This is a genomic window from Chryseobacterium sp. VAUSW3, from assembly GCF_002205795.1.
Lineage (GTDB): Bacteria > Bacteroidota > Bacteroidia > Flavobacteriales > Weeksellaceae > Kaistella > Kaistella yananensis.
In genome coordinates this window covers 115,343-230,685 of the sequence record NZ_NIUY01000002.1, presented here as the reverse complement: position 1 = coordinate 230,685, position 115,343 = coordinate 115,343, and the positions used below count along the sequence as shown (strand labels likewise).

107 protein-coding genes and 2 tRNA genes (2 of these 109 running past the window's edge) are annotated in these 115,343 nt (G+C 38.4%); 44 read left to right on the top strand and 65 right to left on the bottom strand.

Annotation, left to right across the window (positions count from 1 at the left end):
- On the top strand, positions 1-1,003 hold the final stretch of the coding sequence (locus CDW55_RS06275) for a cation:proton antiporter (RefSeq protein WP_088468914.1). 1,256 nt of this gene lie to the left of the window's left edge; 1,003 of the gene's 2,259 nt are visible here — the last part of the coding sequence; the start codon falls outside the window, past its left edge; the stop codon is at positions 1,001-1,003.
- A gap of 2 nt (positions 1,004-1,005) precedes the next feature.
- Positions 1,006-1,449, top strand: coding sequence for a phosphohydrolase (locus CDW55_RS06270; protein WP_088469526.1), 444 nt, complete (start codon positions 1,006-1,008; stop codon positions 1,447-1,449).
- Here CDW55_RS06270 and rluF read toward each other — a convergent pair.
- The 6 genes from rluF to CDW55_RS06240 form a co-directional block, all read right to left on the bottom strand.
- Positions 1,446-2,168 (bottom strand): 23S rRNA pseudouridine(2604) synthase RluF, encoded by a 723-nt coding sequence (rluF, locus tag CDW55_RS06265; protein ID WP_088468913.1) that lies wholly within the window; start codon positions 2,166-2,168, stop codon positions 1,446-1,448. The two genes, CDW55_RS06270 and rluF, sit on opposite strands and share 4 nt — an antisense overlap.
- A gap of 3 nt (positions 2,169-2,171) precedes the next feature.
- Positions 2,172-2,726 carry a hypothetical protein gene (locus tag CDW55_RS06260; protein WP_088468912.1) on the bottom strand — a complete coding sequence of 185 codons (555 nt, stop codon included), beginning with the start codon at positions 2,724-2,726 and terminating at the stop codon, positions 2,172-2,174.
- A complete protein-coding gene (gene truB / locus CDW55_RS06255; protein ID WP_088468911.1) occupies positions 2,727-3,428 on the bottom strand; it encodes a tRNA pseudouridine(55) synthase TruB in 702 nt (233 codons plus the stop codon).
- A gap of 26 nt (positions 3,429-3,454) precedes the next feature.
- A complete protein-coding gene (locus CDW55_RS06250; RefSeq protein ID WP_088468910.1) occupies positions 3,455-4,267 on the bottom strand; it encodes an undecaprenyl-diphosphate phosphatase in 813 nt (270 codons plus the stop codon).
- A gap of 85 nt (positions 4,268-4,352) precedes the next feature.
- Positions 4,353-4,655: a DUF3098 domain-containing protein gene (locus CDW55_RS06245; RefSeq protein ID WP_088468909.1), complete on the bottom strand. Its 303-nt coding sequence runs from the start codon at positions 4,653-4,655 to the stop codon at positions 4,353-4,355.
- Positions 4,656-4,658: 3 nt separating this feature from the next.
- Complete coding sequence (locus CDW55_RS06240) at positions 4,659-5,558, bottom strand: cell division protein FtsX (RefSeq protein WP_088468908.1); 900 nt, start codon at positions 5,556-5,558, stop codon at positions 4,659-4,661.
- 129 nt (positions 5,559-5,687) lie between these two features.
- Here CDW55_RS06240 and rsmA point away from each other — a divergent pair, with 129 nt between their 5' ends.
- The gene (gene rsmA, locus CDW55_RS06235) at positions 5,688-6,455 is read left to right on the top strand and encodes a 16S rRNA (adenine(1518)-N(6)/adenine(1519)-N(6))-dimethyltransferase RsmA (RefSeq protein ID WP_088469525.1); all 768 of its coding nucleotides are present in this window, start codon (positions 5,688-5,690) and stop codon (positions 6,453-6,455) included.
- On the opposite strand, the gene CDW55_RS06230 is transcribed toward rsmA, so the two are convergent.
- From CDW55_RS06230 to CDW55_RS06210, 5 genes are all read right to left on the bottom strand, one after another.
- The gene (locus CDW55_RS06230; RefSeq protein WP_088468907.1) at positions 6,452-7,009 is read right to left on the bottom strand and encodes a DUF1003 domain-containing protein; all 558 of its coding nucleotides are present in this window, start codon (positions 7,007-7,009) and stop codon (positions 6,452-6,454) included. The genes rsmA and CDW55_RS06230 overlap by 4 nt on opposite strands.
- Positions 7,010-7,033: 24 nt before the next feature.
- Entirely contained in the window at positions 7,034-7,798 is a 765-nt protein-coding gene (locus CDW55_RS06225; protein WP_088468906.1) for a TIGR02757 family protein, read from the bottom strand.
- A gap of 1 nt (position 7,799) precedes the next feature.
- Complete coding sequence (locus CDW55_RS06220; RefSeq protein WP_088468905.1) at positions 7,800-8,717, bottom strand: ribonuclease Z; 918 nt, start codon at positions 8,715-8,717, stop codon at positions 7,800-7,802.
- Positions 8,718-8,890: 173 nt separating this feature from the next.
- A complete protein-coding gene (ccsB, locus tag CDW55_RS06215) occupies positions 8,891-12,154 on the bottom strand; it encodes a c-type cytochrome biogenesis protein CcsB (RefSeq protein ID WP_088468904.1) in 3,264 nt (1,087 codons plus the stop codon).
- Positions 12,155-12,303: 149 nt separating this feature from the next.
- Positions 12,304-12,954 carry a protein-L-isoaspartate(D-aspartate) O-methyltransferase gene (locus CDW55_RS06210; RefSeq protein WP_088468903.1) on the bottom strand — a complete coding sequence of 217 codons (651 nt, stop codon included), beginning with the start codon at positions 12,952-12,954 and terminating at the stop codon, positions 12,304-12,306.
- Between the two features lie 91 nt (positions 12,955-13,045).
- On the opposite strand from CDW55_RS06210, the gene CDW55_RS06205 reads away from it, so the two are divergent.
- From CDW55_RS06205 to CDW55_RS06175, 7 genes are read left to right on the top strand one after another with little or no spacing between them, the layout of a single operon-like run.
- A complete protein-coding gene (locus CDW55_RS06205; protein WP_088468902.1) occupies positions 13,046-14,008 on the top strand; it encodes a Gfo/Idh/MocA family protein in 963 nt (320 codons plus the stop codon).
- A gap of 17 nt (positions 14,009-14,025) precedes the next feature.
- Entirely contained in the window at positions 14,026-14,844 is an 819-nt protein-coding gene (locus CDW55_RS06200; protein ID WP_143332929.1) for a M23 family metallopeptidase, read from the top strand.
- A 3-nt stretch (positions 14,845-14,847) separates the two neighbouring features.
- A complete protein-coding gene (gene bla, locus CDW55_RS06195) occupies positions 14,848-15,732 on the top strand; it encodes a class A beta-lactamase, subclass A2 (protein WP_088468900.1) in 885 nt (294 codons plus the stop codon).
- On the top strand, positions 15,732-16,550 hold the full coding sequence (locus CDW55_RS06190; RefSeq protein ID WP_088468899.1) for a M23 family metallopeptidase: 819 nt from the start codon (positions 15,732-15,734) through the stop codon (positions 16,548-16,550). Before bla ends, CDW55_RS06190 begins: the two co-directional genes overlap by 1 nt.
- A gap of 36 nt (positions 16,551-16,586) precedes the next feature.
- Complete coding sequence (locus CDW55_RS06185) at positions 16,587-17,477, top strand: 3-hydroxybutyryl-CoA dehydrogenase (RefSeq protein WP_088468898.1); 891 nt, start codon at positions 16,587-16,589, stop codon at positions 17,475-17,477.
- A 27-nt stretch (positions 17,478-17,504) separates the two neighbouring features.
- Positions 17,505-18,827 carry a hypothetical protein gene (locus tag CDW55_RS06180; RefSeq protein WP_088468897.1) on the top strand — a complete coding sequence of 441 codons (1,323 nt, stop codon included), beginning with the start codon at positions 17,505-17,507 and terminating at the stop codon, positions 18,825-18,827.
- 34 nt (positions 18,828-18,861) lie between these two features.
- Entirely contained in the window at positions 18,862-19,104 is a 243-nt protein-coding gene (locus tag CDW55_RS06175; RefSeq protein WP_088468896.1) for a hypothetical protein, read from the top strand.
- 60 nt (positions 19,105-19,164) lie between these two features.
- Here the strand turns inward: CDW55_RS06175 and CDW55_RS06170 are convergent, their stop codons facing one another.
- The 5 genes from CDW55_RS06170 to CDW55_RS06150 form a co-directional block, all read right to left on the bottom strand.
- On the bottom strand, positions 19,165-19,563 hold the full coding sequence (locus CDW55_RS06170; protein ID WP_088468895.1) for an META domain-containing protein: 399 nt from the start codon (positions 19,561-19,563) through the stop codon (positions 19,165-19,167).
- Positions 19,564-19,692: 129 nt separating this feature from the next.
- Positions 19,693-22,095: a phenylalanine--tRNA ligase subunit beta gene (gene pheT / locus CDW55_RS06165; protein ID WP_088468894.1), complete on the bottom strand. Its 2,403-nt coding sequence runs from the start codon at positions 22,093-22,095 to the stop codon at positions 19,693-19,695.
- A 133-nt stretch (positions 22,096-22,228) separates the two neighbouring features.
- A complete protein-coding gene (gene dnaN / locus CDW55_RS06160) occupies positions 22,229-23,359 on the bottom strand; it encodes a DNA polymerase III subunit beta (protein ID WP_088468893.1) in 1,131 nt (376 codons plus the stop codon).
- A gap of 142 nt (positions 23,360-23,501) precedes the next feature.
- The gene (locus CDW55_RS06155; protein WP_088468892.1) at positions 23,502-24,218 is read right to left on the bottom strand and encodes a DUF2490 domain-containing protein; all 717 of its coding nucleotides are present in this window, start codon (positions 24,216-24,218) and stop codon (positions 23,502-23,504) included.
- Between the two features lie 82 nt (positions 24,219-24,300).
- The gene (locus CDW55_RS06150) at positions 24,301-26,109 is read right to left on the bottom strand and encodes a TonB-dependent receptor (RefSeq protein ID WP_088468891.1); all 1,809 of its coding nucleotides are present in this window, start codon (positions 26,107-26,109) and stop codon (positions 24,301-24,303) included.
- 319 nt (positions 26,110-26,428) lie between these two features.
- Here CDW55_RS06150 and uvrA point away from each other — a divergent pair, with 319 nt between their 5' ends.
- Together uvrA and CDW55_RS06140 are read left to right on the top strand one after the other, a co-directional pair.
- The gene (gene uvrA / locus CDW55_RS06145; protein WP_088468890.1) at positions 26,429-29,212 is read left to right on the top strand and encodes an excinuclease ABC subunit UvrA; all 2,784 of its coding nucleotides are present in this window, start codon (positions 26,429-26,431) and stop codon (positions 29,210-29,212) included.
- 33 nt (positions 29,213-29,245) lie between these two features.
- Complete coding sequence (locus CDW55_RS06140) at positions 29,246-29,779, top strand: hypothetical protein (RefSeq protein WP_143332928.1); 534 nt, start codon at positions 29,246-29,248, stop codon at positions 29,777-29,779.
- Between the two features lie 291 nt (positions 29,780-30,070).
- On the opposite strand, the gene CDW55_RS06135 is transcribed toward CDW55_RS06140, so the two are convergent.
- Positions 30,071-30,142, bottom strand: a tRNA-Arg gene (locus tag CDW55_RS06135).
- A gap of 69 nt (positions 30,143-30,211) precedes the next feature.
- Positions 30,212-31,231 carry a M28 family metallopeptidase gene (locus CDW55_RS06130; protein ID WP_088468888.1) on the bottom strand — a complete coding sequence of 340 codons (1,020 nt, stop codon included), beginning with the start codon at positions 31,229-31,231 and terminating at the stop codon, positions 30,212-30,214.
- A 74-nt stretch (positions 31,232-31,305) separates the two neighbouring features.
- Here CDW55_RS06130 and CDW55_RS06125 point away from each other — a divergent pair, with 74 nt between their 5' ends.
- The gene (locus CDW55_RS06125; protein ID WP_088468887.1) at positions 31,306-32,439 is read left to right on the top strand and encodes a methionine aminotransferase; all 1,134 of its coding nucleotides are present in this window, start codon (positions 31,306-31,308) and stop codon (positions 32,437-32,439) included.
- 39 nt (positions 32,440-32,478) lie between these two features.
- Here the strand turns inward: CDW55_RS06125 and CDW55_RS06120 are convergent, their stop codons facing one another.
- The 3 genes from CDW55_RS06120 to CDW55_RS06110 all read right to left on the bottom strand — a co-directional run bounded on the left by CDW55_RS06120 (position 32,479) and on the right by CDW55_RS06110 (position 39,721).
- Positions 32,479-33,135, bottom strand: a complete 657-nt coding sequence (locus CDW55_RS06120; protein WP_088468886.1) for a response regulator transcription factor — start codon at positions 33,133-33,135, stop codon at positions 32,479-32,481.
- Between the two features lie 191 nt (positions 33,136-33,326).
- The gene (gene dnaE, locus CDW55_RS06115) at positions 33,327-37,982 is read right to left on the bottom strand and encodes a DNA polymerase III subunit alpha (protein WP_088468885.1); all 4,656 of its coding nucleotides are present in this window, start codon (positions 37,980-37,982) and stop codon (positions 33,327-33,329) included.
- Between the two features lie 146 nt (positions 37,983-38,128).
- Complete coding sequence (locus CDW55_RS06110) at positions 38,129-39,721, bottom strand: T9SS type A sorting domain-containing protein (RefSeq protein ID WP_088468884.1); 1,593 nt, start codon at positions 39,719-39,721, stop codon at positions 38,129-38,131.
- 230 nt (positions 39,722-39,951) lie between these two features.
- On the opposite strand from CDW55_RS06110, the gene CDW55_RS06105 reads away from it, so the two are divergent.
- Positions 39,952-42,024 (top strand): thiamine pyrophosphate-dependent enzyme, encoded by a 2,073-nt coding sequence (locus CDW55_RS06105; RefSeq protein WP_088468883.1) that lies wholly within the window; start codon positions 39,952-39,954, stop codon positions 42,022-42,024.
- A 45-nt stretch (positions 42,025-42,069) separates the two neighbouring features.
- Here the strand turns inward: CDW55_RS06105 and CDW55_RS06100 are convergent, their stop codons facing one another.
- A complete protein-coding gene (locus tag CDW55_RS06100; protein WP_088468882.1) occupies positions 42,070-43,416 on the bottom strand; it encodes an ammonium transporter in 1,347 nt (448 codons plus the stop codon).
- Positions 43,417-43,593: 177 nt separating this feature from the next.
- Here CDW55_RS06100 and ligA point away from each other — a divergent pair, with 177 nt between their 5' ends.
- Positions 43,594-45,603, top strand: coding sequence for an NAD-dependent DNA ligase LigA (gene ligA, locus CDW55_RS06095; protein ID WP_088468881.1), 2,010 nt, complete (start codon positions 43,594-43,596; stop codon positions 45,601-45,603).
- 82 nt (positions 45,604-45,685) lie between these two features.
- On the opposite strand, the gene CDW55_RS06090 is transcribed toward ligA, so the two are convergent.
- The 4 genes from CDW55_RS06090 to holA form a co-directional block, all read right to left on the bottom strand.
- Positions 45,686-45,770, bottom strand: a tRNA-Ser gene (locus tag CDW55_RS06090).
- A gap of 109 nt (positions 45,771-45,879) precedes the next feature.
- Positions 45,880-46,236, bottom strand: a complete 357-nt coding sequence (crcB, locus tag CDW55_RS06085; protein WP_228399615.1) for a fluoride efflux transporter CrcB — start codon at positions 46,234-46,236, stop codon at positions 45,880-45,882.
- Between the two features lie 26 nt (positions 46,237-46,262).
- Positions 46,263-47,207 (bottom strand): thioredoxin-disulfide reductase, encoded by a 945-nt coding sequence (gene trxB, locus CDW55_RS06080; protein ID WP_088468879.1) that lies wholly within the window; start codon positions 47,205-47,207, stop codon positions 46,263-46,265.
- Positions 47,208-47,451: 244 nt separating this feature from the next.
- Positions 47,452-48,489: a DNA polymerase III subunit delta gene (gene holA / locus CDW55_RS06075; protein ID WP_088468878.1), complete on the bottom strand. Its 1,038-nt coding sequence runs from the start codon at positions 48,487-48,489 to the stop codon at positions 47,452-47,454.
- Positions 48,490-48,491: 2 nt separating this feature from the next.
- Between holA and CDW55_RS06070 the strand changes: the two genes are divergently transcribed.
- The 3 genes from CDW55_RS06070 to CDW55_RS06060 are packed head-to-tail and all read left to right on the top strand — an operon-like array spanning position 48,492 to position 50,856.
- Positions 48,492-48,926: a type I restriction enzyme HsdR N-terminal domain-containing protein gene (locus CDW55_RS06070; RefSeq protein WP_088468877.1), complete on the top strand. Its 435-nt coding sequence runs from the start codon at positions 48,492-48,494 to the stop codon at positions 48,924-48,926.
- 9 nt (positions 48,927-48,935) lie between these two features.
- A complete protein-coding gene (locus CDW55_RS06065) occupies positions 48,936-50,222 on the top strand; it encodes a Na+/H+ antiporter NhaC family protein (protein WP_088468876.1) in 1,287 nt (428 codons plus the stop codon).
- A gap of 10 nt (positions 50,223-50,232) precedes the next feature.
- Positions 50,233-50,856 (top strand): HAD family hydrolase, encoded by a 624-nt coding sequence (locus tag CDW55_RS06060; RefSeq protein WP_088469524.1) that lies wholly within the window; start codon positions 50,233-50,235, stop codon positions 50,854-50,856.
- Here the strand turns inward: CDW55_RS06060 and CDW55_RS06055 are convergent.
- The 12 genes from CDW55_RS06055 to CDW55_RS06000 all read right to left on the bottom strand — a co-directional run bounded on the left by CDW55_RS06055 (position 50,853) and on the right by CDW55_RS06000 (position 61,355).
- The gene (locus CDW55_RS06055; protein WP_088468875.1) at positions 50,853-51,212 is read right to left on the bottom strand and encodes a cupin domain-containing protein; all 360 of its coding nucleotides are present in this window, start codon (positions 51,210-51,212) and stop codon (positions 50,853-50,855) included. The two genes, CDW55_RS06060 and CDW55_RS06055, sit on opposite strands and share 4 nt — an antisense overlap.
- A 65-nt stretch (positions 51,213-51,277) precedes the next feature.
- A complete protein-coding gene (locus CDW55_RS06050) occupies positions 51,278-51,739 on the bottom strand; it encodes an Lrp/AsnC family transcriptional regulator (RefSeq protein WP_088468874.1) in 462 nt (153 codons plus the stop codon).
- A 3-nt stretch (positions 51,740-51,742) separates the two neighbouring features.
- The gene (argH, locus tag CDW55_RS06045) at positions 51,743-53,056 is read right to left on the bottom strand and encodes an argininosuccinate lyase (protein ID WP_088468873.1); all 1,314 of its coding nucleotides are present in this window, start codon (positions 53,054-53,056) and stop codon (positions 51,743-51,745) included.
- 3 nt (positions 53,057-53,059) lie between these two features.
- Complete coding sequence (locus CDW55_RS06040; RefSeq protein ID WP_088468872.1) at positions 53,060-54,112, bottom strand: M20 family metallo-hydrolase; 1,053 nt, start codon at positions 54,110-54,112, stop codon at positions 53,060-53,062.
- Positions 54,112-54,900 (bottom strand): acetylglutamate kinase, encoded by a 789-nt coding sequence (argB, locus tag CDW55_RS06035; protein WP_088468871.1) that lies wholly within the window; start codon positions 54,898-54,900, stop codon positions 54,112-54,114. Before argB ends, CDW55_RS06040 begins: the two co-directional genes overlap by 1 nt.
- A gap of 1 nt (position 54,901) precedes the next feature.
- Positions 54,902-55,855 carry an acetylornithine carbamoyltransferase gene (locus CDW55_RS06030; RefSeq protein WP_088468870.1) on the bottom strand — a complete coding sequence of 318 codons (954 nt, stop codon included), beginning with the start codon at positions 55,853-55,855 and terminating at the stop codon, positions 54,902-54,904.
- A 3-nt stretch (positions 55,856-55,858) separates the two neighbouring features.
- Complete coding sequence (locus CDW55_RS06025; protein WP_088468869.1) at positions 55,859-56,998, bottom strand: aspartate aminotransferase family protein; 1,140 nt, start codon at positions 56,996-56,998, stop codon at positions 55,859-55,861.
- Between the two features lie 2 nt (positions 56,999-57,000).
- Positions 57,001-57,975, bottom strand: a complete 975-nt coding sequence (argC, locus tag CDW55_RS06020) for an N-acetyl-gamma-glutamyl-phosphate reductase (protein WP_088468868.1) — start codon at positions 57,973-57,975, stop codon at positions 57,001-57,003.
- 1 nt (position 57,976) lies between these two features.
- Positions 57,977-59,167 (bottom strand): argininosuccinate synthase, encoded by a 1,191-nt coding sequence (gene argG / locus CDW55_RS06015; RefSeq protein ID WP_088468867.1) that lies wholly within the window; start codon positions 59,165-59,167, stop codon positions 57,977-57,979.
- Entirely contained in the window at positions 59,155-59,790 is a 636-nt protein-coding gene (locus CDW55_RS06010; protein ID WP_179285914.1) for an N-acetyltransferase, read from the bottom strand. The genes argG and CDW55_RS06010 overlap by 13 nt, the downstream gene beginning before the upstream one ends.
- A gap of 207 nt (positions 59,791-59,997) precedes the next feature.
- A complete protein-coding gene (locus tag CDW55_RS06005; protein WP_088468865.1) occupies positions 59,998-60,651 on the bottom strand; it encodes a CoA transferase subunit B in 654 nt (217 codons plus the stop codon).
- Complete coding sequence (locus tag CDW55_RS06000; RefSeq protein WP_088468864.1) at positions 60,651-61,355, bottom strand: CoA transferase subunit A; 705 nt, start codon at positions 61,353-61,355, stop codon at positions 60,651-60,653. Before CDW55_RS06000 ends, CDW55_RS06005 begins: the two co-directional genes overlap by 1 nt.
- Before the next feature lie 247 nt (positions 61,356-61,602).
- Here CDW55_RS06000 and rplS point away from each other — a divergent pair, with 247 nt between their 5' ends.
- Entirely contained in the window at positions 61,603-61,956 is a 354-nt protein-coding gene (gene rplS, locus CDW55_RS05995; protein ID WP_088468863.1) for a 50S ribosomal protein L19, read from the top strand.
- Between the two features lie 172 nt (positions 61,957-62,128).
- Here the strand turns inward: rplS and CDW55_RS05990 are convergent, their stop codons facing one another.
- On the bottom strand, positions 62,129-64,723 hold the full coding sequence (locus tag CDW55_RS05990) for a T9SS-dependent M36 family metallopeptidase (protein ID WP_088468862.1): 2,595 nt from the start codon (positions 64,721-64,723) through the stop codon (positions 62,129-62,131).
- 114 nt (positions 64,724-64,837) lie between these two features.
- Positions 64,838-66,631 carry a 30S ribosomal protein S1 gene (rpsA, locus tag CDW55_RS05985; RefSeq protein WP_088468861.1) on the bottom strand — a complete coding sequence of 598 codons (1,794 nt, stop codon included), beginning with the start codon at positions 66,629-66,631 and terminating at the stop codon, positions 64,838-64,840.
- 225 nt (positions 66,632-66,856) lie between these two features.
- Here rpsA and CDW55_RS05980 point away from each other — a divergent pair, with 225 nt between their 5' ends.
- From CDW55_RS05980 to CDW55_RS05970, 3 genes are all read left to right on the top strand, one after another.
- Positions 66,857-68,164: a DEAD/DEAH box helicase gene (locus tag CDW55_RS05980; protein WP_088468860.1), complete on the top strand. Its 1,308-nt coding sequence runs from the start codon at positions 66,857-66,859 to the stop codon at positions 68,162-68,164.
- A 45-nt stretch (positions 68,165-68,209) separates the two neighbouring features.
- The gene (locus CDW55_RS05975; RefSeq protein ID WP_088468859.1) at positions 68,210-68,551 is read left to right on the top strand and encodes a MerR family transcriptional regulator; all 342 of its coding nucleotides are present in this window, start codon (positions 68,210-68,212) and stop codon (positions 68,549-68,551) included.
- Between the two features lie 88 nt (positions 68,552-68,639).
- On the top strand, positions 68,640-70,040 hold the full coding sequence (locus CDW55_RS05970; protein WP_088468858.1) for a helix-hairpin-helix domain-containing protein: 1,401 nt from the start codon (positions 68,640-68,642) through the stop codon (positions 70,038-70,040).
- A 69-nt stretch (positions 70,041-70,109) separates the two neighbouring features.
- Here the strand turns inward: CDW55_RS05970 and CDW55_RS05965 are convergent, their stop codons facing one another.
- Positions 70,110-71,993, bottom strand: a complete 1,884-nt coding sequence (locus tag CDW55_RS05965; RefSeq protein WP_088468857.1) for an endonuclease — start codon at positions 71,991-71,993, stop codon at positions 70,110-70,112.
- A gap of 125 nt (positions 71,994-72,118) precedes the next feature.
- On the opposite strand from CDW55_RS05965, the gene CDW55_RS05960 reads away from it, so the two are divergent.
- The 11 genes from CDW55_RS05960 (at position 72,119) to CDW55_RS05910 (ending at position 80,731) form a co-directional block, all read left to right on the top strand.
- Positions 72,119-73,258, top strand: a complete 1,140-nt coding sequence (locus CDW55_RS05960) for an acyl-CoA dehydrogenase family protein (protein WP_088468856.1) — start codon at positions 72,119-72,121, stop codon at positions 73,256-73,258.
- A gap of 117 nt (positions 73,259-73,375) precedes the next feature.
- Positions 73,376-73,846, top strand: a complete 471-nt coding sequence (locus tag CDW55_RS05955; protein ID WP_088468855.1) for a nucleoside triphosphate pyrophosphohydrolase family protein — start codon at positions 73,376-73,378, stop codon at positions 73,844-73,846.
- Between the two features lie 9 nt (positions 73,847-73,855).
- Positions 73,856-74,416 carry a TlpA family protein disulfide reductase gene (locus CDW55_RS05950; protein WP_088468854.1) on the top strand — a complete coding sequence of 187 codons (561 nt, stop codon included), beginning with the start codon at positions 73,856-73,858 and terminating at the stop codon, positions 74,414-74,416.
- Positions 74,417-75,028, top strand: a complete 612-nt coding sequence (locus CDW55_RS05945; protein ID WP_088468853.1) for a DUF4230 domain-containing protein — start codon at positions 74,417-74,419, stop codon at positions 75,026-75,028.
- A gap of 12 nt (positions 75,029-75,040) precedes the next feature.
- Complete coding sequence (locus CDW55_RS05940; protein WP_088468852.1) at positions 75,041-75,229, top strand: hypothetical protein; 189 nt, start codon at positions 75,041-75,043, stop codon at positions 75,227-75,229.
- A 171-nt stretch (positions 75,230-75,400) separates the two neighbouring features.
- Complete coding sequence (locus tag CDW55_RS05935; RefSeq protein WP_088468851.1) at positions 75,401-75,928, top strand: hypothetical protein; 528 nt, start codon at positions 75,401-75,403, stop codon at positions 75,926-75,928.
- A gap of 288 nt (positions 75,929-76,216) precedes the next feature.
- Entirely contained in the window at positions 76,217-78,139 is a 1,923-nt protein-coding gene (gene thrS, locus CDW55_RS05930) for a threonine--tRNA ligase (protein ID WP_088468850.1), read from the top strand.
- Between the two features lie 80 nt (positions 78,140-78,219).
- Positions 78,220-78,726, top strand: a complete 507-nt coding sequence (gene infC / locus CDW55_RS05925; protein ID WP_143332927.1) for a translation initiation factor IF-3 — start codon at positions 78,220-78,222, stop codon at positions 78,724-78,726.
- An 80-nt stretch (positions 78,727-78,806) separates the two neighbouring features.
- Complete coding sequence (rpmI, locus tag CDW55_RS05920; RefSeq protein WP_088468848.1) at positions 78,807-79,004, top strand: 50S ribosomal protein L35; 198 nt, start codon at positions 78,807-78,809, stop codon at positions 79,002-79,004.
- Positions 79,005-79,124: 120 nt separating this feature from the next.
- Positions 79,125-79,469, top strand: a complete 345-nt coding sequence (gene rplT, locus CDW55_RS05915) for a 50S ribosomal protein L20 (RefSeq protein WP_055042814.1) — start codon at positions 79,125-79,127, stop codon at positions 79,467-79,469.
- Positions 79,470-79,555: 86 nt separating this feature from the next.
- Entirely contained in the window at positions 79,556-80,731 is a 1,176-nt protein-coding gene (locus CDW55_RS05910) for a M28 family peptidase (RefSeq protein WP_088468847.1), read from the top strand.
- 21 nt (positions 80,732-80,752) lie between these two features.
- Here CDW55_RS05910 and CDW55_RS05905 read toward each other — a convergent pair whose 3' ends face one another.
- The 4 genes from CDW55_RS05905 to CDW55_RS05890 are packed head-to-tail and all read right to left on the bottom strand — an operon-like array spanning position 80,753 to position 83,911.
- Positions 80,753-81,859, bottom strand: coding sequence for a glycosyltransferase family 4 protein (locus tag CDW55_RS05905; RefSeq protein ID WP_088468846.1), 1,107 nt, complete (start codon positions 81,857-81,859; stop codon positions 80,753-80,755).
- The gene (locus CDW55_RS05900) at positions 81,859-82,521 is read right to left on the bottom strand and encodes a glycosyltransferase family 32 protein (RefSeq protein ID WP_088468845.1); all 663 of its coding nucleotides are present in this window, start codon (positions 82,519-82,521) and stop codon (positions 81,859-81,861) included. Before CDW55_RS05900 ends, CDW55_RS05905 begins: the two co-directional genes overlap by 1 nt.
- A gap of 5 nt (positions 82,522-82,526) precedes the next feature.
- Positions 82,527-83,339 carry a 2,3,4,5-tetrahydropyridine-2,6-dicarboxylate N-succinyltransferase gene (locus tag CDW55_RS05895; protein WP_088469523.1) on the bottom strand — a complete coding sequence of 271 codons (813 nt, stop codon included), beginning with the start codon at positions 83,337-83,339 and terminating at the stop codon, positions 82,527-82,529.
- 35 nt (positions 83,340-83,374) lie between these two features.
- Positions 83,375-83,911 (bottom strand): C40 family peptidase, encoded by a 537-nt coding sequence (locus tag CDW55_RS05890; protein WP_088468844.1) that lies wholly within the window; start codon positions 83,909-83,911, stop codon positions 83,375-83,377.
- A 157-nt stretch (positions 83,912-84,068) separates the two neighbouring features.
- Here CDW55_RS05890 and prmC point away from each other — a divergent pair, with 157 nt between their 5' ends.
- Positions 84,069-84,914, top strand: coding sequence for a peptide chain release factor N(5)-glutamine methyltransferase (gene prmC, locus CDW55_RS05885; protein WP_088468843.1), 846 nt, complete (start codon positions 84,069-84,071; stop codon positions 84,912-84,914).
- A gap of 201 nt (positions 84,915-85,115) precedes the next feature.
- On the opposite strand, the gene CDW55_RS05880 is transcribed toward prmC, so the two are convergent.
- From CDW55_RS05880 to CDW55_RS05830, 11 genes are all read right to left on the bottom strand, one after another.
- The gene (locus CDW55_RS05880) at positions 85,116-85,772 is read right to left on the bottom strand and encodes a rhomboid family intramembrane serine protease (RefSeq protein ID WP_088468842.1); all 657 of its coding nucleotides are present in this window, start codon (positions 85,770-85,772) and stop codon (positions 85,116-85,118) included.
- Between the two features lie 44 nt (positions 85,773-85,816).
- Positions 85,817-86,131, bottom strand: coding sequence for an ATP-dependent Clp protease adaptor ClpS (locus CDW55_RS05875; protein WP_088469522.1), 315 nt, complete (start codon positions 86,129-86,131; stop codon positions 85,817-85,819).
- A 4-nt stretch (positions 86,132-86,135) separates the two neighbouring features.
- Positions 86,136-87,494 carry a hemolysin family protein gene (locus CDW55_RS05870; RefSeq protein ID WP_088468841.1) on the bottom strand — a complete coding sequence of 453 codons (1,359 nt, stop codon included), beginning with the start codon at positions 87,492-87,494 and terminating at the stop codon, positions 86,136-86,138.
- 148 nt (positions 87,495-87,642) lie between these two features.
- The gene (gene atpG / locus CDW55_RS05865) at positions 87,643-88,500 is read right to left on the bottom strand and encodes an ATP synthase F1 subunit gamma (RefSeq protein ID WP_088468840.1); all 858 of its coding nucleotides are present in this window, start codon (positions 88,498-88,500) and stop codon (positions 87,643-87,645) included.
- A gap of 69 nt (positions 88,501-88,569) precedes the next feature.
- The gene (gene atpA, locus CDW55_RS05860; RefSeq protein ID WP_088468839.1) at positions 88,570-90,147 is read right to left on the bottom strand and encodes a F0F1 ATP synthase subunit alpha; all 1,578 of its coding nucleotides are present in this window, start codon (positions 90,145-90,147) and stop codon (positions 88,570-88,572) included.
- Positions 90,148-90,165: 18 nt separating this feature from the next.
- Positions 90,166-90,705, bottom strand: a complete 540-nt coding sequence (atpH, locus tag CDW55_RS05855) for an ATP synthase F1 subunit delta (protein ID WP_088468838.1) — start codon at positions 90,703-90,705, stop codon at positions 90,166-90,168.
- Between the two features lies 1 nt (position 90,706).
- Entirely contained in the window at positions 90,707-91,204 is a 498-nt protein-coding gene (gene atpF, locus CDW55_RS05850) for a F0F1 ATP synthase subunit B (protein WP_088468837.1), read from the bottom strand.
- A gap of 104 nt (positions 91,205-91,308) precedes the next feature.
- Positions 91,309-91,497 (bottom strand): ATP synthase F0 subunit C, encoded by a 189-nt coding sequence (gene atpE, locus CDW55_RS05845; protein ID WP_031503230.1) that lies wholly within the window; start codon positions 91,495-91,497, stop codon positions 91,309-91,311.
- 24 nt (positions 91,498-91,521) lie between these two features.
- Positions 91,522-92,664, bottom strand: a complete 1,143-nt coding sequence (atpB, locus tag CDW55_RS05840; RefSeq protein ID WP_088468836.1) for a F0F1 ATP synthase subunit A — start codon at positions 92,662-92,664, stop codon at positions 91,522-91,524.
- 64 nt (positions 92,665-92,728) lie between these two features.
- A complete protein-coding gene (locus CDW55_RS05835) occupies positions 92,729-93,127 on the bottom strand; it encodes a hypothetical protein (protein WP_088468835.1) in 399 nt (132 codons plus the stop codon).
- A 48-nt stretch (positions 93,128-93,175) separates the two neighbouring features.
- Entirely contained in the window at positions 93,176-93,466 is a 291-nt protein-coding gene (locus CDW55_RS05830) for an AtpZ/AtpI family protein (protein ID WP_088468834.1), read from the bottom strand.
- Between the two features lie 102 nt (positions 93,467-93,568).
- Here CDW55_RS05830 and ffh point away from each other — a divergent pair, with 102 nt between their 5' ends.
- On the top strand, positions 93,569-94,936 hold the full coding sequence (ffh, locus tag CDW55_RS05825) for a signal recognition particle protein (protein WP_088468833.1): 1,368 nt from the start codon (positions 93,569-93,571) through the stop codon (positions 94,934-94,936).
- 78 nt (positions 94,937-95,014) lie between these two features.
- Here the strand turns inward: ffh and CDW55_RS05820 are convergent, their stop codons facing one another.
- The 3 genes from CDW55_RS05820 to CDW55_RS05810 form a co-directional block, all read right to left on the bottom strand.
- Positions 95,015-95,506 (bottom strand): outer membrane beta-barrel protein, encoded by a 492-nt coding sequence (locus tag CDW55_RS05820; protein ID WP_088468832.1) that lies wholly within the window; start codon positions 95,504-95,506, stop codon positions 95,015-95,017.
- Positions 95,507-95,645: 139 nt separating this feature from the next.
- Positions 95,646-96,176 (bottom strand): hypothetical protein, encoded by a 531-nt coding sequence (locus tag CDW55_RS05815; RefSeq protein ID WP_088468831.1) that lies wholly within the window; start codon positions 96,174-96,176, stop codon positions 95,646-95,648.
- A 70-nt stretch (positions 96,177-96,246) separates the two neighbouring features.
- Positions 96,247-97,206: a PhoH family protein gene (locus CDW55_RS05810; protein ID WP_088468830.1), complete on the bottom strand. Its 960-nt coding sequence runs from the start codon at positions 97,204-97,206 to the stop codon at positions 96,247-96,249.
- 133 nt (positions 97,207-97,339) lie between these two features.
- Between CDW55_RS05810 and CDW55_RS05805 the strand changes: the two genes are divergently transcribed.
- Entirely contained in the window at positions 97,340-98,167 is an 828-nt protein-coding gene (locus tag CDW55_RS05805) for an S-adenosyl-l-methionine hydroxide adenosyltransferase family protein (protein WP_088468829.1), read from the top strand.
- A 72-nt stretch (positions 98,168-98,239) separates the two neighbouring features.
- Here CDW55_RS05805 and CDW55_RS05800 read toward each other — a convergent pair whose 3' ends face one another.
- The gene (locus CDW55_RS05800; RefSeq protein ID WP_088468828.1) at positions 98,240-100,402 is read right to left on the bottom strand and encodes a M12 family metallo-peptidase; all 2,163 of its coding nucleotides are present in this window, start codon (positions 100,400-100,402) and stop codon (positions 98,240-98,242) included.
- A 154-nt stretch (positions 100,403-100,556) separates the two neighbouring features.
- Here CDW55_RS05800 and CDW55_RS05795 point away from each other — a divergent pair, with 154 nt between their 5' ends.
- Genes CDW55_RS05795 through gldG form a run of 3 tightly spaced genes read left to right on the top strand, consistent with a single transcriptional unit; the run spans position 100,557 to position 103,528 of the window.
- Positions 100,557-101,102 carry a CopD family protein gene (locus CDW55_RS05795; RefSeq protein WP_088468827.1) on the top strand — a complete coding sequence of 182 codons (546 nt, stop codon included), beginning with the start codon at positions 100,557-100,559 and terminating at the stop codon, positions 101,100-101,102.
- A 22-nt stretch (positions 101,103-101,124) separates the two neighbouring features.
- Complete coding sequence (locus tag CDW55_RS05790; protein ID WP_088468826.1) at positions 101,125-101,853, top strand: ABC transporter permease; 729 nt, start codon at positions 101,125-101,127, stop codon at positions 101,851-101,853.
- Between the two features lie 19 nt (positions 101,854-101,872).
- Positions 101,873-103,528, top strand: coding sequence for a gliding motility-associated ABC transporter substrate-binding protein GldG (gldG, locus tag CDW55_RS05785; protein ID WP_088469521.1), 1,656 nt, complete (start codon positions 101,873-101,875; stop codon positions 103,526-103,528).
- A gap of 55 nt (positions 103,529-103,583) precedes the next feature.
- Here gldG and CDW55_RS05780 read toward each other — a convergent pair whose 3' ends face one another.
- Positions 103,584-104,012: a DUF4268 domain-containing protein gene (locus CDW55_RS05780; protein ID WP_088468825.1), complete on the bottom strand. Its 429-nt coding sequence runs from the start codon at positions 104,010-104,012 to the stop codon at positions 103,584-103,586.
- A gap of 87 nt (positions 104,013-104,099) precedes the next feature.
- On the opposite strand from CDW55_RS05780, the gene CDW55_RS05775 reads away from it, so the two are divergent.
- From CDW55_RS05775 to CDW55_RS05755, 5 genes are all read left to right on the top strand, one after another.
- Positions 104,100-104,507, top strand: coding sequence for an RrF2 family transcriptional regulator (locus CDW55_RS05775; RefSeq protein ID WP_088468824.1), 408 nt, complete (start codon positions 104,100-104,102; stop codon positions 104,505-104,507).
- Positions 104,508-104,584: 77 nt separating this feature from the next.
- Positions 104,585-105,277, top strand: coding sequence for a phosphoadenylyl-sulfate reductase (locus CDW55_RS05770; RefSeq protein WP_088468823.1), 693 nt, complete (start codon positions 104,585-104,587; stop codon positions 105,275-105,277).
- Between the two features lie 51 nt (positions 105,278-105,328).
- A complete protein-coding gene (cysD, locus tag CDW55_RS05765; RefSeq protein ID WP_088468822.1) occupies positions 105,329-106,237 on the top strand; it encodes a sulfate adenylyltransferase subunit CysD in 909 nt (302 codons plus the stop codon).
- 54 nt (positions 106,238-106,291) lie between these two features.
- A complete protein-coding gene (locus tag CDW55_RS05760) occupies positions 106,292-107,533 on the top strand; it encodes a sulfate adenylyltransferase subunit 1 (protein ID WP_088468821.1) in 1,242 nt (413 codons plus the stop codon).
- Positions 107,534-107,585: 52 nt separating this feature from the next.
- Positions 107,586-108,893 carry a TSUP family transporter gene (locus CDW55_RS05755; RefSeq protein ID WP_088468820.1) on the top strand — a complete coding sequence of 436 codons (1,308 nt, stop codon included), beginning with the start codon at positions 107,586-107,588 and terminating at the stop codon, positions 108,891-108,893.
- A gap of 53 nt (positions 108,894-108,946) precedes the next feature.
- On the opposite strand, the gene kbl is transcribed toward CDW55_RS05755, so the two are convergent.
- The 4 genes from kbl to priA all read right to left on the bottom strand — a co-directional run.
- A complete protein-coding gene (gene kbl / locus CDW55_RS05750) occupies positions 108,947-110,140 on the bottom strand; it encodes a glycine C-acetyltransferase (RefSeq protein WP_088468819.1) in 1,194 nt (397 codons plus the stop codon).
- Between the two features lie 63 nt (positions 110,141-110,203).
- Positions 110,204-112,138 (bottom strand): M1 family aminopeptidase, encoded by a 1,935-nt coding sequence (locus CDW55_RS05745; RefSeq protein WP_088468818.1) that lies wholly within the window; start codon positions 112,136-112,138, stop codon positions 110,204-110,206.
- Between the two features lie 81 nt (positions 112,139-112,219).
- The gene (dacB, locus tag CDW55_RS05740) at positions 112,220-113,677 is read right to left on the bottom strand and encodes a D-alanyl-D-alanine carboxypeptidase/D-alanyl-D-alanine-endopeptidase (RefSeq protein ID WP_088468817.1); all 1,458 of its coding nucleotides are present in this window, start codon (positions 113,675-113,677) and stop codon (positions 112,220-112,222) included.
- Between the two features lie 152 nt (positions 113,678-113,829).
- Positions 113,830-115,343, bottom strand: the 3' portion of a protein-coding gene (gene priA / locus CDW55_RS05735; RefSeq protein WP_088468816.1) for a primosomal protein N'. 934 nt of this gene lie beyond the right edge of the window; 1,514 of the gene's 2,448 nt are visible here — the last part of the coding sequence; its start codon lies off the right edge, out of view — the gene reads right to left on this strand; the stop codon is at positions 113,830-113,832.

The following is a 115,343-nucleotide window of genomic DNA, read 5'->3' as shown; positions in this document are numbered from 1 at the left end:
TCTGAAGAATTACGGCAGAATCGTTTTGATCAACGGTATCATCATCATTGCGATTTATCTCCTCTTTTCACGTTTTATAATTCCGGCCATCAATGAAAATCTGGAAAGTAACGGTATTAAAAATATCATTGGGAACGCACTTCCGGTTCTCTTTATTCTTCCGTTCCTGTGGGCTTTAATGGTAAAAAGACCAAGTTCGGTAGCGTATAAAGAACTTTGGACAAAAACTAAATATAACCGCGGACCGCTGCTTATTATCGAAATTATAAGAATTATCTTAGGTATTGGAATTCTGGGCTTTTTCCTGGACCGGTTTGCCTCCACCACCATTTCCATCTTTATTACGATTCCGGTCGCAATTATTCTTATGGTTGTATTTTCTAAAAGAATCAATAAATTTTATAACAGAATTGAAAAAAGATTCATCACCAACCTTAATGACAGGTCCGACAACCAACAGAGCGAACCCATTACCCGCCTTGCCGGCAATTCTGAAGTAACCAATAACCTGGCTGCCTGGGATGTACACATTGTGGAACTCGAGGTGAAACCGCTGGCAGAATATATTGGAAAAACCCTTGTGGATCTGCAGTGGAGAGAAAAATACGGAGTGAACATAGGCTACATTAAAAGAGGCGAAAAGCTTATTCACACGCCCGGCCGGTCGGAAGTGCTGATGCCTTACGATAAAGTGGGAATTATTGCAACCGATGATCAGTTCCAGATTTTTAAACCTGTTTTCGACAGCCAGGAAATTGTTGTTGAAGAAGACATTAATCACATTAAACTCGGCAAAATTCTCATCAATCACCATTCACCGAAAAAGGGTCTTAGCATCCGTGAATCTGGCATCCGCGATAAAACCGATGGTCTGGTAATCGCAATACGGCGTGGCGATGAAAGAATTCTGAATCCGGAATCATCTGAAATTCTTCAGGTTGATGATATTGTATGGGTCGTAGGAAATGGAAAGAAAATTGAAAAACTGAACATCGAAATCTAATGATGAGCAAAGAAGAACTTTTAAACAAAGCCATAAGAATAGCCGAAAAAGCCCATCGCGGACAAACGGATAAATTTGGCACACCGTATATCGGCCACATCATTCGCGTTATGAATTACGGAAAAACGTATGATGAAAAAATTGTGGGTGTGCTGCATGACGTAATTGAAGACTGCCCAAAAATTACCTACGAATATCTGCTGCAGGAAGGTTTTCCGAATGAGATTGTTTTTGCGATAGAATGCCTGACCAAAAATCCGCCCGATCAGGATTATACAGAATTTATTAAACAGACCGAGAAATCTGCGCTTGCTGTGGCGGTAAAGCTGAATGATCTGCGCGACAATATGGATTTAACAAGATTTACAAGACCACTGACAGAGAAAGATGCGAAAAGACTGAACAAATACCTTACAGCTTATCTCTATCTGAAGGAAAAATATTAATCCACCGTTTTTTCGGAATCTCCGAGTAAATCCTTGAGTTCTTTCATCTCAGCTTCGGTAAGATCACGCCATTTACCCACCGGTAAATCGAGTTTAATGTTCATGATTCTTATGCGCTTCAGTTTCTTTACTTCGTAACCCAGATATTCGCACATTCTTCGGATCTGGCGGTTCAGTCCCTGAGTAAGGATAATTCTGAAGGAGAGTGTATCGATTTGCTCTACTTCACATTTATTGGTCACGGTTCCCAAAATCGGGATTCCGTTTCGCATTTTATGCAGAAACTGAGGTGTAATGGGTTTATCTACCCGAACGATATATTCTTTTTCGTGGTTATTTCTCGCGCGGAGGATTTTATTCACGATATCGCCATCGGAAGTCAGTAAGATAAGCCCTTCACTGGGTTTATCGAGCCTACCGATAGGGAAAATCCTTTTCGGATGATTGATGAATTCTACAATATTATTTCTTTCGCGTTTAGTATCGGTAGTACAAACAATCCCGACAGGCTTGTTCAGCGCGATGTACACATGTTCTTCTTCAGGCTTCCGGATGGAAATTCCATCGACAAGAATTTCATCTTCTTCCGAAACTTTCGTTCCCATTTCAGGAATTGTGCCGTTCACTGTGATCCTTCCCTGCTCCAGCATTTTATCAGCTTCACGGCGGGAACAGAATCCAACTTCAGAAAGATATTTATTGATGCGTGTTTTTTCCAAAACTTAAAGATTTTTGTTGCTAAAAATAATGATTCCATAGGACAGACTGATAAATATACTGCCCTCACCATCCAGAATCTGATCTTCTACAGCGACACTGAACAGATGCCCAAATCTTTTGCTTAACGGTTCAACCATCCCGGCTCCGATACCCACAAAACCTGCATTATCAGTAGCAGTTCGGTTGATTTTTGTTCCCATACTTCCGAATAAGTAGAAAAATTCCTCATCCCGTGGATCGCCAAGGAAAAATTTCGGCTGTACCATCGCATACAGAAGATGATAATTAGGATCAATATAACTGTAGCGTAAACCACCTCCAAGGGCAAACCAATTCAATGGCTGAACACCAATCTGTGCAGTAAAACCATAATTATATTTACCAGGCGGCAGCTGGCTCTTTTCGTAATCGGTTTTTGCCCTACCATCCCGTATCATTTGTGCCAGGTCTAAACCGATATTGGTTTCAAGTGTACTGAAAACCCCCAGTTTTGCGGCTTTTTCCTGACCAAAACTAAGAAATGGAAAAATTAAAAACAAAAGATAAAAATATTTCATCTATAAAAGTTCTTTAAAGCTAAATTTATTTTCCAAATGCTGTGAAGACGCATGTTCAATCGAATAATCACCGATTTTTGTCCTCCTTAAATTGGTAAGATAAGCTCCGACACCTAATTCCTGACCAATATCGTGGGCCAGACTTCGGATATAAGTACCTTTCGAACAGCCCACGGTGAAGCGCACAAAAGGCAAGTCGATTTCGATGTCTTTAAGATAATGAATTGTTGTTTTACGGGATTTCATTTCTACCTCCTCTCCTTTTCGGGCAAGATCGTACGCACGGTTTCCGTCGATTTTAATTGCTGAAAAAACCGGTGGTTTCTGGTCGATTTCGCCAACAAAACTGCTTAGCGTTTCCTTTATAAATTCCTCTGAAATATGTGAATAATCCTGATGGAGAATTTCGGGTTTCTCGGTATCGTAAGATTCGGTTTGCACACCGATTTTTATTTCGGTTAAATATTCTTTCGGTGCATCCTGGATTTCCTGAATTTTCTTGGTGAATTTTCCGGTACACACAATCAGCAGACCCGTTGCACGCGGATCTAAAGTTCCGGCGTGACCGATTTTGAATTTTTTCGGAAGATTAAATTCGTTTTTCAGTTTATACTTGAGTTTGTTCACCGCCTGAAAACTCGTCCAATCCAAAGGTTTGTCGAGTAATATGATTTGTCCTTCAAGAAAATCTTCTGATGTCATTTAATAACTAAAACTGGTTTAAAATGCTACTGAAACTGTGTAAAATAAATCAGCAACACAATTCCTACAACGATCCGGTACCAGCCCCACGGTTTGAAACCATACTTTGTTAAAACGCCGATGAAAAATTTAATGGCAATAACCGCAACCACAAATGCCACTACGTTTCCTACCAAAAAATACATCAAATTATCGCCCTGCATGATCATTTCGTAACCTTTTTGCTCCAGACCTTTGTGATTCCAGTCTTTCAGGAATATTGAATATACAGAAACTGCAAGCATCGTAGGCACGGCAAGAAAAAAGGAGAATTCTGCCGCAGCTTTACGGGTAAGCTGCTGCTGCATTCCACCGATGATTGATGCGGCACTTCGGCTTGTTCCCGGCATCATTGCCAGACACTGCCAAAACCCGATAATCAAAGCACTTTTATATGAAACATCTTTCTCATCATCAATGACGTGTACTTTGAAGAGTTTGTCGATGAAAAGAAGAACAACTCCGCCAAGAATTAAAACAATGGCAATGGGAACCGGATCGCCGAGAACGGCTTCGATTTTATCATCGAAAAGTTTTCCTAAAACCAGGGCTGGTATTACCGCAACGGCAAGTTTTAAATAGAAATTAATATTCTTGAAATTGAAAAACTTTTTCCAGTAAAGAAAAACAACCGCCAGAATGGCTCCAAACTGAATGGAAACCTGAAACATCTTCACAAATTCATCTTCCTGAATACCGAAAATTGAACTGGTGAAAATCATGTGTGCAGTTGAGGAAACCGGTAGATACTCGGTTAATCCCTCGATAATTGCAATAAGAATTGCTCTGATTAAATCCATGAAATAGGTAAACTTTTAATTAAAAAACTTTGTCAAAGGCTACAAAAAAAGCTTTGACAAAGTCTGATACGTATTGTTGTAAATATTATTTGTTTCTTTTCAAAATCGCGTACACCTCAACTGCAAAACCTGCGATCACCAGCAAAGGTGCAATACGGATTCTTCGGATAGAAAAAATTCCCTCGTTCCAGGAATTCGGATCGTATTTTCCGTCCACCGTATTGGCATCAGCTCCCATCATCAGTAAAAAACCAACTACGATCAGCGCTAATCCGATGAGCATGAGTTTGTAATTTTGCGGACCGAAATAAAAGGAATTTTCCTGTGGAAGATCAGCTTCTTTTTTGCCGAAAGCTTCTGCTGAGAAATTTTTATTTTTTTTACTCATTTTTTAAGAATAGTATAAATCATCAACATTTGATCTCAGGAATCTCCAGGTGGCAAAAATTGTACTCAGAACGGTGATGAGAACACCCAATAAGAAAATCCCGGCCACTAAAATAATAAGTTGATTATTATCCTGTGCGAAAGGAGTTCCGATTTGGGTGATAAAGTAATACCAGGCACCGAAAAGTACGACCAAACCGAGCACTGCACCTATAACACCTAAAATTACAGCTTCGAGAATAAAAGGCTTTAAAATAAATCTGCGTTTTGCTCCCACAAGCTGCATTGTTTTGATAATGAAACGCTTAGAGAAAATCTTAAGGCGTATGGAATTATTAATAAGAACTACCGCCAAAATTAAGAAGAGGATTGAAAATCCTAAAATCCACTTAAGAATATTGTTAAGGTTATTATAAACTTCTACCATCAGTGTGCTGTTGTTCTTCACATCCACAATTCCGGGAGTTGCTTTAATCTGTTTGATGGCTTCATCAATTTTCGCAGGATCTACATATTCCGGTTTTAACGCAACTTCCACAGAGGATGGAAAAATATTTTCTTCAAAAAGTGCGCTGGACTCAATACCCATACTCTTTTTAGCTTCTTGGGCAGCCATTTCACGGGTGATATAGGTTGCTCTTTTTACAGGACCCAACGCCTGAATTTTTTTAAAAGTTTCCTGTTCTCTTTTTACAGTTTTTGCAGAATCTTTCGCATCAAAATTTTCATCAAAATAAGCGTTTACCACAAGCTGTTCCTTAATGTAATCGGAATATTTCTGAGCGTTAATCAAAATCAATCCCATTAATCCCAACAAAAATAAAACCAGTGCAATACTCACGACAACGGTAATATTGCTGGAGCGCAGGCGTCTTTTGTTAAAATCCTCAACTGTCTTTGCCATTAAATAAAAAATTTCTGCTAAAATAGAAAAAAACTTCCGTAATTTGCGGAGAATCCAAGAAAATCGGTGTTAAAAAAACATAAAGAAAGTCTTTTCAGCACCGGAATTCAGTTTAAGAATAACGATTTTATGAGCGTAAGAGCTAAGAAACATCTCGGGCAGCATTTCCTTACCGACGAAAATATTGCCAAAAATATTGTAGACGCACTAAGTCTTGAAAATTACAGTAAAGTACTGGAAGTAGGTCCCGGAATGGGCGTGCTGACCAAATATCTTTTAGATAAAAAGGCTGAAATTTTCGTTGCTGAGATCGACCGAGAATCTATCGATTACCTTAAAAACCATTACCCAAAACTCGAAGACCAGCATTTTACCGGAGATTTTCTTAAAATCAATATCACCGACGTTTTCAAGGATCAGGTGGCTGTTATCGGGAATTTCCCTTACAATATTTCTTCACAGATTTTATTTAAAATCATCGATTTCTATGATGATGTTCCGGAAATGGTGGGCATGTTTCAGAAAGAAGTTGCCGAAAGAACGGCTGCAGTTCCGCGTACGAAAGATTACGGAATCCTCTCGGTTTTGGTGCAGGCGCTTTACGATGTAAAATATCTTTTCACGGTTCACGAAAACGTTTTTAATCCGCCGCCAAAAGTAAAATCCGGTGTTATAAAACTTACCAGAAATCCAAAAGAAGGTTTGGCGGGTAACGAAGTTCTTTTCAAAAAAATTGTAAAAGCCGGGTTTAACCAGCGGAGAAAGAAACTTTCGAATTCGCTGAAAGTTCTGGAGATTCCTGAAGCGCTGCAAAATCATCCGTTTCTTGAAAAACGTGCGGAAGAACTTTCTGTTCAGGATTTTATTTCATTTACAAACGAATGGAAAAACGCTTAATTCTCAGGCGTTTTTTCTCCATTGTTTAACGCTTCATCTTCTTTTTTTAGACTTTCGAGCTGCAACTGAAGACTGGCAATCATTTCCTTTAAAGCTTTGATGTCGCTTTTATTTGAAGAAACGTTGCTTTTCAGCATTACATTTTTCGCGCGTTCGTTGTGATCCTCATCGTCTTCCTCTTCGGCGATGTCCTCGATATCTTCCTGAATATCATCAATATCTTCGCTGATTTCCTCAATATCTTCGCTGATTTCTTCGATATCGTCCTGAATTTCTTCAATATCTTCGCGGATATCATCAATATGTTCCTGACTTCTGTTCACCGACATCTGAATGAAAATAGCGAGGTAAATAGCTTCCAGAGAAAGAACGGTTGTTAAAACGAGCAGCATTTTATCAACGCTTACGATTCCAAAAACCGGCAGCAAAAATGCAGTAAGAAAAACTAAGGAATGTACGAGAAGCGAAGGAATAGAGCCAATCCACCACATCACCCCATCGGTTACTTTTTCCAGAAACTGAATTTTCTTTTCGCGTTCTTCTTTTCTGCCCATCTTATAAATTTTGAGCAAATTTACTTAAAAATCCTTTGAAACACCCAAACCAAAAAGCGCGAAATCGTACTTTGCAGGATCATCCGCATTAAATTTTCTTACTACCGAATCGAGTTCTTCCACCGTTTTCCAGTCGTTTTGTTTTCGCTGGATCAGGTTGAGTTTGCGCGAAATATTTCCGGTATGTACATCCAGAGGAACAGATAAATTTTTGGGATCAATATCTTTCCAGATGCCAAAATCCACGCCTTTTCTGTCTTTTCTTACCATCCAACGGAGAAACATCATCAGCCTTTTTGCGGAAGAATTTTTATAGGTTGAACTCACATGTTTGTGGCTCCGGTGCTGAACATTTCCAATAAAATTCTTTCTGAAGCGCTCAAGCGCATGGTAGAAATTTCCTTCGTTTTCCTCAACTAAAAAAAGATGCTCCAGACTTTCGTTTTCGTTATAAATCCTCTTAAGATTGAGAATAAATTCTTTAAAATCTTCACCATTAAATGTACGATGAATACTTCTGTTTTCTAAGGTCTGCAGTTCTTTCAAAGAAACGTTTCGGATAAAATCATAAGGTGTTTGCTCCATAAAATCGAGCATTTTCTCTGCATCGTTGATGATTGCTTTACGGTTTCCCCACGAAATGGTCGCTGTTAAAAAACCGGCAATTTCGATATCCTGTTTTAGAGAAAAGCGGTGCGGAATCTGGACAGGATCATTATCTATGAATTCGGGAGCATTGTAAAAATCTGCTTTTTCATCAAGAAAATCTTTTAATTCTGAAAAAGTCATTTTATCCGATTTTTACAGCCTCAAGGGCTTTGGGGAGAAAAGTGTTGGCGAAAACTTCGCGCGCTTCATCGGTAAACACATTTAAATCGTGATACCTGTTGGAAAAATGGCCGAGAATTAATTTCCCAACGTTTGCTTTTCTAGCGATCCGCGCTGCTTCCAGTGCTGTGGTATGACCAGTATAATCTGCCATATCTTTTAATTCGTGCAGAAAAGTAGCTTCGTGATAAAGTACATCTACATTTTCGATAATGGGCAGAATAGATTCGTGATATCTTGTATCGCTGCAAAAGGCGTATGATACAGATTTTGAAGGTTCTGTGGTCAACACCTCATTTTTTAAAACATAACCGTCGTTTAAAATAAAATCTTTACCGAGTTTTAAATTATGGTAATCGCAGGTTTCGATTTCGGGATATTTTGCGATTTCCTTCATGTTAAGATGCCGCTCTTTTACTTTCTCCCGGAAAAGGTAACCGTTACAATAAATCCTGTGGTTGAGTGGAATCGTAAAGACTTCGATCCTGCTGTCTTCAAAAATTTTAACAGATTTTTTGCTTTCAAGCTCATGATATACAAGTTCAAAACCTTTGTGTGTTTCGGTAATTCTGAAGATGGTTTCCAGCATTTCCTTTATGCCTTTTGGGCCATAAATATGCAGTGGTGTTTCCCTTCCAAGAAGCCTGAAAGAGGCGATAAGTCCGGGCAACCCAAAACAGTGGTCGCCATGAAGGTGCGAAATAAAAATATGGTTGATCTTGGAAAATCTCGCTTTCGCTTTGCGGAGCTGAACCTGCGTACCTTCACCACAATCAATTAAAAAAGCACGTTCTTCCATTTCCAGAAACTGTGCTGTAGGCGCAGAATTCACTGTAGGAATTGCCGAATTAAAGCCGAGAATAGTAAGATAGGTGCTCAAAACTGTGAATAGATATTAGTTTTCGAATTTCAGAAGTACAAATCTAATGATTATTTGGTGATTTTTCACCAAATGAAAACAGAATGGCCAGCGGATTTATGAACAATTTACTTTTTTAAAATTCATAAAAAAATCCCGGAAATAATTCCGGGATTTTGATATTAAAATTATTGCTAAGATTTTTCTATCTTCTTGAAACGGAAATAAGAAACCGCCGCAAGAGTAAACATAAACGCTGTACCGATATATACCCAGGCCGGAACCGGAACCGGATCACCAGCAGCATACGAATGCAGACCGCTCAGGTAATAATTCACTCCAAAATAGGTCATTACAATCGTACTGATGGAGAAAAGTGCTGCTACATGGAAAGCCCATCTACCGCGCAGCCCCGGAACCAATCGCATGTGAAGTACAAATGCGTAAACCATTACCGAGATAAATGCCCAGGTTTCTTTAGGATCCCAGCTCCAGTAACGGCCCCAGGATTCGTTTGCCCATATTCCACCTAAAAACGTACCTACAGTTAAGGCGTAAAGACCAATGGTAAGCGACATTTCAGATACAATCGTAAGCTCTTTAATCGTAGTATCATTATGAATTTTGTACACTTTCTTGTTAGAAAAAATATAAAACATCAAAACAATAATCGCGATAACCATGGAAAGTCCGAAGAATCCATAACTCGCTGTAATAATCGCAACGTGAATAATAAGCCAGTACGATTTAAGTACAGGAACCAAAGGCGTAATCTGCGGATCAAGCGCCGAACCGCCATGCGCAAAGCCCATCATAATTACCGCTACCATAAATCCAGCGGCCGGAATAAGTGCGTTGGAATTTCTGTAAAGCATCAAACCTGCGGTAATACCGACCCAAGAGATGAAGATGATGGCTTCGTAACCGTTACTCCAAGGTGCGTGTCCTGAAATATACCATCTTGCCACCAAACCTAAAAACTGGAAGAAATATCCTACAAGACCTATTAGAATAAGACCTTTGATGATCTTGCTGAAGATTTTGTTTGGTCTGAATAACTCAATAAATCCTAAAACAAGTAGTAAACCTCCAATTATGGTATAGAAAATCAACAAGTGAAAATTGATATTCACTTTGTTCATGAACACCTCCAGATCAACTTTAGATTTTGAAGGGACTACGTTTTTACCCCATGTCTGCTGGTATTGTGAAAGCTTCTGAAGTTCGGCATCAGCTTTACTCCAGTTTCCGGATTTTTGCGCGGCCAGCACTTCGGAGAAATACGGACCCATCACTTTCTGGGATTCCATATCCGGTTCGAAATTTTGGTCAAGCCATGAATGCCAAGTGTTGTTCGGGTCGTTTTGTACCGGAACAATACGCATAAACTGCCCGCTGAAAAACTCGTTAAATGCCTGAACACGGTCGTTAACGGCAATTACCTCTTTATCGTAATTCGACTGCTCAGCAGGTTTTTTTCGGAAAGCTTCCTGATAATCCTGCTCTAAAACATAATGCAGATTTCCCTGCGCATCAGCCGGAAACAGCGACATCAATGTGGTATAGCCGTCTTCATTGGCTTTGGTTTTTTTCTTCAGTTCGTCGCCACCTTTTGTACCGACTTTAATGATTGGAACCATCGTCCAGCTTGCAGTATCGGTGTTGATAGAAAGGAACCACTGGTTTGCAGTTAAATACTTCCCATCGGACCCGCGGAATGCATCTTTTTTGTAAAGTTTTCTTAAAACATCCAGTGCCTGTGTGTTCATCGGAACAATACGGCCTTCATAATTCTGCACTAATAAATAGGCAAATTTATCAGCATGCTCTTTACTGATCGTGTTTCTTGCAATAATTTCATCGGCGGTAATAGGACGTGGAGATCTTAACGCTAAAGAATTCTGCTGTTTTTTCGGAGTTGGTTCTTCTAAAAGCAAATCTGCATCGCTGCCGTGGTTATGTCCATCGTTTGCGGAATGGGTGGTTTTAGGCGCTCCATCCGTGCCGTGGGTATCGATTTTCTGCGCAGATAAATTTAAACTCAGCAAAAGCAACACAACCATTGCTGTTCTTTTCTTGTTCACGTCCTTCAGCATTTTATTGAGTTTCCAGAAATGGGTGCCTTTCCAGAAGAAAATCACAAACATACCCAAAAACAGGAAGAAATATCCGATATAAGTAATCAGCGTTCCCCAGAAATCGTGGTTAACCGAAAGCACGGTTCCCTGTCTGTCCGGATCGAAACTTGCCTGGAAAAATCGGTATCCGCCGTGATTTAAAACGTTATTCATATAAATTTTGTAAGGAGTCTGTTTGCCACCGTCAATAATCTGAACATGGCTTTCGTAGGCACTTGGGGACGAACTTCCCGGATAAGTTTCCATCACGAAATCATCTAATTTTAGTGAGAATGGCGTGTTATATACCTTAGGCCCAAAACCGAGGATCATATTCATCCCATCCAAAGAAATTTGCTTAAAAGCGTTGGGATTTCCCTTTTCTACCGGTAAATCTACCAGAAGTTTGGTTTTGGGTCCCTGAACTTCTACGGTAAGCTGGTCAGCCGCATCCTTGTCTTTTTTCCGGTCGCCTTCATAAGCGATAAGTTTGCCTTTCTTTAAACCTTCGGGTACAACCAGCTTCAGATCGTTCACCGTGTAAAGACTTCTGAGAACCAAAGGCTGGTATTCATCTTTTTTGGTGGTTCCGGTTGCCTGTGTTGCCATAGTCATAAACTCAGCATCTACGGGAGTTTTAATCATCAAACTTCCGCTGGTATTGTTAAATTCCACCGCACCTTCGATTGGGCGGTTAAAGGTCACCAATGTTCCGTTGATCGATTTGGATTCGCCGGATTTAATATAAATATTTTCACGGCCCGACTGTCCTGTGGAAACTACATGCAGATATTCGGTTCCGGTATTTCCCACAATTAAACTGTCTTTTTTTCTCTGAATAAAATCAACCGCTTTTACAGAAACCTGCTTGCCGTGATAATCATAAGTTGCTTTGAAGTTTTTGTGAAGCGGCGACATGAGATAAGGAACATCCTGATAATTCAGAATATCACCCTTTTCCTCGATCTGAATTTTAAAGAAATTTTTATCCGTAATTACTTCGTTGGAAGTTTCGCCTTCGCGAATGTGCATAATTCCTTCGTAGCTTATATATCTGGTAATTGCACCACCGATGAAAATTAAAATAAATGAAAGGTGAAATACCAAAACAGGCCATTTTTCTCTCTTCCAAAGCCGGTATCTTGAAATATTCCCGATGAAGTTAAGAATCAGCAGCAACATTACAGCTTCAAACCATTTCGCTTCGTAGATCAACGCTTTCGCGGTAGGGGTGCCGTAGTCGTTTTCGAGGAAGGTCGCGTAGGCCATGGCAAAGGCATAAACCAGCAACAGAACCGCCATTGTACGGGTAGAAATAAGAATACTTTGGATTTTTTTCATTTTAAGAAACTATCAGATTTATGTAAGTTCAAATAGCTGCAAAAATACATTCAAAATTCTGAACTAGCTAATCTGTGATATGTTTTTTGTCAGGTTAAATTATTTTTTCACACAAAAACACAGCACTTTACTGTCTTTTTCACTGTGATTTATTGATTCGTACTGTTAAGCATCGGGACAAATTTGTAAGCCCCGAATTCTTCTTTTTCGAATTCCTTTTCAGATTTTTTTGTGAACCTAGTAAGAATCTGCTCGTCGGTTTTTCCTAAAGGAATTACCATTTTTCCGCCTACTTTTAACTGATGCAGAAGTTCGGTAGGTAAAATCTCGGCACCGCAGGTTACTAAAATTTTATCAAATGGAGCAAAAGTAGGTAACCCCGCAAAGCCATCACCAAAACTTTGAAATTTCGGTCTTAAATGGAGTTCACGCAATTTCTTTTGTGCAAAATCATGTAGTTCTTTTTGCCGCTCTACCGTATAAACCCAGGTATTCATGGCAACCAGCACTGCAGTCTGGTAACCGCTTCCGGTTCCGATTTCCAGGACTTTTTCTTTTTCCTGAAGTTCCAGAAGTTCCGTCTGTTCAGCCACAGTGGAAGGGTGAGAAATGGTTTGCTGGGCAAGAATCGGAAATGCGCGGTCCTGGTAAGCAAAGTCTTCAAAGATGCTTTCAAGAAAGAGATGCCGCGGGACTTCGTTCATCGCTTTCAACACGTTTATATCACTAATCCCAATTTTGTCCCGGAGATATTCTACTAAAATTTTTCGTTTTCCTTTATGTAAAAATGAATCCTGCATCGCACAAAAATACTGAATAGATTTGATAAAACAGAACGCCGCATTCAGATATCTGCCATCTAATTATTATCTTTACCAAAATTTATTTTCTATGCTTAAAGCAGGTTTAGTGGGTGCCGGACATCTCGGTAAAATTCATTTAAGATTATTAAATCAGTCGGAAAAATATGAACTCGTAGGTTTTCATGACGCTGACGCTGAAAACGGAAGAAAAATCGAAGCAGAATTCGGTTACCGTTATTTTGAGCGATTTGAAGATTTACTTCAGGAAATCGATATGCTTGATATTGTTACTCCTACGGTCTATCATTACGATTACGCGATGAAAGCGATTGAAAACCGCAAACATTTCTTCATCGAAAAACCCGTGACCCAAACCCTTAAGCAGGCAGAAGAGATTTTGTACAAATGCCGCGAGTTTGCCATTAAAGCTCAGGTTGGTCATGTTGAAAGATACAACCCCGCTTTTATTGGCTCCCGGGAATACATTCACAACCCAATGTTTATCGAAATCCACCGTTTGGCGGAGTTCAATCCGCGCGGCACTGATGTTTCCGTTGTGCTGGATTTAATGATTCATGATTTGGATATTCTACTTTCTATCGTAAAATCTAAGGTTAAAAATATTCATGCCTCCGGTGTTGCTGTAGTATCGAAATCCCCGGATATCTGCAATGCAAGGATTGAGTTCGAAAACGGCTGTGTAGCAAATTTAACGACTTCCAGAATTTCAATGAAATCGATGCGCAAGTCCAGATTTTTCCAGAAAGACGCTTATATTTCTGTAGATTTTCTCGAGAAAAAAGCGGAGGTTATCCGCATGAAAGAAGCGCCCGAAAATCCTACTGATTTCGATATGATCATTGAAAATGCTGAAGGTGAAAAAAACCAGATTATTTTTGAGTATCCAAACATCCAGGCCAATAACGCTATTTTAGACGAGCTCGAAAGTTTTGCTAACGCCATTACTGAAAATAAAAATGTAGAAGTTTCCCTGGAAGACGGTACTGAAGCTCTGAAAGTCGCACTGGAAATTGTAAAATTGATTTCATAACCTTGAAATTGAGAAAAATGAGGAAAATATTCTTTATCCTATTGGCTGTTTTTTATACAACATCTTTTGCACAGGACTCCATTAATTTAAAAATTTATAGGGAAAACATAGGGAAAACCTACTACCTGTACGCCGATAATGAAGAGTTTGCTCCGGTTTCAGTCGAGTACACTTTTACCTCGGAAAACATGAGCTCTTCCCTAGCAGATAAAAGCCTTCTGATAATTCCTGCAGCCAAAAAAAGACATCAGATAACCGAGTTAAAACCAATAGATCCCAACATGGGTACAAAATTTAATTATGATGTTTATTTTGTACTTGGTGATGTAAATACAACTGCGGTTAAGCACGATTTTGTTTATTCTCTTCCGTTTGAAAAAAACAAAAAGCATCAGATATACCAAGGCTACAACGGTTCTTTTTCCCATCATAACTCATTTTCACTCGATTTCAGTTTAAAAGAGGGTGAAAAGGTGAACGCAGCCCGAGGAGGTAAAGTAGTATCGGTAATTACAGGTAATTCTAAAAACTGCCAGACCAAAGAATGTGCAAAATATAACAACAGAATTGTGATCCTTCATGATGATGGAACGTTAGCAGAATATGTACATTTAAAGTACTGCGGATCCGTCGTTAAATCTGGGGAAGATGTAGCAACCGGTCAGCTTATTGGTTACAGTGGTAACACAGGATGGTCTAAAGGTCCACACCTTCATTTTTCCGTATATATAAATAATATTGACGGTACCCGAAAGTATTTAAAAACCAAATTTAAAGTAGCTGAAAGCAGTACGCCTGTTTACCTTTCGGAAAAACATACTTATACCAACCTATAAACCATGAGGAAATATCTTTTACTCATCATAATCTTATTTTCGGGGTTTTGTTTCTCACAAAATTTAAAAAAGGAAATTCTCCAGATTACCAAAGGAAAAAACGCTACAGTAGCTGTCTCGGTGCTCGATTTTGAGAATAATAAATCGGTGCACATCAGAGGAAACGCCAAACTTCCGATGCTCAGTGTCTTTAAATTCCACATTGCTTTGGCGGTTTTAAATGAAGTTGATCGCGGGAAACTCGATCTTGACCAGAAAATTTTCATAAAAAAATCAGATCTTTTAGAAAATACCTGGAGCCCGATCCGGGAAAGATTTCCGGAGGGAAATATCGAAATACCTCTACGCGAACTCATTAAATATACCGTTGCAGAAAGCGACAACAATGGTTGTGATATCTTACTGAGGTTAATCGGCGGCACAGAAACCGTTCAGAAATTCATCAGCAGTAAAGGCATCAAAAACTTCACCATTAAAGCTGATGAAGAACAGATGCACAAAAGTTTTGAATTTATGTACCTGAATGTCACAACGACCAATTCCGCAAATCAATTGCTGCAAGATTTTTTCAATAAAAAGATTGTTTCGAAAACTTCCACGGACTTTCTCATGACCACGATGCTGGGAACTTCCACAGGAAGAAATAAAATCGTTGCACAACTTCCTGAAAACATTCCTGTTGCCCACAAAACCGGTTCTTCGGGAAAAAACGAAAACGGTTTAACGATCGCTGAAAACGACATCGGTATTGTAACACTTCCGGATGGAAGGCATTACGCCATCAGCATTTTTGTTTCCGATTCCATGGAAAGCGAAGCCACAAACACTAAAATGATTGCAGATATTTCTAAAATAGTTTTTGATTATTTTAGCAAAAAATACTTTTGATGAAGAAGATTTTCGCACTATTCCTGTTTTTCTTTTCTGTTTTAGTTTTGTCGCAGAAAAAATGGGACCTTAAATTCTATAACGAACTTGTCGGCAGCGAATATGTAATTTACGCTGATAACAGCGAAGTTATGCCTATGTCGGTAAAGTTCAGTTTCAAAATGACTAATCTTAAAAGCTCACTTGCAAACGACAAAATTATCGTAGTTCCAGCCAATACGAAAAGATTTTTCGTGGCAAAAATTACGCCTGTAAATCCCGGCGAAGGCAACCAGTTCTCATATACCACTACTTTTAATTTCGGGAATGCGATTCAGGAAGATTTTGATGAAGATTATCTGTATGTCCTGCCCTTTGCGAAAGGAAAAACACATTTGATATTCCAGGGCTATTACGGAAAATTTTCGCACCAGAAAGATGCCGCGCTGGATTTTGATCTAAAAATAGGAGACCCTGTTTACGCTGCCCGAGAAGGAACTGTTGTTCTCACCGAAGATTCTAACCACCACGGTTGTCCTACGATTTCCTGTGCAAAATTCAATAATAAAGTTTTGATCATGCACAGCGACGGTACTTTTGCCGATTACGCGCATCTTAAATACAAAGGTGTTGCCGTAAAAAAAGGTGACGAAATAAAAAAAGGTCAGCTTATCGGTTACAGCGGTAATACAGGCTTTTCAAGTGGCCCGCATTTGCATTTTGGCGTTTTCATCAACAGAATTGATGGCTCCAGAACATTTATCAAGACAAAATTTAAAACTTCCCAGGGCGAAGGAATTCTGCTGGAGGAAGGAAAAACTTATACCAGAAACGATTAATAAGCAGGATTTAAGACCTAAAAAAAATAAATTTTTATGAAGAATATCGTAGTTATCGGCGCCGGAACAATGGGCAACGGAATCGCACACACTTTTGCACAAACAGGATTCACTGTAAACCTCGTTGATGTTTCAGCTGAAGCACTGGAAAAAGGATTGAAAACCATCACTACCAATCTCGACAGAATTGTTGCGAAAGGCAACCTGACCGAAGAGCAGAAAAACGAAACTTTAAATAACATATCCACATTCACTCAACTTGAAGATGCCGCAAAACATGCAGACCTGATTGTGGAAGCGGCGACAGAAAATATCGATCTGAAACTGAAAATTTTCCGTCAGATGGATGAACTGGCACCTGAAAAATGCATCCTGGCAACCAATACTTCGTCAATTTCAATCACAAAAATTGCTTCGGTTACCCAAAGACCGGAAAAAGTAATCGGTATGCATTTTATGAATCCCGTTCCGATTATGAAACTCGTGGAAATCATCAAAGGCTACTCGACTTCTAAAGAAACTTTCGATGCAGTTTATGAGATGAGCAAAACTTTAGGGAAAGTTCCGGTTGAAGTAAACGATTATCCGGGTTTTGTGGCGAACAGAATTCTGATGCCGATGATTAACGAATCCATTGAGACTTTATACAACGGCGTTGCCGGCGTTGAAGAAATTGATACGGTAATGAAACTGGGAATGGCGCACCCGATGGGACCGCTGCAGCTGGCAGATTTCATTGGTCTTGATGTTTGCCTTGCGATTCTGAATGTGATGTACGACGGTTTTAAAAATCCAAAATACGCTCCCAATCCACTCTTACTAAATATGGTAACCGCAGGTAAATTAGGTGTAAAATCCGGCGAAGGATTCTATGACTATTCCGAAACTAAAAAAGCTGAAAAAGTATCGAAAATGTTTTCTAAGTAAATTTTTGATGCATTAAAAACAAGATAAATGCGGAGAAAATTACTCGAAAACCGGATACAAATTTTTTTGGTCATCGCAACTGTTGTGATGACCATTCTTCGTTTTCTGCTGAATGAAAAAGGCCGCACCAATCCTGATTCCATCCGTTTTATGCGGACTTCCAAGGTGTTTCCCGTTATTGATAATACCACGACACCAATGGGTTATCCGCTGAGTTTAAAACTCTTCACGTTCTTCGGATTTGATGAATTCTGGGCGAGCAAAATCATCGGAATTCTGGCCTATTTTTTTATTGTTTACTTCGCCTGGAAAAAGAAATTTTACCTAAAAGAAACCATTCTGGTTGGCGGACTTTTCAGTTTTGTTTCTATTTTTTCGTACACAATGAGCGAATCGCTGATGCTGCCTTTTGTTTTTGTATTTCTTTATGTGGCGAGACAAATTATCATTGGACAGATTAAGGGCGCAAAAGCATTTGTTTATCTCAGTTTAATGCTTATTCTTCTGTACAATATCCGTTATCCGGCGCTGTTCATCATCGGTGGAGTTCTGCTGTACGGTCTTTTAAATTTCAGAAAGCATTACGGCAAAACCTTTATTTTCTCAGGGCTTACCGGACTTACTTTCGTAGTGCTGTATAAATTCCTATTCATCGATTATTTTAATGAAACGTACGTTGAACAGTTTTTGAATATCGGACTGCATCCCACTTCAAAGCTTTTGGTAGAACTTTTCGAGGGAATGACAACAACCTTCAATCCCTTTATCCATATTGCCAATCCGGCCGGCGGAATCATTAACTACGGGATTTATGGAATTGGTTTGCTTAATATTCTGCTGCTGAGTTTACTTTTCATTAAAAACAAATTATCCGAGACCGAAAAGTTTCTTGTATTTATAGGAGTTAGCGGAATTATCTGCTCTTACTTCGTGCAGTATTTTTATTCGGTGAATGCGATTGATTACCGGCTTATGGCGCCGTTTTCATTTCCGATCTGGCTTGTTTATTTCAGAAAAATCTATTCAGTTTTGGGCAAATTCACCTACGGAATTACGATTTTAAGTTTAATGACCGGCTTTGTTTTCACCTGGTTATCGAGAGGAAATTATCTGGAAAACCGCCGGGAAATTACTAAATTCCTGAAATCTGAAAAGATGGAAGATATTCCGTTGAAATTTTACATGGAAAACGAAAAGGAACTCGATAAAATACAGATCGCCGAACTCATAAGCACCGTAAACCCAAGAGTTAATGTAACTTTCAAGGCAGAAGATACCTTGAAAAAGAACACGTTAACCCAATATAAAGTTTTACAAAAAATAAAGATCGATACCAACCAGTTCCAATAATTTTTACTATTTTTGAGTAGTTAAATTAATTATTATGAAAGTACCAAAATTTTTATTAGCCGACAATTCAGATTTTCCTGAAGATTTATTTGTTGTTCATACAGAATATCCAAGATTTATCCTGAATGTAGAAGAGGAAGAAGTTGAATGGTTGGATGATTTGGAAGGTGACGATGAGGAAACAATGGCAGATGAAGCTACCAAAGTTGTAGAAGCGGCCTTCAAATGGTGCGATGAAGAACTCGCAAAATACGATGAAGAAGAAGACGAAGAATAAATAAGAAATAAAAAAGGAACCCGATTTGAGTTCCTTTTTTTATTGTCTTTCGAAATTAATTTACTGTTTATTGAACTTCATCAGAAGAAGATCTCCCTTATAAAGTTCCAGCGTATTGCCGTTCACAACATACTTTGTAGCTTCATTCAGCATCCGGAAATAATTATCTTCAACTTCCATATTCTGGCAGGCCATTTTGGTAGCTCCTACATTTCTCACCACGAAATTTCCTGCAGTTGGATCCAGTGAAAGTTCTCCGAAATAGCTGTTGCAGCCGCCGTTTCCCGTAATTTTATTTGATTCTACATTCAGGGTTGGAGTTTTGCCTTTTACCTGCTCCGCCAAAGTCCATTTCGTATTCGCAATATTTACCTGCGAACTCCCAACCTTCGAACTCGACATTGTAGAGCAGGAACCCATTATTGCAGCAGCAAATATTGCTAAAAAAACATGCTTCATCTTCTTTATTTATTTTATCAAATTTAAGTAAATAATATTTATTTAACCTCTATAAAGAAGAATTATTGTTTCTGAAGCATAAAAAAAGCATCTACAAACGAGATGCTTTTGTACTGTTTTAATAATTTTTTAAGATCTTAATTCTGCTGAGAATTGTTTCTGGAAAGTCTTGATTAGCGAATTCATCACTTCTGTAATCTCTTTCTCTTCCAAAGTTTTTTCTTCATTTAAAAGTTCGAAACTCATCGCATAAGATTTCTTGTTTTCCGGAAGATTTTTACCTTCATACACATCAAAAAGATTGATGTTTTTCAGATATTTCGATGGATTTTTCTTCGCTGCTTTGTACAGTTCAGCGTAAGATATTTCTTTATCAATCAGCAACGCTAAATCTCTTCTTATTTTATTGAATTTTGGAATGTCTACAAATTTCAGATTGCCTTTCGAACGAAGTTCCTGGCAAGTCTCCAACTCTATTTCTGCGTAAAAACACTCCTGACTGATGTCGGCATCTTTCAGCAATTCCGGAGAAACTTTGCCTACTCTGGCAAGAATTCTGCCGTTTGAAGCCAGTTCCAGCGCATCAGAAAATCGCGAATCTTCCAAAGGTTTCTCTTCGATATCAAGATTCAGTTTATCAAAAAGAATTTTTACGTAAGATTTAAGATAATAGAAATCTGTAGCAGATTTTGGCTGCAACCAGTTTTCGGCGGAATTTCTTCCCGAAACCAATATTGCCAGCTGCTTTCTTTCCTCGTATTTTTCTTTTTTATGATAAATCTTGCCCAGTTCAAAGAATTTGATGTCCTGGTTTTTTCTTTTGATGTTATAGTCGGCATTCTCCAGAAGTCCTTCCAATAATGATTTCCTCATAAACGCCAAATCACCGCTCAGTGGATTGAGGAGTTTTACTGCATCGGTCTCGTCTTTAACAGAAGTAAGCGAATTGTTCATTACTTCGTTGAAGCCGTTACTCTGTAAAGTTCTCGCCCAGGAATTTTCCAGAGCATCCTGATCATCGAAACTAAGTTTCACAGGCGTAAAAGAGATCTTCTGCGGAGAATCGATTTTATTATAACCGTAGATTCTCAGAATCTCTTCAATCACATCAATTTCTCTTGTAACATCAGCTCTGTAAGCAGGAACGGAAATCTCCAGACCGTTTTGAATTTCATTTAAAATTTCAATATCAAGCGATTTCAAAATTTCCTTGATTTTTTCACGGTGCATGATGGTTCCCAAAATCTGGTCAACTTTGGAAAATCTTAGAATTACATAATTATTCTGTATTTTTTCCGGATAATGTTCCAAAAGTCCACCGGTCATTTTCCCACCGGCAATCTCCTCGATCATTTTAATGGCGTGCGTAATTGCAGTTCTGGTACTGTTAGGATCTACCCCACGCTCGAAACGGAAGGAAGCGTCGGTATTAAGACCATGGAATTTGGCGCCTTTCCTAACCGCAACCGGATTAAAATATGCACTTTCCAAAAATATTGTGGTGGTCTTCTCAGAAACTCCCGAATTCTGGCCGCCAAAAACTCCCGCAATGCACATCGGGTTGTTTTCGCCGTCTTTAATCATGATTTCGGAACCGTTCAAAGTTCTTTCTACACCGTCTAAAGTGGTGAATTTGGTTCCTTCAGGATTTACTCCAACCTTCACTTTTTTACCGGTAATTTTACCGGCATCAAAGGCGTGCAGTGGCTGGCCGAAACCGTGGAGAATGTAATTCGTAATATCAACAATATTATTAATTGGACTTAACCCTATCGCTTTAAGGCGGTGTTGTAACCACTGCGGCGAGTCGGCAACTTGTACATTTTCGATTACTGCGCCAATATACCTCGGACATAATGCCGAATCCTCAACTTCAAGCTGAAAATCTGTACTTCCTTCAATATCCAATGGTTTTGAGGTTACTTTCTCGAAATCAGCTTTCATTTGATTTGAAGTCAGAAAAGCATTTAAATCTCTTGCAACTCCGTAGTGCGACATTGCATCGGTTCTGTTTGGCGTTAAACCGATTTCATAAACTTCGTCCGTAGCAAGATCAAAGTAATCTGCAAAGTTCTTCCCTACTTCGTATTTTGTTTCATCGAGGATCATAATTCCGCCATGATCATCGCTCAGACCAAGTTCGTCTTCGGCGCAAATCATTCCCTGAGAAACTTCTCCGCGGATTTTTGCTTCTTTTATTTCAAAGGAATTACCATCTTTTGTATATATTGGCGTTCCTACCACGGCAACCGGAACGGTCTGTCCGGCAGCAACATTTGGTGCACCACAAACAATGGTCAGAATTTTTCCGCTTCCAACATCAACGGTAGTTTTTTTTAGTTTATCAGCATTAGGATGTTGCTCGCAGGTAAGAACTTTACCCACGACAATTCCGGCAAGACTGCCTTTTACGGCTTCATATTTTTCTATCCCTTCTACTTCCAGTCCGATATCGGTAAGATATTCTCCAATTTTATCGGTTTTTAAATCGGTTTTAATATAATCTTTGAGCCAGTTATTCGAAATTTTCATGCGGTAATAATTTGAAATTCAGGGATTGAATTTATCCCCCAATAAGTTTGCAAATATCGTGATTTTGCAGGTTAAAAAAAAATTGAGATCTGAAAAATTTCAAATCTCAATTGATATTGTTTTTATCTTCAACTTACATCCCGATTACCGGCATTGAAAGCATCAGGATATTTTCTTCAGCATCCAAACCATCTACCGGCTCAATGATTCCAGGTCTGTTGGGTTGCGACATTTTCATGGTAATATCATCGGAAACTAATACTGAAAGCATTTCAGTTAAAAATTTAGAACTGAAACCGATGTTGATATCTTCACCATTATAATCACACGGAATCTGCATATCTGCTTTGTTTGCATACTCTGTATCTTCTGCATGAAGGTGAAGAATATTTCCGGAAAGTTTGAATCTCACCTGATTTGTCGATTTATTCGACATGATGGAAGCCCGGCGGATAGAGCTGAGCAAAAGATTTCTGTTGATGGTTAATACATTTGGATTTTCTTTTGGAATTACCGCGGTATAATTCGGGTATTTACCATCGATCAGTCTACAGATCCAGGTATTGTTTCCGAAAGTGAATTTCGCCATGTTCTCGTTGAATTCAATCGTAACATCTTCATTGGAATTCGCAAGAATATTTTTGAAGATTGCCAATGGTTTTTTCGGCATAATGAATTCTATCGGTTCAGGATTGATTAAATCTGTTCTTTTATACACCACCAAACGGTGAGAATCTGTAGAAACAAAATTGGTTTCGTCTTCTTTAAACTGAAACAGAACGCCAGTCATTACAGGTCTGAGGGAATCGTTGCTTGTTGCAAAAAGAGTGTTGGTAAGGGCTTCGCTAAGAACTCCGGCAGAAATTTTTACGCTTTGTGACGCATCAAATTCTGGTAATTCGGGATAATCTTCAGCATTATCAAGTGCTACGGCGAAATTGTCTTTTTCATCTAAAATTTCAAGCAGTGACCCGTTTCCGTCTTCGGAATCCTTCACCGATAAAGTTAAAGGCTGCTCACCATAGGTTTTCACGAAATCCTGAAAAATCTTGGCAGGAACTGCGAATTTACCGGTATCATCAGATTTTACTTCCAGTAAAGTTACCAAAGTAGTTTCGCCGTCGGAAGCAGTTATTTTAAGATTGTTTTCTTCGATTTCAAACAGGTAATTTTCAAGAATTGGTCTTGACTGGGAACTTGAAATCACTCCACTTACGGTGTTCAATGCTTTCTGTAATTCCCCACTTGCAACAATAAATTTCATTTGGATATATTTATTTTAAAAAAGGACAAATGGAACGCAAGCGTTACATATAAAAAATTATTTTGACAAATATATGAATTTGAAGCAAAAAAAGGAAACAAACTTTGTAATTAAGAAGCAATTCGGTTAAAAGTTATCAACATTAGTCAGCCCCCGGGAATTGATAGTCTTTATCGTCGGAACCGTCAATCGTAATGTTCAGTGCGAGATAGAGAAAGTGCAGATTTTTGTTACCGGACTGGGCAAATTCCCTTTGCCAGAGGTAACCGGTCGCAATCCCTAAATTTTCATCGATTTGGTAGCCAAAACCTCCATAAACCCTGTTTCTTGCAAACAAAGGTTTTTCTGTAGTTACAAAGAAAACTTCGTCGTAAGCATTTGCAAAAACAGTCCCTGGTTTTACCGTATCAGCATTGAGAGGAACTGAAATATTAAGCCTGTACCTGAGCCTGATTCTGTCGGAATGCACGTCTTTCAACGGCTCATAAAACCAGCTTTTTTCGGCTCGGAAACGGTTTTCAAATTTGAATTTGCCAGATTTCAGATCGATCACATCCTGCAGCCAAACCCGGAATTCTTCTTTATCCATAACATGGTTTTTGTAATTTCCGTAGCGCCCAATACCGATAAACGGCTTGTGATTTTTTGTAAGATTATAACCTACTCCTCCTTTAATTTCATAGTAATCGGGATAAGAAAAATCTTCAATCCCGCGCAGTTGGCCTTCAGCATAAAGAAAAAATTTCGGATGAAATTTATAGGTTACCGTTAAGGCATTAAAACTCGAAACATGCTCCTGCTGCGCGTTTGCCGAGAAAGATAAAAGAAAAATAATAATGAAATATACTTTGTTTTTCATCCCGCAAAATTAAAATAATTATCTGAATATTAATAAAATATAATACAGACTGCCAATTTTCATGCTTCTGAAATTTAAAGCTTTAAAGTGCAATTTTATACGTAAAACCTACATGAAACCAGCGTTTCGGCATCGGAATCCCGAATGTTTCGGTATAATCGGAATTGGTGATATTGTTGATTAAAACGTACAGATTCAAATTCCGGAAATCATAACTTAGTTTTTCATCTAAAGTCTGGTAACTGCCTGTTGTTACCCTTTCATTGTACCGGTAAATGAGCTGACTTGTGAAATGCTTAAGAAAACGGTTCTCCAGTTTCCCAACAAACTGATGTTTAAGATTCTCCATCACGTATCTTGAGATCAAATGTTCAGGCTGGCTGTTTTTACTTTCAAGAAATGTATATCCTACTGAATAAGATTTCACAAACGAATCAAAATGCTGGCCCAGTTCAATCTCAAAACCTTTTGTATCGATTTCGCCGATATTCTCTGCTTTCCAGATGTCATTTGTATTTTGTTTCACCCAGTCGATCGAATTATTTGAATTTCTGAGGAAACCGCTTATTTTTCCGACAAAATTATTTTGCTGATAACGGTAACCCAATTCTGCAGCCAAAGCATGTTCGGGCTTCAAATCGGGATTTCCTGCCTCCGTCTTGCTCACATAATACAAATCGGTAAAAGTTGGAATCCTGTTGACTTTAGCGATGTTTCCGTAGATTTTATGGTTTTCTGTAATATCAAATCCTACATCCAAACCTGGGTAGAAAAAGTTTCCTTCTTCTGCATAATTGGCCCACAAAACTCCGGGAGAAATGTTTAGTTTATTCTGAATGAAAGAAAAGTGATGCTCCAGGAAAAGTTGAGTAATAAACCGCTCGCGATGTCCAAGATTATTGCTTGCCAAAAATTCTTTGCGCAGTTCCACTCCCAAACCAGTATTTCCCAAGCCGGAATGATAGGTTCCGTTGGCTTCAAAACCAATGTTGTTCCCAATGTGCATGTTTCTGTAGATTTCGGGTCTGTTGCGGACATATTCGTACATATCCTGCCCTCTTCTCCAGTAGATATTTGAATTGAATTTAAAATTACTGAAATTCTGGTTAAGCCCCAAACTTACAATCGACGCCTGCGTTTCCTCATACTGATCTTTGGCATTTGGTGAAGCATAAAACCCATTCGCCCCAAATTTCTTTTCCTGAATACCGGCCTGAAATTTCAAATTTCCGTTTTGCAGTGCAATTTCATTCTGGTAATAAACATTGTTGATTTTATAATCGGTATTATAGCGGTATCCTTCCGATGACGAAGTATTCACCTGGATAAAATTGGAAATTTTCGGACTCCCAAAGTTTGCGCCTACTCCTAAAGAATAGGTTCCAAAATCTCCGCCGTTAGCGGAAACAATTACTTTTTCCTCATCGCTTGTCTTTGTAATGATGTTTACAACGCCAGCGTACGCATTTTGCCCAAAACTTCGTGCTGACGGACCTTTTATAACTTCAATTCTTTCTACTGAAGCCAGATCGAACGGAAGATTCATTGAATTATGTCCGGTTTGCGAATCACTCATCCGGATCCCGTTCACCAAGATAAGAACCTGCTCGAAACTGCTGCCACGCAAAGAAATATCTGCCTGAACGCCGTTACCGCCTCTTCGGCGGATATCAAAACCAGTAAACTGAGCCAAAACTTCTTCAACACTTTTGGCTGGCGAGTTTATAATTTGTTCGCGACGGATTACCGTTACGTTTTCATTCACCTTTTTTACGGGAAGCGTAAGAAATTTCCCCTGGATATTTACTTCGTCAATTTCGCTTTCTTTTGATTGGGCAGCAAACTGCAGAATGTTTCCTACGAGCAAAATACTTAAAACTATTTTTTTCACTTTTATTAAATTTTGATATGGTTTACAATGAAAACAACAATCATAAAAAGAACAGAAAACAGTGCATTTATGATTAGTTACAGTAAAATAAGCGGCAAATATAAATAACAACTCAACAAAAAAAGAACGCAATTTTTATGACAAATATTAGTTAGGAAAATCATGATAATTCAATATTTTTCATATATAAATTAACAGATGCATGCTCGAAGATGTGCTGATATTTGAATTCTTATTTCACAATTAACATGATTTAAAAAGAATGTTCTCAGCATTTTCGGTGAAAAAATCCGTAATTTTGTGAGCTTTAATTTTAGTCATGACCACAACTACAGATATTGATATTAAAAAACAGATTTTCGTAAAAAACGCACATCTGAATAACCTGAAACAAATTGATGTTCTGCTTCCTAAAAACAAACTAATTGTAATTACAGGGGTTTCGGGAAGCGGAAAGTCCTCGCTTGCTTTCGACACGATTTATGCAGAAGGACAACGCAGATATGTGGAAAGTCTGAGTTCGTATGCCAGGCAATTTTTAGGCAAACTCGAAAAGCCAAAAGTTGATGACATTAAAGGTCTTGCACCGTCAATCGCCATTCAGCAGAAAGTTATTTCTTCGAATCCGCGGTCAACGGTAGGTACTTCAACCGAAGTTTATGATTACCTGAAACTTCTTTTTGCCAGAATCGGACGCACGTTTTCACCAGTTTCAGGCGACGAAGTAAAAAAAGATTCTGTAAGCGATGTGATTGATTTCATTCAAAAATCAGAGAATCAAATTTTCCTTTTAAGAAGCCCCCTACATTTTGAGGTTTCTAAGTTTTCAGAGCATCTTAAAACACTGAAAGTATCAGGTTTTACCCGTCTCGAAATCAATGGAAACGTAGCGGGAATTGAAGATTTGGAAAGTTTCGGATTTATTCCGGAAAAAGACATGGAAATCTTTCTCGTGATCGACCGTTTCAGTTATGAAGAAAACGAAAGTTTCCTGCAAAGATTGGCAGATTCTATCCAGATGGCATTCTACGAAGGACATGGATATTGTTCTCTTAAAAACACAGAAAGCGGAAAAGTCACCGAATTTTCAAACAAATTTGAGCTCGACGGTATGGAGTTCATGGAACCGAATGTTCATTTTTTCAGTTTCAATAATCCGTACGGAGCCTGCCCAGAATGCGAAGGTTACGGAAAAGTAATAGGCATTGATGAGGATTTGGTCGTTCCGAATAAAAACTTGTCGGTTTTTGAAGATGCTGTAGCAAGCTGGAAAGGTGAAAGCATGAGCGAATGGAAAAAAGACTTTATTAAAAAAGCTAAAGATTTTCCGGTTCATAAACCTTATTATCAGCTCACAAAAGACCAGAAAAACTATCTCTGGAAAGGCGACAATAGCAGAAACTTCCCATCAATCAACAGTTTCTTCAAAATGCTGGAAGAAAATCTGTACAAAATTCAGTACCGCGTGATGCTTTCCAGATTCCGAGGAAAAACACTTTGCCCGACCTGCGAAGGGTTGCGTCTGCGTGAAGAAACAAAATGGGTAAAAATCGACGGACACAATATACAGTCGATGATCGAGATGCCTCTGGATGAACTTTTACCGCTCATAAAATCACTGAAACTCAGTAAACATGACGCAGAAATTGCAAAAAGACTGCTTTATGAAATTACAACAAGACTCGAATTTCTTGAAAAAGTAGGACTTGGTTATTTAACGCTCAACAGAACTTCGAACACGCTTTCAGGTGGTGAAAGCCAGCGAATTAATTTGGCAACAAGTTTGGGAAGTTCACTTGTGGGTTCCATTTATATTCTCGACGAACCTTCGATTGGACTGCATTCCCGCGACACCGAAAACCTGATTGAAGTACTAAAAAACCTTAGAGATTTAGGAAATACCGTGATTGTGGTAGAACATGATGAAGACGTGATGAAAGCCGCAGATTACATCATCGATATCGGCCCGGAAGCAGGTTATCTTGGCGGCGAACTGGTTTTTGCAGGGGATTTTAAAGAACTTAAAAATTCAGACTCGCTTACCGCACAATATCTCACCGGAAAACTTGAAATTAAAGTTCCTGAAAAACGCCGAAAAGCCAAAGAATTTATACAAATCAAAGGAGCAAGACAAAATAATTTAAAAAACATTGATGTAGATATTCCGCTGGAAAATCTGGTGGTGATATCAGGAGTTTCCGGTTCCGGAAAATCGACTTTAATGAAAGAAGTTCTTACGAACGAAATTCAGGTTCAGTTGGGAATGGGCGGCAAAAAAGGAGATTACGATTCGGTTGAATTTCCCAAGAAACTCATTAAAAACATTGAACTGATCGACCAAAACCCAATCGGTAAATCATCACGTTCAAATCCTGTGACGTATTTAAAAGCTTATGACGATATCCGGGATTTATTTTCAAAGCAAAAATTGGCAAAAATTCAGGGACTGAAACCGAAACATTTTTCATTCAACGTGGATGGCGGAAGGTGTGATGACTGCAAAGGCGAAGGCGTAATTAACGTATCCATGCAGTTTATGGCTGATATCGAACTGGAATGTGAAACCTGTAAAGGCACACGCTTCAAAAACGAAATCCTTGAAATTAAATTCGATGAAAAAAACATTTCCGACATTCTGCACATGACCGTGGATGAAGCTCTGGAATTTTTCACCGAAAACAATGAAATGAAAATCGTCACCAAACTGAAACCTTTGCAGGAAGTAGGCTTAGGCTATCTGCAGTTGGGACAGAGTTCATCTACCCTATCCGGCGGAGAAGCTCAGCGTGTAAAACTGGCCTCATTTCTTGTGAAAGGCGTCACGACAGACAAAACCCTATTTATATTCGATGAACCATCCACCGGTCTGCACTTCCACGACATCAATAAATTACTTACCTCGCTTCAGGCTCTGATTGAGTTAGGACATTCAGTGATTGTGATTGAACATCAGCCAGATATTATAAAATCCGCCGATTTTATCATAGATATTGGCCCGGAAGCCGGAAAATATGGCGGAGAAGTAGTATTTTCGGGAACTCCGGAAGATTTGGTGAAAAATAAAAAATCGCATACCGGTAAATTTTTGCTGGAAAAACTTTAATTGTGATTAATGAGATTTTTAATTTTACTTATAATGATTCTATTTCTTGGTTCCTGTAAAAAGACGGAAAGCATACCTGATGAAAAAAGACTTTTTATTGTCTCAGAGTTTCTTAAAGACAGAGAAAAACATATTCAGGAATTAAAAAGAAAGGAACCGGATTTGGAAGTAATACCAGAAATCGAGCTTTACGATTATCCTATGGGTAAACTTAATTTCATTATAACAAAAGATAACAAAATTTTCTATCATTCTGAAGAGGTGTTTTCACCTTTATGTGGATATGGACTTGATGAAATAAAGCTTGAAAAAAGATCTTTATCTTCCGACAGCTTACATGAAATTAAGTTTGAAAAAATCTATCCATTTTTAAAAAAGTCATCTAAAAACCAAAATTTAATAGACAGTTGGGGATACTTGAAACCATTATCATTCTCGTTCGAGAGTGATTCTGTAAAAAATATTGATATCTATAAATTTTTAGAAAACATTGAAGACTTAGGGTATAAACAGTATTTTGTTCGTAGAACTGCTGCGTTTGAAAACCAAGCTCTAATTTCAAAATAACAAAGTCACTTCCACAGTTAGGTTTTATCCACAAAAAAATGTGGATAACGTGTGAATTTTAACAGTAAATTTACATTGTGTATCAGAATAATTGCTACATTTACTCTGAAAATAAATTGAAATGATCGCAATTATCCTTTTCAATACACAGCGAAATACCATTAAATTGATATAAAAATTTAAGAGAAGCACCGTCGGCTTCTCTTTTTTGTTGTTGTCTAACTAAAAAAAAATGAGATCCCTATCTATTGAATCCGCTGCTGAACAGCGGATTCTCTTATTTAAGGATCGTGACTCCACCAAGAATCGAACTTGGATCTAAAGTTTAGGAAACTTCTATTCTATCCGTTGAACTATGGAGCCGGAAATCAAATTTACAAAAACAAAAATCCGCTGCAAAAGCAACGGATCTATTTTTTTAATACTAAAAAATTACCTGTTATTTTTACCGTCAACCACAATGCGGTCTTTTCGGTTTGCCAGCTCCCAGGCAGTGGCAAAAACCAATTGGGTGCGTTTCTGCAATGCGTTGTAATCTATTTTATCAGCATCATCAGTGGGTTTGTGGTAATCTTCATGAATTCCGTCAAAGAAAAAAGCTACCGGAATATTGTGCTTTGCAAAATTATAATGGTCTGATCTGTAATACAGCCTTTGCGGATCATTAGGTTCGTCGTATTTGTAATTCAACTCCATTTTGGTTGTTTTATTATTGGCCGCTTCATTAATTTTCTTCAGTTCAGAACTCAACATTTCCGAACCGATCACATACACATAATCTTTACCACAATTCGCCGGATCGCATCTTCCGATCATATCGATGTTAAGATTCGTTACTGTATTTGCCAATGGAAAAACCGGATTTTCCGAGTAGTAATCGGATCCCAAAAGCCCATGTTCTTCGCCGGTTACATGTAAAAACAAAACCGATCGTTTCGGGCCATGACCAGCCTTTTTAGCATACTGAAAAGCTTCAGCAATTTCAATGAGAGCAACTGTACCGCTTCCATCATCATCTGCACCGTTGTAAACAACACCGTTTTGTGTTCCTACATGATCATAATGTGCAGAAATTACAATAATTTCATCAGGTTTTTCGCTGCCTTTTATAAATGCCAGAATATTTTCGGAGTCAGGCAGGCCTTTACCTCTTTTCGCGTTGAGAAATTCTGCAGGCACAGTCTGGTAATAAGAACTCATCGGCGTTGGGTAAGGAACACCCATTTCCTTGTACTGTTTGATGATGTATTCACCGGCTTTCTTCTGTCCGGGACTGCCTGTATTGCGTCCTTCCATTTCGTCCGAAGCAATTACATAAAGGTTTTTCTTTAAATCATCTTGGGTAATCGTGCGCATAGATTTTTTGAAAGCATTGCCATCATACGTATAATTTACCGTGGCACAACTTGTTAACAAAACTGCCGAAAGCAGCGGAATCAGGATGTTTTTCATAAATTTATTTTGTAAAGTTTAAAAATAGCATTTTTTTTAGATTAAGTTTCGAAACCATTATTATAAATTTGAGTATGATTAAAAGAAAACATTCAGGAAGCGACCTTACAATTTTCTCGGAAATGTCGGCTTTAGCGCTGAAATATAACGCTGTGAATCTTTCGCAAGGTTTTCCGGATTATGATATTGACGACAGACTGAAAAAACTTCTATGCGAAGGGACCGAGAAAAATTTCAACCAATATGCACCCATGGCAGGCTTGCCAATACTTGTCGAAAATTTATCTGAATTTAATTTGAAACGTAAGATTTCGGTTTCCAAGGAAAATATTACAGTTTCTCCCGGCGCAAGCTACGCAATTTACACAGCCTTGGCGGCCATTCTTGGCCCAGGTGATGAAGTTATTGTACTCGAACCCTGCTACGATTCGTATGTTCCTTCTATAGAAGTTAACGGTGGAATCCCAGTATATGTGAAGCTGAAGGATAATTTTGAAGTTGATTTTGATGCACTCAAGCAAGTCATCAGTCTTAAAACCAAAGCAATCATTGTAAATTCACCCCATAATCCTTCCGGAAAAGTCTGGAGAAAAGAAGACTGGGATCAACTCGCAAATCTCATTTCCAAGACCGATATTATTTTAATTTCTGATGAAGTGTATGATCTCCTGACTTACGATGAGCGCAGGTTTTACAGCGCCTTTCAGCATCCTGTTCTCAGGGAAAAATGTTTCAGTATTTTTTCGTTCGGGAAAATGTTTCACATTACCGGCTGGAAAGTAGGTTATGTATTGGCTTCCGAAGAACTTTCGCGGGCTTACCGGCGGGTACATCAGTACTTGAGCTTCAGTGTGAATGCGCCTGCACAATATGCCATCGCCAAATATTTAGAAATTTTCGATGCAGAAGAAAACAGCAAATTCATGCAGCAAAAAAGGGATTTCTTTATCGAATCTTTTAAGGATCTGCCGTTCACATTTACGGAAAAAGCAGAAGGTGGTTATTTCCAGATTATGAGCTATGGAAATATTTCAGAAAAGCCTGAAAAGGAATTCGCAGTATGGCTTACCGAACACGCAAAAGTTGCAACAATCCCTATTTCTGCATTTTATCATGAGCCATCGGATTCGGGAAAAATCCGTTTTTGTTTCGCTAAAAGAGAAGAGACCATTCTAAAAGCGGTAGAGCATTTAAAAGAGTTTTTATGATCTTTATTTTTGAGATTACGTATGATCAGAATTAATTCATTAATTAACAAGATGATTATCCACCGCAAATTTCACGAGCATTGAGGAATTTCTAACGTCAAGTTTGAACATAATTTTCCTGCGGTGCGTTTCTACTGTATGTGTACTGATAAATAGCTTATCCGCAATTTCCTTAGTCCGGAAACCTTCACAAATGAGGTCGAGAACTTCTCTTTCGCGTACGGTAAGTTCTTCGAAAGAACCAATTTTTTTCTCATTTGAATTTTCGAGATTACAGATAAAATTGTAAAGTATATTTTTTATTTCTTCATTTAGAAAGATCCGGCCCGCGATTACTTCATTTAATGCAAGCACGAATTCTGCGGTATCGGTACTTTTGCTGAGAAAACTTTTGATGCCTCGGTCGAAAAATTTCTTGATGTTTTTAACATCTATATTGGCCGAAAGAATAATAATTTTTAACTGTGCGTTAAGACCCATCAACTTTTCGATTATAGCCAACGCATCATTGGTACTGAATCCTAAAATATTAAGAACGGCAATTTGAGATTCTTCTTTAATTAAATTTTCAAGCTCATCGGCTTCAGTGGTAATGGTGTAACTGTATTTTTCACCAAAGCCATTTTTATCCAACAAACAACCCATCGCCTCAAGATACAGACAGTGATTATCAAAAAGAATAATTTCAGTTTTCATAGAATTTGTGTTTGGTTTTACGAAAATAATGATTTTATCGCTCTCCGATTACCGTAAAATCACCCAAACTTACTAATTATGAGCAAATTAACAACTCGTTAACATTGGTTTAAAAAAACAAGACAGCACCGAAGTTCGATACTGTCCTACTCATTACCTATTAAAATTGTCTTAAAATCTATTGTGAAATTTTAATTCAGAAATACCTCATATTTCTGCATATCGTGAATTACTTCCAGCAGATCTCCGTTAATTTCAATGTGCGCTTTCATTGCCATGAGTTCGATGGTCGACTGGTCTTCGGGATTTTTTACAAAGAAATTAAGCCTCTGTTCGCCTTTGTTTTCTGAAAAATTATTTTTGAAAAACTCAATATCTTCTCTGCGAAGATCCTGCAGATTTACCACAATTGTCATCTTTTTAGCAAACTTTTCAAACGCATCTTTCAGATCAATCACATCCGAAATATTTACAAAGACTCTGCCGTCTTTTGCCTGCGAGAATTTAATCTTGAAAATGACAAACCGCTGTACATCGATCCGGTCACGAAGCCTCATATAGTCGCGGTCTCCAAGCCGGAAACCATAACTTCCGCTGTAATCTTCCAGGGTGATGAAAGCAACTTTTTCGCCGCTGTTTTTCCCGTCGCGTACGGTGTATTCGGTGACCAATCCGGCAACCATATACTCGGGTGAGTTATTTTTCATGGCCTGCTTTTCCTTCCAGCTCATTTTTTCATCATTGAACAAATCAGGCTGTTGGCTAGCAAATACGCTGTCTTTGAAAGCTTCTACTTCATCCAGATTCAGGAAATTAAAACTGCCTTTTGGTTCTGCTTTTTTTGTCGGTTCCTCAATTAAAACTTCTTCGTCTCCGCTTAAAATTTCACCCGGAATATCGATGAGTTCGTCATCCGAATCTGTCGTATCTGCAATATCAACCGGCAGAATTATTTTTTCGAGTTCCGCAACTTCATCTTTCTTGCCTTCGAGGATTTCTTTTTTGCCTAAAGCACCCTGAATAAACTGAAACTGGAATTTGTACTCATCAAGCGGATGCGCAGACAGATAAAATCCTATGATTTCTTTTTCTTTATTAAGTTTGTGCATGCTTTGCCACTCTGGGGCAGGATTTATTTTAGGTGGCTCAATTTTCACCTCATCGGCAAAATCGGCAAACAGCGAGTTTTCTACTTCATTTTTGGTATCCTGAAAGCTCTGTCCGTAACGTAAAAGTTTCTCGATATTGGTTTTTCCAGCAATATCGATATCGAAATACTGCGCACGGTGATAACGGTCGACCTCATCGAAAGCGCCTGCAACCACCAAACTCTCTGCCACTCTTTTGTTCATTTGTGAGGATGGTATTCTTTCAAAAAAGTCATAAATATTTTTGAATCTTTCCGTTTTTCTTGCATTTACAATCGCTTCACTCGGTCCTTCACCAATTCCTTTAATCGCTCCCAACCCGAAACGGATCTGGCCTTTTTCGTTTACCGAGAATTCATACTGCGATTCGTTCACCGAAGGACCCAAAACATCCACGCCAATACTTTTGCAATCCTCCATAAACATGGTGATTTGCTTGGTATTGTTCAGGTTATTCGTCATTACACTTGCCATATACTCTGCCGGGTAATTGGCTTTGAGATAAGCAGTTTGGTAGGCAATCAGCGCATAGCAGGTTGAGTGGGATTTATTGAAGGCGTATTCGGCAAATGCCTCCCAGTCTTTCCATATTTTATTGAGTTTATCAACAGCGAGGTTATTTTTTTCGCCTTCTTCCATAAACTTCGGATACATTTTGTCGAGTGTAGCGCGGTCTTTCTTACCCATCGCTTTTCTTAATGTATCGGCTTCACCTTTGGTAAAATTCGCCAATTTTTGCGACAAAAGCATTACCTGTTCCTGATAAACCGTAATTCCGTAAGTTTCTGCGAGGAATTCTTCGGTTTCCTTTAAATCATACACCGTTTCTTCCAACTTATTTTTACGGTTGATGAAATTCGGGATGTACTTTATAGGTCCGGGACGGTAAAGCGCGTTCATCGCAATTAAATCCGCAAACTGAGTAGGTTTCAGTTCGCGCATGTATTTCTGCATTCCGGGACTTTCATACTGAAAAATCCCAATGGTTCTCCCCTCTTGGAACAGCTGATAGGTTTTGAGATCATCCAGGGGAATTTCATCCGGATTAATTTCGATTCCGTGGCGTTCTTTGATGAGTTTAATGGCGTGTTTAATAATGGTTAAAGTCCGCAAACCCAAAAAGTCCATCTTTAGGAGGCCTGCACTTTCAGCTACCGAGTTATCGAACTGTGACACTAAAATATCCGGATCTTTCGCTGCAATAGTGATCGGGACAAGATTCGAAATATCTTCCGGAGTTATAATCACACCGCAGGCATGAATTCCGGTATTTCGGATGCAACCTTCCATACGCTGCGCTGCCGAGAGCACTCCAAATCTGGAATCCTGCTTGTTTTCGAGGATATCTTTCATTTCCTGAGCCAGAACTTTATCTTCAGGACTTAATTTATCGAATTTTGCAAAAGCTTTCGCAATATTCATCCCTGGAGTTGAGGGAATGAGTTTCGCTATGTTATTGGTTTCCGGAATTGAAATATCGAGTACCCTACCGGCATCTTTTATGGCTGATTTCCCGCCTAACACTGAGTAAGTGATAATTTGGGCAACATTGGTCTTACCGTATTTTTCAACCACCCATTTGATGATTTTGTCACGTCCTTCGTCATCGAAATCGATATCAATATCCGGCATGGAAATCCTTTCAGGATTCAGAAAACGCTCAAATAGCAAATCGTATTTAATAGGATCCACATTGGTGATTCCTGTACAGTACGCTACGGCAGATCCTGCAGCAGAACCACGCCCAGGGCCAACCCAAACGCCCATTTTGCGGGCTTCGTTACAGAAATCCTGAACGATAAGGAAATAGCCGGGATAGCCGGTGTTGGCAATAACTTCAAGCTCGAAATCCAGCCGCTCCCTTATTTCATCAGTAATTTCGCCATATCTTTTTGCTGCGCCTTCATAAGTTAAATGTCTGAGATAAGCGTTTTCTCCGCGTTTTCCGCCGTCAATTTTATCTTCTTTACTTAAAAATTCCTCAGGAATATCGAACTCGGGAAGGAGAACGTCACGTTTTAAAGTATAGGGTTCAAACTTTGCCAGAAATTCTGAATACGCTTCAAAAGCATCAGGAAACTGGATGAAAGCCTGCTTCAGTTCATCACTGTTTTTAATGTAGAATTCGTTGGACGGAAGCCCGCGTCTCTTGCCAAAACCCTTACCTACAGGAGAAGAAAGCTTCTCCCCGTCTTTAATACAGTATAAAATATCCTGAATGTTGGCATCTTCTTTTTCGGTGTAGAATGTTTCATTCTGTGCTAAAATCTTTACATCATATTTCTCAGCAAATTCCAGCAAAACTTCATTTAAATGCTCCTCTTCCTCCACTTCATGATTCTGGATCTGTACGTAAAAATCGTCACCAAAAGTATCTTTCCACCACCGGAAAATTTCCTCTCCTTTCTGTTCACCAAATTCAAGAACGGTATTGGGAATATCTCCCAAAGTTCCGGCTGTAAGGGCGATAACATCTTTACGATATTCCGCAATCATCTGCCTTGAAATCCTCGGAACACCAAAATAAAAGCCGTTAACATAACCTAAACTCGAAAGTTTTGCCAGATTTTTATATCCGTTAAAATTTTTCGCAAGTAGAACCACGTTGGTCCTGCGGTCGGGATCATCTTTGGTAAACTGTTTCTGCTCCGGCCGGTCGGAAATATAAAACTCGCAGCCAATTACCGGAATCAGCGGGTCTTTTCTGGGTTCGGTGTCGGTAAATTCCCTGCCTTCTTCCTGTGCTTTTAATTTATTTTCTTCGTATTCTTTATATGTTTTTTTAATGTTTGCATTGGCTTTCTCTACTTCGGAAACAAACTTGAAAGCGCCCATCATATTCCCCAGATCAACCAATCCTACCGCCGAAAAATTATTGACCAAGGCTTTTTTTACAAGATCAGAAATATGCGTTGAAGCCTGCAGTGATGAGTAAATACTGTGGTTATGGAAATTGAAATAGTCGCCGATTTCAATCTCATCCGTATCACCAAAATCAACTTTTTTCTTCTTTTTGGAAGCCGCCACCTGCCTTCTGATAATAATCGCAAATGGCGGGAAAGTATTCGGATGACTGCTGATAAAATCCTGAAATTCTGAATCGGACATTTTGATTTTTTCCGCCGGAATAACACCAATCCGGATCATTTCGAAGAAAATCTGTGCGGTTGCGTTTACGTCGGCTGCAGCATTGTGTGCTTCATCGAATTTTTCGTTGTAGAGTTTTTCGTAGAGTTCGACTAATTTTGGTGATTTATATCTGCCGTTTTTTCCACCGCCGAGTTTACAGAAATCGGTTCCAAGCTCCATGGTATCTGCAGATGGAATTTTTTCAAGTGTATTTTCAAAATCTTTTCTGTGAAATTCAGCACCTACAATATTATAATCGAAATCAATATTGTGCCCTACAACCACTTCCGTTTTCTTTAAAACTTCCTGAAATTCCGCCAAAACCTCTGCGAGATCACGACCTTCTTCTTTAGCAATTTTAGTAGAAATCCCATGAATCCGGGTAGCGTTGAAAGGAATATCGTATCCTTCAGGTTTGATGATATAATCCTGATTTTCTAGCAGATTCCCGTTCCGGTCGTGCAACTGCCACGCAATCTGAACCATTCTGGGCCAGTTGTCGGAATCAGAGAGTGGTGCGCTGAAATTTTTTGGTAAACCTGTAGTCTCGGTATCGAAAATTAAATACATTATAAAGAAGAATTTTGGTAAAATTAGGGTAAAATATGTTTAGAAAAAAGCTGCTAAAACATAAAAAATTGATATCAGTCCTTATAACACAGGTGCAAAAAAAAGCGACAGATAAATCTGCCGCCTTCTATTAATTATTAAAAATCTTATTTTTTAATTGACTTCACTGTTTTTACAGAACCGTCAGCATACTGTAAATTCACGAAATACATTCCTGATTTCAGATGCCCGAGGTTTAGCTCAGCAGCAGGTGCCAAGGTTTTCACAGTTCGGCCTGATGCATCTACGATATTGATTGATTTTACTCCTTTGATATCGGAGATTTTAACTACATCGGTAAATGGATTTGGATAAACAGAAACATCCGACTTATTTAGATCGTCTACCGCAAGGAATTGTTGATAATTGATTGTATAATCTTCTGCTTGTCCGTTAACCATTTGAGCGCAGGCAGATACCAATGAGGTATGAATTGCTGTTCCTGAGAAATTATATTTAACCCTCATTCTTTTCTGTCCATAAGAAGTTCCTGCAGGAATTGCAATATTACCGGTTAATGAAATTGGATTATCAGGCAAATTAACCTTTCTGATCATTGTAGCAGTAGTATTGAAATAAGACTCACCTGCATCATCAAAATCACCATCGCTGTTCCAGTCAATAAATACCGACATTGCCCAGCCATTTACAGGATTTCCGTTAGTGGTTCCTAATACAGTAAGCGGAAGGGATGTTACATTATCTTTAACTTCAAAAATTGTTGTGGTAAAATCTTCATACGCAGGGAATGCCCCAATTGTTGTTGCTGTAGCATCTGAAGTCTTGGTAGTTCCCGCAAAGTTCACTGATTTTATAGGTGCTACAGCCGTAGGCGCGCTGGAAGTTAACGGACCGCAGTAAGTAATGACATTATTGGTTGAGAACGTAATTCCTGTACAGCCTGAAGCTTCCCCTACTGTATTCCAAGGTGTTACTGTTGTGTAATAAGTTGTATTAGGTGCAAGCGCTACATTCTGAGAGGTTCCTGCTACAACACCACCAAAAACGTCATTTCCACCAGGTGTAGTACCTACCGTAAGGATGTAATTTACTGCTGTTGGCACTGCTTGCCAAGTGAAGGTATTGGTTCCTGACGGCAAAACAGCTCCCGATGTTGGATTCGTAAATGTTGTACAAGCAGGAACTGCAGTTACAGACTGTTGAACTATTGATAAATCATCTACAAAAACATTTCCAGTGGTTGAGCCAGATGGAACAAACCATGCACCATACCCATAAGATTGCCCCGGCTGCATTTTTCCTGCAGGAATTATCCCGGTTTTTTGAGTACATGTTGTAATCGCTGCACTTCCCAAAACTGTGCCCGTGCTAACATATTCGATGTTCCATGCATTAGAAGCTGCAACATAGGTAAATACTGCTGCGTACAAAGTTCCGGTTACTCCGGCTGCCTTTTTGTAATTAAAACTTATAGCCGCTTCCTGGCCGTTATTGATTTTACCAAATTCTTCTTCAAGAACATCATTTAAAACCATCCATCCGGTTTGTGTAACGGTGCCACCAATGGCCAACTGACCACCTAATGTTCCCGAGCATGCAGCAGCTGCTGCGATTGTTCCACCTCCGAACTGTGCATACTGTCCCACATTAGTGGCTTCTTCAAAATCGCCTACATAGTTTAGTTGTGCATGAGCACCAATCCCTAAACCAAGTAAGCACGAAAGTAATAATTTTTTCATATGTCGTTATTTTAAAATTGTCTTCCAAATATATAATAAATAAATGAAATTTAGAATAATTTAGTTTTTTGGATTTTCTTTTATCAAATCACAATATTTTCAGCCATTAACAGATCGTGTTTACACCACTTTTGTGAAATAATTGCAGATAGCAGTTTTCTCAGCTATTAATCCAGTTCCCACAAACAGTAGTTTTATTATTGTCATTAAAATTTTTATATTTGTTTTATATGGAAATAGGCACAAAAAAACACATATCAGAGGAGATTTTATTAAAAGCCTTTAATCACATGATGCTGGCAAAAGCGATGGCCGACATTTATGAAGAAAATAGGAATATCACCAAGTATGTTCACAGCACCTCACGCGGACACGAAGCCATTCAGTTGGCTACAGCTTACCAGTTAACAAAGGACGACTGGGTTTCACCATACTACCGCGACGAAAGTTTACTGCTTGGAATTGGTTTTGAGCCCTTCCGCTTAATGCTCCAGCTTTTAGCTAAAGCCGATGATCCTTTTTCCGGCGGCCGCTCCTATTATTCACACCCGTCGAGTCGCGAAGAAGATTTACCAAAAATAATTCACCAAAGTTCCGCCACCGGTATGCAGGCGATTCCTACCACCGGAATTGCACAGGGAATTAAATATATTCAGGAATTCAATCTTGAAACTTATGACCAAAATCCTGTTGTTGTCTGCAGTTTAGGCGACAATTCTGTGACCGAGGGTGAAGTTGCTGAAGCATTTCAGTTTGCGGCCCTGCATCAGCTGCCCATTATATTTCTTATTCAGGATAACGAATGGGGAATTTCAGTAACAAAAGAAGAAGCAAGAACTTCAGATGCGTACGATTATGCTGCGGGTTTTGTGGGATTAAACAGAATGCGTGTGGACGGAACCGATTTTATAGAGAGTTTTGAAGCCATGAAAAAAGCCGTCGATTTTGTGCGGTCAGAAAGAAAGCCGATACTTGTTTGTGCGAAAACTGTTCTCATTGGTCACCACACTTCAGGCGTTCGGCGTGAATTTTACAGAGATGAGGATGATCTGGCAAAACACCGTGCAAAAGATCCGGGAAAGATGTTAAGAAACAGATTAATCGAAGACGGCATCAGCGAAGATCTTCTGAACAAGATTGAAAAAAACGCTAGGACAGAAGCGGAACACGCATTTGAAAAGGCAATTTCAGCTGAAGATCCGAAACCGGAAACTGTTACAGAACACATTTTTGCTCCGACCCCGATTACAGAAGAATCCGGCGAAAGAGAACCAAAAGGACAAGAAAAAATTGTTATGGTAGATGCGGCCATCCATGCCATTCAGGAAATTATGTGGAAACATCCGGAAGCATTGCTTTACGGACAGGATGTAGGTGAAAGAATCGGCGGAGTGTTCCGTGAAGCAGTAACTTTAGGCAAGAAATTCGGTAATAAAAGAGTTTTCAATACCGCGATTCAGGAAGCATATATTATCGGATCCACTGTTGGGATGAGTGCTGTTGGCCTAAAACCTATTGTCGAAGTACAGTTTGCCGACTATATTTATCCCGGAATTAACCAACTCATTACAGAGATTTCAAAATCAAATTACTTATCTAACGGAAAATTTCCGGTGAGCAATATCATCCGCGTTCCCATTGGCGCTTATGGTGGTGGCGGACCTTATCACAGCGGAAGTGTAGAAAGCATTCTCGCAAATATCAAAGGAATCAAAATCGCTTATCCGAGCAACGCTGCAGATTTCAAAGGTTTGCTGAAAGCAGCTTATTATGATCCCAATCCTGTGGTAATGCTGGAACATAAAGGGCTTTACTGGAGCAAAGTTCCGGGAACCGAAGATGCGAAAACCATTGAGCCTGCGGAAGATTACATTTTACCGTTCGGAAAAGCTAACATCATCAAAGAGGCCGATAAAACGGAAACTGAAAAAGGCAGAACCATGGTCATTGTCACCTACGGAATGGGCGTTTACTGGGCAAAAGAAGCCGCAGCAAATTTCCCAGGCAGAGTAGAAATTATCGACCTGAGAACCTTAATTCCACTCGATGAAAAATTAGTATTCGAAAGCGTAAAAATCCACAGCAAATGCCTGGTTCTTACCGAAGAGCAGCTCAATAATTCATTTGCCGAAGCATTTGCACACCGCATCACCAAAGAATGTTTTAAATATCTCGACGCGCCAGTTGAAGCAATGGGTTCATTAAATTTACCTGCAGTTCCAATCAACTTAATTCTAGAAAAAGAAATGCTGCCGAATGGGGAAAAGGTTTCTGAGAAAATAAAGGAAATGTTAAGTCATTAAAAAACTAAAAGCACCGAGATTGAAACGGTGCTTTTTTCATTAAAATTAAATACCAATGGATTCATCGTGCTGAGAAAGATCAAGTCCGAGGTGCTCTGATTCTTCCGAAACCCGCAGTGGAATGATGAAATCAGTGATTTTGTAGAGTAATAAAGCTCCAAAAAATGTAAACGCCGAAACCAGAACCAAAGCCAGCATGTGATGCCCAAAAACCGACCAGCCCCCATGCAACAAACTTGAATTTTCGCCATGCGCAAAAATTGCGGTAAGAATCATTCCCATAATTCCTCCTACGCCATGACAGGCAAAGACATCCAAAGTGTCATCTATTTTTTTGAGTTTTTTCCAGTGCATCATTGAATTAGAAATAATTGCAGAGATAAACCCGATGAACAGACTTTCAGCAATTGTTACAAATCCCGCAGCTGGGGTAATTGCTACCAAGCCAACAACCGCACCAATGGAAGCGCCTAAGGCAGAGACTTTTCTTCCATTAATTCGATCAAAAAATATCCAGGTGATCATTGCGGAAGCCGAAGCAATGGTGGTGGTACCAAAAGCCATCGCAGCAGTTGCATTAGCCGCTAAAGCAGAACCAGCATTGAAACCAAACCATCCAAACCAAAGCATTCCGGTTCCTAATAAAACAAATGGAATATTCGAAGGTTGATGATGTGGATTTTTTCTTCGTCCCAAAACAATTGCGCCGGCAAGTGCTGCGAAACCTGCACTCATGTGAACTACCGTTCCTCCGGCGAAATCTTTTACTCCGAAAAATTTATTCAGCAAACCTTCCGGATGCCAAACCATGTGGCAAAGTGGCGTATATATAAACAAACTGAATAGAACCATAAATAAAAGATAGGAAATAAAACGAACCCTTTCAGCAAACGAACCAGTGATTAAAGCCGGTGTAATTACCGCAAATTTCATTTGAAACAATGCGAACAAAATAAAAGGAATTGTGTGCGCCATTAAATGATGTGGAACTGTACCTACCCTACTGAAAAAAGGGTAACTCAAAGGATTTCCGATGATACCGTAATGAATGCCATTGAAAGTGAAACCTAAACTTTCACCAAAGGAAAGACTGAAACCAACAACCACCCAAAGAATGGAAATTACACCCAGTGCAATAAAACTCTGCAACATGGTGGAAATCACGTTTTTGCTACCCACCATTCCGCCATAGAAAAACGAAAGGCCGGGAGTCATCAACAAAACCAAACCTGCTGCGGCTAAAATCCAGGCAACATCAGCACCTACAATTTGGTCTTCGCTGAGGAATTCGCCGGAGTTTGGGACAGGAATTTCAGTTTTCCAGAATAATGCCGCGATTGAAATCATTGTAATTACAACAAAAGAAGCAATCCATCTTTTCTCAATTTTCATATTTTTTTATTTTTACCCCTGCTAAATTAGTATTTATTTTTAAAATTAATACAATTTATAAAGACAACCCATATAAAAATTAGGAGTAAATTTAATTTTATATGTTTTTATTTAAAATAAGCTATTGAAGTTATTGTTTCTATAGAATTAGTATTTTTGTAAAAATCTACCTTCAAAATGTCGGAAAATATTCAAAAAAAAATAGAAGATCTGCGCGAAGAACTTCATCAACATAACTATAATTATTACACCTTAGATGAACCTACAATTTCAGATTTTGAATTTGATTTGAAGCTCAAAGAACTTCAGGAATTGGAAGCAAAAAATCCTGAATTTTACGACAGCAACTCTCCTACTTTGCGTGTTGGTGGTGAAATCACAAAAAATTTCCCGACGGTTCAGCATCAGTTTAGGATGTATTCCCTTGATAATTCTTACGATTTCAATGATCTGGAAGACTGGGAAAAACGCGTTCAGAAAGCCTTAAATGAGCCTGTAGAGTTTGTCGCAGAACTGAAATACGACGGCGCTTCGATTTCAATCTTATACGAAAACGGAAAACTTAAAGAAGCCGTAACCCGTGGCGACGGCTTTCAGGGTGATGAAATTACACCAAACGTAAAAACGATTTCAGAAATTCCGATGCAGCTTCACGGTGATTATCCGGATCGGTTTTTCATCCGGGGCGAAATTTATTTAACGAGAAAAAATTTCGATAAAATCAACAAAAGACGCGAGGAAGAAGGTCTGGATCCCTTCATGAATCCGAGAAATACAGCTTCCGGAAGTCTGAAAATTCAGGATTCTGCAGAAGTGAGAAAACGCGGACTTTCAGCGGTTCTTTATCAGTACATATCAAGTGAATTTCCAGCACAAACACACTGGGAGCTGCTTCAGAAAGCGAAATCCTGGGGATTCCATATTTCAGAACAGGCAAAACTGTGTAAAACACTGGATGAAGTTAAAGCATTCATCACGCACTGGGATACCGCAAGGCATCAGTTAGGCTTCGATATCGACGGCATTGTGATAAAGGTAAACGATTTGTCGCAGCAGAGGACTTTAGGCTACACGGCGAAATCTCCACGTTGGGCGATGGCGTATAAATTCAAAGCTGAAAAAGTCGAAACTGAATTAGAGAAAGTAACTTACCAAGTTGGAAGAACCGGCGCAATAACTCCGGTCGCCAATCTGAAACCTGTTTTATTGGCAGGAACTGTGGTGAAAAGGGCGAGTTTGCACAACGAAGACATCATTAAAAAATTGGGTCTCCACGAACATGATTTTGTATTTGTGGAAAAAGGCGGCGAAATTATTCCGAAGATTGTTGGGGTTAATTTAGAGAAAAGAGATCCTGAAAATCCGGAAATTCAATACATCAAAACTTGCCCTGAATGTGGAACTGAACTGGTGAAAATTGAAGATCAAGCGATACATTTTTGTCCGAACGAGTTGCATTGTCCGCCACAAGTTGTCGGGCGAATGATACATTATGTATCGAGAAAAGCTTTAAATATTGAAAATCTTGGTAGCGAAACCATCGAACAATTGTATCGCGAAAAACTGGTAGAAAATCCGGCAGATCTCTATGCTTTGAAGAAAGAGCAACTGCTACCTTTAGAAAGAATGGCAGAAAAATCGGCACAGAATATTATTGACGGAATTGAAAAGTCAAAAGAAGTTCCTTTTGAAAAAGTATTGTTCGGAATCGGCATCAAACATGTCGGAGAAACTGTTGCCAAGAAATTAGCCAAAAATTTTGAATCCATTGACGCGTTAAAAAATGCCACTGTTGAAGAACTCACCCAAGTAGAAGACATCGGCGGAAAAATTGCGGAAAGTATTGTAGCATTCTTTGAAAATTCGGAAAATCAGTTGATGATTGAACGTTTGAAATCTTACGGAGTTCAATTAGAAAAAGGAGAAAGTACGAATGAGGTTTTAAGCAATGTTCTGGAAAACAAAACTTTTTTATTCACAGGAAAACTATCACTTTTCACACGCGACGATGCTGAAGCAATGGTTGAAAAACACGGCGGGAAAAACATTTCTGCGGTTTCTAAAAACCTTAATTATCTTGTTGTTGGTGAAAAAGCCGGAAGTAAACTTAAAAAAGCCCAGGACATCGGTACCATCGAAATTCTGGATGAGCAGCAATTTCTGGATTTGCTGGGAACACCATCCTAAAAACTAAAATAAAAATCAAATAAAAAACCCTTTAAAACTTACGTCTTAAAGGGTTTAAATGTAAACCGTGAAATTTACAAGGCGGAGGAACAGGGATTCGAACCCCGGGACCTGTTACAGTCAACAGTTTTCAAGACTGCCGCAATCGACCACTCTGCCATTCCTCCAGTAAAATGATTTCTCATTTTCAGTGGTGCAAATATAAAAAGCTTTTCTATACCGACCAAATATTTCTTTGAAAAATATCCTAAAAACCTAATATTCAAAGGGAAAAATTTAATTCTTAGCAATATTTAATCCTAAATAAACTGCGCCAAATCCCACAATTACACTCAAAAGAATATAACAAATCAGCATGGTATAATTTCCGTTTTCCCAAAGCGAAATATTTTCCGCCGAAAAAGTAGAAAATGTCGTAAATCCGCCGCAAAAACCTGTGATCAAAAGAAACTTCAGGTAACTATCGATCTTAATGAAATAAGAACTGAAGACTCCGATCAAGAAACAACCAATAATGTTTACCACAAAAGTTCCCATCGGAAAAGAGTTGATGTTCCATAATTTCTGGGTGTAATTGGAAACAACAAAGCGCAAAACGCTTCCGAAGCCACCGCCAAGAAATATATAGACCATGTTTCTCATCCTTTTTTATAAATATTTTACTGTGCTAATTCTGCCAGATATTTTTCTGCATCCATGGCAGCCATACATCCACTTCCCGCTGCTGTAATCGCCTGGCGATATCTGTGATCCTGAACATCGCCCGCTGCGAAAACTCCTGGCAAATTGGTCAAGGTAGAACCTGGAACTGTTTTAATGTATCCGTTTTCATCCAAATGGATTTGGCCTGCAAAAATATCCGTGTTCGGTTTGTGTCCGATTGCGATAAAAATTCCGTGCACGTCTATTTTTGAAATTTCCTGAGTTTGATTATTGATCACCACTGCTCTTTCTACCAGAGCATTTTCGCCTTCAATTCCGATTAATTCGTGGTTGAATTTCACTTCGATGTTCGGTGTGTTTTCTACCCTGTGAATCATCGCCTTCGAGGCGCGGAAGGTATCTTTTCTTACCAACATCGTAACTTTATTCGTGAGTTTCGCAAGATATGTAGCTTCTTCAGCAGCGGTATCGCCCGCTCCTACCACGATTACATCTTTACCTTTGTAGAAAAATCCGTCGCAGGTTGCACACGCCGAAACGCCTCCCCCTGAATATTTTTTTTCATCATCAAGACCTAAATATTTTGCCGTAGCACCTGTGGAAATAATTACAGATTTTGCCAAAATCTCTTTATTGCCGGCCCAGAGTTTATGAATCCCGCCTACTTCTGTAGAAAATTCTGCTTTTGTGATGAGTTCGTAATGAACTTTTGTATCGAATCTTTCTGCCTGTTTCTGCAGATCCATCATCATCTGGGGACCGGTAACCCCATCGGGATATCCGGGAAAATTATCAACTTCAGTGGTTGTTGTTAATTGTCCGCCAGGTTCAAGGCCGGTGTATAATTCGGGTTTCAAATCGGCTCTTGCGGCATAAATTGCTGCGGTAAATCCGGAAGGTCCGGAACCTACGATCACGCAGTCTAAAATATTCTGTTCCATTATTTACTTAATGTTTATGATTTTGAGTTTTCAAAAATCGTTATTTATTTTGGGTTGAAGTATATGTTATGATGAATTTTTTCGATTGCAGAAATCTGGTGTATTATTATTTTAAATTCTTCTGTAATGAGTAACTGCTTTTTCTTTTATAAAATATCCCGCGACCCGACCTGAGTGGAGCTCTTTTTGCGTAAAAAAGTGAAGCAAAAAAGCGGGAACGGAGGGCGGAAAAAGTCGCTCAAACTCACACTTTCACCTTTAAGCGGTCCACATGCAGAATTTTGTATACCATTTCTCGCAGCAACTCGCTTTCTTCCATATTTACGGCACCTAAACCTTTGTTTTTCAGATCCATTTCTCGCAGTATGGAGATGATTCGCGTACAGTGTTTGAGGTTGTAAAAACGTGCAGCTTCAGTATAACTTTTGACAAAATAAGGATTAACGCCCATTGCGGATGCCATTGCCTGCTGCGACTGTCCTGCCATGGTGTGGCAAATCACCAGATTCGAAAAAAAGTTGTATAAATTACCGATTACCATTGGGAACGAATTGTTTTTTGGAGATTTCCCCATGAAATGTGCTATTCGCAGCGCGTTGCTTTCATCTCTTTTACCAAGAGCTTTGATGAGTTCGAAAACATTAAAATCTTTGCTGATTCCGATGTGGGTTTCGATGATTTTTTCGTCGAGAAGTTCATCGTTTTTCAGAATCATTTTGAGTTTACTGAGTTCGTTGGAAATCCTTGACAAATCGGTTCCGAGGTATTCGGAGAGTAATAAAGGAATATCTGGTTTTGTTTTCAGGCCGACATTGCGAAGCTCCTGCTCGATCCATTTCGGGACTTCATAATCCTTCATTTTCGGACTTTCGAAAAGCATCTTATTTTTGGAAAGTATCTTGGCAAAACTTTTCCGCGAATCAACTTTTTTATATTTGTGAGCGATGACCAAAAGTGTAGATTCTACAGGATTTTCTGCATAAATTTTTAAAGCATCTGCTTCTTTTTCTGTCATGCGGATTTCTTGAGCTTCTTTAAGGATAATTACCTGCCTGTCGCCCATCATCGGAAACTGCCGGGCCAGAGATAATACCTCGCTGAAGGTAGTATCTTTGCCATAAACCAACGTTTGGTTGAAAGCTTTTTCGTCTTCTTCCAGAACGTCGCTTTCAAAAGCTTTTACAACCACATCCATAAAAAAAGGTTCTTCGCCATGAAAAAAATAAATCGGCTGAAACTCTTTATTTTTAATATTTTTGAGGATTAAATCTAATTCTTTCATAAATGCAACTTCCGGAACTGAATTTTGAGGATACTTTTGATTTGCAAATCAAGAGAGACAAAGATAAGTTTTTTATTTATGATTTGGTCCGGAAAAACTGGCTTCTCCTTACGCCTGAAGAATGGGTAAGGCAACATTGGGTGCATTATTTTCATGTAAAAAAACGCCGTAATCTCTCGTCGCTTATTTTAGAAAAAAAGCTGGAACTTAACGGAACCACCAAGCGAATCGATCTTTTGGTAACCGAAAAAACTGTCCCCAAAATCTTGGTCGAATGTAAAGCTCCCAAAATAAAGCTTACCCAAAAAACTTTCGAACAGACCGCAAGATACAATTCCATTATCGGGGCTGAAGAAATTATTCTGAGTAACGGTTTGCATCACGTGTATGCGAAATTTTCAGACAATCATTATGTGTTTTCGCGATTTGAAGAGTAATTTTGCATCATGATTAAACTTAACCCGAATCTCGTAGCAATTTTTCCGCTGCTGATTTTTGTTTTTGTATTTCTTGGTTTCGGGATTTACTACGATGATTTTTACTCGCTGCCTTCGCCCATTGCTGCTCTATTAGGAATCACCTCAGCATTTGTACTTTTAAAAGGCAGCATCAACAGCAAAGTTGATACATTCCTGAAAGGCTGCGGCGACGGGAAAATTCTCACCATGTGTATAATTTACCTTCTGGCAGGAGCTTTTGCAACGGTAACAGCCGCCACCGGAAGTGTAGATTCTATCGTTAATCTCGGACTCACCTATATTTCACCCGCATATTTTCCTGTGGGAGTTTTTGTTATTGCTTCGTTTCTTTCTTTCGCGTCGGGAACTTCAGTGGGCTCCATTGTTACCTTAGGTCCGATTGTGATTGCTTTGGCTGAAAAAAGCGGCTCACCTTTAGGGTTAATTGGTGCGTGTCTTCTTTCCGGTGCCATGTTTGGCGATAATCTTTCCCTCATTTCGGATACCACGATTGCCGCTACGCAAACTTTAGGCTGCCAGATGAAAGACAAATTCCGTTTTAACTCGAAAATCGCGATCCCTGCAGCGGTTGCAGCCATTATCATTTTAACGGTAATGGGCTTCAGTCAGGAAAACACAGCTGCTGCAGCCGCCACAGCAAAAGACTTTAATCTGATGTTGGTTCTGCCCTATATTTTGGTAATTGTGCTTTCTTTATTGGGTTTAAATGTATTTGTAGTACTGTTCGCAGGGCTTATTTTTGCGGGACTTCTGGGTTTCGGTTACGGAAGTTTCGATTTTCTTGGTTTCGCAAAGAAAACTTACGAAGGCTTTACCAGCATGACCGAAATTTTCCTGCTCTCGCTTCTTACAGGCGGTTTAGCCGCGTTGGTCGAAAAAGCCGGTGGAATTTCGTTTCTTATCGCAAAAATCAGCAAAGTCATCAGTTCAAAAAAAACAGCATTACTGGGAATCGGTGGATTGGTAACAGCAGCAAATCTTTGTGTCGCCAACAACACGATTTCAATTATTATCTCCGGGAAAGTTGCCAAAGAAATCAACGATAAATATGGTTTGAAACCCCAGCAAAGCGCGTCGGTACTTGATATTTTTTCGTGTTATGTACAGGGACTGATTCCTTACGGCGCGCAGATTCTTATTCTGATTTCTCTCAGCAGTTTTAAAATGAATTATATCGAACTCGTACAGTATTCATTTTATCTCCACATTCTCTTAATTTTCACACTGATCAGTATTCTGTTTGGTAAAAAGTAATCAACAAAAAATGCAGCAAAATTTAACGATAAAAAATATTATTTTCGATTTTGGAGGCGTGGTGATGGACTGGAATCCGCGCTATTTCTTCAAAGATTATTTCAATGATGATGAGCGGATGGAATATTTCCTGAAATACATTGCTCACGATGAATGGAATGCCGAGCAGGACCGCGGAAGAAGTTTATCAGAAGGAACCGAAATACAGGTTCAGAAATTCCCGGAATGGGAAAAGGAACTCCGTGCTTATTACGACAACTGGACCAAGATGCTGAGAGCAGATATCCCCGAAAATGTAGAAGTTTTAAGAAAACTGCAGCATTCTGATTATGAATTGTTCGGGCTCACGAACTGGTCGGCCGAAACCTTCCCTTACGCACTCGAAAATTATGATTTCTTCAACATTTTCGAAGGTAAAATTGTTGTTTCAGGTACTGAAAAACTCATTAAACCCGATCCGAAAATCTGGCATGTACTCCTCGAAAGGTATAATCTGAAGGCTGAAGAATCTGTTTTCATCGACGATAATCCGAAAAATATTGAAGTCGCAAAATCTTTAGGATTCGCAACTGTACACATTATGGAAGAAATCAACCTGGAAAAAGAATTGAAGAGTTTGGGTCTGATATTTTAATCTTCACGGTTCACCAACTCCATAGAAAAAGCTGGCAGACAAATGGCCAGATATTCGCAGGATTCTGAAAACGGATTGCTGTAACGGATCCGGGCACCTTTATTAATTTTTATACTTTCTCCGGCTTCCAGGACAACGATTTCACCGTCAATTTCAAACTGTTTTTTACCTTTGATGATGTAAGTATATTCATCAAATTCGGGCGTTTGATGCGGCTCGCTCCAGTTCGGCGGCGCCACCATGTGCGCAATGGAAACATCAGTATTTCCGGTAGAATTTCCCCAGATTTCCTCAATTAGTTTGCCATCGGTGGTTGGGACAATAAACGGATTTTTCTGAATTTTATATTTCGACATGATGAATTTTTTGAGAATTTAATGTATTCAAAATTAAAGAAAAAAATCAGGAAATTTTTCTGATTTTAAAAAGTAAATTTGGTGTCATTTTTTATCACCGAAAGCACAATATTGCTGTGATACTGGCCGATGTTAGGGATATTTGCCACTACCGTCGTCATAAAATTATTGTATTCTTTGATGTTTTTGGCAACCACTTTAATCATATAATCGTACTGCCCGGAAAGACTCACCACTTCCAGAACCTGAGGTTCAGACTTTATTTTCCGTTCGAATTCCTGAAGTTTATTGTTCGACTGCTCTTTCAAAACTATATTACAGTACGCCATAATTTCAAATCCGGCGAGTTCAGCGTCAATCAGCACCACATTTTTCCGGATGATGCCGTGATGTTTGAGGGATTTTATTCTTTCATAAGTCGCGGTGAACGAAAGTCCGATTTTTTCCGCCAAATCTTTCACGGAAACGGTGGAATCTTCCTGCAGGAAATTGAGAATTTTGTGGTCTGTACTGTCTAAAGTTTTCATAAATTATTTAAATTTCTGGAAGATTTCTTCAAACTGAGCAGAAATCTCATCGAGGCACAAATTCCCAATACTTCCTTTGTGGGTGTGCTTTAAATCATCGTTCCGGTAATGATAAGTACCGTTTTCAATGGAATTTCCGACCTCGCGGTAGGCTTCCCGAAAACTCGCCCCATTCATTACCAACTCATTGATTTTTTCGACGCTGAAAAGATAATCATATTTTTCGTCCTTTAAAATATCTTCTTTCACATTGATATGTTTCAGCATGAATTCAAAAATACTTAAACAATCTTTTAAATCCTGAATTCCAGGGAAAATAATTTCTTTGGTCAGTTGAAAATCTCTATGGTAACCGGATGGAAGGTTATTCGTAAGCAGCGTCAATTCATTCGGAATACTTTGGATTCGCGCAGATTTTGCCCGGATCAATTCAAAAACATCAGGATTTTTTTTGTGAGGCATAATACTGCTTCCGGTCGTAAGTTCCGACGGAAAGCTGATGAAACCGTAATTCTGATTGCTGAACATGCAGATATCGTAAGCCAATTTTCCAAAAGTTGCTGCCAAAGTACTCATCGCCATCGCCGTGATTTTCTCTGATTTTCCGCGGGTCATTTGCGCATAAACGGAATTGATGTTCATTTTTTCAAGATTCAATTCTTTGGTCGTAAATTCTCTGTCAAGCGGAAAAGAAGAACCAAAACCAGCACCCGAACCCAAAGGATTTTTTTGAACCACCGATAAAGCCGCTGCCAAAACCTCCAAATCTTCCGATAAAGATTCTGCAAAAGCGCTGAACCAAAGCCCAAATGAAGAAGGCATTCCGATCTGAAAATGCGTATAACCGGGCATTAAGGCGGATTTATGCGTTTCTGAAAGAGAAATTAATTGGTCAAATAAATTTTTTGAAAGTTGCGCAATCGATTTAATTTCCGCTGCTAAATATAACTTTATTGCCAATAAAACTTGGTCGTTTCGTGATCTTCCGGTATGGATTTTTTTGCCGGCATCGCCTAATTTTTCCGTTAAATTAAACTCAATTTGGCTATGAATATCCTCTACTCCATCTTTAATAAATAGCTGATTTTCTTTGGCCAAAATATACATTTCATCCAATTCTTTTTGAATGGATTCATTCTCTTCCTCTGTCAGAAATCCGATTTTGGTGAGCATTTTACAGTGCGCTTTCGTCCCGACAATGTCGTATTGAGCCAATAAAACATCGAAATCTTTATCTTTACCAACGGTAAATTTTTCAATGATTTCTAAGTGTTTTAGATTCGCGGAATCTTTTGCCCACAATTTTTTATTTTCCATTTTTTAGAGAATATGAGAGAGAATTTTAATGTATTTTTCGATGCCTTCGTTGAGTTCTTTTTCGTAAATAAATTCATCCGCGGTATGAGAACGCGTGGAATCTCCGGGACCAATTTTCACCGAATTGAAAGGCATTAACGCTTGATCTGAAACCGTTGGCGAGCCGTAAAGTTCGCAGTTTTCTTTCTTCGCTGCCAACACGAAAGGATGATCCAAATTAATACTTGAAGAATTCAAAGCCAAAGATCTGGGCTGAATTTCGGACTCCAATTCATTTCTGAAAATCTCCACAATTTCTGAATTTGAATAATGCTCGTTCGTCCGTACATCCACCGTAAAATGACACTTATCCGGAACCACATTATGCTGCGATCCGGCATTGACAATTGTTACCGTTGCTTTTACTTTTCCCAAAACATCAGAAACCTTATCAAAACTTAAATTCTGAATTCTCTGAATATCGCGAACCGCTTTATAAATCGAATTATCGTTATTGATATGAGCCGCATGAGAAGCCGTTCCTTTCGCCACACAATTCAAAACCACCAAGCCTTTTTCAGCAATCGCCAAATCCATTTTCGTAGGTTCGCCCACAATCGCGAAATCAATTTTTCCTAAATCTTCAAGAATCGATTTCACTCCGTTTTCGCCGGAAATTTCTTCTTCTGCCGTCGCTGCGTAAATCAAATTGTACTTGAGTTTCTGATCATAAAAATGTGTAAAAACCGCCCATAAACTCACCAAACTTGCACCCGCATCATTGCTTCCTAAACCGAAAATTTTTCCGTCTTTTTCAACAGCTTTAAACGGATCCAATGTGTACACCGAATTGGGCTTTACCGTGTCGTGGTGAGAATTCAGCAGAATTGTTGGCAAACTTTTATCGAAATAAAGATTTTTTGCCCAGATATTATTTCCTTTTCTCTGAAACGGAATATTCTTTTCGCTTAAATATTTTTCAATAATTAATGCCGTAATTTTCTCTTCTCTACTTAAAGAAGGCGTTTCGATGAGTTGCTTCAAAAAATTTTTGGCGTCTTTTTTTAAAATTTCCATTAATGTAAACTGATGTTTGTTCCCGGTTTTTCCTGATTAAAATAACTTTGTAGCGCATCACTTCTTAGAATTCTTGCTTCTTCCACACCATGATACAACGTTCTGAAAGCCGTTTGCAACTTAGGTATCATTCCATCGGCGATTTGTTTGGTTTCTTTCATTTGCGTAAAATCAGCTTTAGAAATTTCATCAATAACTGAATTTTCATCGGCAATATCTTTTAAAACTCCATTTTTTTCAAAACAATAAATAAGATGCGTTTTATAAGTAGCCGACATTGCTTTTGCAATTTCCGCGGCCATTACATCTGCATTGGTATTCAAAAGTTCGCTTTCTTCACTTATGCTGATCGAATTGACAACCGGAATGATATTTTTAGAAATAAAATCATCAAAAACCATTTCATCAACCTTCACAATATCGCCCACAAAACCATATTTAATGATAGAAGCATCTCTTTTTTTTGAAACAATACAGTTCAAATCAGCGCCGGAAAGTCCGATTGCTACACGATTTTTTGACGATAAACCTGCAACAATATTTTTATTAATCAAACCCGCGTACACCATTGTGCAAAGTTCCAAAGTTTCCGCAGAAGTGATGCGTCGTCCTTCCACCATTTGTTGTGGAATCTGCAGTTTTTGGGCGAGTTCTGTTACTTTTCTTCCGCCACCGTGAACCAAAATTATTTTTTTTCCCGATGTTGCAATTGTTTTTAAACAAATCTTCAGCGTTTCAGGATTATTAATGGTTTCGCCACCAATTTTTATGATGAATAAATCTTCCATTTTACAACGAATTTTCGAGAATTTTCTTGATGATTAATTGCGCAGAAAGCGTTCTGTTATTGGCTTGTTGATAAATTAAAGAGTTGGCAGAATCCAAAACCGCATCGCTCATTTCCAGATTTCTACGAACCGGAAGACAGTGCATGAATTTCGTTTCCGGATTGGTTTTTAAAAATTCTTCACCCAAAAGCCAATTTCCTTTTACTTCAGGCATTGCGCCATAATCATCAAATGACGACCAGTTTTTCACATACACAAAATCCGCATCCTTTAACGCTTCTTCCTGATTGTGATATACTTTTACATCACCTGTAAATTCTTTGCTTAAATCATAACCTTCCGGATTTGCGATACAAAAATCGACTTCCGAAGCGTTCATCCATTCCGCGAAAGAGTTCCCAACTGCTTGTGGAAGCGCTTTGATATGTGGTGCCCAAGATAAAACTACTTTCGGTTTCTGAGGTTTTTGCCAGTTTTCACGAATCGTAATTAAATCCGCAAAGCTCTGCAAAGGGTGTCGTGTAGCGGATTCTAGAGAAATTACCGGAACTGTTGCGTATTTGATGAATGAATTCAAAACGAACTCGCTGTAATCTTCGTCACGATCTTTTAAACCCGGAAAACAACGCAAACCGATAACGTCGCAATATTCGCTTAAAACTTTAGCTGCATCTTTGATGTGTTCAACCGTAGAGCCGTTCATCACTGCATTTTCTGCGAATTCCCAGTTCCAAGCATCTTGTCCGGCGTTGATGACCTGAACCTGCATTCCGAGGTTCATTCCAGCTTTTTGACTGCTCATTCTCGTTCTTAAACTTGGGTTTAGAAAGACCAATCCTAGCGTTTTATTTTTCCCTAAATCACTGAAACCATAAAGATTTTTTTTAAGTTCCAATGATTCCTGAACGAGGATTTCGGGATTTGATATATCGTGTACTGAAGTGAAATTTTTCATTTTTTAAATTGAATTTAAGACTGATTGAAGAGAAGAAATTAAATAATCCATTTCAGGATAAGAAATAGTAAGTGGCGGCAAAAGCCTCATCGTTAAAGGATTTGAAGCGCTTCCGACAAAAATTTTAAACTCTTCCCTTAATATTTTGGAAACTTGTGAAGCCGGAATTTCAAAATCGATTCCGATTAAAAGACCTTTTCCGCGGATTTCCTTGACCCGTGGAATTTCATTTAATTTTTGGACTAAATATTTTCCTTTTTGAAGAGATTCTTCAACTAGATTTTCATTAGAAATAATCTCTAAAACCGCGATTGCAGCTGCACAAGCCAAATGATTTCCACCAAAAGTAGTTCCAAGCATTTTGTGTTTTGCAGGAATTTTCGACGAAACCAAAACGCCACCGATTGGAAAACCGTTTGCCATTCCTTTTGCGGTCGTAATGATGTCAGGCTTTACGTTGAAATACTGATGAGCAAAGAATTTTCCGCTTCGCGCGTAACCCGACTGAATTTCATCTGAAATAAAGAAAACCGAATTTTCAACGCACAATTCGGAGATCTTCGACATCAATTCTTGAGAAGGAATCTGAATTCCGCCAATTCCCTGAATTCCTTCAATAATAACTCCAGCTAAATCCTGAATATTTTCAAAAAAGAGCTTTTCAAATTCCTCCACATTATTCCATTCACAAAAAATAAAATTTGAAGTTTCGTTTACTGGAGCCACAATCGAAGGATCGTCAGTCGCTGCAACTGCCGCGGAAGTTCGTCCGTGAAAAGAATTTTTGAACGTAATGAATTTCTTTTTCCCTGAAATAAAAGATGCAATTTTCAGGGCATTTTCATTCGCTTCCGCGCCTGAATTACACAAAAAAAGATTGTAATCTTCAAATTCTGAGATTTTTCCGAGCTTTTCGGCCAATTCTTCCTGCAATTTATTGATCACAGAATTGGAATAAAAACCAATTTTATCGAGCTGATTTTTAATTTTTCCCACATAAAAAGGATGCGAATGGCCAACAGAAATCACCGCGTGACCGCCATAAAAATCGAGATATTCGGTTCCGTTTTCGTCCCAAAGTTTACAGTTTTTTGCTTTCACAATATTTACGGGCATCAAAGGATATACATCAAATAATTTCATGATTAAAAAACAGAAGGTTTAAGATTTAATCCAGCTTTTTCATCAAAACCGAACATCAAATTCATATTTTGGATGGCTTGTCCGGAAGCGCCTTTCAACAGATTATCAATCGCCACGTGAATTGCCAGATTTTTCCCGACTTTTTCGATATAAACCACCGCTTTATTGGTGTTTACGACTTGTTTCAGATCAATCGGACTTGCGGAAACGAAAACGAATTTTGAATATTTATAAGCATATTTATAAATTTCCTCGATTTCTGCCTGAGAAAGATTGCTTTCCATCATTAATGAAACGAAAATTCCACGGGTAAAATCACCTCTCCATGGGATGAAATTAATTTCCGTTTTGGTTTCAGAAATCAGTGAAATGCTTTTATCAATTTCTGCGATATGTTGATGCGTAAAGGTTTTATAAGGAGAAATATTATCATTTCGCCAATTGAAATTCAGCGATTGGTGCAAAGCTTTTCCAGCTCCGGTAGAACCAGTGATTCCTACGCATTGTATTTTTTCAATTTTTTCTTGCTTTAAAATCGGTAAAATTCCCAACTGAATCGCTGTCGCAAAACAGCCCGGATTGGCGATATACGAAGCTTTTACAATTTTTTCTTTGTTAAATTCCGAAAGTCCATAGATGAATTTTTTATCATTCCATTCTTCATCCACACGAAAATCATTTCCCAAATCGATAATTTTAGTTTCGGGAGCAATTCGTTTTTCGTTTTCGATAAGCCAGTTTTTGCTTTCGCCATGCGGAAGACAAAGGAAAATCATATCGGCGGGTTGCGCCAGATTTTCAAATTTTAAAGTTGTTTCCCCGAACAAATCTTTATGAACATCAGAAACAAATTCGCCCTGAAGACTTTGACTCGTCACGAAAGAAATCTCTACATTCGGGTGATAAAGCAAGATTCGAATTAATTCGCCTGCTGTAAAACCTGTTCCGCCTACAATTCCTACTTTTATTTTTTCCATGTTAATTCTTGTTGTTTACCTGATGATAAATGCTTAGCGCATTCGAATAAATTTTGGAGAAACCTTTTACATCAGATTCCGTCCAGGTTTTGTTCATTTCTCCGTAAGAACCGAATTTTGAAGACATTAAATCGTTTTCCGATTCCACTCCGATCAGTGAAAAATGATAAGGTTTAAGTAAAATTTTCACAATTCCATTCACGGTTTTCTGTGAAGACTCGAAAAGCGTTTCAATATCCTGCATCACCGGATCGAGGACCAAACCATCGTGCAGATAATTCCCGTAGGAAAGACTCAGCTGATCTTTAATGAAAAGTTGGCTTTTGGTTAAGGTGTGTTTTTCCAGCAAATGATGGGCTTTCAGAATAATTAAAGGCGCTGAAGCTTCAAAACTCACACGACCTTTGATTCCGATAATTGTGTCGCCAACGTGGGTGTCGCGGCCGATGGCAAAAGCTTGTGCAATTTCCTGAATGAACTGAATCGCCTCAATCGGTTTAGAAAATTCTTGACCATTCACCGCTTTGATTTCGCCTTTTTCGAAAGTAATGCTCATTTCTTCCGGTTTAGTTTTTGAAATTTGCGTTGGAAAGGCCGTTTCCGGTAGTGACAGGTTTGAAGTTAAGGTTTCTTTTCCACCTACAGATGTTCCCCAAAGACCTTTATTGATCGAATATTGCGATTTTTCAAAATTGATTTCGAAACCATTTTCTTTTAAAAATTCTATTTCTCCATTTCTGGAAAGTTTCAGATCACGAATCGGCGTGATGATTTCAATTTCGGGCAAAAGAATCTGAAAAATACTGTCAAATCTCACCTGATCATTTCCCGCACCCGTACTTCCGTGAGCGATGGCTTTTGCACCAATTTTTTTAGCATAATTTGCAATCGCTGTTGCTTGAAAAACTCTTTCAGAACTTACGGAAAGCGGATAAGTATTATTTTTTAAAACATTTCCGAAAATTAAATATTTGATGCATTTTTGATAATAATTCTCCGCATCATCGATTACATGGAAAGATTTTACACCTAAATGATAAGCGCGCTCTTCCGTTTTTTTTATTTCTTCTTCAGAAAATCCACCAAGATTGACCATCACCGCATGCACTTCTAATTGTTTCACTTTCGAAAGATAAACGGCACAAAAAGAAGTATCGAGTCCGCCACTGTAAGCTAAAACTACTTTTTCCATAACATTGTTCTTATTTTTTTGAATTTTGAAAATAACTTCTGGTCATCTTCAGTTTCGGTTTTTTTAATATTTTCAGGTTCTTTCACTTCATTGGGATTATACAGCATTGCGGTACAAAGGCAATTTTTGCGCTCTTTGCTTTTTAGAATCTCAAAATTCACGCAGCTTTGGCATCCGCTCCAGAACACATCATCCTGGGTAAGTTCTGAGTAAGTAACAGGTTTGTACCCTAAACTGCTGTTGATTTTCATCACTGCAAGACCTGTTGTAAGACCAAAAAGTTTTGCGTTGGGATATTTTTTGCGTGAGTAGTGAAAAATAAACTCCTTTATTTTCCTTGCTAATCCTTCGTTCCTGAATTTTCTGGAAACAATTAATCCGGAATTGGCAACATAAGTTTTATTGCTCCACGTTTCGATATAGCAGAAACCCGCCCACTCGCCTTCCGGAGAGAATGCCATTACCGCTTTCCCTTCATTTATTTTCTCTTCGAGATAAGTTGCAGTACGTTTTGCAATACCGGTTCCGCGCTCTTTCGCAGATTCTTCGATCTCTTTCAAAATAGCCGGCACATATTTAAGGTCCTGAACCTTTGCAACTTTTACTGTAAATTTCGCATTCACTTGTACGTTTATCTAAATTAGAGGGCAAAATTAGATGTTTTTTGTTAAATTCAAAATATTTTTAGATATAATTTTTAAAAGAGAAAGTTAAGCCTATTAAAAATATCTGTAAACACGTTAAATTTCAGATAAATAATCTGTTTCACAGAAGCACAAAAAAAATCCCTTTCAAAATTTGAAAGGGATTATATAGGTTGGGTATTTGATTTAAAACTGCATTTCAGGAATTTCTCCTTCGATAATCAAATCTGCTTCAGTAGCTTTAATAATATCTTCCACGGAAACTCCGGGAGCGCGCTCGAGAAGTTTAAAACCTTTTGGCGTAACATCCATCACAGCAAGTTCTGTAACTACTTTTTTTACACAGCAAACGCCAGTTAAAGGAAGGGTACATTTTTTAAGAATTTTACTTTCGCCGGCTTTGTTCACGTGCATCATCGCTACAATAATATTCTCAGCTGAAGCAACCAAATCCATCGCACCACCCATGCCTTTCACCATTTTACCTGGTATTTTCCAGTTGGCTATATCGCCGTTTTCTGAAACTTCCATGGCTCCAAGAATGGTGAGATCAACTTTTTTGCTGCGGATCATCCCGAAACTGAAAGCAGAATCGAAAAAAGAAGCACCCGGTAGTGTTGTAATGGTTTGCTTTCCAGCATTAATTAAATCCGGATCCTCTTCGCCTTCGTAAGGAAAAGGTCCCATGCCAAGCACTCCGTTCTCACTTTGGAATTCAACGGAAATATCCTGCGGAACATAGTTTGCGACCAAGGTGGGAATTCCGATGCCGAGATTTACATAATAACGGTCTTTAACTTCCTTTGAAATTCGCTGTGCGATTTGTTCTTTTGTCAACATTATGCTTCTCTTTTTCTGGTTGTACGCTGCTCTATTCTTTTTTCGAATTTTTCGCCCTGGAAAATCCGCTGAACCATAATTCCCGGGATATGAATCTGGTTAGGATCAAGTTCTCCAGGCTCAACCAATTCTTCCACCTCAGCAATGGTAATTTTCCCGGCTCCAGCCATTGGCGCATTGAAATTTCGTGCAGTTCCTCTGAAGATTAAATTTCCTGCTTGATCACCTTTCCAGGCTTTCACGATAGAAAAATCTGCTTCGTAGGCATACTCCAGAATATGCATTTTACCGTTGAATTCTTTAGTTTCCTTACCTTCCGCAACTTCAGTTCCGTAACCTGCGGGAGTATAAAACGCCGGAATTCCGTGTTGCGCAGCGCGACATTTTTCCGCTAAAGTTCCCTGTGGCGTGAGTTCCACCTCAAGTTCACCGGAAAGCATCTGTCTTTCGAACTCTGCGTTTTCTCCAACGTAGGATGCGATCATTTTTTTAATCTGTTTTCTTTGAAGAAGCAAACCAAGTCCAAAATCATCGACTCCGGCATTGTTGGAAATGCAGGTAAGTCCGGAAATATTACTTGCAACCAGCTCGGCGATTGAATTCTCGGGAATTCCGGATAATCCGAAACCACCTACAATCAAAGTCATTCCATCAGTAATTCCCTGGATGGCTTCTTTGGCATTTTTTACTCTTTTATCGATCATTATTATATTGAAATTTTGTGGCTTGAAATTACAATTTTTTTTAATAAAAATCTATTTGCGTTTTTTGTAAATTCGTAAAAGCTTTTTTTAGATATTTTAAAATCATTATTGAATGACAAATTTTTAAAAAATATCTTTTAAAGTATTGGCAGACAGAAAAAATTATGTTATTTTTGCAACCTGTTAATCAACCTCTGACGAAGGACGTGAATGTTGCTTAGCTTGACAAAAAATTTTTATTATAAAAATGGATTTATTAAAGTACGTACAAGACAAGTACATTGCTAAAAAAGAATTCCCAGAATTCAAAGCCGGTGACACCATCACTGTGTATTACGAAATTAAAGAAGGCGCTAAAACTAGAACTCAGTTCTTTAAAGGAACTGTAATTCAGTTGAGAGGAACCGGTCTTACCAAAACATTTACCATCAGAAAAATGAGTGGTGATGTAGGAGTAGAAAGAGTTTTTCCTATCAATTTACCAGCACTTCAGAAAATTGAGGTTGACAGAAGAGGTAAAGTGAAAAGAGCGAGAATCTACTATTTCAGAAACCTTAGAGGTAAAAAAGCGAGAATTAAAGACGCTGCTTACAAAAAGTAATTCAGACAACAACCATAAAAAAACCCATCACATTTTATTTGATGGGTTTTTTAGTGCGTTTTTTTAATCCTGCCTTTACAGCTTTGAAGAAAACGCAATTAATAATTAAAACCTTCGTGAAAAAAAACCGCTCCACAAAAATTGCAGAGCGGCTGAAAAATATAATTATTAATTATTTCTTGATCATCAGTTTAGATGAATAATTCACTCCTAAACCTGTTACTTTCACCACATAAACTCCGTTTACGAGAGATTGAGTATTTACCGGATCAGCACCTGAAATCTTCTGGCTGGAAACCAGTTTTCCTGTTGCATCAAAAATCTCAACATTTACTTTTCCTAAGATATTTTTACCAGACTTCAGGAAGAATTCGTTCTTCGCCGGATTAGGATAGATGCTTAAGGCTTTACCTGCATTCACATCACTAGTTGCCAGTACACATTCTGCAGGCACATCAAAACTTTCAACCTGATCGTTAATATTTGTTTTTGATCCTGCAGATGCATTTGCACCCAGACCTCTTCTTGCAAAAACGTCCCAAATCATACATTTGTCCTGACCGCCAGTAGTTGCTTGTTCTGCTGCCAAAATTGCATTTCTGCCGCTCACAAAGGTAGGGCTACATTCCTGAAGTTTCAGTGCGTCGGTCACAAGCTGCAGCACTCTAGTACTTCCGTTGGTTGTATTTGCCATTACATCTGATGAGTAACCGTATTTTTCAACATACTTCCAGTGCAGGTCCCATAGCATAGACGCCCAAACGAAACCAATTGAGTGAACATTGGGTACCAACTGACCACTGGTATTGGTATATTCCATTCCGTTCGTATCGCCGTAAGCATAGTTATTAATTCCAAAATCCGGTGAGTACTGTGCCGGTCTGATTCCAAGACCTGTGATATCTTCCGTAATTGCATAAGTACCTATTCCTCTTGGAACAGAAGCGTTATCACCAGGCCTGTTAGTAAGCATCAAGGCAAAGAAATCCGACCAGCCTTCACCCATTTGTTCTTTTGAGTTGGACGAGGACAGACATGAATAACCGCTTCCTGTATTTCTGTTAGAAATTCCGTGACCATATTCGTGAATTACAATTCCGTTATCAAAACTTCCGTCTCTAATTTTTTGTGTTGCAGGGTCATATTTCAAGGTTATATTTACAGTCTTTGTTGCCAGTAAATTTTTCATATATACACCTTCGGAGTTCTCTACCAATACCGCCGGAATTGTAATAGTAGCATCAACTCCCGCCATTCCAGAGGTTGGCGTAGAGGTTGGTAAACTGTAAATAATTGCAGCGAGCGCACCGGCATTCTGTGCATTTTTCACTTTAACCACAAAATCACATGACCCTCTTTCGATTAAACCGATCATTCCGGTAAGCGAACCAGCTGGCAAAGCAGTACAGGCATCAAGCACGGGAGCAAGTTTCACATCTGCTGTAATGCCTGTAGGTGTAAGTGCAGGTCCAAAAGTGGTAGAAATGTAATTCTGAACCACTCTTCCTACCGCTTCTGCAGGAGCGTTGTAGAACACCCGCTCCAAAACCGAAGGATTCCATAAATACATCTGCATTCTAGGTCTTGATCCATCGATAGGTGTTGAAAAATTTGCATTATCTGTACCGCCGCCATCTTGTGATTCAGCCTGCACGTAATCGTTCTGGCCACCACCTTTACCAAAATTCCACGCCTGGAAATTTCTTGCAGTTTCGGTAAATCCTAAACGGTAAAAAATATCGTGAATCTTGTTGTTAACATAAAACAGATTGGTGGTTGAAGCATTTAAATTCGCAGGTGTATTATTTACGATAAATGGAAAATCGAACACACGGTTGACTCCACCTTCGGCATAAGCTCCCGGTGCATTGGTATTTGCCTTATCCTCATAAGCCATTACATTATTCCCGCGGGTAGTTGTAAAAGTTCCGGTATAAGTACCTCCGGGAATAGTATGCCACCCCTCTGGTGATGCGTCGGCTAGCCAAGGATTTACTTCTAGCGTTCGATCTCCATGACTAGGACTTTCTATCGGCAATGCGTACACTCTGTAGCTTGCATTTAATGGCGCTAATGCCGTTGCTGGTTTTAAGGAATCACTGAAATCACTGTTGAAACCTTCCGGGATATGTGCAGTATAATCGTGGTGGTAAGCATCATGATTAAAGGTACAGGAAAGCGTAAGATTTACTTTGTGGAGAATTTCCCCTGTTTTTGCATCTGCCAGAACATCCCAATAATTTGAAGTTCCTTTTTCCTCGAAAATATATTCGTGACATAATCTCAAATCATTATTTTCTGTCTGAAAATAAATCAAGCGGCTTTTTACAAAAGGTACATCGAGATCGGCGTCATGGATTCCAATAATCTGATAATCTGCTTTATTTTTTAACCCCAACGCCTGCGCGACATTATCGAAAACTGATTTATTGTTTACAGCTTCAGACGGCTGCATTGCTTTTGAATAGTTTTTTGCAAAACTGTCATTAAAAAAATTAATTTTCTGATCTTTAATCAAAGCGGTACCCACTGCATTGTAAACAGGGATTCCGTTATAGGACTGTTGGATTTTAACCACATCCGAATTCATGGATTTGGAAAAATCCTGATTGATGATTTCGAAATTCTTAAGATCGGCTTTCAAAAATGTATTCTTTGCTGAAAGATGGTTCTGAATGATAGACTTAAAGTCCTGTGCGCCCACATTTCCGAAAGAAAACATCAAAAATACCGCAGCAATTTTAAAAGGTAAATTTCTATTTTTCATATATTTTGATTAATTGGGTTCGAAAATATAAAAAATATCAATATGTTTTAGTTTTTTTTCACAAAAAAACGCCTCCGGTTAAGGAGGCGTCATTTTATTAAGATCTAGAAGGGATTAGTTACCACCTTCCATTTTCTTTTTCAATTCTGCTAATACATCTAAATCACCTAGGGTTGATTTTTCTTCGTTACCTGAAGAACCCATTGGCTTGTTAGATGAAGAAGATTCTCTCACGTTTTTCTTTTCTTCGTCTCTGAAGATTCCTGTGTGAGATACTACTACTCTCTTGAATTCTTTGTTGAATTCGATCACTTTGAACTGTGCTTCTTCACCTTTCTTGATTTTAGAACCATCTTCTTTTTCTAATAATCTTGATGGGCAGAAAGCTTCAACTTCAGCATCTTCAAACTGTACCTGTGCTCCTTTATCGAAAACTTCAGTAGCTTTTCCTGCGTGTACAGTACCTTCAGCATATTTAGTTTCGAATTTATCCCAAGGATTTTCAAGAAGTTGTTTGTGACCTAAAGAAAGTCTTCTTGCCGCTGTATCAAGCTCAAGAACAACTACATCTAATTTATCACCAACTGCACAGAATTCTGATGGGTGTTTGATTTTTTTAGTCCAAGAAAGATCAGAGATGTAGATTAATCCATCGATACCTTCTTCCAATTCTACAAACACACCGAAATTAGTAAAGTTTCTTACCGTTCCAACGTGCTTAGAACCTACTGGATATTTAGTTTCGATATTTGACCAAGGATCCTGGCTAAGCTGCTTCATTCCTAAAGAGATTTTTCTGTCTTCTCTGTCAAGGGTTAAAACTTCTGCTTCTACCTCGTCACCTACTTTTACGAAATCTCCTGCACTTCTCAAATGAGTAGACCAAGACATTTCTGAAACGTGGATTAATCCTTCTACACCTGGAGCAACCTCTACGAATGCACCGTAATCAGCAAGAACCACCACTTTTCCTTTTACTCTGTCTCCTACTTTTAAGTCAGCAGAAAGTGCGTCCCAAGGATGAGCTTCTAATTGCTTCATACCTAACTGGATTCTTGTTTTCTCGTCATCGAAATCAAGGATTACCACTTTTACAGTTTCACCGTCTGACAGAATTTCTGATGGGTGGTTAACTCTAGACCAAGAAAGGTCTGTAATGTGGATAAGTCCGTCAACACCTCCAAGATCAACGAATACACCGTAAGAAGTGATATTCTTAACAGTTCCTTCAAGAACCTGACCTTTTTCAAGCTGACCGATGATTTCTCTCTTCTGACCTTCAAGATCTGCTTCGATAAGCGCTTTGTGAGATACAACAACGTTTTTGAACTCAGGGTTGATTTTCACAACTTTGAACTCCATTGTTTTACCTACGAACTGATCGTAATCTTTAATAGGCTTCACATCGATTTGAGAACCTGGTAAGAATGCTTCGATACCATGAACGTCAACGATCATACCGCCTTTAGTTCTTGATTTTACGAAACCATTCACGATTTCTCCAGTTTCGTGAAGTTCGTTAACTTTGTCCCAAGCCTTAAGTGTTCTTGCTTTTTTATGAGAAAGCTGTAACTGCCCAGATTTGTCTTCTCTTCTGTCAACCATTACCTCTACTTCATCACCAACTTTTAAACCTTGGTTGTAACGGAATTCGTTAAGAGAAATAACTCCTTCAGATTTGAAGTTGATATCAACAATTGCTTCTTTATCAGTAAGTCTTACAACTTTACCAACAAGAACATCGTTATCCTGAAGGTTGTTAAGAGATCCGTTATAGATTTCCTCTAAATCACTTTTCTCTTTTCTTGCATCAGCATCTAATCCTGATTCGAAAGAATCCCAATCAAACTGTTCTGGTGCTACGTTTTGGTTCAAAAGAACCTCTGCTTTGTCTGTCGTTTCTGACATAATAAAATAATTTGTATTCCTTCTTTTTCAATCTTTGGCTTAATGTGGTTAATGAAAAATACGGAAGATGTTAATTGTTAATGTTTTAACTTAGCCAAATGTTCCCACAAAAAGTGGTGCAAAATTAAGAATTTATTTGGTAAATGCAATAATATTCGGGAGTATATTTTTAAAATCTTACCGGTCTCATTTTCAAACCAAAGCGTTTTCTTTTACCTTTGCAAAATGAATTTAGAAACCATCTATCAAAAACTGCAGATTCAGGACATGAATCAAATGCAGAAATCTACCTATACTGCCTCAGAAAACGAAAAAGATGTCATTCTGCTTTCTCCAACAGGATCAGGAAAAACGCTGGCTTTTTTATTTCCGCTGCTAAGAAATTTAAAGAAAAATTCATCGGGAGTTCAGGCGATGATTTTAGTTCCGGCAAGAGAACTTGCACTGCAAATTGAGCAGGTTTTCAAACAAATGGGTACCGATTTCAAAGTTTCTATCTGTTACGGAGGTCACGATAAAAAAGTAGAACTTAACAACTTTCGCGATGCACCTGCCTTACTGATAGGAACTCCGGGACGAATTGCTTATCATTTAAGAAATGAAAATTTTGACCCATCAACAATCAAAACTTTAATTTTAGATGAGTTCGACAAAGCGCTGGAACTGGGTTTTGAAGAAGATATGAATTACATAATTCAGGCTTTGGAAAACTGTTCGCAACGAATCCTAACCTCGGCAACTGCGATGGATAAAATTCCGTCGTTTGTTGGTTTAAAGGATGAAAAAATCATTAATTTTCTAAAAATTCATGATTCAAAACCTGACATTCAATTGAGAAAGGTAATTACAACTTCGGAAGAAAAATTAGATACTTTATTTCATTTAATCTGTAAAATCGGAAATAAAAGGACACTCGTTTTCTGCAACCACCGCGATGCCGTGGACCGAATTTCTGAGCTTTTAAGAGAAAAGGGAATTGAGCGCGAAACCTTCCACGGCGGAATGGAACAGGATGAAAGAGAGCGTGCACTTCTGAAATTCAGAAATGATTCTTCACGTATTTTAATTACCACGGATTTGGCCTCCCGCGGACTGGATGTTCCGGAGGTTGAATCGATTGTTCATTACCAGTTACCGCCGAAAGAAGATGCATTCATCCACAGAAACGGCCGTACTGCAAGAATGAACGCCAAAGGTTTTGCTTATTTAATTATGACTGATGATGAGAATTTCCCGTTCATAAAAAATAATATCCCGGAAGAAAATGTTTCCGAAAGCAACCGTGTTCCCGGAAAAACGCCTTTTCAAACTATTTACATCAGCGCTGGAAAAAAAGACAAAGTAAATAAAGTAGATATTGTAGGCTATCTCATCAAAAAAGGGGAACTCGGCAAAGAAGATATCGGTTTGATTGAAGTAAAAGACACCACTTCCTACGTTGCGGTTGACCGTAAAATGGTAAAAGATTTGCTGAAAAAATTATCTACCGAAAAACTAAAAGGTAAAAAAGTAAAAATGGAAGTTGCTTACTAAATAAACCTAAAAATTTCTACCTTTACCAACCTACATTCCTTTTATATGAAACTTAATTTACCCGATAAACTGTATTATTCGATAGGCGAAGTAGCCAAGGCTTTTAATGTAAACACGTCATTAATAAGATATTGGGAACAGGAATTCCCGATTATTAAACCTAAGAAAAATAAAAAAGGAAACCGGTACTTCACTCCTGAAGACCTCAAAAACCTGCAGATTATTTACCATTTGGTTAAAGAAAAAGGATACACGTTAGACGGAGCCCGGATCGCACTCGCTACCAATTCGAAAATATCAGAAACCATCAGCATGATCGACCGTCTGGAGTTTGTAAAAGCTGAGTTACAAAAACTGAAAGATTCCCTGATAGACAAACCCGAATAAAAAAGGGTGTTTTCAACGCAATAAAACAGGTGTTTTCACTGTAACTTATTGGTTTAATTCGTTTTATGTTTGCACAAAATGAATTATCATGCGCTTACCTCTACAAATTTCCGCCGCAAAAAATTATTTTTTAGGACTGGCCACATCGGGAGCAATCATGTTGGGCGGTCTTTTTTATTTTAATTCTGCAAAAACGGATGAGCGGCCACCTGATTCTCTTGAAACTGTAAATTATACAAAAACAGAGAAGAAAGAACTCTCAGAATTTAATCCCAATGATTTATCGGAAAGTGACTGGAAGAATTTAGGATTCTCTGAAAGACAAGTGGCTACCATCTTAAAATATAAGAACGTTGTAGGCGGCGAATTTACTTCAAAAGAACAGCTAAAAAAATGTTATTCCTTATCGGAAGAAAAATATTCAGAGCTCGAACCTTATATTTTACTTCCTGAAAAATCACCTTCTGATTCTTACCAAAGATTTACAAATTACCCATCGAAAGGTGGCAGCAATTATCCATACCGCGGTTACGAGAAAAAATCGCTCACGATTCCTGGAAAATTTAATCCAGATCATTTTACCGCAGATGATTTTGTAAAAATGGGTTTTACTGAAAAGCAGGCAAGTTCAATAGTAAAATACAAAGCTTATCTCGGTGGAAGCTTCATCAGCAAAGAAAAATTCAAAGACTGCTTCATCATCAGCGAAGAGCAGTACCGCAAAATGGAACCTTATCTTCTTCTTCCAGAGAAAACACCTGAAAATTTTTCAGTTAAAAATAATTACAGATCAAATTCTCCGGAAAAAGCCAAAATCGCTTACCAGAATTTCGATCCAAACCTAATTGATCTGGCAGGTTGGCAAAAGTTAGGCTTCTCCGAGAAACAGGCGCAGGTCATCATTAATTACCGAGACCGTAATCTAAAAGGCAGTTTTAAAACTCTGGATGATATTGCACGTTGTTTTGTAATTTCTGAAGAAAAGTTTGAAGAGATAAAACCTTACATTCTACTGAATCCCGAAAATTTTAAAACAACTTTACCTAAAAAGAGTTTCAGCGAGTCCGTGGTTACAAAAGCTGCAAATGAATCTGAATCCAAAACCGATTTTTCAAAAGTTGACATCAACCAAATTACGTTCAAGCAGCTTATAGAATTTGGTTTTGACGAAAAAAGTGCCGCCATGATGCTCAGTTACCGCAAAAAACTTGGTGGGTTTGTCAACCGACAGCAAATTATCGACACCTACGACATCGATAAAAATCTAGCGCAGAAATTAATTTCCACTGCTTATCTTGATGATTCGAAAGTCGCGAAATATACGCTCGCCGACGCTCCTGAAGATTGGTTGAAAACACATCCTTACTTTAAATATTCTGCCGATAAAATTATTTATCACCGGATTACAAATCCTGAAGACAGAAAAATATGGAAGCTGATAAAAGTAAAACCGGAATACGAAGCAAAAATGAGATTGTATTTGAAATAGTTTAATTATAGGGTAATAAAAAATCTCCTCAAATAAATTTTTTGAGGAGATTTTAATGACTGCGAAGATTTATTTTTTGATAAACTTCAGTGATTTATGATCTATATTCAGAATATAAACTCCCGGCTTCAGATTTTGAACATTTACCGAATTTTTGTTTTTAAACGGCCGACTTTCTTGCTGCACCAATTTTCCCGAAAGATCAAAAACAGAAATTTCCTGCGCGTTCTCCAGTTGTTTCCCTTTTACATACAGGCTGTTTCCAACGACAGGATTCGGATAAACAGACCAGTTATTTTCAGAATAAAACCCAACATCAGAGGTGGCCAAAACGCCCAGATTCTCGCAATAATCAGCAGGAAATGCTTCCCACTCGGAAAGGGTAAATGTATTTGACGGTTGCGTTACAGAACTCAGTCTGTACAGCGAAACATCACCCAAAACTGATGAATTACTCATGTCTTTAATTCCTACCGCATCTACCGTTGTCGAAGCATAACGAAGTTCAAGATATTGGCTTCCCGAAAAAGTGAGCTGAGGCGCAGCCGTTACAAATCTCGCCTCATCATTGGTAATACAGCTGAAATTGGAATATGGATTGAGCACAACAAATGTTTCGTTGTGCTGTACCAGTCCTTCGAGTTCATACGCATCGGGAAAATAATAATTACCTGCAGTGTTGTTATAAAACTGAGTACTGAGACGGTATTTATTGAGATTAACAGGATGCCCGGTTTTGTTGGTTATTTCAATTGCTCTATTATTCTCACTTCCTTCCAGATATTTTGTAATCATCAGATCCTTTGCATAAATATCGGTCGCTAAAGTTGTTGCAGAAACCGTATTGCTGTACATCGACTGATAGTAACTATTATCATAAGCCTGAACTTTGAAATTATAAAAGGTGGAAGGCTCCAAATGATCAATTGAAACTGAGGTATCTTTAGTATAGGCAATCAGCACATCATTCTGATAGATTTTGTATCCGATTACATCAGCATCGGGACTTGGCGTCCAGCTTAAATTTACAAAATAAGCACTTGTCTGCGTAATACTTAAGTTCGTGGGAGCCTGAGGTTCTAAAGAATTTGCGGTCTGATTCCAGATAGCATTTACCCATTGTGGATAATCGATAAAAGGATTTCGGTTTTTCTGTAATGCATAAACCTCATTATTCCTGTCGATCTCTCTTTGTGAAACCGGATCCTGATTATGCCACTGAAGAAGCATGGCAAGATACCAGTCTTCAAAAGCTTTTTCTTCGGTTCCGTCCAGCGGGCTTCGGTCGTTTGCAGCTGAAGTACCGTTATAATAATTAAAAAGACCTAATTTCCCTTCGTATCTCACCGCAAAATAAAGTAAACTTCTTGCAATATCTCCTTTAAATTCATCAACGGGTTCGTAAACACGTCCGGTATAACCGGAGCCAGGCGTTCCGTTGGCACTAATCCGCGATCCGTTTGTAAAAGTATAAAAAGGAGCGGTTGTAGTTTTAGCAATACCATAAGGATAGTTGCTCCTCAGCTGATTAATACGTGCATCCGTAGGAATTACGTAAAACAGATCCGAATACATCGGATAATTACTGTTGAATGTACTTTGAGGCATCATATGCTCTCTGTTCCAACCCTGCCCTTCTGCATTTGCAGATCCTGTAAGATTGGCGACGGTATATTCATAAACATCCGGACCGTTTGGGATTTCAGAATAAATATCCAGCAGGATGGTAGTATTACTTGCATCATGATCGTAATATTTATCTAAATCCGTTTTATTGTAAAATTCAGTCAAATCTCCATAATGCCAGTTAATATTTTTAGAGGAGATAATCTCGTGAAGTTTCGTTTTAAGCGCATATCCGCTTAAATTTGAAGTTCCTTCATAATAACCCGAAGGAATTTGTGAAAAAACCAAAGCTGGCAATAGAAAGCACAGAAGTAGAATTCTTTTCATTGATATCATTTTGAAGATTGCAAAATTACGCATTTAACTTTCGCAAAATCAGGAATTAAACCTAATTTTCAAAAAATATTTTCAGGCTTCACCAATTTAATTATCTTTGAAAGCAAATACTATCTATGAACAGTGACACTTTACACAACATTAATATGATTGCTGAAACTGCCAAAGAGTTTGCAGAAAAAAATATCCGACCGAATATTATGGACTGGGACGAAAGCCAGACTTTTCCGGTTGAACTTTTTCACCAAATGGGTGAAATGGGGTTTATGGGAATTGTAATTCCCGAAGAATACGGTGGTTCAGGTCTTGGTTATCACGAGTACGTGGCCATTCTTGATGAAATTTCACAGGTTGATCCTTCCATCGGACTATCCGTTGCTGCCCACAACTCATTGTGTACCAATCACATTTACGAATTCGGAAACGAAGAACAGCGCCACAAATGGCTCCCACAACTTGCTTCTGGTAAAGTTATCGGTGCATGGGGCTTAACAGAACACAATACAGGATCCGATTCCGGCGGGATGAGCACTACAGCGGTAAAAGATGGTGACGAGTGGATTCTTAACGGGGCTAAAAACTTCATTACCCATGCAATTTCCGGCGACATTGCTGTTGTAATGACCAGAACCGGCGAAAAAGGAGCAAAAAATAACTCTACAGCTTTCGTTTTGGAAAAAGGAATGCCAGGTTTCAGTTCAGGAAAAAAAGAAAACAAATTAGGAATGCGCGCCTCCGAGACTGCAGAATTGATTTTCGACAACGTAAGAGTTCCCGATGCCAACAGATTAGGTGAAGTTGGATCTGGATTCAAACAGGCAATGAAAATCCTTGATGGCGGAAGAATCTCGATCGCAGCATTAAGTTTAGGTATTGCCCGTGGCGCGTACAAAGCCGCTTTGAAATATTCTTTGGAAAGACACCAGTTTGGCAAAGCAATTAACCAGTTTCAGGCGATTAACTTCATGCTTGCTGATATGGCAACGGAAATTGATGCTGCAGAATTACTCATTCAGCGTGCTTCTAATTTAAAAAATGCCAAGCAACCCATGACCAAAGAAGGCGCTATGGCTAAACTTTACGCTTCGGAAGCTTGTGTTAGAATTGCGAATAATGCAGTTCAGGTTTTCGGCGGATATGGCTATACGAAAGATTTTCCGGTAGAAAAATTCTACAGAGATTCAAAATTATGTACTATTGGCGAAGGAACTTCCGAAATTCAGCGTCTTGTAATAGGCAGAGAAATTTCGAAATAAATTCAACAATATTCAAAGATAAAGCATCCGATATGGATGCTTTTTTTATCTTAATAAGACTTGAACTTTCAGAGTTTTGACATTATAATTTTTATATTTGTTCAAATTAAACAGTAAATGGATAAAATTGATGCACTAAACCAAGTTGCAGAATTTCACAAAACCTTTAATGCGCCCATTTTAGATACCCCGCAAATCCCATCCAAAGAAAGATGTGAATTAAGAATTTCTTTACTACAGGAAGAATTAAATGAATTAAAAGATGCAATCGCAGACAATAACATTGTAGAAGTTGCTGACGCACTTTGTGATCTGCAGTATGTTTTAAGTGGTGCGGTGCTGGAATTTGGTTTGGGCGAAAAGTTTGTAGAACTTTTTAACGAAGTTCAGCGGTCGAATATGTCGAAGGCTTGTGCAAACCAGCAGGAAGCCGATGAAACCATCGCATTCTATCAGGAAAAAGGTGAGGAAGCTTTTGCTGAAATTTCCGGCAATAAAATTAATGTTCACCGCAAAAGCGATTACAAAGTTCTGAAAAACAAATATTATTCCCCTGCCGACCTCGAAACCATTTTAAAGAAGATTTAAAAATAAAATATGAATAAATTAACCAAATCTATACTTCTATCCGCTATCTTGTTTTTTTCGCTTCAATCCTGTAACGCTCAAAAAGTGGTGGTAAACCGTGAAGTTGAAACAACCAACGACGGTAAAATGCTGCTCGGAATGCAGACAAAAGACCAGCTCCTAAAATTACCTTACAGCGATTGGTATTCGAAAGAGTACGATCAATACACCATCGATCAGAAAGCTGTGGCAGAACTTAAAAAAGAAAAACTGGGCTCTTACAACATCATCATTGTGTTGGGCACCTGGTGCGAAGATAGCCACCGCGAAGTTCCGAGACTGATGAAAATCCTGGAAAACGTGAATTTTCCCGAGCAAAAACTCACCATTATAGCGGTAAACCGTAAAAAGGAGGCTCCCGGCGGCGAAGAAGGCGTTTATAATATACAGCGCGTTCCAACAATTATCGTACAGAAGTATGGCAAAGAAATTGGTAGAATTATAGAATATCCGGCGTCGGGTTATCTGGAAAGAGATTTACTCGAAATCGTGCGCAAAGACAACACTTCATTTAAAGATTTACTGAAATAATTGAAAACAAACTCTAAAATACTGCCGTTTATCCTGGGAGCCGCGCTGGTGCTGTTCATTGTTTTACTTTGGAATGCGCTGACAAAAAAACCAGAGGATAAAGTTCAGAACGATTTTTACATCATCACCAACCAAATTCGCAAAATGAACAAAATGGTGGTGATGGAACAGAATTTCTCAAGCATGCAGAAAACCAAAATCACTTCCGAACTTTTTGGAGGAATGCTGCCGGACATCGAAAAAGAGCTCATTACCTTCACCAAAACAAATGCTCAGGTTTCTTACGATTTAAATAAAATGAAACTCGAAGTTGATTCTGTGAATAAAAAGCTGATCATAAAAGAACTTCCGAACGCAGAAATAAGAATTATTCCCAGCGTCGAAATACAGTCGATGGATGATTCTTTTATTGATCGTTTTAATGAAAAAGACCTTCAGAAAATCACCAAATCTGCAAAAGACAATGCATATAAAACGGTTAACCAGAACCGGCTTCGCGATGAAGGCCGCAAACAGCTTTTAGAAAATTTGGATAATATTTTTGTTTTGGCAAAGGCTTTGAACTATACAATTGAAGACCAAACAGGTCTCATTGATACTTCGAAATTTTAAAAACCAAAAATCATGGACAAAGAAAAGAACGACCCCAAAACAAATAAGGCCGAAATTAAGAAACAAAATCAGGATTTACCCAATATTCCGGCATCTTCAGAAAAAATTAAATCCGGAGAAACTGCCGAAAAAGAAATTAAGGAAACATCAATACTTCACAAAGACGGCAAAACCGACAACACAGACCAAAGCGAAAATTAATTTTTCGCTTTTTTTATGCAAAATAGTGAGCGTTAATTAATGTTAAACACAAATCAATATTCCGGATATTATGTTAAATAAATTTAAAGTTATTTTAATTAAACAATTCTGTCATAATTTTTGATTCGTACTTTACAGATCACAAATATTAATACTTAAAAATTAAACATTATGTCTTATACTATCGTGGGAATGTTCCCAACCACTGAAGCAGCCGATAAAGCATCGCATAAACTCGATAATGCAGGTTTCGAAAAAGAAGATTACAAAGTTTCGCGCTACTCCACTACCGGAGATTACGATCCGGAATTTGGGTACGATTATGAAGAAGATGAAAAAACAACGGGATTTTGGGACTGGCTTTTCGGAGACGATGATTCCAGCAAAAACAAATACAGCTATGCAGCTACTAAAAGCAACCTGGTAACCGTATATACCGATGATGCAGACCGTGCAGAAAGAGCCCGGGAAATTTTAAACGAAGAGGGTGCGTTGGATGTAAATGATTTTACTAAAGACCGATATACAACCGAAGAATTTAGTTCACCAGACAACAATTTAACTTCCGATGAACGCGCCAGAATCATCAGCAAAGCAAAAAACAACCTTTATTTAACTGATGATTACCGAACTTACAACTTAAGAAACCGTGGTATGACGAACGAAATGGATTCCCTGGGCAGCCGGGATACCTTCTAAACCAAGTTTCATAATTTTACCCGTCCGGTTTCAGTTATTCTGAAGCCGGACTTTTCTTTTTATAAGTAACAACAATTTATACTTCCTAAGAAAAGACCTGGATTTCCTTTTTAAACTTTTCTGGTGAAGCAAAAAAGGATTTCCATTTCAATCGGATCTAAAACTCTTTCTCTTTCCCTCCTGAAAAATTCATGCAAATTCACTTTAAAACACACAAATTTCTTGAAAAGTATAAAATAAAAATTCACAGAAAATCCGTACTTTTGCAAATTAAACTCATAGTTCACAATGGTAAAAATTACTCTTCCCGACGGAAGCATCAAAGAATTTGAAAGTGCCGTAAGCGCACTGGAGGTAGCAAAATCGATAAGCGAAGGCCTGGCCAGAAACACCATTTCTGCAATTGTAAACGGAACACAGGTTGAAATCAACACGCCAATCACCACCGATTCTACGATTCAGCTTCTTACGTGGAACGATGAAATGGGTAAAAAAGCCTTCTGGCACTCCTCCGCTCACTTGTTGGCGCAGGCAATTATGGAATTTTATCCTAATGCAAAATTAACCATTGGTCCGGCAATCGACAGCGGATTTTATTATGACGTAGATTTCGGTGACGAAAGTCTTTCTGAAAAAGACTTCGAGAAAATCGAAAAGAAAATGCTTGAAAACGCGAAAAAAGACGCAACCTTCAAATTATATCCGGTTTCCAAAGCTGATGCTTTGAAAGAATACGCAGACAATCCATACAAAACAGAACTAATTTCTAACCTTAACGACGGTGAAATTACGTTCTGCTCCCACGATAATTTTACAGATTTATGCCGTGGCGGCCACATTCCCTCAACCGGAATTGTGAAGGCTGTTAAAATCCTTAACGCTGCAGGAGCCTACTGGCGCGGTGACGAAAAAAATAAACAGCTTACACGAGTTTATGGTATCTCTTTCCCTAAACAGAAAGAACTCACCGAATATTTGGAAAGACTTGAGGAAGCAAAACGCCGCGACCACCGTAAATTGGGTAAAGAACTGGGAATTTATGCTTTTTCTGAAAAAGTAGGCGCTGGTCTTCCGCTTTGGTTACCGAAAGGAACCGCGCTAAGAAAAAAACTCGAAAACTTTTTATCTGAAGCACAGAAAAAATCCGGATACGAATTTGTAATGACTCCGCATATCGGTGCGAAAGAATTATACGTAACTTCCGGACATTGGGACAAATATGGTGCAGATAGCTTTCAGCCTATAAAAACGCCTAACGAAGGTGAAGAATTTATGCTGAAACCAATGAACTGCCCACATCATTGCGAAATCTATAAAGTTGGGCAATGGTCTTATAAAGATTTGCCGAAACGTTTTGCAGAATTCGGGACTGTTTACCGATACGAGCAATCCGGTGAACTTCATGGTTTAACAAGAGTTCGTGGATTTACCCAGGATGATGCGCATTTATTCTGTACACCAGACCAGCTTTTGGCAGAATTTGAAAACGTAATCGATCTTACACTTTACGTCTTCAAATCATTAGGATTTGAAGATTTCGTTACTCAAATTTCTTTAAGAGATCCCGATAACAAAGAAAAATATATCGGCTCCGATGAAAATTGGAAAAAAGCGGAAGACGCCATTATGCAGGCAGCTGAGAAAAAAGGTCTGAAAACAAAAGTAGAATATGGTGAAGCCGCGTTCTACGGTCCTAAACTGGATTTCATGGTGAAAGACGCGCTGGGGAGAAGCTGGCAGTTGGGAACCATTCAGGTAGATTACAATTTACCGGAAAGATTCGATCTTTGGTACACGGGAAGCGACAACGAAAAACACAGACCCGTGATGATTCACCGTGCGCCATTCGGTTCTATGGAAAGGTTTATCGCTATTTTGCTCGAAAATACAGCAGGAGATTTCCCACTTTGGCTCGCTCCGGATCAGTTTACCATTTTACCGATCAGTGAAAAATATGTTGATTATGCAAAAAAAGTTTCACAATTGCTGGAAAATCACGATATTTGCGGCTTGATTGACGACAGAAATGAGAAAACGGGTAAAAAAATCCGTGATGCAGAGTTGAAAAAACTCCCTTTCATGCTTATTGTAGGTGAGAATGAGGAACTTAACAACACAATTTCTGTAAGAAGAAGAAGAGGCGAAGGAGATTTGGGCGAGATGAGCATCGAAGACTTTATTTCTTACTTTAAAAAAGAATCAAAAATTTAAAATTAACTTTAAAATTTAATACCATAGCACAGAAATTCAATTACCGAGGTAGAGGCCCACAGCGCCGTGTACAGGAAGATTTGCACCAGATTAATGAAAAAATCCGTGCAAAAGAAGTACGTTTGGTCGGTGATAACGTAGAGCCAGGAGTTTATCCCTTAGCAAAAGCATTAGAAATAGCAAAAGACCAGGAACTGGATTTGGTTGTAATTTCTGATAAAGCGGAGCCTTATATTACCAGAATTCTGGATTATAAAAAATTCCTTTACGAACAGAAAAAGAAAACCAAAGAACTTAAAGCCAAGCAGGTAAAAGTAGTTGTAAAAGAAATCAGATTTGGCCCACAGACTGATGAGCACGACTACGAATTCAAGAAAAAGCATGCTGAAAAATTCCTGGAAGAAGGTTCAAAACTTAAAACCTATGTTTTCTTCAAAGGCCGTTCGATTATCTTTAAAGACCAAGGAGAAATCCTTCTTCTAAAGTTGGCGCAGGAACTGGAACATGTTGGAAAAGTTGATCAGCTGCCAAAACTTGAAGGTAAGAGAATGATTATGATGATGAGCCCGAAGAAACCGGCAAAATAGGAATTACAGAATTTAAATTTATTTCGTTTAAATTTAAACTCACAAAAGATATTGATAACAAACAGATAAAATTAAGCAAAATGCCAAAATTAAAAACTAAATCAGGTGCTAAGAAGCGTTTTAAGCTTACCGGAACCGGGAAGATTAAAAGAAAAAATGCTTTCAAAAGCCACATCTTGACGAAAAAAGAAACGAAGCAGAAGAGAAATCTTACGCAAACTTCTTACGTTGCTACTGTGGATGAGAAAAGCGTTTTACGTCAATTAGCCATTAAGTAGTTTTTTATAAATCAACCGGTTTATAAGAATTCAAAAAATTCAAAAATTTTAACCCTGAAACGGAGCAAAAAAGTGTAATGAAATAAATTACCGCCCTTTTCAAAAAAAACAATTTAAATTATGCCAAGATCAGTAAATGCAGTAGCTTCCAGAGCTCGCAGAAAAAAAGTAATGAAGCAGGCTAAAGGTTTTTTCGGTAGAAGAAAAAATGTTTGGACTGTAGCTAAAAACGCCGTAGAAAAAGCAATGCAATATGCTTACCGCGGCAGAAAAGAGAAGAAAAGAAATTTCAGAAGCCTTTGGATCACGCGTATCAACGCTGGTGCAAGAGAACACGGAATGTCTTACTCCCAATTTATGGGTGCTCTGAAAAGCAACAATATCGAACTGAACAGAAAAGTTTTAGCAGATTTAGCAATGAATCATCCTGAAGCTTTCAAAGCAGTTGTAGATCAAATTAAATAAATGTAAAATTTTTTGTTATCAATATTAAATCTCATACAAATTTGTATGAGATTTTTTTATTATTTTTGATGAATTGCTAATAGAAAATGAAAAAACTTTTTATCGTTTCCGCCCTTTACCTTTCTATATTCTCTTCAGCCCAAACATTTATACAGGCTTATCAAAACAGGGTTGAGCAAATTACACAAACCAACATCAATACTTATCTTACCGAGTTTGCTGGTTTTGGAGTGAAGACCACTGGAAGTATTAACAACAACAATACATTTAACTGGCTGAAAAATAAATATCTTGGTTTTGGTTACACCAGCACTCAGATTTCAGAAAACGCGTTTACTTATAACGGGAATACTACAAAAAATCTTATTCTTACCAAGACAGGAACCAAATATCCCAACACTTATGTTATTGTGTGCGGTCATTATGATACCATCGCGGGTCCTGGCGTAAACGACAACGGCAGCGGGACTTCAGTAATTCTTGAAATCGCCAGAATCCTGAAAGATATTCCCACCGAATATTCCATTAAATTTATCAATTTCACAGGTGAAGAACAGGGATTTCGTGGGAGTCAGAATTACGTAAATACCGTTGTAAACAGCACCAATCCTAAAATGGATATTAAAGTAGTATTCAACATTGATCAAGTTGGCGGCGTTGCTGGCGAGGTTAACAATACGATAACCTGCGAACGCGACACCAATAATTCACCTTCTACAAATAATTCAGCATCTAGCACTATTACACAGCAACTGATGAATTGTGTTGCACTGTATTCACCACTGCAAACTAATTTATCTTATGCCTATGGCTCAGATTATATGCCGTTTCAATCTAACGGAGAAGTAATTACAGGATTTTACGAATTTAATGAAAGTAATAAGCCTCATTCCGCAGGCGACACCTATGTGAATATGGATCCTGTATTTGTATATAATGTTACAAAAGCCGCTTTAGGCGCTGTACAGCATTTCGCCACGGCAGAAACCACTGCTCTTTCAACAAATGACTGTCCACCGGAAAAAATGCTGCAGTCTTTGCGAATTTACCCGAATCCCGCCTCAGACTTTATCAATATAGAAATGTTGAACACGAATTTAAAGGATTATTCTTTCAGCATTACAGACCTGTCGGGAAAACTTCTTCTTCGATCAGAAAATTCAAAAAAGATTAATATTTCTAGTCTTTCTCCAGGAATTTATTTAGGAACGATGACTGTTGAGGACCAGAAACTAACAAAGAAAATCGTTATTAAAAAATAGTAAAAGGATAAATAATTTCAGTTATTTACCACTCAAAACTTCGCTGTAAACGTTCATCAAATCCCTGGCGATATTTTCATCGCTGAATCTTTGAACATATTTTAAACCTTTTTCAACACGCCTATTTCGCTCCGCTTCATTGTTCCAGAGGAAAAGGATTTTCGATTTCAGATCTTCTGGCTGCGTAGGATTAACATAGAGCGAATCAGGCCCGCCAGCTTCCGGAAGACAGCTTGTGTTACTGGTAATAACAGATGTGCCGGAAAACAGAGCCTCAATTACAGGAATCCCAAAACCTTCAAAAACACTTGGATACACAAAAATTTCCGCAAGTTTGTAAACCGCAGCCAATTCCTCCATCGAAACATTTTCAAGAAAAAAGGTCTGATTCTGGAGCTTATTTTTTTTTATAAATTTTTCTACTTTATTAAAATATTTGGTCTTTTTACCGATTACAACCAGCGGAATATCTGTTCCGGTAATAGCTTTTACAATATTTAAAAGATTCTTTCTTTCCTCAATGGTGCCTACATTCAATATAAATTTTTCAGGTATACCAAATTTTTCTTTTACTGAATTTAAAAATTCCGAAGACTGCATTTCTTTAAATGATTGATGACAGCCCTGATAAACGACCCGTATTTTACTTTCAGGAACTTTCAGGAATTTTATGGTATCGCGTTTAGTCTGTTCAGAAATTGCAATGATCATGTCTGCCTGCTCAGCAGCCTTTTTAAATTTCCAGAAATGAATTTTACGGTCGAAAAAACTGTAATATTGCGGAAATCTCATAAAAATAAGATCATGAACCGTAGCAATTTTTTTTATGGGTTTATTATTCCATTTTAAAGGAAGCTCGCCTGAAAGTCCGTGGAAAATATCAGCATCAATATTTTGAGCATCTTTTCCCATTTTAAACTGTCGGGAAAAGCTACCTTTTGATGTTTTCTTAAATGAAACACCTGGTATTTCCAAAATCTTTTTTCCTCTTTCTGACTGCTCTTTATTGAGAATAATGTATTGGTTTTGAGGAAAATGAGTGGCCAAAATCCTCACCAAATCACGGGAATAATTTCCCAGACCCGATGCATTATTGAAAAAGCGTTTACCGTCGAAAGCAATTTTCATTACTCAAACGGTTTTATAATATCCTGCGACAATTGTTGCTTTTTCCAATGCTCTGTCCTGTTTTTATAAAGGAAGAACTTTGCAAGTTTGTATTTATCATCGATATGACCTTCGTACTCCATTCCCATTTCTCGGTAGGGTGTATTTGGAGCCTGCTGCAAAACCTCCTTGATAGCGTGTGTGAAAACAGTCGGACCTGTTGTTTGATGAACATCATGAGGATATCGGTGTTCAAAAATGTTGATCAGGCACAATTCCAATGTTCTTTTCAAGAAAGGATGACCGACATCAAAAATTAGCGCCCATTGCGTATAATGATGGCCATTGTTTTCGATTGAAATAATTGCCTCATCAGAATCTTTAATAAAATCCCGAAATCTGGAAATCAATTTACAATCTATATCCAAATAAATCCCACCTTTTTTATACAAAATTGCGTAGCGGAAAAAGTCTGCTTTAGCCGCTCCAACGGTAAGACTTTTATACGCCACATAATATTCACGTGGAAATTCTTCTAGCAAAAATTTTTCAATACGCTCATCGTCGTAAAAATGATAAGTATATTCCCGATTTCTTCGTAGCATTCTTTTGATATGCATCCGAGTAAGCCATGGTAATTTTTCTGACTTAAAGGTTTGAAATATTTGTTTTGGAATCGCCATATTCTTTAAACAGCAACATTATTTTCTCTCAATGCGTCGTTAAGAGAAGTTTTTTTGTCAGTAGATTCTTTACGCTGTCCGATAATTAAAGCACAAGGAACCTGATATTCACCAGCAGGAAACTGTTTCGTATAACTTCCGGGAATTACAACGGAACGGGCCGGAACTCTTCCTTTAATTTCAACAGGCTCGGAACCGGTTACATCGATGATTTTTGTAGAAGCGGTAAGGACAACATTTGCTCCCAAAACAGCTTCCTTTTCTACGTGAACTCCTTCTACCACGATACATCTTGAACCTACAAAAACATCATCTTCAATAATTACGGGTGCAGCCTGAAGTGGTTCCAAAACTCCGCCAATTCCTACACCACCGCTCAAGTGAACGTTTTTCCCGATCTGTGCGCAGCTGCCAACAGTTGCCCAGGTATCGACCATCGTTCCGGAATCTACATAAGCACCAATATTTACGTAAGAAGGCATTAAAATTACTCCTGAAGCAATAAAAGCTCCTTCACGTGCCACGGCATGCGGCACTACTCGAACACCTTTCTCAGCATAATTTCTTTTCAACGGCATTTTATCGTGGAATTCAAAAGGACCCACTTCAATAGTTTCCATTTTTTGAATAGGGAAATACATCACGACTGCTTTTTTCACCCATTCATTCACTTTCCAGCCATTTTCTGTAGGCTCCGCAACACGCAGTTCACCCAAATCCAACTGACGGATTACCTCACGGATGGATTTTTGGCTGTCTTCATCTTTCAAAAGTTCGCGGTTATCCCAGATATTCTCGATAGTTTGCTGTAACATAATTTTGATTGTTTTATAAGAATTTAATTGGCGCAAATTTACAAAACTCTTCGGGCGAATAGATAAGCTTTGTTCCAATATTTTTCGTTAAGTGAAGAAATAATCACGCCTTTAGACGTAGATGCATGGATAAATTTCACTTCGCCATTACTTCCGATATCGTGTACAATTCCTACATGAGAAACCCTGCTGCCGCCTGCTGTAGCGAAAAATACAAGATCTCCCGGTTTTGTATCACGAATATTGATTTGTTTACCAACCGTAGACTGATCTTCAGACCGGCGCGGAAGCTTTGTATTGTTTTCATTGAAAACCTTGGTAACCAAACCAGAACAGTCGAAACCAGCTGAAGTATTGCCCGCATATTTGTACGGAGCACCAAGATATTTTTGCGCATCTTTAAGAATTTCCTGAATCTGCGCATTTACTTTCCCAGAAAAATTAGACTCCAGCGGTTTAAGATCCGGGCTTTTTTTAACAGTTTTTGTAGGTACACTTCTTTTAACTACTGGGGTTGAAGTTCCACAGGAAACTACAAAAAATAATGCAAGAATTGCAAATAGAACGTTTTTCATTTTTAACAGTGAGGGTTGTTCAAAAATAGTAAAATTATTCACAAAATTACAAGAATTTCAATAATTTCCTTTATTACCGCGTGTTTTTACAGATTTTGGTGTCTCGATTTATGCGTTTTCAAAAAAAGGAATTATATTTAAATCCCAATTAAGAAGAATGATTATTTCTGAATTAAAAGAATCTTTTGAAAACCAAATATCTGGAATTTACGCAAATTCCGAAATCAGCGAACTGTTTTCAATTTTTTGCACCCAAATTTTAGGAATCAATAAATTTGAATTAAGGAGATCTGAGGACCACATTATTTCTGAAGAACAAAACAGCGTTTTTATAAAAATAATCACTGAATTAAAAGCAGGAAAACCATACCAGCAAATCCTGGGTGAAACCGAATTTTATGGATTGAAATTTTTTGTGGACGAAAATGTACTGATTCCAAGACCGGAAACTGAGGAGCTTTTGGAACTTGCAATCACCGAAATTCACAAAAATAAGGTAACAGATTTGAAAATTCTGGACATTGGTACCGGAAGTGGGATTATTCCCATTGTTTTGAAAAAGAAATTTCCTGAAGCCAAGGTTTCAGCAATAGATTTTTCTGAAAAAGCCCTGAAAACCGCGAAGAAAAATGCGGATTTCCACGAGGCAGATATTAATTTCATCCACCAGAATTATCTTGAAGAATATTTATTAGAAGTTTACGATATTATTATTTCGAATCCGCCTTACATTGGCATTGATGAGGAAAAAGAAATTGCTGATTCGGTAAAGGAATTTGAACCCAAAATGGCATTGTTCTCTCCTACTTCAAATGCCCTGATATTTTACGAAAAAATTGCTGAAGACTGCAATAATCACCTGACAGAAAAGGGAATGGTGTTCCTGGAAATTAATCAGAAATTAGGTGAGGAAACCAAAGCTCTTTTCACTAACGTTCTATCTGAAGTACATCTCATCAAGGATATTTCCGGCAATGACCGGTTTGTTTTCGGCAGGAAGTAAAGTGACCTAATCGGGCGCGAGCGAAGCGAGCGCCAAAAAGTGTAATTATAAATCTTCTGGAGAAAACCCGACAGAAATTCTAGCCCCGGTTGCAGTGGAAATCCTTTTTTTGCGCGAGCGAAGCGCGTGAAAAAAAAGATTGTAGCGAAAAACGGGACCACTCTTCAAAAGAAGAAATCCGTTTTGTTGCTCCTAAAAAAACTAACCAATTTTCTTTTTCACGAAAACCATATACGCCATATAAATAAGCGGTAATGCCATGATACCCAGGAAAAGTGAATTTTCAACAGCTCGTTCTGGCTGCAATGCGACTGCGTAAACCAATCCGAAAAAAGCTCCGCCCATGTGAGCAGCATGACCGATATTGTCATGTTGACGCGGATTCAGCATGCTGTAAACAGAATATCCGAAGTATAACAATCCGAAAATATATCCCGGAATCGGTATCGGTATAAAGAAGAAATAAATTCCCAGATCAGGAATCATGGCGATGGAAGCAAATAAAATTCCTGAAACGCCGCCACTCGCTCCAATTGCCGAGTACCAGGACTGGTTTTGGTAAAGATAAAGCGAGAAAAGATTTCCTAAAAGTATAGACCCAAAATAAACCGCCAAAAATCCTATTTCGCCGAAAGCCTGCAAAACAATAGGTCCAAAGAAATACAGCGTCATCATATTGAAGAGCAAATGCATTAAATCTCCATGTAGAAATCCTGCAGAAATTAATCGTATATATTCTTTATTGCCGCGGATTGCGCCAACATTGAACTTATATTTCTCGAAAAGTTGCTGGTTACTGAATCCAAAGTAACTGAAAATTGCAGTTGCCGCGATAATAATGATTAATATGGTGCTCATAATATTTTTATCATAAAAAAGTTTCAGAAAAACCGAAACTTTGTTTATACTATTTCTGAAGTTAAACTTCTGGAGATTAATTTTTCGTGCATTGGCTTCAGGATTTCCAAGCTTCCTGTTTTCACGGTACATTTCCCTTTGTAATGAACCAGAATCGTGCATTGCTCAGCCTGCTCAAGCGTGTGTCGGCAGATTTCGATAAGTGCTTCAATAACATAATCGAATGTATTTACATCATCGTTCCAGAGAACGAGTTTATAAACTTCGTCTTCTTTTTCCAAAAGCGCCACTTCTTCATCGTATTCGCGCTCTGGTTTTTCGTAATCGTGAACTGAATTATTTGTATAAAATCTGCTCATTTTCTTAAATTTCACCAAGTTCATCTGCCAAATCACTCAGAATATTGGGTTCTTCGAAGGTAAGCTCTACCAAATCAACACTCTTGTTCTGCATTTTCAGAATTTTAACGTGATAATCATTGATGCTGAATTCCTGGTTTTCTTCCGGAATATCTTCAAGTTCATGCAAAATAAAACCTGCCAATGTATTGTACTCCCCATCTTCTGAAAGTGGGAATGATTTCGGCAAATGTTCGTTAATTTCATCCAAAGGCTGAGTTGCCTGAACCCAAAACACATTCTCGCCAACTTTCTCTACAATTTTATCCTCGTCGTCTTCTTCATCCTGAATTTCACCTACCAATTCTTCCAAAATATCTTCGAGCGTGATAATCCCTTCTGTACCGCCAAATTCATCAATTACAACTGCGAGATGCTGTTTTTTCTGCTGGAAAACCTTCAAAAGGTCCGAAATCTTTTTACTTCCCACTACGAAAAACGGTTCGCGCATCAGTTCTTTTAAAACTTCGTGATCGATGATTCCTTTCCTTTTAATGTATTCTCGGATAATTTCTTTAGCATAAAAAATCCCGATAATATTATCAATAGAACCGCTGTACACAGGAACTCTGGAATAACCACCATCCATTATTTTTGAAATAATTTCCTCTACTGAATCATCAATATCAATCGACGCAATATTTTGGCGCGGCACCATGATTTGCTTGGCAGAATGATCTGTAAAATCGAAGGCATTTTTAATAATCTCGTAATTCTCTTCTTCAATTTCACCCGAATCTGCAGACTGTTTTACCAATAGCTGAAGTTCTTCTGTGGAGTGAATTTCGTGTTCGGAAGCCGGGTGAATTTTCATTAACCTTAAAACTCCGTTCGACATTTGGTTCATCGTCCAGATAAAAGGTTTGAAGATGGTGTAAAATGCCCTCAGCGGCACCGCAATAAACATGGTGGTAGGTTCTGCTTTCCGGATAGCAATCGATTTAGGAATTAATTCTCCAAAAACGATGTGCATAATGGTAATGATTAAGAAACTTGTCACGAGCGAAACCGTAGTAACGGTAGAATCTGCAACTGCAAATCCGAAATAATGAAAAAGATTTTCGATGATGTGGTGCAGCGCGCTTTCGCCGACAAAACCTAAACCAAGTGATGCAAGTGTAATCCCGAGCTGCGTGGCAGAAAGGTATTCGTCCAGATGTTTGATGATGTGCTCTGCCTGTTTCGCCATTGAGTTTCCTTCGGCGGCTTTGAGCTGGATTTGGGAGTAACGAACTTTAACGATAGAGAATTCTGCGGCTACGAAAAAACCATTGAGTAATACTAAGAATAAAGCTAACAAAAGCTTGACGACGTCCGAGTCCATTTAAATTTTTAAAAATATTTGATGCAAAGATATACAAAATTAAATTATAATAAAGTTCCGAAAATTGAATACCTATTTTAAGATTTTTCATCATAACAAAAAAAGCACCAGAACTCTCTGATGCTTTTAATATCTTACTACGCTGCTATTACGAATTCTTCAAAGCTTCTGCTCCGGATACAATTTCCAGAATTTCGTTGGTAATTGCAGCCTGACGGGCTTTATTGTAGAAAATTTTCAGTTCGTTTCTTAATGCTTCAGCATTGTCGGTAGCTTTGTGCATCGCTGTCATCCTTGCTCCGTGCTCTGAGGCAATTGAATCGAGAATTGCCTTATAAACCTGTGTTTTGATGGATTTTGGTATCAAAACATTCAGGATTTCTGCAGCGTTTGGTTCAAAAATATAATCGGTGTTTACCGTTTCATCTTTTTCAGCCATTGCAATTGGTAATACCTGCTCGGTTTTTACTTCCTGCGTTGCAGCGTTAATGAACTTATTATAAATCACAAAAACCTTATCGAATTTTTCTTCCTTATAATCCTTCATCACGTGCTCCATGAAATTGGAAACCACCTGAAAACTCATTCCGTCGAAAATTGCACTCTGGTTATCGTAAACTGTTCGTGTTCTTCTAACCGCATCGTACACTTTTTTACCTACAGAAAGAATTTCAACTTCGTGTTTGGCATTTCCGATTACTGCGTTCAATTCTTTAATAACCGAAGAGTTAAAAGCACCTGCAAGACCTTTGTTGGATGTTACTACGATATAAAGAACTTTTTTTACTTCTCTCTCTGCAGTGAAGGTAGAAATACCCTCCAACTCTGTAGTCGCACTCACATTTGCAATAATTTCCTGCAGTTTTTCTGAGTAAGGTCTCAACATGACAATAGCATCGGTTGCTTTCTTCAGTTTCGCTGCCGAAACCATTTTCATCGCACTCGTGATTTGCATTGTAGAAGAGATTGAAGTAATTCTTCCGCGTATTTCCTTTAAGTTAGCCATTCTATGGATTGAAAATTTAAAATTCAATATTCAGAATCTTTCATCTGAATATTGAATATTGAATTAATTTTAGTTGTATTTAGAAGCCAGTTCTGTAGCAGCCTGCTTCAAAACTCCTGTAATGCTGTCATCAATTTTTCCTGCTTTGATGGCTGCCATAGTATCAGGGTGTTTTGATCTAAGGAATTCTACATACTCTTTCTGGAATTCTTTTACTTTTCTGATCGGGATGTTTCTCAGTAAGTTTTCTGTTCCTGCATAAATCATCGCTACCTGAGAATCTACAGGAAGTGGTGAATTTACCGGCTGTTTCAAAATCTCAACGTTTCTTTCGCCTTTAGAAATAACTCCAAGAGTTGAAGCATCGAGGTCAGAACCGAATTTAGCAAACGCTTCAAGTTCTTTGTACTGAGCCTGATCCAATTTCAAAGTACCAGAAACTTTCTTCATTGATTTAATCTGAGCATTACCACCCACACGTGATACAGAAATACCTACGTTAATCGCTGGACGAACACCAGAGTTAAATAAATCTGATTCAAGGAAAATCTGTCCGTCTGTAATTGAAATTACGTTGGTCGGGATATACGCAGAAACGTCACCCGCCTGAGTTTCAATAATAGGAAGTGCTGTTAATGACCCGCCACCTTTTACAATTGGTCTTAAAGAATCCGGTAAGTCGTTCATCTGAGCTGCGATGGTATCATCAGCAATAACTTTAGCTGAACGCTCCAAAAGTCTGGAGTGAAGGTAGAATACGTCTCCTGGATAAGCTTCACGTCCCGGTGGTCTTCTCAACAATAGAGAAAGCTCACGGTAAGCTACCGCCTGTTTTGATAAATCATCATAGATGATCAAAGCCGGTCTACCCGTATCACGGAAATATTCTCCGATGGAAGCTCCCGCCATTGGTGCGTAAACCTGCATGGGAGTTGGATCGGATGCGTTAGCTGTTACTACAACAGTATAAGCCATTGCTCCTTTATCTTCTAAAGTTTTAACGATTTGTGCAACGGTAGAAGCTTTTTGTCCTACGGCTACATAAATACAATATACAGGCTGCCCTGCATCATAAAATTCCTTTTGGTTAAGGATGGTATCGATCGCTACAGTAGTTTTACCTGTCTGGCGGTCACCAATAATAAGCTCTCTCTGCCCTCTACCTACAGGAATCATAGAATCGATTGCTACGATACCAGTCTGAAGCGGTTCAGTTACCGGTTGACGGAAGATTACTCCCGGAGCTTTTCTTTCAAGCGGCATTTCAAATAAATCTCCGCCGATAGGTCCTTTTCCGTCGATAGGGTTACCAAGAGTATCTACTACTCTGCCTAACATCCCTTCACCAACTTTAATTGACGAAATTCTGTTGGTTCTGTTTACCGTATCTCCTTCTTTAACCATCTTAGATTCACCAAGAAGTGCAACACCCACGTTGTCTTCTGCAAGGTTAAGAACAATTCCTTCAATACCGCTTTCGAATTTTACCAATTCACCGTACTGAACATTTTCTAAACCGTATACTAAAGCGATACCATCACCGATGGTCAATACAGTTCCTACTTCTTCAATATTCGACTGGGTGTCGAAGTTGGCTAACTGCTGTTTAAGAATTGCAGATACTTCTGCCGGATTTATTTCTGCCATTTTATGGTTGTTTTTATCTTAATTTAATTGAAATTCTTTTTTAAGCTTGCTCAGTTTAGATTTTACTGAGGCGTCTACCTGCTGATCACCAACACGCAGAATATAACCTCCTAAAATCTCTGGATTAATGATGGATTTTACATCGAACTTATTATCGTGATTCACAAGTTCTGAAGACTTCAGAATATTGTTGATGTTTTCTGAAGAAAGTGCTGATGCAGAGGTAATCGTAATTCGCTGTACCCCATTCATGTCCTCCACTTTATTAATGAATTCCTGTGCAATGTTCTGCATCTGGCTTTCACGGCCCTGTTTGATGATAAGTTGAAGCATGCTTTTTGTAACCGGGGAAAAATCTTTGAAAATTTCTAAGGCAATGCTTACTTTTTTCTTCACATCAATGATCGGAGAAGCGAAAAAACTTTGCAGCTGCTTCGACTTTTCAATGGTTTTCACAATATCACCCATTTCAGTAAAAACAGAATCGGTATTTCCTGACTCCTGAGTGAAATTGAGTAAACCTTGCGCGTATCTTTTTGCTACTTTACTTGTAAGCATTTTAGTTCAGGTTAGATTTGTTAAGAATATTTTCAACCAAAGCGTTTTGAGCGCCATCGTTGTCTAATTTCTGCTTCAGGATTGATTCAGCAATCGTAACCGACAGTGTACCAATCTGGTTCTTAATTTCCGACATCGCTGCAGCTTTTTCTGCCTGGATAGACTGTCTTGCCTGCTCAATCATTTTGTCGCCTTCTGCTTTGGCAAGATCTTTTGCTTCACCTACAATTCTGTCTTTAATTTCTCTGGCTTCTTTCAGGATATTATCTCGCTCTACTTTTGCTTCACGAATGATGTTTTCGTTTTCAGCTTTTAAGTTCTGTACTTCCTGTTTTGCAAGTTTCGCCTGGTTAAGAGAGTCGATAATTGTTACTTCTCTTTCGTTCACCGCATCCATAATCGGCTTCCATGCAAATTTTCTTAAAACTAATAGCAGGATGATGAATACCACCGACTGGATGATGAATAAACCTGATGAAAAATTTTCTAATAATCCCATAATGAGTTATGATATATATGTAGTTGTTTTTAATTTTTTTTAAAAATCATCTGCCGTAACCAACCGTTCCCGGCAGATGAAAATTTTTGGGCTGAAAAGCTTGATTAAACTGCGAATAATGCAGCAAATGCAAGACCTTCAACAAGTGCAGCAGCGATAAGCATCGCTGTTTGAAGTTTACCGGCTTGCTCTGGTTGACGAGCCATACCCTCAAGAGCAGCAGCACCGATTTTACCGATACCTAATCCTGCTCCGATTACTACTAAACCTGCACCTACTAATTTAAGATCCATAATATAAAAATTTAAAAGGTTTTATTAATGATGTACCACTCCTTCTTCACCTTCGTGATGGTGCTCTTCGTTGGCCATACCAAAATACACCGCAGAAAGCATCGTAAAGATATAAGCCTGAAGGAATGCAACTAATATTTCAAGAAGATAAAGTACAAAAGTTAAGAATGGGAACGCAACACCCGCGATTACATTTTTGAAAACGTAGATCATTGCGATAAGCGACATAATTACAATGTGACCCGCAGTCATGTTCGCAAAAAGACGTATAAGAAGCGCAAATGGTTTAATGAACATCCCGATAATTTCAATCGGCATCATCACAATTTTCATTGGCAAAGGCAAACCTGGCATCCAGAAAATGTGCTGCCAGTAATTCTTGTTTGCAGTAAATTGCGTGATAAAGAAAGTAAAAATCGCTAACGCTGCGGTAATTGCAATATTTCCTGTAACATTAATACCAAAAGGTAACAGCCCGAAGACATTAAGGAAAAGGATAAAAAAGAATATCGTAAGCAAATAGCTCATGTATTTCTGATATTTCGCACCAATGTTTGGTTTAGCAATATCGTCTCTGATGAAAAGAATCAATGGTTCCAGAATTTTTCCTGCGCCTGTAGGAACCAAAGAGTTTTTGTAGCTTTTTGCAATTCCACCGAAAATAAAGATCATAAGTAATGCAGTAACTACAACCATTAGAACTGTTTTGGTGATCGAAAAATCCAGCACTTTTTCGTTGGTTGCGTGCTGATGTTCATCAAGATTAATTGTTCCTGAAGCATCAGTTTTATAAATCTTTTCGTGGAAGAGTTTATAATAACCACCTTTGCTTTCCACTACTTCTTTGCCGTGGTGAAATGCCGAACTCATCATTGTATGAAGACCATTGGCACTGTCGTAAAAAATTACAGGAAGCGGAAAACCAATATGTTTGCCTTCTTTCGTCACCATAATATCAAAGCTGTGTGCGTCGAGAAGGTGATGGGTGATAAAGTCCTTGTTTTCTTTCTTGATTTTGTCTTTTTCAGTAACCACTGCAGGTAATTCTGCCGCCTGTGCAGGAGCCGTAGCAACAGGTGTTTCGCTTACTACAACAGCGTCGTGCTGTGCAAACGATGTTGAAAATGTCGATAAAAAACCTAGTACAAGAACTACTCTTTTCAGCATTGCTATATCTTATTTTAAAGTTTTGCAAAAATAGAACAAATAATCATAATATAAAAATCAATTTTTACTGATTTTTTTCATCTTCGGGGGATTCTGTAACCTCTTCGGTCTGTATCAATTTTACGGCATACAAGGTTTCCAGAACCAAAGAAATTAAATAAGGAATAACAAAATGAACTTTATAATTAGGGACTTCATTTAAATTGAGCTTTTTCATTACCAAAAACATAATCATGAGCTTAAACATCACCAATCCCATAAATCCGAAACCTATATAATTAGGGTATATTTTTTTAATAATCGACAAAATTGTGATTACAATCGTGAAAAGCAACGTAAGAAAAAGATAATACCTGATAAAAGTTGTTTCGAAACCGACTTCCAAATACTGCCAGATTCCAAAATGGAGAAAAAACATGATAAAAAACAGAATGATATAAATGGTGGTTTTCTTAATTTTCATTGCAGATATAATATTGGATTTAAATTGTTTTGAATTATTTACTGAATTTTATTTTTTTGAATTGTCGGATTTGTCATCACGCTGCACGCTCTTCAGTTGCTGCAGCAAATTGTAGAAAGCGAGAAACATCCCTAAAAATCCAATCCCAACAGTTAAAAGATTGGTTTCAAACCCGAAATGATCATTAATTTTTTTGCCACCCCAAAATCCTAATCCCATAGTAGCAAGCATCTGAAAAACGATGGCTGAATAAACACCGTATTGCCTAAGCCCGTTTCTTCGGAATTTTTTCTCATCTTCCTGGCTGAATTCCTGCTGTGTTGGTTTCTCCTCAGACATTCAAGTTTTTTGCAAATCTAACCATTATCGACCAATTGAAAAATTTTGAATTTTAAATATCATCTAATTTCTGTATTTTTGCAACTCTTAAATAAAAAAACGATGTTCAACAGTTTACAGGATAAATTAGATAAAGCGCTTCATAATATATCAGGGCGCGGAAAAATCACCGAAATCAACGTTGCGGAAACGGTAAAAGAAATCCGCCGTGCTTTGGTGGATGCCGATGTTAACTATAAAGTTGCGAAAGATTTAACCAAAAGAGTTCAGGACAAAGCTTTAGGACAAAACGTTCTTACAAGTTTAACTCCCGGGCAGCTCATGACCAAAATCGTTCACGACGAACTTGTGGAACTCATGGGTGGTACGCAGGAAGGAATTAATCTTTCGGGCAAACCCAGCGTCATCCTGATTGCAGGTCTTCAGGGTTCCGGTAAAACAACTTTTTCCGGCAAGCTTGCAAATTATTTAAAATTAAAAAAGAACAAAAAACCTTTATTGGTTGCCTGCGACGTTTACCGGCCTGCGGCAATTGAACAGCTGAAAATTCTTGGTCAGCAGACCGGAATTCCCGTTTATACCGAAGAAGGTGCTGTAAACCCGTCTTCTATCGCTGAAAATGCCGTAAAATTTGCGAAAGAAAACAACCATGATGTAGTAATTGTGGATACCGCGGGCCGTTTGGCTGTTGATGAGCAGATGATGAACGAGATTAAATCGGTTCATTATTTCATCAAGCCTAATGAAACCTTATTCGTGGTGGATTCCATGACGGGTCAGGATGCCGTGAATACTGCTAAAACCTTTAACGAAGCACTGAATTTTGATGGAGTTGTTCTTACAAAATTAGATGGTGATACACGAGGTGGAGCTGCTCTTACCATCCGTTCCGTTGTTGAAAAACCTATTAAGTTTATTTCAACCGGTGAAAAAATGGAAGCGCTGGATGTTTTCTATCCGGAAAGAATGGCAGACCGAATCCTTGGAATGGGAGACGTGGTTTCCCTTGTTGAAAGAGCTCAGGAGCAGTTTGATGAAGAGGAAGCTAAAAAACTCCATAAAAAAATCGCAAAAAACGAATTCGGTTTTGATGATTTCCTAAAACAGATCAACCAGATCAAAAAAATGGGAAATATGAAAGATTTAATGGGCATGATTCCGGGCGTTGGCAAAGCTATAAAAGATGTTGATATTAATGATGACGCCTTTAAACATATCGAAGCCATTATTCATTCTATGACGCCGGAAGAACGAAGAAGACCGTCGATTATCAACACCCAGAGAAAAAACCGTATTGCCAGAGGTGCCGGAAGAAAAATTGAAGACGTAAATGCGTTGATGAAACAATTTGATCAAATGGGTAAAATGATGAAAATGATGCAAGGTCCGCAAGGAAAACAAATGATGGAAATGATGAGTAAAGGAATGCCAAAAATGCCAGGAATGGGTGGCAACCTGTTCGGAAGATAAAATATAAATTTCCAGAATTTCAAAATAAAAACCCCGAATTGAATGATTCGGGATTTTTTGTGAGCTATTTTTTAATCATTAAAGTCGTAAACCTAAACCAACATTGAAGAGATTGAAATGAAGCTTTTCGCCTGTCGCCGGGCTTTTAAAAGCATTATTCAGCTGAAATGCGTACCGTGCCTCAATAAGCAGCCCTGAAAATAAGTCGGCGCCCAAGCCTACAGCCGCACCAAAATTTGATTTGTTAATGGTATCCGGCACATCATCGAGCCTGAAGGCGAACTGCGGACCCAACTGCACATTTACTTTCGGCAGGAAATAAAATTTCATTATCACCGGGATCTGCAGATAAGAATCATCTTTAAATTTCACATAATTCAGCGCAGGTTGCATTTTGGCAAATCCAGGAATTCCAAATTCTGTAAAAACTCCCGCATAATAACCTGCAGTAAGCTCATCAAAATCATCAGAAACTACAGCCGACGAAAATCCACCGTTAATCCCAAATTTTACCTGAGCATTCATAAGCCCAAACATCATCATGGCGAACGCCAATACTACTCTTTTCATAAATTTTTAATTTTCATCAAAAATATCAATTTAATTCTGACCGGAAAGAAGATGCACCGTTTTTTTGAGAAATCTCCAGATATTGGGCAAAAAAAATCCCGGTTCTAATAAACCGGGATATTTATCTTAAATTTTTTTTTTAGAAATGTAGGGCAAAACCAACATTACCAGAGAAAATTCCGCTTGAACCTTCTGCAGTACCTAAGTCATATCTTAAACCTGGTTCAATAGAGATGTTAGGAGATACAAACCATGCATAACCTCCTTGAAATCCAACGGCGTTAATATTTTCGCCTTCGCTTGAAATTCCGTTAAAATCAACCTGAACTGGGAACATACTTGCAATATAGTACTTTACTCCAACTTTGTAGTTGAATGCAGTGGAAGTTTCATTATTTCCATAGAAATTATCTACAGTTAAAGAGGTAATTCCCAAACCTAATTTCAATGCCAAGTTATTCGCAACAAAATATCCAGCTTCTCCACCAATTTTGAACATAGAATCACCATCACTTGTATAAAATCCAATAGAAGTGTTTGAAGGGCTTAAAACACCAAAGTTAGTATTTGCTTCTACTAACCATTTACCTTTTGCTAAAGCTGGATTCTGAGTTTGTGCATTTACAGCCGCGAAAAGTGCTAATGCACCAACTAGCAATAATTTTTTCATAATTTTTAATTTAATTTGGCTGCAAAGATAAATCTATTTAACATTCCTTTAACATGACTTTTATCATGAATTACTCTTCTCTCTGTCTTTTCTCTTCGTTTCCGTAAGCGGTAATAATTTTCCGCACTACGGGATGTCTTACCACATCTTCTTCGGTAAGGTGTACAAACCCAATTTCCTGCACATCTTTCAAGATTCTCATCGCTTCCTTCAAGCCAGATTTTTGCCTTAATGGTAAATCGACCTGACTTGGATCGCCTGTTATGATGAACTTTGCATTCATTCCCATCCTGGTAAGAAACATTTTCATCTGCGAATGGGTGGTATTTTGCGCTTCATCCAGAATAACAAAAGCTTCGTCTAAAGTCCGCCCACGCATAAATGCCAACGGAGCAACTTCAATTACTTTTTTCTCAATAAATCCTTCCAGTTTTTCGTGAGGAATCATATCGCGAAGTGCATCGTAAAGCGGCTGTAAATAGGGATCCAGTTTCTCTTTTAAATCTCCCGGAAGGAATCCCAAACTTTCGCCGGCTTCTACCGCAGGACGTGTTAAAATAATCCTTTTTACTTCCTTATCACGCAAAGCCCTTGCTGCCAATGCTACGCTGGTATAAGTCTTTCCCGTTCCGGCCGGACCAATCGCGAAAACCATGTCTTTTTTCTCAGACTCTTTTACCAGTTTCTTCAAATTGGTAGTCTTCGCTTTAATAATCTTACCGTTTACGCCTTTTACAATGATATCCTGATCGAAAACAAGCTGTTTTTCGGTTTCATCTTTAATATTCAGAATGTTTTCAATATCCTTTAAAGTGAGTGAATTATTTCTGGAAATAAAACTCACAATATCATCCAGCTTATTTTTCAGTACATCCAGCGTTTCATTGTTCCCAATCGCAAAAATAAAATGATCGCGCCCCGTAATTTTCAGGGTTGGAAAACTGGATTTTAGTAAATTAAAATATTGGTTGTTGACTCCGTAAAAAGTCTTGGCGTCAATGCCTTTGATTTCATAATTGAGTTCGAACATTTATCTCTTGTTTGATGTTAATTATTTTCTCTAAAAATATCAAATATATTTTAAAAATAGCGGTTTTTGTTTTTGATTATCGCCCCAAAATATTTTTTTTTGCCCTAAATTTGCCATTCCCGAAGAGATACAAATGCCGGTTATTACTTTCACCTCAGATTACGGATTGGTCGATCACAGAGTTCCCGCTGTGAAAGGAAAAATCCTGAGCTTAAAAGAAGACGCTAAAATTGTTGATATTTCCCACGAAATACAGGCCTACAACCTGTTGCAGACCGCCTATATCGTAAGGAACGCCTACTCTTTTTTTCCTGAAGGTACCGTACATATTATTTCCGTAGACAGTTTTTATACCAAAGACCGAAAATGCATTCTTTATAAGGCCGACGGGCATTATTTTATTGCTGCAGACAACGGTGTGCTGAGTTTAATTTTTTATGACATTAAACCGGAAGCAGTTTACGAAATCACCTTCAACAACAGGTTTGATGATGAAGTGAAATTTACTTCTACCGATATTTTTGCGCCTGTTGCGGTTCATCTTCAAAAAGGTGGATTACCAGAGGTAATTGGTAGAAAATTTAAATCTCCTAAACAACTTTCGTTCCCCAGACCGGTATTCAGTGAAAACGAAAAAATGATTATCGGAGAAATCATGTATATTGATAATTTCGGAAATATGGTTTCCAATATCAGTAAAAAGTTATTTGAGAAGCACAGTGTAGGTTTTAATGGTTTTATCTTAAAGTTCAGAAATCTTGCGCTTACCAAAATTTACAACCAGTACACTGATTTTATAACAGATTGGGAGTTGGAACATGAATATCACGGCAAATCTGCAGCGATTTTTAACGATGCCGGCTTGCTTGAACTTACCATCTACAAAGGAAATAAAGATAACGGAGCCAAAACCCTGTTCGGAATGAAAGTGGGCGAAAGTATTTATATCGAATTTTACTAAAGATTCCGAATCTTGATGATACAAAAATAGCCGGCTTTTGCAGCCGGCTATTTATATCATTATACTATGTAATTATCTGATTACTTTCTTGGTTACTGTTTCTTTCGACGTTTTAACGCTGATCACATAACCACCCTTCGGGCTGGCTGAAAGATCGATTTTCTCTTCGCCTGCATTTAGTTTCCCTGAAGTTTTTACCAGTTTTCCAGAGGCATCAAAGACAGAATAAGACTCTATTTTGTCCTTAGCTTTTACAGTGAAGATTCCTTTAACAGAAGTTTGGGCAATACTTACCCCGTCTGTAGCAGAAACTTCTCCGGTCGCTAAAACATTAACACAATCCAGTGTGGCACTCCAACCTGTTCCGGTAGCACCGGCGTCAGAAATAAATCTTACTGTAATTGCTCCGCTTGCATGCGTGGATTGGAACGGTCCAGGAATGGTGTTGCCCGTAATCTGAGTTGCACCAGTGAATCGTGGAGAACCCGTGTTTGGTCCGTTGTAAATATTCATAAAGTCATATCCAGTTTCCAAATCGAATTCTGTAAATGTAATTTTAACCTTATCTGATGGATTTGTCGGATAGAAAGTTTTAATGATTGTTTGGTTATCCCCATAATTCGCATTTGCACCACCCGGATCTGTAAACAGTACTCCCGAACACCAGTTAGCATCAGTTAGTATTAACTGCTCGAAAGAAAACGCCTGAGGTCCTGAACAATCTGTACCTACAGAAATTTTATAATAGATCCCCGGCTCAAGATTGGTGAAATTTAAAACTTTGGTATTGGTTGTTCCGGATTGAATCACCGTTCCATCCATTTTCGCCAGCTTATACTTCCAGCTGCTTCCGGTGTTATCAACAATCGTTGCAGTCACCGAGTTGGTCGTAAGATTAGAGACTGTAAGGCCTGTAATCGTAAGGGCGCAGGATGTTACACAGTTTGTACCCAAGCATCCTTTAGAATTTACCGTATATCTGATGAGTGCACCAGGCTGTTCCCCAAATCCGTTAGCAAAATTAATCCCCACTGACGGAACAAGATGACAATAACTCATAATCGTTCCTCCTGTACCTGTAGGAAGCGGACCTTCGCAACCTTCGTTATTGCCAGAAGCCGGACCACAGCCATCGATCGCTGTATCATTACCGTTCCATCTACAGGCGTGTGTATGAGGTGAACCCAGATTATGACCAATTTCGTGAGTCATCGCTTCAATATTCCATGAATAAGTTGGAACATTCTGGTAACTCAGGTTCACACCTGAATAAGAATATTTATACGTGGTACAAAGCGCATTTACCCAAGCAATACTTGTTGTCGCAGGATTTCTTAAAAGCTGCGCAATATCCCCGTTGAACGTTGGGCGGCCATTTCTGAACTTATTTAAAATTTCAGACGGTGTACCGGTATAAGGGTCGGTAGTGGTCCATACAAAAACCTCGCTTAATGCTACAGTAATGCCGTCGTTTGCATAAAGTGTAGAAACATTGTTATGCATTGCTGTAACCCAGTTTGTAGTCTGTGAGACACTTGATCCATTCAGTGAATAAGGACCGAATCCTGCTTCGTAGTAAATTCTCACGCAGTTATCGGTTTTTTTATCCGTCATCGTTTTAGGATTGTAAGAAGGACCGGCCATTTTTTGATTTTCAAGACGTTCATCTGCAGAACAGGTAAACGGATTTTCTTCTTTCAACTTCTGATCGTTATAGGAAACGAAATCTTCACTGTTTTTCGCTTTACCGATAACAATGTTACCGATATTTTTAACCGAAGTTACCCCAACTACATCATCATTAAAGAAGCTTAAAGCCACGAGAGACTCATTATCACCCTTTACAATCCCGTGATAGTAGGCACCCGGAGTATAATTTGCATAACCTTTATCTGTATTGATTTTAAAATCGTGAGTAAAGAAATTGTTTCTCACCAGTTCTACAGTAATGTTTTTTCCTTCGAAAGGAAAACTCATTTCCATTGCTTCAGGTCTTTCAGAGTTAATTCTTTGCACCACTGTTTTATTAAGCTTCATCACGGTAATGCCGTCAGCAGCAGATTGGTACATGGCCTGTTTTTGTGCAGACGGATCTACTGTAAACAAGTTGTACTTCACAAACGTTTTGTTTGCAGCTTGCACATTTTTAACCTTCTCGGCAATAGGTTTTAAATTCTGAGAAAAACCTAAAGAGAAAAATACCAAACTGAAACACAATTGGAAAATTCTTTTCATAATTATTAGGATATATAATTTTAATATACAAAAAAACTAAAAATTAATGAGATAGGATAGACAAAAAATAATTTTAACACAATAATTTACACTTATGTTCTGTTGGCTTTTGGTAATCGTTTTAATCCGTTATCTTTGCAGCTAAATTTTTCAGATGCTTTACAATATTCTCAAAGCTTTTCACATCATTTTTATGGTCAGTTATTTTGCAGGGATTTTCTATCTCGTGCGGCTGTTTGTTTACTATAAAGATACCGATGAGTTTGAGGTTGGAAAGAAAGAGATTCTCCGCGAACAGTACCTTTTTATGGCCAGAAGATTATGGAATATCATCACCGTTCCTGCGGGTGTTATTATGCTGGTAACAGGTCTTTCACTTATTTATCTGAATTTTGGATTGATGAAGACACCTTGGTTTCATCTAAAACTGACATTCTTAATCGGACTTGCATTTTACCACTACTGGTGTTGGAAAAAAGTCCTCCAGATGAAAAATTTGAAAGGAGATATTTTACCCATTAAAAATATCAAACTTCGGCAAGCCAATGAAATTGCGACGTTTATTTTATTCCTTGTCGTTTTCACCGTGATTTTGAAATCCTGGGTACTGGAATACTGGTGGCAATTAATCACCGGATTTTTCGTTTTGGTGGTTGCAATTATGCTTACCGTAAAATTGGTTAATAAAGCGAAGAAATAATACTTTTTACATTCAAAAAAGGATGACAGCAATTTTTAAAAAAGAACTTTGGAGTTATTTCGGCAATTGGAGTGCCTGGCTCATTATCGCCGCTTTCAGTTTAATAGGAACCCTGTTCCTGTTTTTCTTTGAAAACGATTCTAATATTTTCGACATCGGAACCGCTTCTTTACAAAGCTACTTCGTGCTCGTACCCTGGCTGCTGATGTTCATAATTCCTGCAATCTCAATGAAAACGATTGCTGAAGAGCAACAATCCGGAACTTTGAACTGGCTTTTCTCACAACCTGTAAAAATTTCCGAGATTATCCTGGGGAAATTTTTTGCAGTTTGGTTTGTTGGGATCCTCTGCCTGTTGCCTTCAGTCATTTATCTTTATACCGTTTATGTGTTAGGCGTACCTGCCGGAAACATCGATCTGGGCGCGACTTTCGGGAGTTATTTTGGCTTAATTATTCTTACTGCAGCCTTTTCCGCAGTTGGAATTTTAGCTTCGTCACTATCTCAAAACCAAATTATGGCTTATTTGTTAGGCGTTTTCATGTGCTTTATTCTTTATTTCGGGATCGAGCAATTGGCCAGTTACAAATTATTGGGAGGTACAGATTATATCCTCTCAAACCTTGGATTTTACAAGCATTTTCTGGCCTTTACAAGAGGCCTGATAGACACCAGAGATATTTTTTATTTCGTCTTCGTTATCGGGATCTGCCTTGTTTCAGCTAAAATTTTTGTTGAAAAGAAAAAATAAAAGCGTTTTTAGAAAAAAAATGAACAAAAAATATATCATATACATCATCACGGTTTTAGTACTGCTTCTTGGGATTTTCGGAGTTTTCTCAAAAAGATTCGATCTTACTCAGGAAAAACGCTACACTTTATCTGAATCTACGGTAAAAATCCTGGAATCGGTAAAAAAACCTTTAACAGTAGATGTTTATCTGGAAGGCGATTTCCCGGCAAGCTTCCGTCAGTTGCAGAACGAGACCAAATTTATGCTGGAGGAATTCAGAAAAATTAATCCCAAAATCGATTATAAATTTATCGATCCCATTAAAACCAAAATGTCGCAGGATACGCTTGCGGCAATGGGTATGCAGCCTTCTATTCTTCCGGATATTAAAGACGGCAAAATCTCCGAAATCGTTATGTTTCCGTTTGCCACGCTTAAATACAACTCCTACGGAAGTTCAATTCCGCTCATCATTAACCAAAGCGGAATCGATGCTTCGGAACAGCTCAGCAAATCGATCGAAAATTTAGAATATAATTTCGCTTCAAATATTAAAGCAATTACCGAAGACGAAAAGAAAAATATCGGAATTCTCATCAATCAGGACGAATTAGGACCCGAGCAGTTTCAAGGTTTTATGGAAATGGCGCTCGAAAGTCACAACGCGGGTCCAATTATTCCCCAAAACCAAACCGAGCTTTCTTTAGCCGATGTTCCTAAACTGAAACAAATGCACGCCTTGGTCATCGCAAAACCAAGGAAAACTTTTACTGAAAACGAAAAAGTGATCCTCGATCAATATATCATGAACGGCGGAAAAACCCTGTGGATGATCGATGCCGTGAACGCGGAGATGGATACGCTTTTTCAGTCGAAAAAAATCATGGCCTATCCGATGGATACAAACCTTACGGATTTCTTTTTCAACTACGGAATCCGCATAAATCCGGGGTTGGTGAAGGACATGAAAAAATCTGCACTCATCCGAATTGTTTCCGGTGAAGTTGCCGGCAATCCACAGTTCAGCAGTTTTCTCTGGCCTTATTTCCCGCTCGGAATTGCCGAAAACAAAAATCCCATTACCAAAAACATCAATCCGGTGAAATTTGAATTTCCTACTTCGATTGATACTTTAGGAAGAAAAAACATTAAAACCCGCGTACTTTTTGAATCCAGCGAAAGAACAAATGTAAAACAGGTCCCGAACTATGTTGCATTGGGTGAAATTGTACGGGCAGATTCTTTAAGCGAATTCGACAAACCTACTACACCTAAAATATTTGCAGTAAGTTTAGAAGGAAAATTCACCTCCGCGTATGCATCCCGAAGCGAAAGAAACGCTTATCCCGATTTCAGAGCGCAAAGCAGTGAAAATAAAATGATCGTGGTTGCAGACGGTGATATTGGTCGAAACCAGGTTTATAAAGGAAAACCTTTGCCTTTGGGAGAAGATCTGCTGACGAAACAAACTTACGGCAACGAGCAGTTTCTGAGGAATGCACTGGATTTTCTCTTGGATGACTCCAATTTAATGGAACTCAGAAACCGAAATATCGAAGCGCGCCTGCTCGACAGACAAAGAATTGACGAAGAAAGATCCAAATGGCAATGGATCAACCTGCTGATTCCCATTGGAATTATAGGTCTTTTGGGAGGGTTTTTCTTCTGGCTCAGAAAAAAGAAATTCGGATAAATTTTCATTTAAAAACAATAAAAAACGGTTTCAGGATTTGAAACCGTTTTCTCTTTTAAACATCTTTAATAAAGTCTTCGTATTCGTAATAAAACCGTTCAAAACCGTCCATCTTTTCTACAAAAAATTCGAAAATTTCCTGCCAGGAATTTTTATTAAATATGGATACATTTTCTTTCGTTACCCAAATTCGGGAAATAACTTTCCCGTTCTCCATCGTGTAAAATTCATCTTTTTGAATGTCGCCCACTTCTTCTTTCAGCATTTCTTCCAAAGACCAAATCTTTTCGTAATAAGCATTGCGAAAGAGTTCATCTTTCATTTCAATATCGATCGAAACCTCTGCTTTTTTGTTGTCTGCGTAAAATTTCAGCGAAAAATCTTTAATTTTAGTGTCATATAAAAGCCATTTTCTGGGGAAACTCTTCCCAAAAGCAATCCAAAAATCTTTTTTAAGCTGCTGCGCCTCGTGTTTACTGAACATGTTGAAACTAAATTTATGCGAACTTAAACTATTTTTTCAAATTTTACCTCAGAATTTTATCTCTCAGGTTTTTATTACTTTTGCTTTATGCTATCCAAAAAATCGCAATACGCTTTGAAGGCGCTTTCTTATCTTGTTGAAAAACAGCAGGAAGGCCCAATTCTGATTTCAGAAATTTCGGAAAAGAAAAAAATTCCGCTTAAGTTTCTCGAAAATATTCTTCTTGAATTAAAAAAAGCCGAAATTCTCGACAGTAAAAAAGGAAAAGGTGGCGGTTATTTTCTGAATGTAAATCCTCAGGATATTTCTCTAGCCCGAGTTATTCGTCTGCTCAACGGACCGATCGCTATGCTGCCTTGTGTAAGCCTGAATTTTTACGAAAACTGCCTGAACTGTAATGAAAATCACTGCGCCCTACACGATGTTTTAATTGAAGTGCGCGATGCTACTTTGGCTATTCTGGAGAAAAAAACGCTTATCGAATTAAAAGATTAGCTTTTTTTGCTTTAATAGTCTACCAATTTTGTAGGTTAATAATTATAAAGTAAATTTGTGGCAACTTATACTATTATATGCTCTCACAAGAAGATATTCAGCACATCGAAAATTTATCCGCCGAAGAAAGCCTGCGTTTTATTTCCGAAAAATTTACTCAAGGCGCAGTTTTCTCCACTTCTTTAGGTCAGGAAGACCAGGTTATTACCGACATTATCTTTAGAAATCAGATGAATATTAAAGTGTTCACTTTGGATACCGGAAGGCTTTTTTATGAACATTACGAACTGCTTTCACAAAATAATGCCCGCTATAAAACCAAAACGGAAGTCTATTTTCCCGACACGCAGGATGTGGAAAAATATGTGAACGAAAAAGGAATCAATGCATTTTTTCATTCCGTAGAAAACCGGAAAGAATGCTGCTACATCCGGAAAGTAAAACCCCTGAACCGTGCTTTGGAAGGTGCTAAAATTTGGATCACGGGTTTACGGAGCGAACAGTCCGAAAACCGCGAAAACATGAAAATGCTGGAATGGGACACCGAAAAAATGCTGTTCAAATTCAATCCGCTTATTCACTGGACTTATCAGGATGTTTTAAATTATATTGAAACCCATAATGTTCAGGATCTTCCACTTCATAAAAAAGGTTTTATCAGCGTGGGTTGCAAACCCTGCACCAGAGCCATTATTGATGGTGAAAACCCGAGAGCCGGCCGGTGGTATTGGGAAGAATCACAAAAAGAATGCGGATTGCATTCAAAATAATTCTTTCAGTTTTTATCAGAATTTTTACAACAAACTTTTACAGTTGATTTTATGAGCAAATATAAATTAGACTATCTGGAACAGTTAGAAGCCGAAAGCATTTTCATCATGCGAGAAGTAGCGGCACAGTTCGAGAAACCTGCATTACTTTTCAGCGGCGGAAAAGATTCAATCACCCTCGTGCATCTTGCTAAAAAAGCCTTTGCACCGATGAAAATCCCCTTTCCGTTGGTTCATATTGACACCGGACACAATTTCCCGGAAGCATTAGCATATCGCGATCATTTAGCCCAAGAAATCGGTGCTGAACTTATTGTAAGAAAAGTTGAAGATACGATTCGCGAGAAAAAGCTCACCGAACCAAAAGGTAAATTTGCTTCCCGAAACTGGCTTCAAACCCATACTCTTCTGGATACGATTGAAGAATTTAAGTTCGACGCCTGTATCGGCGGCGCGCGGCGTGATGAAGAAAAAGCCAGAGCCAAAGAAAGGTTTTTTTCGGTGCGCGACGAATTCGGTCAGTGGGAACCTAAACTGCAGCGACCTGAATTGTGGAACATCTATAACGGAAGAATTCACAAAGGTGAAAATGTAAGGGTTTTTCCCATTTCTAACTGGACCGAACTTGATGTATGGAATTACATCAGAAAGGAAAAAATTCAGCTTCCTTCAATTTATTTCGCTCATCACCGCGATGTGATTGAACATGAAGGACAGTTAATTGCCGTTTCAGATTTCATTCAGATAGACGAAAATGATACCATCACCAATAAAAAAGTGCGGTACAGAACCGTTGGCGACATGACCTGCACAGCCGCTGTAGAAAGCAATGCAGCAACGCTGGATGAAGTGGTAAACGAGATTACAGCTTCCAGAATTTCAGAGCGTGGCGAAACAAGAATTGACGACAAAGTAACCGAAGCCGCCATGGAAGACCGAAAAAAAGGCGGTTATTTCTAAATTAATTCGCCAAAAAATCTCACCGTTCTTTCTCAATTATTACTTATACTAAACATGGATATATTAAGATTTATTACCGCCGGAAGCGTTGATGACGGAAAAAGCACCTTAATCGGAAGACTGCTTTACGACAGCAAAAGCATTTTGGTTGACCAACTGGAAGCCCTCGAAAAACAGTCTAAAAACAAAAATGCCGACGGTATCGATCTGGCGATTCTCACCGATGGTCTACGCGCAGAAAGAGAGCAGGGAATCACTATTGACGTGGCTTACCGCTATTTTTCTACCCCAAAACGAAAATTTATTATAGCAGACGCTCCAGGCCATGTTCAGTACACCAGAAACATGATTACAGGTGCCTCCAATTCTCAGCTCATCATCATTCTAATAGATGCGCGGCAGGGAGTCATTGAACAGACAAAACGCCATTCCATCATTGCATCGCTGCTGAAGATGAAGCATGTTGTAGTCGCAGTAAACAAAATGGATCTGGTTGATTATTCCGAAGAAGTTTTCAACAATATCAAAAAAGATTACGCAACAGCGGCGGAAAGTTTAGGCCTTAAAAACGTATACTACTTCCCTATTTCAGCTTTCAATGGCGATAATATTGTGGAAAGATCGGAAAAAATGCCTTGGTTTAAAGAAGAACCTCTTTTGTCATTTCTCGAAAATGTTGAAGTGAGCGATGATGTTGATTATGAAAGTTCAAGATTCCAGGTTCAGTATGTCATTCGTCCACAAACAGAGGAACTTCATGATTACCGCGGATATGCAGGGCAGGTTATCTCCGGAACTTATAAAAAAGGCGACAGAATCACCATTCTTCCGGAAAATATAGAAACCACCATTTCAAAAGTAGAAACAGGCGGAACAGAAGTGGAAGAAGTTTTCGCGCTGCAACCTGCAGTTCTGCATCTTGAAGACGATATTGATGTGAGCCGCGGAGATTTCTTCGTTAAAAACGATAACCAGCTAAAAGTTGAAAATGAGTTCGAAGCTTTGGTTTGCTGGCTCGACAAACGTGAACTGAACGAAGGAAACAAATATTTTATTCAGCACAAAAGCCGACTTATGAAAACTATTGTAAAGGAAATTGAATATAAAATTGATGTCAACACTTTACAACAAATCCCTGCGAAAGATTCCGTAAAACTGAATGAAATTGTAAAAGTAAGACTAAAAACCGCATCACCACTGGTTTTTGATTCTTTTGAAAAAAACAGCGCCACCGGCAGCGCAATTCTGGTAGATGAAACCAGTAATTCTACTGTAGGTGCAGTAATGCTTCTTTAGATTTTAAAAAGTTGAAAAAATTTTCTTGTGAATACCTCACCGCATCTTTTTAATGTCTATCGAAAGTAAAATACATAACAAATCACTCAGCGTTTTCCTGAATCTGGAAAACCTGAAAGTACTTATTGTAGGCGGTGGCAACCAGGCGCTGAAAAACCTGAATTTACTTGTTGAAAGTTTTCCGAACACCCAGATTAATCTTGTTTGTGAAAATATTTCAGAGAAAATTAAAGACTTTGCAAAAAATCATGAGAATATAAGACTTCATGAAAGACGCTTCTTTGAAGACGATTTTTACAATTCCCATATCGCTTTAATTACCGATTGCGGAGTCGATTTTTACACAGAAATCATTGATATCGTTCAGAAGAAAAACATCCTGATCAGCATCGCCAACAAACCGGAATTAAGTGATTTTCAGCTCGAAAGTTTTATTTCAGATAAAAATAAACTTCCACCAGAAGAACAGAAATCGAAATGGCAATATTCCAAAGACGCTAAAAAATACAGAAGACTGGTGATTTATCTTTCGCTCTCTTTTGCGGCTTTTTTTCTTGGAATAGCCTTCGATCAATACTTCTCCTACGCACAGGCAAAAGATTTTGTTTACGAAATTCCGAAAGAATTTTATTGGATGCTTGCCATTGGATTTTTTGCTCAAATGGTGGATGGTGCTTTAGGAATGGGTTACGGTTTAACGAGTTCAACCCTGATGCTTGGGATGGGAATTAAACTGCCCTCCATCTCCGGATCCATTCACACTGCAGAAATGTTTTCGAGCGCCATGAGCGGCTATTCACACTACAAATACGGAAATGTGAACAAAAGAATGTTGCTTTATCTTGCGATTCCGGGGATTATCGGTGCTGTTTGTGGATCATTGCTCCTTATTTATCTGGGCAATGAATATGAAAACCTCGCAAAAGGCTTAATGGCGACCTACACGCTGCTAATGGGTTACAGAATTACGCGTCTGGCTTTCAAAAAAATTGTTGTGAAACAGAAAACCCACATCGGAAGACTTGGTTTCCTGGGCGGAATGATGGATGCTTTCGGAGGCGGAGGCTGGGGACCGATTGTTACTTCTACGCTTCTTTCCAAAGGCAGAAAAACCAATTACGTGATTGGAACTGTAAGCATGGCTGAATTTTTTGTCACGCTGGCAGCTGCGATAGTCTTCTTTTCCAGTTTAGGCGTTTCTAATATAGAAATTATTTTGGGATTAATTATCGGCGGAGTGCTGGCCGCTCCCTTTGCTGCAAGATTAGCGGGGAAAATGCCGCGTAAAACCGCGCTGATATTGGTTGCGTTTCTGCTTATCGTTTCGAGTGCGAGAAATCTGTACAAAATCTTCTTTTAAACCAAAAAACCTCCCAAACGGAAGGTTTTATATTATTTGAATTCTGGCTGAAATCAGATTACCTCTAACTCTTTTCCAACTTTCTCGAAAGCTGCAATCGCTTTATCCAGCTGTTCTTTTGTATGAGCAGCCGAAAGCTGAACGCGGATTCTGGCTTTACCTTTCGGTACCACAGGATAGAAAAATCCGATGACGTAAATTCCTTCATCCATAAGTTTTTCGGCCATTTTCTGGGCTAAAGGTGCGTCGTAAAGCATCACCGGAACAATCGCTGCATCTCCGTCAGGAATATCGAAACCTTTGGCTTTCATTTCTTTTCTGAAATATTCAGCATTTTCCATCACTTTGTCTCTCAGCGAAGTATCTTCAGAAATCATATCCAGAACTTTCATCGCAGCACCTACAATTCCCGGAGCCAGTGAATTTGAAAATAAATACGGTCGCGAACGCTGTCTCAGCATATCAATAATTTCTTTTTTTCCTGAGGTAAATCCGCCAAGTGCACCACCCAAAGCTTTTCCTAAAGTTGAGGTAATAAGATCAACTCTTCCCATCACCTCATTGGCTTCGTGAGTTCCGCGTCCGGTTTTACCGATAAATCCTGTTGCATGAGAATCATCAACCATCACCAAAGCATCATATTTTTCAGCCAAATCGCATACTCCTTTTAGATCGGCTACAATTCCGTCCATAGAGAAAACTCCGTCCGTCACAATAATTCTGAACCGGTGATTTTTCTCGGAAGCAGCTTTTAACTGGTCTTCCAAATCTTGCATATTATTGTTTTTGTAGCGGTACCTCGCAGCTTTGCAAAGACGAACTCCATCAATAATGGAAGCGTGATTCAGTTCATCTGAAATAATGGCGTCTTCTTCTGAAAATAAGGGTTCGAAAACTCCCCCATTCGCATCGAAACAAGCCGCGTAAAGAATGGTATCTTCCATTCCTAAAAATTTGGATATTTTAGCCTCCAGTTCTTTATGAATATCCTGAGTTCCACAGATAAAACGGACTGACGACATTCCGTAACCGTGGCTTTCAATCATATCCTGCGAAGCTTTCATCACTTCGGGATGGTTGGAAAGTCCTAAATAATTGTTAGCGCAAAAATTTAAGAGTTTTTTCCCGTTCGCTTCAATCTCAGCAGACTGCTGGGAAGTAATGATTCTTTCTGTTTTAAAGAGCCCTTCGTTTTTTATATTATGTAATTCGCTCTGGAGGTTTTCCAGAAAATTTTTAGAAATCATAGTTGAATTTTTTAAGAAACGCTAATTTAAGAAAAAAGCCCTCATTTCTGAAGGCTTTTGTTTTTATTCCTTAATAAATTTGAGATTCTGGTTCTCGATCTTAAGAAGGTAAACTCCTTTTGTTAGTATATTTACATCAATTGTTTTGCCGGAAGAATAGGTGCCGGTTTTAATCATTTTACCGTCCATACTGTAAATTTCGTATTGTTGGTCTTTTGTAATTCCGGATACCGAAAGAGAATTTTTCACGGGATTGGGATAAACTTTTACCGGATCTTTCCCGGAATCATTTACTGCAAGAATGGTGGTATCTTTTGTTACTGTAGAATTCCTCTGAAGAATTTGGTTTTCATAATTAAACTGAACAGAGGAAACGGGGAAATTAATCTGTTCCGCAAAATTTTGATTTTTAGTTGTATGATTAAGAACAAGGTAGGCCACCTGCCCGCCAGTACCGTTTACTTTAATAGGCAAAGGCATTTCGAAGAAATTTACCGATGAATGACTGGTTGTTTGACTGACCTTGAATCTCAGCATCTGATCAGACGTTTGGTTCCAGCGGATCTGATATGTTGGATGTCCCTGCCCGTAAATCCAATCATTAAAAAACTCAGTGAAATCCTTTCCCGTTGACATTAAAAGCGAGTTTTTGAGATCGGCAGTTTTTGCATAGCCGTACGCCAGTTCGGGTCTTGAGTGATAATCCTTCAATGCAGAATAAAATACATCGTCACCTAAAATCCACTTGATCATTCTTACCACATAGCCACCTTTAGAATAACTTAACCTCCCACTGAAAATAGCTCCCGTGTTTCCCAGATTAGTATCGGAAACATATACACTACCACCAGAAGAGCTTGTTATATAGTTCATTTCGGAACTCAGATAACTCATAAACTGAGAATTGGTCATCAATAATTTTTCGTTAGCCAGATGTTCACCAAATGTTGCAAAACCTTCGTTAAGCCAAATGTCGTTCCAAGCTCCACAGGTTACCTTATCGCCAAACCACTGGTGTGCCAGTTCGTGTGCAATAATTCCTCTTCCCCAGGATCCCATTGATGACATGGTAGCGTGCTCCATACCACCACCCCATCCGAACTGCATATGGCCGTATTTTTCACTCCTGTAGGGATATGGCCCGAAATACTGCTCAAAAGTATTCATCACGGTTTTCGTCCATTCAATATTAGACATTACCGTAGAATTCGATGTGGTGGCTGGGTAAAGATAATTAACAAAAGGGAATGCAGGACTTCCCATTGTGTCGTTAAGTTTCGTATAATTTGTAATACCTAAAGCTATCAAATAAGCTGGAATAGGATAATTGGTTTGCCAAAAAGTAAGTTTTCTGTTGCCGGGCAGCAATGTTTCTGAATATAATTTTCCGTTTGATGCAACATTATATTGTGAAGGTGTATTAATTTTTAGATCAACTTTTTCGATCTTATCATTCAAACTTTGCTTTGTAGGAAACCATTCCTGAGCTCCATAAGGCTCTGAAAGCGTATACAGAACAGGAGTTCCGTTTTGTGTGGAAACAGTAAAGGCATCACCTGCACTTCCTCCGGTATCCGGAGCTCCAGAATATTTTATAGATAGTGAATCCAGAGAAGACGAGGGAATTACGGCAGGAAAATCAATTTTAAGTTCTTTCGTTGCAAGTTGCGTAAAAGGCAGAATGGCACCATGATACTTAACCTCCGAAACGGTAAGTGCATCAGATAAATCAAAATAAATACTCGATATATTTTGATTCGGAACAAAATGACTTGTTACGGTACCACTCACAAACTGTTGTGCAGGATCTAAATCAAGTTCCAAACGCTGATATCTTAAATCATAATTCAGCGTATTTGGATTTACATTGTAATCGACCATTTTAGAATACTTTAGCAGCTCCTTGTTGATCATGCTCTTGCGTTCTGCTTCTTCATTTTTTTGTGCATAAATCTGCACAAAAATCAATCCAAGCAGCATTACATAAATTTTTTTCATTTAATACTATTTTGCGATAAAGTTAAAAAAAACCTTTCAATAATTATTGAAAGGTTAATAAATTAGCGATTTATTTAAAGATTAAAGATTCAGCGCAGGCTGTAGAATCTGTTCCATCCTGCCTTTTACCTGATCTACTGATCCTGCATAATTGTTGATGAGTAATGAGAAAACCAATGTTTTTCCGGTATGGGTTTTCATATAACCTGCTAAGGTCTTTACTTTGTTTAATGTTCCGGTTTTGGCGAAAATCTGGCCGTTTCCTTCACCGTTGAACATACTTTTTAATGTTCCGGTCTGTCCTGCGATTGGTAAAGAATTGAAATAAGTTTTGTAATATTTTTCATCCATAATATTGGTTAAAAACTTTACCTGCGAAATTGGAGTCACCAGATTATTTCGGGAAAGTCCGCTGCCATCAATAAAATTTAACCCTTCGGTTTCGAATGCATTAGCTTTTAAATGCTCCACAACAACACTTCTACCCGACTCCAAAGTTTGATCTCCCTTTTTCTGAAAACCTACCATCCTCAGCGTAGCCTCGGCTAAATTATTATCGCTTCTTTGGTTGGTGTAGTATATAATGTCCGCTAAAGTTGGTGATTGGTAAGCAGTAATAGCCACTCTTTTTTCGGGATTACTGTCTGTGATTTTGGTAATTACTTTTCCTGTAACACCCACACCTTTTTTAATCATTGAAGTTCTTAGTGAATTTGCAAGGTATGCCGGTGGATCTGCAACTTTCGTTGTTAATGAAAGCCCATCGAATTTATCGGCATATACCATCTGCTTTATATACGGAGAGATGTAATAGAAATTCTTATTCTCAGCAAATGGATTTGAAGGCTTTGCAATGAGTCTTTCATTCTGCGGATTGATTTCGTATGTAGAACCCGCCGGTAAGTAATAATTACCATTCTCCAGCCACACGATATTTTCCGGGAGTGTCTGTGTTTTATTTATTTTGAATATTCCGGTCTGAATGATGATATCACCGTTTACTTTTTTAATACCCTTTTCCGAGATTGCAGCGATAAAATCAGACACTATTGCTGAATACGATGAAGCCCCAGCTTTGTTGGTTCCCAAAGATGGATCACCACTTCCTACGATGTACAAATTCCCGTGCAAATGTCCGTTCTCATCAATTTCCCCCGAATATTCCAACTGTGTAATCCAACGGAAGTTTTCACCCAGCAAACTTACCGCAGCATCAGTGGTAAGCAGTTTTGTGGTAGAAGCAGGAATTAAAGAGGCATTTTCGTTATAGGAACTTACGACTTTCTTCGTTTTGGGATCATAAATTACAAATCCCCAGTTCGCATTACGAAGTACAGGATCATTCATCATCGCGTTGATATTGATGTCCACAAGTTCCTTCGTAGACATTAATTTTTCAGGAGAACTGAAATCTTTAACGGTGCTGCTTGGTCGGTTATCGTAAGTTTGGGGGTAATTTGACGCGAATGTTCCCTGCCCGAATGCAATTGCTGAAAACGCTAATGCCTGGGCAAGAAAGATATTTTTAAGTCTAATCATTTAATATATTTATTTGATTATCTGAAAACTCTTTTAGTTAAAAATTGAAAACATGAAATGCAAAACATATTTTCAACGGTCAAAAATATATATTATTGTTGAAACACAAGGATTTAACAATCCCAAAAGCAGGTAAATTATGTTAAAAATTGTTAAAAATCGACAAAAATCATCTTTTTGATGCTTTGGTAAGCAGTAATTTCATCAAACTCTTCCAAACTTTGTAAAACTAAATTCTTCATCTCCGAATATTTTTTCCCTCTTGGAAGCTTGAGTAAAATCTGATATTGGTACATCAGATTAAGTTTTCCGATAGGCGATCTTTCGGGACCTAAAATACATTCTTCAGGCAGATATTTTCTTAAAACCGATCCCAGAAACTGAGCAGAACGGTTTACCTTGTCTTCTTTGCGGTGTTTCAGTTCAATCATAATGAGTTTTACGAAAGGCGGATAAAGAAATTTCTTTCTTTCTTCGAGAAAATGCTTATAAATTTTATCAGAATTATTCTCTTTAATCAACTGAAAAACCGAATGTTGCGGATTATAGGTCTGAATAAGAACTTTTCCTTCTCCAGAAATTCTGCCTGCCCGACCGGAAACCTGCGTGATGAGTTGGTATGCGCGTTCTTCTGCGCGAAAATCCTGTACATAAAGCATAGAATCTGCTCTGGGAATCGCCACCAGTTCGATATTATCGAAATCCAGCCCTTTCGAAATCATCTGAGTTCCAACGATAATATCGGTTTCTCCTTCCTCAATTTTTTCATATAATTTCTCGTAGGCAAACTTTTTCCGCATGGAGTCTACGTCCATCCGGTCAACCTCTGAATCTGGAAAAAGCCGCGAAATTTCTTCATGAATCTGTTCAACACCGACGCCTCTTTCGTTAAGGTTTTCGGAATGACATTTAGGGCAAACCTTTGGTTTTGAAGCCTTTTGCCCACAATAATGACATTTCATTTCGTTCGAATATTTGTGATACGTCATTACCACATCACAATTTGAGCAATAATTTACATAGCCACAGGTTTCGCACTCAATCACATTGGCATAACCGCGACGGTTGTGGAGAATCATGGTCTGTTTTTTTCTTTCCAGTTCTTTTTTAATTTCGTCAATCAGTTTTAAAGAAAAATTACCGATAATTTTCTTGGAATCCTGCTCTTCTTTAAAGTTGATGAGTTCAAACTCCGGAAGTTTTACTTTTCCGAAACGTTCGCCGAGAAAGATATACTTCAATTTATCTTTTTTCGCGAGATAATAAGATTCTACAGACGGTGTTGCAGAACCGAGGATCAAATTCGCAGCATAAAATTTCGATAGCATCTGCGTCGCATCCTTAGCATTGAAAAACGGAGAAACTTCCCGCGGTTTGTAAGCGGAATCGTGTTCCTCATCCACCACAATCAATCCCAGATTTTGGTAAGGTAAAAATAGCGCAATGCGTGTTCCGATGAGGATTTTTATATCATTGTTCTTAATTCTGCGCCAAACTTCTACCCTTTCGAAATCGGTAAGTTTCTGGTGATAAAAACCCAGCTCTTTGCCGTATTTTCTTTCTAAACGCTGCACAATTTGCTTGGTGAGTGAAATTTCAGGAAGCAGAAAAAGAACATTTTTTCCCGATTCCACAGCTTCTTCAATTTTCTCAAGATAGATATGCG

Coding starts and splice junctions, on each gene's coding strand:
- CDW55_RS06270 (WP_088469526.1), top strand. CDS start 1,006: ATGAGCAAAGAAGAACTTTTAAACAAAGCCATAAGAATAGCCGAAAAA.
- CDW55_RS06260 (WP_088468912.1), bottom strand. CDS start 2,726: ATGAAATATTTTTATCTTTTGTTTTTAATTTTTCCATTTCTTAGTTTT.
- truB (WP_088468911.1), bottom strand. CDS start 3,428: ATGACATCAGAAGATTTTCTTGAAGGACAAATCATATTACTCGACAAA.
- CDW55_RS06250 (WP_088468910.1), bottom strand. CDS start 4,267: ATGGATTTAATCAGAGCAATTCTTATTGCAATTATCGAGGGATTAACC.
- CDW55_RS06245 (WP_088468909.1), bottom strand. CDS start 4,655: ATGAGTAAAAAAAATAAAAATTTCTCAGCAGAAGCTTTCGGCAAAAAA.
- CDW55_RS06240 (WP_088468908.1), bottom strand. CDS start 5,558: ATGGCAAAGACAGTTGAGGATTTTAACAAAAGACGCCTGCGCTCCAGC.
- rsmA (WP_088469525.1), top strand. CDS start 5,688: ATGAGCGTAAGAGCTAAGAAACATCTCGGGCAGCATTTCCTTACCGAC.
- CDW55_RS06230 (WP_088468907.1), bottom strand. CDS start 7,009: ATGGGCAGAAAAGAAGAACGCGAAAAGAAAATTCAGTTTCTGGAAAAA.
- CDW55_RS06225 (WP_088468906.1), bottom strand. CDS start 7,798: ATGACTTTTTCAGAATTAAAAGATTTTCTTGATGAAAAAGCAGATTTT.
- ccsB (WP_088468904.1), bottom strand. CDS start 12,154: ATGAAAAAAATCCAAAGTATTCTTATTTCTACCCGTACAATGGCGGTT.
- CDW55_RS06210 (WP_088468903.1), bottom strand. CDS start 12,954: ATGCAGGATTCATTTTTACATAAAGGAAAACGAAAAATTTTAGTAGAA.
- CDW55_RS06205 (WP_088468902.1), top strand. CDS start 13,046: ATGCTTAAAGCAGGTTTAGTGGGTGCCGGACATCTCGGTAAAATTCAT.
- CDW55_RS06200 (WP_143332929.1), top strand. CDS start 14,026: ATGAGGAAAATATTCTTTATCCTATTGGCTGTTTTTTATACAACATCT.
- bla (WP_088468900.1), top strand. CDS start 14,848: ATGAGGAAATATCTTTTACTCATCATAATCTTATTTTCGGGGTTTTGT.
- CDW55_RS06190 (WP_088468899.1), top strand. CDS start 15,732: ATGAAGAAGATTTTCGCACTATTCCTGTTTTTCTTTTCTGTTTTAGTT.
- CDW55_RS06185 (WP_088468898.1), top strand. CDS start 16,587: ATGAAGAATATCGTAGTTATCGGCGCCGGAACAATGGGCAACGGAATC.
- CDW55_RS06180 (WP_088468897.1), top strand. CDS start 17,505: ATGCGGAGAAAATTACTCGAAAACCGGATACAAATTTTTTTGGTCATC.
- CDW55_RS06175 (WP_088468896.1), top strand. CDS start 18,862: ATGAAAGTACCAAAATTTTTATTAGCCGACAATTCAGATTTTCCTGAA.
- CDW55_RS06170 (WP_088468895.1), bottom strand. CDS start 19,563: ATGAAGCATGTTTTTTTAGCAATATTTGCTGCTGCAATAATGGGTTCC.
- pheT (WP_088468894.1), bottom strand. CDS start 22,095: ATGAAAATTTCGAATAACTGGCTCAAAGATTATATTAAAACCGATTTA.
- dnaN (WP_088468893.1), bottom strand. CDS start 23,359: ATGAAATTTATTGTTGCAAGTGGGGAATTACAGAAAGCATTGAACACC.
- CDW55_RS06155 (WP_088468892.1), bottom strand. CDS start 24,218: ATGAAAAACAAAGTATATTTCATTATTATTTTTCTTTTATCTTTCTCG.
- uvrA (WP_088468890.1), top strand. CDS start 26,429: ATGACCACAACTACAGATATTGATATTAAAAAACAGATTTTCGTAAAA.
- CDW55_RS06140 (WP_143332928.1), top strand. CDS start 29,246: ATGATTCTATTTCTTGGTTCCTGTAAAAAGACGGAAAGCATACCTGAT.
- CDW55_RS06130 (WP_088468888.1), bottom strand. CDS start 31,231: ATGAAAAACATCCTGATTCCGCTGCTTTCGGCAGTTTTGTTAACAAGT.
- CDW55_RS06125 (WP_088468887.1), top strand. CDS start 31,306: ATGATTAAAAGAAAACATTCAGGAAGCGACCTTACAATTTTCTCGGAA.
- CDW55_RS06120 (WP_088468886.1), bottom strand. CDS start 33,135: ATGAAAACTGAAATTATTCTTTTTGATAATCACTGTCTGTATCTTGAG.
- dnaE (WP_088468885.1), bottom strand. CDS start 37,982: ATGTATTTAATTTTCGATACCGAGACTACAGGTTTACCAAAAAATTTC.
- CDW55_RS06110 (WP_088468884.1), bottom strand. CDS start 39,721: ATGAAAAAATTATTACTTTCGTGCTTACTTGGTTTAGGGATTGGTGCT.
- CDW55_RS06105 (WP_088468883.1), top strand. CDS start 39,952: ATGGAAATAGGCACAAAAAAACACATATCAGAGGAGATTTTATTAAAA.
- CDW55_RS06100 (WP_088468882.1), bottom strand. CDS start 43,416: ATGAAAATTGAGAAAAGATGGATTGCTTCTTTTGTTGTAATTACAATG.
- ligA (WP_088468881.1), top strand. CDS start 43,594: ATGTCGGAAAATATTCAAAAAAAAATAGAAGATCTGCGCGAAGAACTT.
- crcB (WP_228399615.1), bottom strand. CDS start 46,236: ATGGTCTATATATTTCTTGGCGGTGGCTTCGGAAGCGTTTTGCGCTTT.
- trxB (WP_088468879.1), bottom strand. CDS start 47,207: ATGGAACAGAATATTTTAGACTGCGTGATCGTAGGTTCCGGACCTTCC.
- holA (WP_088468878.1), bottom strand. CDS start 48,489: ATGAAAGAATTAGATTTAATCCTCAAAAATATTAAAAATAAAGAGTTT.
- CDW55_RS06070 (WP_088468877.1), top strand. CDS start 48,492: ATGCAACTTCCGGAACTGAATTTTGAGGATACTTTTGATTTGCAAATC.
- CDW55_RS06065 (WP_088468876.1), top strand. CDS start 48,936: ATGATTAAACTTAACCCGAATCTCGTAGCAATTTTTCCGCTGCTGATT.
- CDW55_RS06060 (WP_088469524.1), top strand. CDS start 50,233: ATGCAGCAAAATTTAACGATAAAAAATATTATTTTCGATTTTGGAGGC.
- CDW55_RS06055 (WP_088468875.1), bottom strand. CDS start 51,212: ATGTCGAAATATAAAATTCAGAAAAATCCGTTTATTGTCCCAACCACC.
- CDW55_RS06050 (WP_088468874.1), bottom strand. CDS start 51,739: ATGAAAACTTTAGACAGTACAGACCACAAAATTCTCAATTTCCTGCAG.
- argH (WP_088468873.1), bottom strand. CDS start 53,056: ATGGAAAATAAAAAATTGTGGGCAAAAGATTCCGCGAATCTAAAACAC.
- CDW55_RS06040 (WP_088468872.1), bottom strand. CDS start 54,112: ATGGAAATTTTAAAAAAAGACGCCAAAAATTTTTTGAAGCAACTCATC.
- argB (WP_088468871.1), bottom strand. CDS start 54,900: ATGGAAGATTTATTCATCATAAAAATTGGTGGCGAAACCATTAATAAT.
- CDW55_RS06030 (WP_088468870.1), bottom strand. CDS start 55,855: ATGAAAAATTTCACTTCAGTACACGATATATCAAATCCCGAAATCCTC.
- CDW55_RS06025 (WP_088468869.1), bottom strand. CDS start 56,998: ATGAAATTATTTGATGTATATCCTTTGATGCCCGTAAATATTGTGAAA.
- argC (WP_088468868.1), bottom strand. CDS start 57,975: ATGGAAAAAATAAAAGTAGGAATTGTAGGCGGAACAGGTTTTACAGCA.
- argG (WP_088468867.1), bottom strand. CDS start 59,167: ATGGAAAAAGTAGTTTTAGCTTACAGTGGCGGACTCGATACTTCTTTT.
- CDW55_RS06005 (WP_088468865.1), bottom strand. CDS start 60,651: ATGTTGACAAAAGAACAAATCGCACAGCGAATTTCAAAGGAAGTTAAA.
- CDW55_RS06000 (WP_088468864.1), bottom strand. CDS start 61,355: ATGATCGATAAAAGAGTAAAAAATGCCAAAGAAGCCATCCAGGGAATT.
- rplS (WP_088468863.1), top strand. CDS start 61,603: ATGGATTTATTAAAGTACGTACAAGACAAGTACATTGCTAAAAAAGAA.
- CDW55_RS05990 (WP_088468862.1), bottom strand. CDS start 64,723: ATGAAAAATAGAAATTTACCTTTTAAAATTGCTGCGGTATTTTTGATG.
- rpsA (WP_088468861.1), bottom strand. CDS start 66,631: ATGTCAGAAACGACAGACAAAGCAGAGGTTCTTTTGAACCAAAACGTA.
- CDW55_RS05980 (WP_088468860.1), top strand. CDS start 66,857: ATGAATTTAGAAACCATCTATCAAAAACTGCAGATTCAGGACATGAAT.
- CDW55_RS05975 (WP_088468859.1), top strand. CDS start 68,210: ATGAAACTTAATTTACCCGATAAACTGTATTATTCGATAGGCGAAGTA.
- CDW55_RS05970 (WP_088468858.1), top strand. CDS start 68,640: ATGCGCTTACCTCTACAAATTTCCGCCGCAAAAAATTATTTTTTAGGA.
- CDW55_RS05965 (WP_088468857.1), bottom strand. CDS start 71,993: ATGAAAAGAATTCTACTTCTGTGCTTTCTATTGCCAGCTTTGGTTTTT.
- CDW55_RS05960 (WP_088468856.1), top strand. CDS start 72,119: ATGAACAGTGACACTTTACACAACATTAATATGATTGCTGAAACTGCC.
- CDW55_RS05955 (WP_088468855.1), top strand. CDS start 73,376: ATGGATAAAATTGATGCACTAAACCAAGTTGCAGAATTTCACAAAACC.
- CDW55_RS05950 (WP_088468854.1), top strand. CDS start 73,856: ATGAATAAATTAACCAAATCTATACTTCTATCCGCTATCTTGTTTTTT.
- CDW55_RS05940 (WP_088468852.1), top strand. CDS start 75,041: ATGGACAAAGAAAAGAACGACCCCAAAACAAATAAGGCCGAAATTAAG.
- CDW55_RS05935 (WP_088468851.1), top strand. CDS start 75,401: ATGTCTTATACTATCGTGGGAATGTTCCCAACCACTGAAGCAGCCGAT.
- thrS (WP_088468850.1), top strand. CDS start 76,217: ATGGTAAAAATTACTCTTCCCGACGGAAGCATCAAAGAATTTGAAAGT.
- rpmI (WP_088468848.1), top strand. CDS start 78,807: ATGCCAAAATTAAAAACTAAATCAGGTGCTAAGAAGCGTTTTAAGCTT.
- rplT (WP_055042814.1), top strand. CDS start 79,125: ATGCCAAGATCAGTAAATGCAGTAGCTTCCAGAGCTCGCAGAAAAAAA.
- CDW55_RS05910 (WP_088468847.1), top strand. CDS start 79,556: ATGAAAAAACTTTTTATCGTTTCCGCCCTTTACCTTTCTATATTCTCT.
- CDW55_RS05905 (WP_088468846.1), bottom strand. CDS start 81,859: ATGAAAATTGCTTTCGACGGTAAACGCTTTTTCAATAATGCATCGGGT.
- CDW55_RS05900 (WP_088468845.1), bottom strand. CDS start 82,521: ATGGCGATTCCAAAACAAATATTTCAAACCTTTAAGTCAGAAAAATTA.
- CDW55_RS05890 (WP_088468844.1), bottom strand. CDS start 83,911: ATGAAAAACGTTCTATTTGCAATTCTTGCATTATTTTTTGTAGTTTCC.
- prmC (WP_088468843.1), top strand. CDS start 84,069: ATGATTATTTCTGAATTAAAAGAATCTTTTGAAAACCAAATATCTGGA.
- CDW55_RS05880 (WP_088468842.1), bottom strand. CDS start 85,772: ATGAGCACCATATTAATCATTATTATCGCGGCAACTGCAATTTTCAGT.
- CDW55_RS05875 (WP_088469522.1), bottom strand. CDS start 86,131: ATGAGCAGATTTTATACAAATAATTCAGTTCACGATTACGAAAAACCA.
- CDW55_RS05870 (WP_088468841.1), bottom strand. CDS start 87,494: ATGGACTCGGACGTCGTCAAGCTTTTGTTAGCTTTATTCTTAGTATTA.
- atpG (WP_088468840.1), bottom strand. CDS start 88,500: ATGGCTAACTTAAAGGAAATACGCGGAAGAATTACTTCAATCTCTTCT.
- atpA (WP_088468839.1), bottom strand. CDS start 90,147: ATGGCAGAAATAAATCCGGCAGAAGTATCTGCAATTCTTAAACAGCAG.
- atpH (WP_088468838.1), bottom strand. CDS start 90,705: ATGCTTACAAGTAAAGTAGCAAAAAGATACGCGCAAGGTTTACTCAAT.
- atpF (WP_088468837.1), bottom strand. CDS start 91,204: ATGGGATTATTAGAAAATTTTTCATCAGGTTTATTCATCATCCAGTCG.
- atpE (WP_031503230.1), bottom strand. CDS start 91,497: ATGGATCTTAAATTAGTAGGTGCAGGTTTAGTAGTAATCGGAGCAGGA.
- atpB (WP_088468836.1), bottom strand. CDS start 92,664: ATGCTGAAAAGAGTAGTTCTTGTACTAGGTTTTTTATCGACATTTTCA.
- CDW55_RS05835 (WP_088468835.1), bottom strand. CDS start 93,127: ATGAAAATTAAGAAAACCACCATTTATATCATTCTGTTTTTTATCATG.
- CDW55_RS05830 (WP_088468834.1), bottom strand. CDS start 93,466: ATGTCTGAGGAGAAACCAACACAGCAGGAATTCAGCCAGGAAGATGAG.
- ffh (WP_088468833.1), top strand. CDS start 93,569: ATGTTCAACAGTTTACAGGATAAATTAGATAAAGCGCTTCATAATATA.
- CDW55_RS05820 (WP_088468832.1), bottom strand. CDS start 95,506: ATGAAAAGAGTAGTATTGGCGTTCGCCATGATGATGTTTGGGCTTATG.
- CDW55_RS05815 (WP_088468831.1), bottom strand. CDS start 96,176: ATGAAAAAATTATTGCTAGTTGGTGCATTAGCACTTTTCGCGGCTGTA.
- CDW55_RS05810 (WP_088468830.1), bottom strand. CDS start 97,206: ATGTTCGAACTCAATTATGAAATCAAAGGCATTGACGCCAAGACTTTT.
- CDW55_RS05805 (WP_088468829.1), top strand. CDS start 97,340: ATGCCGGTTATTACTTTCACCTCAGATTACGGATTGGTCGATCACAGA.
- CDW55_RS05800 (WP_088468828.1), bottom strand. CDS start 100,402: ATGAAAAGAATTTTCCAATTGTGTTTCAGTTTGGTATTTTTCTCTTTA.
- CDW55_RS05795 (WP_088468827.1), top strand. CDS start 100,557: ATGCTTTACAATATTCTCAAAGCTTTTCACATCATTTTTATGGTCAGT.
- CDW55_RS05790 (WP_088468826.1), top strand. CDS start 101,125: ATGACAGCAATTTTTAAAAAAGAACTTTGGAGTTATTTCGGCAATTGG.
- gldG (WP_088469521.1), top strand. CDS start 101,873: ATGAACAAAAAATATATCATATACATCATCACGGTTTTAGTACTGCTT.
- CDW55_RS05780 (WP_088468825.1), bottom strand. CDS start 104,012: ATGTTCAGTAAACACGAGGCGCAGCAGCTTAAAAAAGATTTTTGGATT.
- CDW55_RS05775 (WP_088468824.1), top strand. CDS start 104,100: ATGCTATCCAAAAAATCGCAATACGCTTTGAAGGCGCTTTCTTATCTT.
- CDW55_RS05770 (WP_088468823.1), top strand. CDS start 104,585: ATGCTCTCACAAGAAGATATTCAGCACATCGAAAATTTATCCGCCGAA.
- cysD (WP_088468822.1), top strand. CDS start 105,329: ATGAGCAAATATAAATTAGACTATCTGGAACAGTTAGAAGCCGAAAGC.
- CDW55_RS05760 (WP_088468821.1), top strand. CDS start 106,292: ATGGATATATTAAGATTTATTACCGCCGGAAGCGTTGATGACGGAAAA.
- CDW55_RS05755 (WP_088468820.1), top strand. CDS start 107,586: ATGTCTATCGAAAGTAAAATACATAACAAATCACTCAGCGTTTTCCTG.
- kbl (WP_088468819.1), bottom strand. CDS start 110,140: ATGATTTCTAAAAATTTTCTGGAAAACCTCCAGAGCGAATTACATAAT.
- CDW55_RS05745 (WP_088468818.1), bottom strand. CDS start 112,138: ATGAAAAAAATTTATGTAATGCTGCTTGGATTGATTTTTGTGCAGATT.
- dacB (WP_088468817.1), bottom strand. CDS start 113,677: ATGATTAGACTTAAAAATATCTTTCTTGCCCAGGCATTAGCGTTTTCA.